Source organism: Seleniivibrio woodruffii, from assembly GCF_004339245.1.
In the GTDB taxonomy this organism is placed as follows: Bacteria; Chrysiogenota; Deferribacteres; order Deferribacterales; family Geovibrionaceae; genus Seleniivibrio; species Seleniivibrio woodruffii.
This window is the reverse complement of record NZ_SMGG01000003.1, coordinates 460,514-575,856: the sequence shown is the minus strand read 5'-3', so window position 1 is coordinate 575,856 and position 115,343 is coordinate 460,514. Positions and strand designations below refer to the sequence as shown.

The window sequence follows — 115,343 nt, the reverse complement described above, 5'->3', positions numbered from 1 at the left end:
GGGAGCAACAGGCCTTGTGGGTTCTGCAATTGTCAGAGCTTTGGCCGAGCGGGGCTACACAAACATAGTAGGCACTTATTACAAAAAAACGCCCGCACCTGTTTACAAAAACTACCTTAAAAACTACTCAGAAATGATAAAGAGCGGTCAGCTGAGGATGATCAAGACCGACCTCACCGATCAGAGGCAGACCAAGAACCTTTTCAGCAGGGTTAAGCCGGATTTCGTTTTCAACTCAGCGGCAAGGGTGGGCGGAATATACGCCAACAACACCTTCAGAGCGGAGTTCATATACGAAAACCTCCGCATGCAAAACAATTTGATCCACTACTCATACGAGTTTTCAGTAAAAAAACTCCTGTTTCTGGGCAGCAGCTGCATCTATCCTAAAAATGCGCAACAGCCCATAAACGAAGCACAGCTTCTCACAGGCGAACTGGAATACACCAACGAACCCTATGCGCTGGCAAAGATCGCAGGCATAAGACTCTGCGAAAGCTATTACCTGCAATACGGATGCAACTTCATATCCGTTATGCCCACAAACCTTTACGGCTATAATGACAACTACGACCTGAAAGGTTCACACGTCATCCCCGCACTCATCAGAAAGACCTATCTGGCAAGCCTGCTCGACAAAGGCGACATGAAAACAATAGAGGACAACCTGAAAAACGAATGCGAAGGCACGGATTTTGAAGGCTGTCTGAAAAAAATCGGCATAGAGAAAAAGGACGGCAGAACCGTTCTGAACCTCTGGGGAACCGGAAGCCCCCTGCGTGAGTTCATGCATGTGGACGACATGGCCGATGCATCCTGTTTTCTGATGGAAAACGTTGATGCATGGGATATGGACAACGGCAGCGGAACCTACCGCAACGCACACATAAACATAGGCTCCGGCGACGAGGTCTCCATAAAGGAGCTTTCCCGAATGGTGGCTGAAGTTGTGGGCTATAAAGGCGAACTCCGCTTCAACCCCGAAATGCCCGACGGAACACCCAGAAAACTTCTGGACTGCTCAAGGCTCCACAGCCTCGGGTTCAGACACAGAATCCCCCTGAAAGATGGTCTGGTGTCCGCTTTTAACGATTATCTGAGCCGCACATAATGAATAAAGTGTCAATCGTTACCATTGTTAAGAACGATTCGGCAGGGCTTGAAAAAACAGTTAAAAGCGTTACAGCTCAGACATTTCAGGACTATGAATTCATAATAATCGACGGCGCATCAAACGACGGTACGCCGGACGTCATAAACACATTTAAACAGCACTTCCGGAAAATCATTTCCGAACCGGACAACGGCATTTACGATGCCATGAACAAAGGCATCGCCAGCGCCTCCGGTGAATACATCATCTTCATGAATGCCGGAGACGTTTTCGCATCACCCGAAGTCCTTGAGCTGGTGTTTTCATCTATTAAGGGCAGACCGGATGTGATATACGGCGACTATCTGGTGGACTACGGCTACACGACAAGACTGCTCCACGGCATACCCGCCGAAAAGATATGGCAGGGGATGCTGACATCCCACCAGAGCACACTGGTGCGCACCGAGCTGATGCGGAGCTATCCGTTCGATCTGAATCTAAAAATAGGCGCAGACTTCGGCACCCTGTACAAACTGGCCGTAAAGGGATGCAGATTCCTTTACACCCCCGTAACCATCGCAGTTATAGAGCCGGGGGGCGTTTCCGACAGAAAACGTATTCAGGTTTACAGGGAACATTTGCAGACAGTAAGAAGATATTGCGGATTCAGCCCCAAAATTATAATCTATTATGTGTTCAGAATTGCCGAATCATGGCTGAGACAGAGAGTCAAAAGCATTCTGCCGGAGAAGACCGTCAGAACCGTTATAAAACACAAGGCGGACAAATGATATGAGCCTTAAATACCGAAGCGACATAGACGGACTGCGGACACTGGCCGTTATGCCCGTCCTTTTTTATCACGCCGGAATGACTCTTTTCTCAGGCGGCTACGTCGGCGTGGATATCTTTTTCGTCATATCGGGCTACCTGATAACCTCCATCATAGTAAGAGAGCTGGACGAGGACAGGTTCACCATATCAAACTTTTATGTCAGACGGGTAAAGCGTATCTTCCCTGCTCTCTATTTTCTTCTGGCTTTCACATTTCTGCTGTCTTTTTTCACCCTTATGCCGGTGCATTTTGAAAGTTTCGGCAAAAGCGTTGTTTCAACTGTGCTTTTCGGCTCTAATATACTTTTCTGGCAGGAGAGCGGCTACTTCGACTCTCAGGCCGAGACAAAGCCCCTGCTCCACACCTGGTCGCTGGGGGTTGAGGAACAGTTTTACATCTTTTTCCCCATAATGCTGATGCTGATAGCCAAATACGGCGGCAAAAAATACGTCCGCTATGCGCTGACACTCTTCATAGCGTCTTTTATCCTCTGCGTATGGGGAACGAAGACACACCCCGAAGCGGCTTTCTATCTGATCCCCTACCGCACATGGGAGCTGATGCTCGGAGCCCTCATCGCACTGAAATTCTTCCCTAAGACCGAAAAACCGCTCCACACGAATATAATGTCCGGTACAGGACTGCTTCTGCTCTGCATCAGTATATTCTATTTCTCCCACGACACCAGCTTCCCCGGCTATGCGGCTCTTCTGCCCTGCGTGGGAACGGCACTTATAATAATGTCCGAAGGCAGTTTCGTTAACAGGGTGCTCAGCACAAAACCAGTTGTATGGATAGGGCTTCTGTCTTATTCGCTCTACCTCTGGCACTGGCCTCTGTTCGCCCTGCGCAACTACTGGGGCAATATTGACATCCCCCCTTTCTACAAGTCGAACCTGTTTCTCATCCTGCTAACTTTCGCCTTTGCGGCGTTTTCATATTACATTGTCGAAAAACCCCTGAGGGTCAAAAAGATAGAAAACAGGAAGCTGTTCTTCCGTGCAACCTACGCAGTTATGTTCATCGGCTGTCTGGTGGGCGCATCCGCAATTGTCACCAACGGCATACCCCAGCGTATCCCCGAAGAAGCGGCTAAACTGGCCTACACGCCTAACAGCAAGTTTAAAACAAAAGAGTGCTACGAACTGTCCGAAGATGCCATAAAGGCCGGAAAATACTGCTCCATGGGTGATACGGAGTCGAAACCCGTGTTCGCTCTGTGGGGTGACTCCCACGCACTGGCACTTTCAGACGGACTGGATAAGTTCGCCGGAGACAACAAGGCCTCAGGATTGTTCATGTCCAACTCAGCCTGTCCGCCCCTTCTGGGTCTGGCAGGAACAGACAGGGCGAAGGCCGACCAGTGTATAAAAAGCAATATCGCCATTGCAGACGAAATAGCCGACAACAGAAAGGTTGAGAATGTCGTTCTGGTTTGCAGATGGATGAAATACACCGACTCACCCCAAAAACTGGAAGATTTCCGTGCCGCTCTGGACAGAACACTGGATAAGCTGAAGCACAAAGAGGTCTTTTTTGTTCTGGACAACGCCGAGGCGGATTTCGATGTCCCCCGTGAACTGGCAAAAGATGCACTGCTCAAGGCGTACATCCCGGCCCTAGCCTCAAAACAGCCTATAAATATATCCGCAGGCACTTATGAAACAATGAACTCAAACCTCATCAGCCTGCTGAAAGAATATGAGAACAGAACCAATTTCCACGTTGTTCCTCTGTATCAGGGGCTTTGCGGACCTGACGGATGCATCACCCAATATGACGGCCGTGCGCTGTATTACGACGATGATCACCTTTCGGTATTCGGAGCAGACTATGCAGTCAAAAACGGCGGTGCACTTTTGCTTGAGATGGTGAAATGAGTTTAAAATACCGAAGCGATATAGACGGCCTCAGAACGCTGGCCGTTATGCCCGTTATCTTCTACCATGCCGGAATGACCCTTTTCTCCGGCGGCTATGTTGGCGTTGATATCTTTTTTGTGATATCAGGCTACCTCATAACCTCGATAATCGTTAAGGAACTTGATGCCGGAAATTTCACGATTTCCAACTTCTATGTCAGGCGGGTCAAGCGTATCTTCCCTGCGCTCTATTTCCTTCTGGCGTTCACCTTTATCCTTTCGTTCTTCTCCCTTATGCCGTCCCACTTTGAAAGTTTCGGAAAAAGTATCGTTTCGACGGTGCTTTTCAGCTCAAATATACTCTTCTGGCGTGAAAGCGGCTATTTCGACACTCAGGCGGAGACAAAACCCCTGCTCCACACCTGGTCGCTTGGTGTTGAGGAACAGTTTTATATCTTCTTTCCCGTAATGCTCATGCTTATAGCCAGATACGGCAGTAAAAAATACGTCCGCTATGCGCTGGCGCTCTTCATTGCGTCCTTTATCCTCTGCATCTGGGGAACAAAGACCCATCCCGAAGCGGCATTCTATCTTATCCCTTTCCGCACATGGGAGCTGATGCTCGGTGCGCTCATAGCGCTTAAATTTTTCCCGAGAACTGAAAAACCTCTGTATACGAACATCATGTCCATAGCAGGCATAGCCCTGCTCTCAATAAGTATTTTCACATTCGAAACCGACACGCCCTTTCCAGGCTATGCGGCTCTTCTGCCCTGCGTGGGCACTGCGCTGATAATAATGTCGCAGGGAAGCGTGATCAACAATATCCTCAGCCTGCGTCCTGTGGTGTGGGTGGGGCTTCTGTCCTATTCGCTCTATCTGTGGCACTGGCCGCTCTTCGCACTCAGAAACTACTGGGAGAGCATCCATATCCCCGAGTTCTGGAAGTCCGATGCCTTTCTCATATTCCTTACGTTCGCTTTCGCCTCCTTCTCCTACTACATTGTCGAAAAACCCCTGAGGGTTAAAAAGATTGAGAACAAGAAGGTATTCTTCCGTGCAACTTACGCCGTCATGGCGCTGGGATGCATCCTCGGCGGCTACGTCGCTCTGCATAAAGGTCTTCCCGACAGAATACCGCCTCAGGCGGCGGCATACGCCAAAACAGAGAAGAGCGCATTCGAAACTCCCGAATGTTTCAGCAAGGATGCGTCAAAACTCACCCTTAACGGACTCTGCATCATGGGTGACAAGACAAAAGCACCGTCCTTCATTCTCTGGGGCGATTCCCACGCTCTTGTTCTGGCTGACGGGTTCGATGCCTACGGCAAAGAAAAAGGAATATCAGGCATTCTGGCGGCAAAGGCGGCATGCGCACCCCTGCAGGGTGTGACCCGAACAACGAAACCCGCAACTTTCAGATGCATCGAATATAACGACAGAGTTCTTGAGCTTATACAGCAGTCACCCGTTAAGAACGTTTTGATAAACGCCCGCTGGCAGGACGCCTCTGTGGGCTCGGCTCCCCACTTTTTCATAAAGGACGGCGAAACTGTCAAATCATCTCCCGAGGAGAACCCTAAAGTGTTTGAGAGGGGACTGGAAAGAACCATGCAGAAGCTGGCGGGCAAGAACGTCTATTTTGTAATGGACAGCCCCGACTTTCCCTACGATATCCCGAGAGAGCTTGCGAAGCTCACGGTTCTGCAAAAGTATCTGCCCTCGCTGGCTGAAGACTCCAATGTGGGCATAAAAAAAGACGAATATGAAGAGTCCAACGAAAAAGTCCGTGAAATCGTTGCAAATCTTTCGGAACATTATAAGTTTTCCATAATCGAACTGGCGGACGGGCTTTGTCCCGAAGGCGAGTGCATTGGTGAAAAAGACGGCAAAGCCCTGTACATGGACGACAATCACCTTTCCAGAGCCGGATCTGTCGAAGCCGTCCGCGGGATAGGAACTTTGATATCTAAAATGGCGTCCCAATAATATCTCTTGAAATTGTACAACTAAAGAGTATAAGAGAAATTGTAGGGTAATTTTTACAATCTCAAATCTGCTATATGGTAGGTAAATGAAAGTCAGCGTCATCACCGTTGTGAAGAATAACGAAAGAACCATCAGACAGGCCATTGAGTCGGCCATAGGTCAGCGGAACGTTGACCTCGAATACATTGTCATCGACGGTAAATCAACAGACAAAACCCTCAAAATTATCAAAGAATATAAAAGCAGGATATCTGTCCTCATTTCCGAAAAGGACAAGAACCTGTATCACGCCCTTAACAAGGCGATAAAACTTGCCACAGGCGACATAGTGGCGATCCTTCACTCCGACGACGTATACGCATCCGACCATGTTCTTGCCGATGTAGTTAAGTGCTTTGAAGAAACTGACTGTTCAACGGTTTACGGCGATCTTGCCATCGTTAAGCATGACGAGCCCGACCGCATGGTGAGATACTGGAAAAGCGGCAAATTCAGCAAAAGCAAGCTTTATATGGGCTGGATGCCCCCGCATCCCTCTTTCTTTGTCAAAAGAGAGCTGTATCAGAAATACGGCCTTTTCGATACAAACTTCCGCATCTCTGCGGACTATGACCTCATCCTCCGCATAATGAGCGAAGAGGGCAAGAACTCCTGCTATCTGCCCAAGCTCCTCGTAAAAATGAGAGCGGGCGGAGCAAGCAACAACAGCCCCAAAAACCTCATGAAAAAGATGAACGATGACTACCTTGTGGTTAAAAAACATAAACTGGGCGGACTTTTCACTGTAGTGATGAAAAAAGTGATAAAGATGCATCAGTACATCGTTCTGGACAATATGAGGCTGTGGCGGAAAGAGTCAGTAGGGCTTTTCGGCATCCGCACACTTCCCTCCTGCACGGAGACAGAGTTCACAGTGCCCTCTAGAAGACTTCGCTAGATTATATTCTTAATATCTTCCGGTCTCTTATAGGTTATGGCATACAATATAGCCGTCTTCAGCGGTATGTAATAAAGCGCCGCCGTTGCCGCAGTAAGCATATCTTCAGCAATAGTTCTATCGCTTAGCTGCGACACCAGTATCACCAGAAACACGTTCAGCAGATCATAGGGGACAAAAAGCCCCGTGACCCTTAGCATGTAGGGCAGTGTAAGCAGGAACAGCGCACCGCCTGTAAGAGCGTATGTGCTGAGGGATACTGAATAGAAAGCCGCCGCATAAAACAGCCAGAAAAGAAGCATGGCCGCATAATACAGCCTGCTGGCCGACCTTATCCTGTAAAACAGGAGAACCGCCAGAGTAAGCATATAAAGCAGCAGAGCCGTCCACTCTTCGGCATAAACGATGCCCGCCGCAAAAGCAGTCACAATTGAAATCAGCACGCAGACAGCAATAACGAACAGACTCAGCCTGTATCCGAACAGATCGCCCTTTATGCGCTCTATCCTCTTCTCTATCCTGTTCCGCCTCTCAGGCCCGTTGAACTGTTCTATCATTCTGCGAGGACTGGCAATTTTAAGCACTTTTATTGAGAGCAGGAAAAAATAGAGCAAGAATATACTGATGAGAACCACATACAGCTTGGGATCACGGAAAAATATCAGCGCTGCGGCGGAGAGCACTATCGACATGGTATAGAATATCATAAGTGTCTGAGATGCCGTCAGCTTCAGATCCAGCAGTTTGTGGTGAAGGTGTTCCCTGTCTGCGGTCATAGGGTTCTGGAGGCGGAACGTGCGCCTCAGGATGGCCAGAAACGTATCAAAGAGCGGTATGGATACAAAAAGCGCCGGCATTACCACCGCCATTATCGTGTTGGTTTTAAAGGATGAGGAGAGGGAGATGACAGCGATGTTGAATCCCAGAAAAAGACTGCCCGTGTCGCCCATGAAAACCGTCGCCTTAGGCAGGTTATACCGCAGAAAACCAAGTATCCCTCCCAGAAAAGCGAGACACACTGCATGGTTCATATCCATGGACAGGTGGGACGCAACCATAAGCGAACCGAACGCCATAAACGCCACTCCGCCGGCAAGTCCGTCGACACCGTCGATAAGATTCACCGCATTTGTTACCAGTGCGATCCAGATATAGGTGGAGATAACCATAACGATTCCGTTGTTCATCCACGAAAGCCACGGAAGAGAATACTCAAAACGGGTATCCATCAGAAAGATAACAACCGTTGCCGCGAGCCCCTGAAAAACAAGTTTAACGACAGGTCTGACGTTTCTGCTGTCGTCGTATATTCCTATGAATATTATAAAAAAGTTAGCTAAAGCGTAGTAGGTGTAGAGCGGATCCATCTCGCAGAAGAGCCATACTGAAACGAACACGCCGAGAATTATTCCCAGACCGCCCAGTCTGGGTATCCGGTCGGAATGTATCTTGCGTCCGCCGGGCTCATCGATTATCCCGCATCTGACGGCGATAATGGTGAAAACCGGTACAGTAAGCGTACTAATCAGAAAGGAAAGGAGCAGAATGCTTAAATCGTCCATACCCGCCATCTGGATAATATGAAAAACTTAAACAATGATACAGTCTTATGTTGATTTTGTACAGTTATTTCAGCCTAACTGAAAAAAACTGCGCACTCCGGTGCTCCTCGCAGCATAGCCCATCATGTTGTAAACAAGCTGGGCGGCAGTGAAGTCCGCACTGTGCAGTCCATACATAGGTGCGTATTCCAGAACGTCAAAACCTATGCAGGTGCGCTGTTTAACTATACGTTCGATGAGCCACATGGCCTGATACCATGTAAGACCGCCGGGAACGGGAGTGCCTGTTGCAGGCATTATTGATGAATCCAGAGCGTCTATGTCAAATGTGATAAATACCTTTTCCGGGAACCCGTCCGGCAGGACGAATGCGTCCGTCCCCTGCCTGTGGATGTCCTCTGCGTCCATATAGGGTATTTCGTTATACACCCTAGTCTGGTGTTCCTCCATGCAGTAACTGCGAGTGCCGAGCTGATATATGGGTATACCTTTGTCGATGGTGCGTTTCATCACGCAGGCATGGCTGAATATTGAGCCTTCATAGCTCTCTCTCAGGTCGGCATGGGCATCGAACTGAACAACGCCGAAATCCGTGCCGTATTTCTCTATCAGCGCATCTATCACGCCGTTGGTGACGGTATGTTCGCCGCCGAGCACAACAGGCATCTTGCCGTGGCGCAGGCAGTTAAGCACCGCCTCTTTAATGTTTGCCAGCGATTCTTCGTGTCCGCCGTCACAGTTCACAGCCTCGTGGGTATAGATGCCGTACTGGGCGGGAGTGCTCTTTCCGTCGAAAACCTCAAGCTGACAGGAAGCCGCCAGAATGGCCGCAGGCCCTTCGGCTGTGCCCGAACCGTATGAAACTGATTTTTCATAGGGCACGGGGATAACATGGAAGAGTGCCTCGTCCGGTCTCGACTGGGGAACGTCGTCCCCGTGGAAAGTGATGATCTCGCTCATGACAACCTGCTTTTATAGTCTTCGTAGCCGAATCTGCGCACAACCTCAAAGGATCCTTTTTCAAGGCTGAAAACCGCAAGGTCGGGAAGCTCCACACCGTTGAAGTTGGTATTTTTAACAAAAGAGTACAGAGCCATGTCCGTGAACACTAGCCTGTCCCCTATCTGAGGCTTCTTTCTGAAAGAATAGGTTCCGATGAAGTCCCCCGCAAGGCATGAGATGCAGCCTATTTTGCAGTCAAATTCATATTTGCCTGCCTCAGCCGCTCCCACAAGCACCGGACGGTATGGCATTGCCAGAACATCGGGGAGGTGTGTTTCGGCTGATGAATCCACAACTGCGATGTCCATGCCGTTATGAATCTTATCCAGAACTTTTGTGACGAAAACTCCGGCGTTCAGCACCACAGCCTCGCCCGGCTCCAGATAGACCTGAATATTGTTATATCTTTTGCGGAAATCGATTATCGTTTCACAGAGCAGTTCCACATCGTAGTCCTCACGGGTGATATGGTGTCCGCCGCCGAAGTTTATCCACTTCATCTGCGGGATAAGATGTCCGTAACGCTTTTCAAAGCTTGCCAGAACCCTCGTCAGAACGTCCGAGTTCTGCTCGCACATAGCATGGAAATGCAGACCGCTGATGCCTGTCAGGTCGACACCCTCAAGGTCGTTCGGGTTCACGCCGAAACGGGAACCGGGGAGACAGGGATTGTACAGATCAACCTCAACCTCGGCATGACCTGGGTTTACACGCAGACCGACCTCAATGTTCCTGCCGGATTTTGCGATGGCTCCCCTGTGGGTGTGCCACTGTCCGATTGAGTTGAACACGATATGGTCGCTGAATGATATTGTACGCTCCATCTGCCACTGGGAGAATGCGGGGCTGTAGGTGTGCACCTCACGGCCGAACTCCTCCCTTCCCATCTGCGCCTCTATCGGTCCGCTGGCGCAGACTCCGTGGAGATACTGCGAAATGAGCGGGAAGACCTTCGGCAGAGCGAAGGCCTTCATCGCAAGGAGTATCTTTGCACCCGTGCGCAGCTGAACATAGTTCAGCATTTCGCAGTTTCTGCGTATCACATCCTCACTGATGAGATAGCATGGAGTATCCACTTTATCTGTTATCTCCTGCGGAAAATCCGCAAGAATCTTTTTAGTTTGCTGGCTCATTATTATACAGGAAGCTCGCCGTTAAAGTCCACAACCTGCCAGGGCAGACCGCACTTGTTCAGCTCGTCCATGAAAACGTCGGGGTCGAGCTGTTCAACGTTGTAAACGCCTGCACCCGTCCAGATGCCTTTCAGCATCATCATTGCGCCTATCATGGCGGGAACGCCTGTTGTGTATGAAACAGCCTGCGCCTGAACCTCACGGTAGCATTCGGCATGGTCGCATACGTTGTAGATGTATTTTTTAAATCTTTTGCCGTCCTTTTCGCCGTCAAAGATACAGCCGATTACAGCTTTTCCTGTGTAGTTAGTCCCCAAAGTACCGGGATCGGGAAGAAGAGCTTTCAGGAATTGAAGGGGGATAATCTTGACTCCGTTGTACTCAACTTCGTCGATTCTCGTCATGCCCACGTTCTCAAGAACTTTCAGGTGAGTGATGTAGTTCTGGGAGAATGTCATCCAGAAGCGGATCTGCTTCAGACCTTTAATGTGCTTAACGAGGGATTCCATCTCCTCGTGATAGAGCAGATAGCTCTCTTTAACACCCGCTTCGGGGTAGTCAAAGGGGAAGTGGATGCATTTATCGTCAAGAATGGCGGGAGTTTCAACCCACTGCCCGTTCTTCCAGTGGCGCACAACCTGAGTCACCTCACGGATATTTATCTCAGGGTTAAAGTTCGTTGCAAAAGGATGTCCGTGGTCGCCTGCGTTGCAGTCGAGAATGTCGATTGTCTCAATGCTGTCATAGAGATGCTTCTGTGCATATGCGCAGAAGATGTTCGTTACGCCGGGATCGAAACCGCAGCCGAGAACAGCCATCAGACCTTTCTCTTTGAATCTGTCCTGATATGCCCACTGCCATGAATATTCAAAATGAGCGGTGTCTTTCGGCTCATAGTTCGCCGTGTCCATATAGTTAACGCCTGCCTCAAGACATGCGTCCATTATCGTAAGATCCTGATAGGGAAGGGCAACGTTGAGCACAAGCGCAGGTTTTACCGCATTGATGAGCTGAACCAGCTCAGGCACGTTGTCAGCATCCACGGCATAGGTGCTGACTTTCACGCCGTAGAGGCCTTTGACCTCTTCAGCTATCTGGTCGCATTTTGATTTTGTACGGCTTGCAAGGTGTATATCGGTGAAGACATCGGGGTGCTGTGCGCACTTCTTCACAACAACGTTACCTACTCCGCCGGCTCCGATTATAAGAATTTTTGACATTGTTTTCACTCCTAGTCCTTCTCGAAATATGTATATCCGCGCAGACCCTCTTCGAACCCGTTGAGGATATCCTTGCGTTCCTTTCCGGTGATGAAGCCCTTCTGAACCGCATCCTCGGCTATTTTCTTGAGTCTGTGTTTCATGGCCTTAACGTCGTATTCCACATACGACAGAACATCCGACACGGAATCGCCTTCAAGCTCTCTGACAACCTCATATGAGCCGTCCAGATGAACGTTTATGGACACCACGTTCGTGTCGCCGAACAGGTTGTGCAGGTCGCCCAGCGTCTCCTGATATGCACCCACAAGGAACACGCCGAGATAATACTCCTCGCTCTCCTTCAAATCGTGCAGAAGGATCGCATTCTTGTCGTGGGAGTAGTCGGGAAAGTTGTCTATCTTGCCGTCACAGTCGCAGGTTATGTCCGAAATTATCGCCGGACGCGTGGGAGCCTCGTTCAGCCTGTGGATAGGCATAACGGGGAATATCTGGTTTATCGCCCATACGTCGGGCAGCGACTGGAACAGCGAAAAGTTGCCGTAGTATATGTCGTACAGCAGTTTATCTATGTCCTGCACATCCTTTGGCACATGGGTCATGTGTCTGGCGGTGGAGGATATTTTCATCAGAATATGGCGCACAAGGTTCTCGGCCATGGCACGCTGGCGCAGGGTTATCTGGCCGTGCTTGAAAAGCTGACGGGCCTGATTCCGATAGAAGAGCGCATCGTTGCAGCTCTCCTGAATGCTTCTGGGCGCAACGTCCTTATATGTGGCCAACAGATTGTCTAGCAGATCGTTGCTGCATTTCGGCAGTTCATCCGGAATGGGATGAGGGATGAAGCTGGACACATCCAGAATATTGAACAGCAATACAGAGTAGTAGGCGACAGTTACACGGCCGGACTCGGTAATTATGGTGGGATGGGTTATACCCTTTTTCCCGAGAACGTTCATTATAGATTCTACCACGTCATAGCAGTATTCCTCGACGGAATAGTTGCGGCTGGAGTGATAGTTGGTGTTCGATCCGTCATAGTCAACGGCAAGACCGCCGCCAAAGTCGATGTAGCCCATGGGGGCGCCTTCGTTCACCAGTTCTTCGTATATCCGGCAGGCCTCGAGAGCACCCGCACGGATGTCACGGATGTTGGGAATCTGGGAACCGATGTGGTAGTGCAGAAGTTTCAGGCAGTCGAGTTTGTTCTCCTCTTTCAGCCTGTCCAGAACATCCACCATCTGGCTGACGTTCAGACCGAAAACGCTGTTGTCTCCGCCTGATTCCGACCACTGACCTTCGGCCTGTGTTGAAAGTTTTCCTCTGAGTCCGAGCAGGGGACGAACCTTGAGTTTTTTGGCACGCTCAAGGATAAGGTCGACTTCGCCCGGAACCTCTATAACAAAAAAGCACTGATAGCCCATCTTGACGGCGTTAAGCCCAAGATCGATGAACTCCTCGTCCTTATATCCGTTGCAGATAAGACATGCGTCACGGTTCTGCAGCATGCTGATGGCGGCGATAAGCTCCGGCTTGCTGCCGGCCTCCAGTCCGTGGTTATACTTCCTGCCGAATTCGGCAATGGCTTCGATAACCTGTTCCTGCTGATTCACCTTGATGGGGAACACACCCTTGTATTGCCCCTGATATCCGGTATCTTCGATAACTTTGCGGAAAGTTTCGTGCAGGAGCTTGATCTGGGAACCCAGAATGTTTTCGATACGCAGGATAACGGGCATGCTCATCCCCCGTTCCTCTATCTCCTGAACGATGTCGTACAGACTGATACGGGCATTGTTGCCCTTTCCGAAAGGAGTAACGGTTACATCACCGATGGGATTGATCTGAAAATAATCCGCTCCCCATTTGTTGATGCCGTAAAGCTCTTCGGAATCCTGAATAGTCCAGTTTTTACATTTCTCAGGGTCACGCCACATTGATAAACCCCCGCATTAGTCTTAGGACAGAGAAATCTACGGAAAAACAACTATAATGTCAATATAATTGTACCAACCGGACTGAAAAAATATAAAGATTTATTACATACCTTATCCAAAAATCCAAAAAAAGCAAGAAACGGATAATAATGCGCCTAATTACATTAAGATACTGATAGACAAGAATTTACATTCCGTTTTGACAGCTTTATGACATAAAAAGCACGAGGTTTTTACAAAATTAAACGCCATTTCAGCCAAAATTCCGACTATTTGGCGTTCAAAATTTATACTCCGGTCTGAAGTGTGCAATTTATGCACACTCACTGGCAAATTTTTCAAATGTAAATTTCTGTCAATAAGGTGTATTATTGAATCATGGAAAAAAGAACTGCAAACAAACTTAAAATTCTGATCGCTGCCGCAATGGTACTTAACCTGCTGGTGGTGCTCGCACAAATGTATAACACCGCCGCCACTGTCAAAAGTGCGAAAAATTCTCTGGCTCTGACAGGTTTTGCCGCACTCTCAACTTTCGAAGGCGGACGAAGGGCTATGATGGCTCTGGATCCGGACTATTCGCCCAGATTTAAAGAAATTTTGAAAGACACAACGGACAGCAGCACCATAAGATCACTCTACCTGTTTGACGAAAAGGGCGAAATGCTCCTCAACTCAGGCGACGTTGATCTGCCGAAGGTGGAGCTTTCCAAACGTCTTGTGGTTCAGACCGCTGAAGGTCTTCTGGTCATCAAGCGGATAAACCAGCACCACATGGGCATGGGACGGATGGGGCGCATGCACAATTATGATGGATTCAACACTCCCCAGACAGTAGCTTACGGGGGCGCACTCCTTGACTCATCAGGCCTTGAGAGCATAAAGGCCTCGCAATACGGGTTCCTGACAGGGGTTGTTCTGCTCCAGATTCTTCTGGCCGCAGTGTTTTACTATACAATCAGATTCATGCGCCACAGCACCGAGCAGTCACGTCAGTTGGAACTGGCCGAACGTGAAGCCCAGATGGGAAAAATGTCCCTCGTTATGGCACACGAGCTGAAAAACCCGCTCAGCTCCGTTAAAGGTCTGATAGAGTTTTCGGCAAAAAAGAGCGAGGGAGCCGCAAAGGACATAGCGGAAAGGTGCGTTGACGAGCTTTCACGTCTGGACAGGATTGTGAACGACTTCCTGACCTACGGACGGGACATTTCCATTGAGAAAACCGAAGTCAGCCTCCTTGAACTCACAAAAAAGACTGCCGAACTGCTGACAGCGGATGCGGCGGCAAAGAGTATAACTATTAATGTATCTGGAACCGAAACCCGCATAAAGGCCGACAGCCCTAAGATGATGCAGGTGCTTTTCAACCTTCTGCTGAACGCTGTTCAGGCATCACCGGAGAACACATCCGTCTCGGTGGTGATATCACCCCACAGCCTGACAGTCACCAACAGGATAGCCGGAACTGTACCTGAGACTGAAAAGATTGGCACCCCCTTTTACACCACAAAAACCGTTGGAACAGGACTGGGCATTGCCATTGTAAAAAGAATACTGACCCTCCACGGGTTCGGGCTGAACCTTTCAGCCAAAGATGTGTTTACAGCGGAGATAACTTTCTGATGAAAATACTTATTGTTGATGATGAACAGAACCACAGACTGATGCTGAGACTCCATCTGGAAGATGCCGGGCACTCAACAAGTGAGGCGGCTAACGGTCTTGAAGCGCTCAACATTCTGGACAGTCATACTTTTGATGCGGTGCTTCTGGACATGAAAATGGACATCATGGACGGAATTACCACGCTGGGAATGATGCGCCGCAAAGGCATTGAAACTCCTGTCATAATCATAACCGCTTTTTCAACTGTAAAAACTGCTGTGGAGTCCATGAAGCTGGGTGCGGCGGACTACCTGACAAAACCGGTGGACATTCCCGCACTGATGGAAGCTCTGAAACTCTGCGAACAGGGGAGCACATGCGAATATGCCCCCGCCGACGGATACGTCTTCAACGGTGTCTATTCAGAGACAGGTCTGGGGCACATAATCAGTCAGCTGAAACTTGTGGCTCCCACAGACGCAACTGTGCTTATTCTGGGAGAATCGGGCACGGGCAAGGAACTGGTCGCCCGCTCGGTGCATGACAACTCCAAGCGCAAGGACAAACCCTACCTCGCAATAAACTGTGCCGCCCTGAGCGAGAATATCATAGAAAGCGAACTTTTCGGTCACGTCAAAGGTGCGTTCACCACTGCGGTACGTGACAAGACCGGACTTTTTGAGGCGGCAGACGGCGGAACCCTGTTTCTGGACGAAATAGGCGAGCTTTCGCAGGCGGTTCAGGCAAAACTGCTGAGGGTTCTTCAGGAGGGCACCTTCGAAAGGGTCGGCGACACCCGAACCCTCAAAACCGACGTGCGCATAATCGCCGCCACCAACAAAAACCTGAAAAAACTCTCCGAAACCGGAGCTTTCCGTGAAGACCTCTATTTCCGCCTTGCGGTTTTCCCCGTTGAGATCCCCCCTCTGCGTGAAAGGAGAGAGGAGCTTCCGGCACTCGTAAAGTTTTTCATCGAAAAGCATGCAAAACGTTTCGGCAAACTTGTAAAGTCAGCCGACGAAGCATATCTGAGGGCATTGAAGAACTATCCATTCCCCGGAAACATCCGTGAGCTTGAGAATCTGGTGGAAAGAAGCATGATTCTCACCACATCCACTAAACTGGACGCATCCACACTGCCCCCTCTGGGTTCAAAACAGACAGGCGGACTGAGCATTCGTGACAATGAACGTGAATTAATTGTAAAAGCTTTGCAAAAAACCGGAGGAAATAAGTCGAAAGCGGCGGAAATCCTTGAAATATCCAGACGCACTCTGCATAATAAACTGAAAGAATTCGATATCGAGGATTAATTATGAGGGTTACTGCTCTGCTTATCTGCCTGCTGGTCTCTTTCTCTGCCTTTGCGGAGGACAAAATATCCGGTTATATCACCGGCGGAATTTTTGTAATAAACTCGGATGACAAACTTATGGTGGACGGAGACGGCGATAAGTCGGATTTCGATTCCCTCACAAAAATAGGCGCAATGATATCCGGCGAGATAAACTATGCGCTGAACGACAGAACAAAAATACACTTCGGCGCCCCCAGAACAGAAATAGTCCCCAAACTTGAACTGGGCGTCACCTCAAAATTCATGAACAAGACCGAAGCGGATGTGTCGCTTCTCATCAGCCCCATAGAGAACGAATGGGAAAACCCTTACGTTTACGATCGCAGTAAATCCAAGGCGGAGAGCTACGGATTAAAGATCAAGCTTAAAAACATCGGCGGCTCCGGCTTCTTTGCGGAATCGGCCGCTGTTCACCGAAACGTTGCCGACGACAAGGCAAAAGCGGCGCACAGCTCACTCGGCAGAAACGGATACGACTATGAACTGAAAGCCGGATATACACTTAAAAAGGGAAAGATATTCACAGACTTTTTCGCAAAATACTCCAGAGGTGACAGAAGCGGCAGTGCTGAATCATTCGACGGTTTCGGAGGCGGCGTAAAAGTCACCACCCTTACCCACGACGGCGACTTCCTCATCTTCCTGCTTTCGGCCGACAGAGTGGATTTCGACTCCGCCAATCCCTACTTTGAAGAAACAAGAAAAGAGACGGACTACAGCGCAATGCTCCTCTACACCCTTAACAACCCCTTTGGGTTTAAAGACAAATTCCTCACCTTCGCCGGCGGCTACTCCGCAAGGGAAGCAAACACCGAGTTTTTTGACGCAGAAACATATTTTGCGGCCATAGGAGCAGGATTGAATTTCTGACCGAATCCCTCTGTACAAAAAGACCAATCAGGTGTAAATTAAATTACACCATATAGACAGAGGCTTCCATATGAAAAACGTTCTTATTTTGGGAGGCGGCTTCGGCGGCCTCACAGCTGTTTCATTTTTCAGAAAACACATAAAATCCGGCAAAGTTAACGTCACCCTTATCGACAGAAACAATTATTCACTCTTCACCCCCATGCTTGCCGAGGTTGTCAGCGGAAATGTTAAACCCGAAAATATAGTCTTTCCCCTCAGAGAAATATGCGTAAAAAACCTTGTGCACTTCGTTAAAGATGAGGTCAAGAAAGTTGACCCTGAAACCCGCAAAGTGATCTGCGAAAACGGCGAATACAGCTATGACTATCTCATTGTGGCCACAGGGAGCCGGACAAACTTCAGAGGCAACCTTTCCGCAATGAAAAATGCTTTTGAATTTAAGAACATAACAGACGCTATACACATCAAATATCTGGTAATCGACTCACTGGAAAAAGCGAGCACAATGGATGATCCCGAAGAAAAGCGCAAACTGCTTTCATTCTCCATTATAGGAGGCGGAATCACCGGAGTGGAACTAGCCAGCGAAATGAACGACTATATCAGAGCCAAGATCAAGAAAGAATATAACACGGTGAAGCCTGACGAATATGACATAACCATTTTCGAATACGCAAAAACCGTTCTTCCGGCCATAGACCCCGGACAGGCACAGAAAGCTCAGGAAATTCTTGTGAACAACGGCATCCATGTTGTCAACGGTGCCGCTGTCGACGAAGTCGGTCTGACCCACATCACATATTCCATAAACGGACAGCAGTATACCAAAAACTCCACGCTCACCGTATGGACTGCGGGAGTTGAAGGTCAGGAATATCTGAAGCATATGGGCGGCGAAGCCACTCCCGACAGCAGACTGAAAATCAACAAAGCGCTCACCCCCCAATCCATAGATGCACCCAATGTTTTTGTTATCGGCGACAGCTGTGCATATGAGTTTAAAGGCAGATTTCTGCCCCCTGTGGCTCCTTTGGCCATGCAGCAGGGCGTTATGGCTGTTAAGAACATTATCCGCCTTATAAACGGAAAAGAACCGATTGAGTTCTCATATCTCCACTTCGGCTATCTCGTGTCTCTCGGCAAAAACAACTCGGTGGTGAACCTCTTCGGAATAAAGATGAGGGGGGCACTGGCATATTACATATGGAAAGTGGCATATCTCGCAAAAATAGGCATGTTTAAAAAGCAGGTGGCCGTGTTCTTCGACTGGGTAATGTCGTTCTGCTTCGGCAACGAATCCGTGCTTATCCTAGAACAGGACAACTGCACAAACTGCATTCTGCAGAAAAACCATAAAAAGCCTGTGAAGAGGATGCCGGAGGGATAATTTCCCCACGCTTACGACCTATTAAGCATATTTGTAATTAAATGATTACCTTGAAAACAAAAAAACCGGATCAAACGATCCGGTTTTTTAAATGGCGGTGCAGGGAATTGAACCCCGGACACTGCGGATATGAGCCGCATGCTCTAACCATCTGAGCTACACCGCCTTAGATAGGGATGTTTATATACCCTATCTTTTTATTGCAGTCAATAAGTTTTTAACAAATCACCAAATATGCGGTCTTAATTAGCCAGAACGAACTGGCCGTCTTTTATCTCAACTATTACGAAAGAGTCCTTTGTAAGCCCTGTGTGGTCTGTGGGGCTCATGTTAAACTCGCCTGCGATACCCACGAGCTTTCTGACCTTTTCAAGCTCTCCTGCCAGTTTTTCGCTGTTGTTGCCTGATTTAAGATATGCCGCTCTGAAAAGGATGAAAGCGTCATATGCGTGGCCTCCGAATGCGGAAACAGGAGATTTGAAGTTTGACTCGAAATCATTTTTATATTTAACAAGGGTCTTTTTAAACTTGTCGCTGTCGGGGAGCTGATCTGCAACGACGATTCTGCCGGCTGTAAGTTTGATTCCGTTTGCCGCATCGCCTGCCAGCTCAATAAACTTCATGGAAGCGACCCCTTGTGTCATATAGAGGTCACCCATGCCCAGCTGCTGAGCATTTTTGGCGATGATGGCGGGTGCCGCACCGGCCGCCCAGCAGATGATGGCATCGGGTTTCTTCGCTTTGATGTTAGAAAGCTGAGATGTCATATCTTTATCTTTGTCACGGAATTTTTCGTCTGCGACAATGTTCATGTTGAATTTTTTAGCATATTCGAGAACTGCGTCCCTGCCTGTTGAGCCGTATCCGCTCTGCTCGGTGATGAGGGCGATGTTCTTTTTCTTTTTGTGCTGGAGATATTCAAGGAGCTTTTCAGCCACCTGTGTGTCTGACTGAGGAGTTTTGTAGAGATATTTGCTGACGGGTGTAACAATATCAAGGCTTGCCGCACAGGATATCAGCGGAACTTTATATTTGACGGCGAGGTTTTTTATTGCCAGCGCCTCTCCTGTTCTGGAGGGTCCGACAACAGCGATAACCTTGTCAACGGTCACAAGTCTTTTGAATGAGTTGATTGTGATATTTTCGTCGCCCTGTGTGTCATAGATGAAAAGCTTGATCTTTTCGCCTTTGATGCCGCCGCTTTTGTTAACTTCTTCAACGAGCATCTCAAGGGTTTGTTTTTCGGGCATTCCCAGAAAGCTTGTGGGGCCTGTAACGGAAAAAAGACCGCCCAGCCTGATTTCAGCATGCGCAACGGCACAAACGAGCAGCGCAAGCAGTATAAATGATATTTTTCTCATTAATCTCACTCCTTGAATGGGGTCGGTTGCTGATTATAACAAATGTCATGATAATTTCAAATGTTTTATCAAGCTAATTATAATCTTTCAGCCAACAATTATAATTAATATGCAAACTAAATTATGTTAAGTTTATGCAGAAGAGGACGATATATAAACTCAGGAGTTTTATATGGACATCGCATCAATAGCATCTGCCGCCAGCGAAATGAAGGCCGCAGAAACACAATATGCCGCAAATATAAAAGTGATGAAAATGGCTCTGGACAGCCAGAAGGCCGGACTCTCCCTTTTAAGCCCGCTGGACGTATCGGCAAACGTCAACAGAGCCTCGGAAGGCGCAGCAAAAGGATCGATGGTAGATATTCTCGCCTGAGATTATTTAATTATGCTTCCGTTTGCAATGTTGATGTACTGAACCCTTTCCAGAGTATGAAACTGACGTATCTTTTTGCGCAGAATCAGTCCTCTGGCCTCGTCAAGGCTCATCTCCTTTCTGTCGAGCCATTCTGCAATCCCTTTGTTAAGCTCGCTTATGGCTGAGTATCCTTTTTTATACATCATGGAAGCTGTCTGAACCGTGGCCGCACCCGCAAGGATGTACTGGATGGCAACGTCTGCGCTGTGGACGCCTGTTGAAGCCGAAATATCGATGGCCGATTCTCTGGAAACCGCAGCAACCCAGCGGATAACGTTATAGGCTTCATCCTCCGTGCTGAAATGATGCACGGGCTCAAGCTCCAGCGTTTCGGTGTTTATCTTCATCTGGTAATATCTGTTGAACAGCGTCAGGCCCTTTGCGCCTGTGCTGTGGAGCCTGCGTGCCATGTAGGGCACAGCGGTGATCCCCTGACCGATCTTTACCGCAACGGGAATCCTTACAGCCCTCGTGACCTCGTAAACCACTTCGAAATATCTGGATTCCGCCTCCTGCGACGATATGCCCGAATCGAAGGGCAGAAACGAAATATTAAGCTCCAGACCATGCGCTCCGGCATCCTCTATGGACTTTGCATACTCTGTCCACCATTTGCCGCCTTCGCAGTTCACACTGGCGATAACAGGCACAGAAACAGAAGCAACAGCCTTTCGCACAAGCTCCAGATAGTCCCCTGCGCCGTAAACCATGGCCGCATCAGCCGCCATATAGTCGTAGGCCTCGGTGTGGAACGCCATGTCCGCATCCAGCCCGCTCTCCTGTCTTATCTCCTCTTCGAAAAGGGATTTCAGGATAACCGCACCCGCTCCGGCCTCTTCAGCTTTTTTAAGCCCGTCGATATCTCTGGTCAGCGTACTGCTGGCCGCAATCACGGGGCTTTTGAGTTTGAGTCCCATATATTCAGTGCTGATATCCGGCATGGTGCGTCTCCTAATCTTTAATAAGAAGTTCTCTGGGCTTGGACGTTCCGTCGCTGGGGGCTATTATCCCCTGTTTTTCCATTATCTCAACAATGCGGGCGGCTCTGTTGTAGCCTATCCGCAGATATCTCTGTATCATTGATATGGACGCAAAACCCTTCTGGCGCACCAGTTCCAGTGCTTCCTGATATTTTTCGTCCATTTCGCTGTCGTCAACATCGTCCGCATCAATCGTCTGCTCACGGACAAGATCCATATTATATTCCGGTCTGCCCATGGATTTCAGGTGTTCCACAATGCGTCCCACCTCTTCATCCGAAACAAAACAGCCGTGAACACGGGTGCAGTCGCTCATGCCGGGGGGAATGAAAAGGCTGTCCCCTTTGCCCAGCAGAACCTCCGCGCCGCCTGAATCGATGATAGTTCTGGAATCCACTTTTGATGAAACCCTGAACGACAGACGGGCGGGCATGTTCGCCTTTATTATGCCCGTAATGACGTTGACCGAGGGTCTCTGTGTGGCCAGAACAAGGTGGATACCCACCGCCCTTGCCATCTGGGCGATACGGATGATGGACTGTTCAACCTCTTTGCCTGAAACAAGCATAAGGTCTGCGAACTCGTCCACAATCACCACCAGATATGGCATTTTGGGCAGTTCCGGGTCGTTTTCCGCACGCATGTTATAGGAATCTATGTTCCTGACCTTCAGAGAGGCCAGAGCCGAATATCTGTTCTCCATCTCTTCAACCACGTTCTTAAGAACGTTTGCCGCCTTTCTAGGGTCTGTCACCACAGGTGCAGCGAGGTGAGGAATGTCCTCATAGACCGAAAGCTCAACCATCTTCGGATCGACCATGATGAATTTGACCTTATCAGGTGAGGACTTAAAGATTATCGAGCATATCAGCGTGTTCACTGCAACGGATTTACCGCTGCCCGTAGTACCTGCAACCAGAAGGTGGGGCATAGATGCCAGATCGCTGACATAGGCCTTTCCTGAAATGTCCTTGCCCATTGCAAAGGTCAGGGGCGAGGGACTGTTGGTATACTCTTTGGACTGCATAAGCTCACTGAGCGACACCATCGCACGGTATTTGTTGGGAAGCTCAATACCCACCACGGATTTACCGGGAATGGGTGCTATTATCCTTACGCTGAGGGCTGACATCGCCAGTGCGAGGTCGTCCGTCAGGTTCGCTATCTTGTTTATCTTAACGCCGGGTGCCGGCTCAAACTCATACTGTGTCACCACAGGCCCCGGCTGGATCTCACGAATCTTTCCGTTAACCCCGAAATCCGCCAGTTTCGCAAGCAGAAGCTCACCCTTGGCCTTCATCTCCTCCGGAGATTCGGCTCTGCTGTCCTTTTTCGGTTCGTCCAGCAGGTTCAGCGGAACTGTGTAGTTGCCTATAACCTGTTCCATCATCACAGGTTCCTTTATGGTTATGTGATTGAACGGTTCCTTTATCTTCGGTTTTGTGGCGATGCTCTCCAAATTGCCCATATCCTCTTTAACTTCGGGAATGGTCTGAACAGCGGGCGCATCGGGCATTTTAACCTTCTGCGGTGGGGTATAGCCGTCGTCTTCCGGTCCCACAGACCTGTTCAGGCTGCCGATGGGAGATTTTTCATCCACAGGCATGTTTTTAACGGGCATAAAGTCGCCGTAGTCCGGTTCATTTTGGGTTTCCACAACCCTGCTCTGCGTCTCTTTCCTGCCGAACTCCGGCAGACGGATGTCAACTCCGTTGCGGATAAACCCTATTATGACTCTGGGGAACAGAGCCAGAAGGGTGAGCAGTATCAGGAATATGCAAACTATAACACCACCGACTCTGCCCACAAGGGATGAAAAGAGGTCGGAAGAAAAAAGCCCCCAGAGACCTCCGGTGGGTTTGTTGCCGAATATGAAATCTATTCCGCCCGCAAACCCGGAAAGGGTCGAGAGCAGATAGAGCAGAATCAGAAAAAGTATGAAACGGAAGATTGTACGCTTCCATTTCAGTGTTTTATCTTTTCTGTGCAGATGCGCATGATATGTCAGCCATATGAAAACGCTGGGCAGAAGGAAGGTCGTCCAGCCGAAAAATGTGGCCAGAACATCGCTGAGATATGCTCCCGTCTTTCCAAAAAGGTTCGCAACGTTCTGCTCATAGTTGGAAAAAACTATGAACGTGTAGCCGGGGTCGGATTCCGAATGGGAATAGATGGCGAGAGCCGAAAAGATTGTTACGAATAATATAGCCAGAAAAACAATGTCTGCTCTGATGTTTTTCGTTTCTATATCCATACTATCGATACTATCCCTACTATAAGGCAATACAGTGCGAATGCCCTCAGGTTAGCCCTTTTTATGAAGTATACCATAATATTTATGGCAAAAAGTCCTGTTATGAACGCCGCAACCATTCCGGAAATATACATGGGGATATGCTCGGAAGGCACAGAATCCATGTGTCTGGACTGAAGGATTATTGCGCCTATTATGGCCGGAATGGACATAAGGAATGTAAATTCGCCCATCTCGGAACGTTTAACGCCCAGAATAAGTCCAGCCGCCGTTGTGGATCCCGCCCTTGATATTCCGGGGATAACTGCGATGCCCTGCACTATGCCGATGATGAACGCTGTACCCAGCGATATCATCTTCTGACCGTGATATCTGTCGGAAATAAGCAGAAGAACGGATGTGAGTATCAGGAAATAGCCCACGAAGGAGGGCGCAGAGAACATCCCCTCCACACTGTTCTGGAGCGTAAGCCCTATGATGGCAGTGGGTATTGAAGCGAGGATTATTCCCCAGAGAAATCTCTTGTTCTCGAAATATATAACCTTATAGCTGTTGTTAACCAGCCCGAGGGGGCTGATGCACAGCTCGAAGATCCTGTGACGGAAATATACGAATACCGCTCCCAGTGTTGCTCCGTGAAGAAGTGTATCATAAAGCATTCCGGGCTGTTTGAAATCCTTCATCAGAGCCTGCGCAATGATGAGGTGGCCTGAACTGCTCACGGGCAGAAATTCTGTAAGACCCTGTACGATACCTAAGATGATCGCATCAAAATAATTCATTTATTTCTCCAAAACCACGGGAACAACCAGCGGTCTTCTGTCCAATGTCTTTTTAAAGAACCGCTTCGTGAGGCGCCTGAGCCCCTCTTTTATAACCGTGCTGTCATAATCGTTGTCGTTCATAAGCTCCGGCATGTGTTCAGCCAGAAAATCCTTCAGCTTCTGAATGCTCTTCTCCTCAGGCGTGAAACCGGCAGTTTCAACCACAGGGGGAAGCTCGAACGAGCCGTCGGTATTTTTCTGCACAACCACCGTAACAACCCCGTCACGGCTCAAATGCTTCCGCTCACGGACAGACTCCTCGTCTATCGCAAAATGACCTCTCAGGTCGATATATATCTTGTCGGTCTCAACCCTGTCCTTTTTAGCTATCTCACCGTTTTCAAAGGTCAGTCTGTCGCCGTCCTCGATAAGGAGAACGTTGTCGTTGTCCAGTATGCTCATGCTTTTGAGCATCCTTTTCATGGTTATCAGGTGCACAGGCTCGCCGTGGATAGGTATGACGAACTTCGGACGGGTGAAGTTCACCATCAGCTTTATCTCCTCCTGCGAGGCATGACCGGAGACGTGTATACGGTTTTTGCCGATGTCCACAACGGAACCGCCGGCTTTATAAATCATGTTCACAAGGTTTATCAGGTTCTTTTCGTTGCCCGGGATTACTCTGGCGGAGATGACGAACAGGTCGCCCTCTTTAACGGAAAGGTCTTTGCGTTCGCCGGAAACCACCCTGTAAAGGGTGCTGTTGGTCTCGCCCTGACAGCCTGTTATTATGTAGCATATCTTGTCGGGATCCATCTTTTTCGCTGTTTTCAGATCCACCATAAGGTCTTTGGGAAGCTCAACATAGCCCAGATCCGCCGCTATGTTCACGTTTCTGTCCAGAGCCGCACCCTCAAGCACTATCTTGCGGCCGCACTCTCTGGCAATATCGAAAACCTGCTTGAACCTGTCGACGTTCGAGGAGAAGGTGGTGAAAAACACCCTGCCCTGAGCGTTGCGGAAGATTTTCAGCAGATTGTCACGGATGGAGGATTCGGAATGGGTGAATCCCTCCCTCTCGGCGTTTGTGGAATCTATGAGAAGAGCAGTAAGCCCTTTTTCGGCCAGCGCAGTGAAATCCGCCGGACGGAAAGGCTCGCCGCCCACAGGGGTCTGGTCTATCTTGAAATCCGAACAGTGCAGAGCCGAAAACCCTTCGGTTTCGATGTGCAGTGCGTAGGTATCGCTTATGGAGTGTGTCACGGGCAGAAAGGTAATACTGAAATCCCCCGCCCGAACTGTCTGTCTGGGGTCGACAAAGTTCAGCTCGAAAGGACAGTGTCTCGCACGCCCCTTCGCCGCCAGAATCCCCAGCGACAGCCGTCCGCCGAACACAGGCAGATTATATTTACGCAGAAGTATCGGCACGGCACCCACATGGTCCTCATGTCCGTGGGTTATGAAAATTCCTCTCAGCTTGTGCTTAATCTTCTCGATATAATCAAAACCCGGAATGACGTAGTCGATGCCCGGAAAATTGTTATCGGCGAACATTACGCCGCAGTCAACAATTACGGCGGATTTGTCGGTCTCGTAGACATACATATTCATGCCTATCTCGCCAACACCGCCCAATATAGAAATAGAACAAGACATAATCGCTATATTAAATAACTCGGAGAGAAAAAACAAGTAAGTTAAAGCACCGAAATAAAAAACCCTGCGATTTGGCGCAGGGTTTAAGGGTCATTCCTGAAAATGTGGAAACTATTTCTGGCAGCCGCAGTTGCTTGCGGGAACCTCTTTTGCCGCGGGAGCCTGAGGAGCGGGCGCTGTTTTGTCCGCTGCGTATGCTGTCACTGCCGCAAAAAGAGTAAGGGCCAGAACCGTAATAAATGCTGATTTCATTGTATTATCCTCCGGATATAAATCTATAGACCAGACAGACAATAATGATATAAGTTCAGGGTTCAGACAATAAAAATCTTTCCGTCAATGTTTCGCCCGAAACGCTGACTGTGGCCTATGCGCCAGAAAACATTTTCTATATCAGTAATATCTGTGTCGTCATCGAACACGAATATTTTTGAGAACCGTCCGTAAAAGTGGTCGTTCTTAAGCCTTTTCAGCAGCACGTCGTTTATTCCGTCCGCAGAAACAAAGCACAGCCTGCCATACACCCCCACTTCAGGGTGGCGAATGTCTCTTACCGCCGAATAGGTTTCAAGAAATCTGTAAAAGTGTACTCTGGCAGCCGCCTGCCCCAGATATACGTTCTCCGTGGGAGGGATGTCAGTTATCATTGTCTGCAGAAAACCGCCCTTCATTATCTGTACGGATTTTATATTCATCAGCGGATAATCTTTCGGTTCGGTGTGCTTTCCGGTGTGATTGAAAAACCTGCCGCCTTTCATCTCTTTGCGGCCTACCGTGCCGTGGATTATGACCCTTGTGTCGGCGGGAACGGGAAAGCCGGACGTGCGGATATATTTAGCGTCACCCAAAGCTGATGCCAGCCTGAGCGAATCATACTCATATGGAAAGGTGCAGGCACAGGTGAACACCAGAAACGGAGAACAGCCCACAGCCACCGTGACCGGTATGTCGCCGTTCCCTTCTTCGATGGACCGCCTGAGTCCGCTGCCCTGTGCGCAGTGAATAACGGCCGTTCTGCCGTCTATCGGTTCAATGCGGTATATGCCGCCCCGATAGGTTCCGCCGTGCTCGGTTATGACGCATCCCAGATTTATGGAACCTGCGGTGTCCCCTTCGTGGAATCTGCACAGCGGGAGTTCATCAAGCCCTGTCAGGGTCTCATAAAGTTTCGGGTCGGTATATGTAAGCTGTGTAAGTTCTTTTGAAAGCCTGTTGGCTCGCTCGGCAAGAGCATCTGCGGACATGCCCCATGCGGCCTCAAGCCTGTGCGTGGACGCAAAGGCATTGATAAGAAGAGGAATCCTGAAGCCTCTGACACGGGCAAAAAATGGCGGTTCACCTTTGACACAGCCGCTTTTCGCCAGCTTCGAAAGCCCGGTGCCTTCGTATTCTCCTTCCAGCATAGGGATATCAGTACGTTTGAGGTAGAAATCAAGATCGGGTATAACAGCCTCCTGTCATACCCGATTATATACATGATAATTTCATGAGACAATGTAAATCCACCCCAGCCCTCCTTTGTCAAAGGAGGGAGCTTTAAGCCTCCCTTTTATAAAGGGAGGTTTGGAGGGATTTGTATTACTCTGTCTTGAATTCGTTAGCCAGCGACATCAACTCCACCGCATCCTTCTGCAGCTGCGCCACAGTATCGTTCACGTTGGACACTGCTATGAAGCTCTGCTTGATGCTGTCGGTAACGTTCTCAAGTTTGGCTCCGATATGGTTTATGGAGTGTGTCTGACTGAGCACTGTTTCCGCCATTCCGGTGTTTGCCGAGCGGATCTCATCCATTGCGTATATTATCGTGTCGAAGGTCTCCTTTGCGTCCGTTATGGTTGTAACTCCCACACCGACGGTCAGGGCGGCCTCTTTCATTGTGCTGTTAACGGTCACTGTTTCCGACTGGAGCGTGGAGATTATCTTGCCTATCTCGTTGGTGGCGGTCTGTGTTTTTTCCGCCAGCTTGCGCACCTCGTCGGCAACCACTGCAAATCCGCGTCCTGCTTCTCCGGCTCTGGCGGCCTCTATTGCGGCGTTGAGGGCAAGGAGGTTTGTCTGATCGGCGATATCGCTGATAACGTTGATTATGTTGCCTATCTCCTCGGAAGATTCGGAGAGTTTGTCAACTGTTGATGAGAGTTCGCCAACCTGAACGCTGATATCCTGAATTGCACCCAGCGACCTGTCAAGTTTGACTCCGCCCTCTTTTGTTTTGGAGATGGTCTCTTCGGTCTGAACGGAGATGCTCTGCATACTTGCTTCAACAGCTTCAGTCTGTGACCGCACCTCAAGAAGTTCTCCTGCGACACCGCTTATCTCGTCGGTCTGCTCTCTGAAAGTTGACGAGAACTCCTCCATTGTGGAGGCGAGTTCGTTGTTTATGCTGGAGAGGTCTGTTGTGCTCTCCTTAACACGGATTATAATTCTGTGCAGATTCTCTATGAATGTATTCATGTATGATGCGAGCTGCCCCAGTTCATCATCCCTTTTCAGAGTGATGCGATTGGTAAGATCCTTCTCGTCCACCATCTTATTTCTCAGGAATATCAGGTCTTTGGAGAGTATCCCCGTAACGGTTATGACCATCAGCAGAAGAACGACTATGGCGGCCACGTGGATGAACGCCAGACCTCTGATGACCGCCTGCTGATAAACGAGAAACTCGCTTTCGAAAGAGCCTACGGCAACTATCCAGCCGAGCTGATCCAGAGTGAAGAACTTCATGATCCTCTTTTCGGGGTTGCCGTCCTTCATTTCGTAATATTCAGTGTCGCCCTTCTTTTTCTCTATCATGTCTTTGATATAGGCGAAACCTTCTGTATCAGTGTCCTCAAGCCCGTTCATACCCTCTTTTTCGGGGTGCACAAGATAGTTGCCCTCGCTGTCGAAAACGAACGGATAGCCTGTTTCTGCTATTTTTACCTTTGAGAGTGAACTGCGGATTGAATTAAGAAGAACGTCCTCGGATATTCCCACATAAAGAACCCCGATTATGTCCCCGCCGGATTTTATGGGTTCATAGACAGTCCAGTACCATTTGCCCACAACAAGAGCCCTGCCCCTGTATGTCTGACCGGACATTACAGTCTGATAGACCGCTGAATCTTCAGGAATATATGTTCCGACGGCTCTTGTGCCGTCTTTTTTGACAACGTTGGTTGATATGCGCAGAAGCCCCTTGTCGATAACCTGAAAAATGGTTGCCGTCAGCCCTTCCACCTTCGCCTTTCCGGCAGTATCGTCCACCATGGCAAAGTTTTCATAGACCTTCTGGCCGCCGTACATCATCGCAGGAATGGTGACTGTGTGCGCTTCACTGCTCTTCTGGTTTACAGCGTCAACCGTCAGAGCGTCCGTCTGTTCCAGAGAAAAGTCTGATTTCTGATAAAGCAGATTTCGGAAATTGCTGAAGTTTGCCCCGACTATTTCCAGCGACTGAGCGTAAAAAAGGCTTACTGTTTCGTTGAGAATGGCAGAATTTGCCTCAAGAGACGCTTTCGACTCAAGCAGCATCTCGTTTTTAACTTTTTCGCCTGTTGCATAGGCCAGGAAAAAAAAGATAATGATAAGCGGAATACCGAAATACAGAGAATATTTCACTCTGATGCTTTTTAGATTCATTCTTCCCCCAATATCAAGTAAATTGTGCAGCGGATTGTATATTGTAAGGCGAAATATATACATATTCGCCATTACGTCAATATAAAAATTAAACTATACAACTAATTGATATGCATAAGCGAATAATGAAACAACCAATTGAAAATAAATAATAAACTCAGAAGCTATTTTTTAACACAGATCGTGGCATCGCAAATTCCGAAGCTCATGGGATTGAATATAACTTCGGAAAAACCTGCGTTGAGAATCATTTTCTTATATTCGTCCTTTTTCGGAAATTTATAAACAGAATCCGGCAGATATTCGTATGCTTTTCTGTTGCCGGATATTATTCCGCCGATAAAAGGGAGTATCTTTGTGAAATAGAGCCTGTAAAGCCTGCTGAAAATGGGGCCTTCCGGCTGTGAAAACTCCAGAATGCAGAGCTTGCCGCCGTCTTTGAGAACCCTGTGCATCTCTTTCAGACCTGTGGGCTTGTCGGTTACGTTTCTGAAACCGAAAGATATGGTTATCCGGTCGAAACTGTTGTCCGCAAAGGGCAGACAATGGGCATCGGCTACGCTGAAAGCACCTTTGGGAAACTTCTGTTTGCCGATGAGCATCATGTTATAACTGAAATCACCTCCGACGAGTGTAACCCCGTCAACACGCCTGTCCATCTCGATCATCATGTCCGCAGTTCCGCATGCAAGGTCGAGGACACGCTGTCCATTGGCTATGCCGACCAGTTTTATGGCCTTTTTGCGCCAGCGCACGTCTGTTCTGAAGCTGAGAAGCCTGTTCAGAAGGTCGTATTTTCCTGCTATATTATCAAACATCTGCTGTATTTCTTTTGATTTCTGTTCCAAGATAACCCTCTTAAATTCTGATGATCATGCAGGTGAAGTCATCCCGCTGACTGTCCCTGTCCAATACCATATCCTCGTAAAGAACATCAAGTATATTATCCGGTTCAGATTTTGCAAGCTGTTTGACCTTATTTGTAAGATTATCTTCATTCATATATTCGGTCAGACCGTCGGTGTAGAGAAAAAGTATGTCTTCCTTTTTCAGCTGAACGCTCTTAACAGAGTAGTTCTCTTCCATAAGGCCGATGGGCAGGAAGTCAGAAACTATACGGTTATCAGCAGTTTCTGAAATATGCATCACCGGTTCATGACCGCAGGAGATATATTTGAGCGTAAGGTCGGCTCTGTCGATGTAGCCGAAGAATGCCGTTATGAACCTGTCGCCGAAATTTTTACCCAGCAGGAACGTATTCAGGCTGCCTGCCAGTCTGTCCAGAGCCGCTTCGCCGCTGAACAGGGCTGCGTTCTCTGTGAAAACACTGAGCACAACGGTGAACACCGCCGCAGAATAGCCTTTGCCGCACACGTCGGCAACACAGAAGAACAGCCCTTTGTCCGTCTCCTTAACAGCCATATAGTCGCCTCCGGCGGCTCTGGCGGGGCGGTTTATTCCCCTCAGCTTTATTCCGCAGTCGGCAGAGACCTCTTTTGAAACAAACTTGTTCAGAATGTCTCCGGTGACGGCCATCTCCGATTCCTGAACTTTCAGTTTCGTCATTCTCTGGTGGTAAACTGCGTTTTCCACAGCGGTTGAGACTATTGAGGACACCAGTTCGGAAAATTCCTTATCCGGAATTATATCAAAATGTATGTTGAACAGCAGGATACGGATGTTCTTGGTCTCTTCGTAGATGATGAAAATGTTCTCTATGTTGAATTTCGAACAGTCTATCCTGTCCTCTATGAACTCTGTGTAGTCAAGCCCCATCACATACGCATATGCACCATGATTGCCGATACGGATGTTGTTGCGGATGTCGCCCTCTTCAACGCCGAACCCTTTGAACTCGCCGTTATGCAGAACACAGCCCGCCTCTGCGCTGAAAACGTCCATAAAAAAAGTCAGCGCCATGGCCACCACTTCGTCAAGCTCCACAGCACGCAGAATGCGGCTGCTCTGTTTAACAAACTCTATCTTCTTCTGGTAGTCCACATAAACGTTTATATTCTTCTCACGGGCCATCAGTTCAGAAATCCGCTGACCGATGTATCCGCTGAAGCTGTCCAGCTCGTAAAACATCTTATGTTCCGGTTTCGCATGGAAGGTCACAGCCCCGTATATCACACCCATATGGCTAAAAAACACAGTTGCGCAGACCTCTATTCTTTCATCGAAGAACTCAAGAACTCTGCTGCCGTCACTGCTGCCGTCCTCGTTGAAGCCCAGATCGTGGATATCGTAGCGGCCTTCGGCATTCTTATATTCACCCATAAGCGGTGTGCATATGCTCATGTCCACCTGCCAGATGGTGAAGGGGACAAAACCTGCGCCGTCCAGATATTCCTTAAGCGCATGATAAAATTCCCTCACACCGGGAGCAAAAATGGCATCCAGAAGTTTTCTAGGCAGTATCATTACCAATCCTTTCCGATTCCAGCACGGGCATCACCAGTTCCTCAAGTTTTTCGAACGGCACCCCCACAGCGAAGGCGCAGTCCTCTATATTGTCGTGGAGATCTTCCGCACTGTCTATATTCTTATGCATCTGGTTTGCGTAGTAAAGTATCCGGCTGAAAATATCCTTGCCGAGCTGATGGTGATTGTGAACCGCTTCGGCGATATCCTTCACCACAGCCCACTTGGTGAGCACCAGTTCGCCCACTGCGCAGTGGTCGGTTCCCAGTTGATTGCGCTCGTCCTCTATTGTGCTTACCTCTTTCACCAGAAAATCGACTATGACGGTCTTTCCCATGTCGTGCATCAGACCTGCGAGATAGAGAGAATCCTCATCCTCTCCTGCGGGTTTTGCTATCACCTCGCAAAGGCGGCCTACGACGAATCCGTGGTGCCATATCTTCTGTCCGGTGGTTTTGAACAGACTGAAATTTTTATTGTAAAACTGCTCGGTGGAAACCGCCAGAGCAAGATTTTTCACTGTATTAAGCCCCAGCAGAACCGTCGCACGGTCTATGCTGGATATCTCCTGTCTGACCCCGTAGAAAGGCGAATTGACAAGCTTTATTATTCTGGAGCTGAGTCCCTGATCCTTTTTTATCTGTTCGACAAAATCCTTCATCTGGGTTTTGTCGTTGCGGGTGAGCCGAACCAGCTCACGGGCGAGTGCCGGCAGGGGCGGAATATTCTCCGCCTTGGCTATTATTTTAGCTTTCAGGGTGTCAAAACCGTCCGTAACGGCGGCTTTCGGCTGTGCACTGCCACGGAACATCTTGCTGACAATGTCCTCCGGCTTAAGCGGCGGGAAAAAAATGCCCGATATCTTGAAATCCGAAAGAGCTTCAATAAGCTGTTTGTCCTTTTTGGTTATGTAAAAAAACGTGGGAACCGAAAATTTCTTCGGCAGTCTGAAAAGGGTGGAAACTTCTGAAACCTCAATGATGCAAAGCTCGGAATCTTTGTCCGATGTTATCTCGCCGTGCCCCTTTACTGCGGACTGAAAAAGCGCTCTGCTCTCCTGAGAACCTATAAAAAGAATACGCATTATGACCTGCTTCTGATTATATCGATAAGTTCTTTGGGGCTGAAAGGCTTAGTAAGATACTCATCGGCTCCGGCATCCCTTCCTTTTTTCATATCGTCCGCCTCGGCCATTGCCGTCAGCAGAACAACGGGGATCTTCGAAAGCTCAGGATGCGCCTTCAGCTCGGCACAGGCCTCAAGACCGGTTTTCTCCGGCATCATAACGTCCAGAACTATCACATCAGGAATTATCTCCTTCGCCATATCCACAGCCTGCTGACCGTTTCCGGCCTCAAAAACATCAAATCCGCTCTTTTTCAGATGGAGCGAAACAACCTTGCGCAGACGCAGTTCGTCATCTGCAATTAATACTTTCATTTTGGAACCTCAGAATGATTGAAGATTTGTCGAAGCTCATCACAATTCCCGTTCTTTCAAAAATCTCCGCAAAAATGGAAAAAATAGGCTGTATCTCGTTGTATCCCTTGTCGGGGATAATGAATATTTTATTATCGTCATGCACAATTTTCAGCTCGTCTCTGGACGAGGCAAGCCCCTCCTGCATGAGTATCTGGAAAAGGCTTTTGAACGAATAAGCGTCGCATGTCACATGCACACCCTTAAGATGATGGGTCACCATAGGGCTTTCCGGCGACACACCGTTCTTTATGTAAAGCTCGGTCAGGTGATCCATATCAACCTCTTCAAGCTCAACATTGTGGGGTTTGTTCAGGATGTGGCTGAAACAGACGCTCATCCCTCGGTCATAAATATCCAGCAGGTATCCGGACTCCATTATCATGGCTGTCATGGAATCGTCGGTGAGTCCCTCCGCCACGGCATCCAGCATAGCCACCACAACAGAAGTGCACGTGCGTATGTGGTGGGAGAAATATCTGTATGTGATGTCCAGCCTGCGCTCAAGTTCCGGCGCTGAAGCCATCCGCTTCTCCTCGCAAAATCAGAATTATAAAATTATTTTACACTATTCTGCACAAATTGCTCGGATTAATTTCGGAAAAAGGCTCAGCCTGTGCTATAATAGCCTTATACAGCGGCTTCGCAGGGAAAAAGGCCCTTAATACAGTCAGTAATCCTATATGGAGGACGACTATGGGAAGACGTGCATATTTCTCCGACACACCCGAATTTTACAACAACATCCACAAAATGATGCAGAACTACTCCATGCCCCACGAAGGCGACCCCACCGTTTGCCTTGAGATGCTGGAAGTGTATCTCGGCAAAGAGGATATCGACAGAGAAAGGTTCGGCAGGATGTTCGGAATGGTGAGCCTCGGCCTCAGCGCACAGGAGTGCAGCATCGAGGGCTACGAGCAGCAGATAATGGAAATGCAGTAAATAAAAAGCTCCCCGAAGGGAGCTTCAGACTGATGACAAACTATAGTTTTGCTTTATTGCACCCTCCTTTGGGAAAGGAGGGCAGGGTGGATTTCCCTGCTAATAAAAGAAAATCCCTCCAAACCTCCCTTTGGCAAAGGGAGGCTTAAGAGCGCAAAGCAAACTTTGTCAACAACATAAAGCTCCCCGAAGGGAGCTTTTTCTATTCTGAAGCGGCTTTCAATGCAAAATCAAGCGAAACGGGGAAAAGAGGCCCGTGTGACAGCCATCCGTATTCGATATACTGAGTCCGAACACCATCCGCAGACGACAGTTTCCTTATAATACTCAGCGATGCATCGGAAGGTATATTTCCGTAGAGCTTCTTTCTCAGCTTAACCCTTTCGCTGTCCTCCTGAGCAGGGGTATATGCCTGCTTTGCCGCACCCTTAAGCATAAAAACGTTTTTACCTTTAAGCCCTTTCGGTTCGCTCTCAGTTATGCTTTTATAAAAGTCTCCGTCCTGCCACCAGAGGGCAGGGTCTGCGGAAACGAAGTTTTTAAACATATCCGGTCTGGCAGACAGCGCATACAGAACGAACAGCCCGCCGTATGAGTGCCCGAAAAGGTTTTTTTTGTCATTATTCACATGAGCGTACTTCTCTGAAATTAAAAACACCCTGTTCTCTATGAACGTTAAAAACTCATCTGCTCCGCCGCCCGTTCGGGAGGTGTCCAGAGCATCAACAGCGGGTTTGCCGTCACTGCGCTTAGGAGTGAAATCATAGGTTCTTGACGGCATGTCGAACAGCTCATCTGTCTCGTAGCCTATCGAAACCAGAACCGGAGGCTCACCCGCAGAAAGCTCTCCAAGCTGTTTTTCAGAGACGTGATGCAGGGCGGCGTTGCCGTCAAGAGCATACACGACAGGATAGCCGCCTGTCCGGGGCGATTTTTTCGGGACAGCGGTGACTATTCTGTATGTTCTTTTTCCGTCAGCAGAAACAGCTTTGTCGTAATGAAACGTGTAGAACTGCGAATATCTGCTTTCGGCATACATGGCTTTCTGAATTACCGGTTCGGCGTGCAGTCCGAAGGCGGCGGAGAGAAGAACAGAGAGAATTAACAGCTTTTTCATGTTATCTCCATTAAAAAAGGCACCGCTTTCACGGTGCCCTTAAAGGTTATTATCAGAATCTGAGGGTCATATCCGCCGCAACACGGAGACCTTCGTCAACCATCCAGTTGCCGTCCAGTCCGCCTGTGCGTGTGCGGTCGTCAACCGCAACCTTTTTGTCGGTGAGGTTGAGCACTGCAAGCTTGAACGAAAGGTTTTTGCTGACATCATATACACCGCCGATGTCATAGGTCGCTGCGCCGGGGCGCACTCTGGATCTCATTGCACCGTTTCTGAACGCAGACCAGTACTGCTTGCTTACGGCGTTCGCTCTCACATAGAGACCGATTGCTTTTGTCGCCTGCCAGTCAAGCTGGGTGTTGAACATGTGCTCGGGGGTTTTGTCCAGAGGCAGACCGTCCAGTGAGCTTCCGTCATATGCGGGTTCGCCGCCTTTACGCTCGGAATCTGTGTAGGTATAGTTTGCGTTCAGCTTCAGCTTTTTGCCGATGGGGGTGCTGAATGAAACCTCGACACCTTTCAGGTTGACCTCGTCAATGTTCTCATAAGTATATATGTATCTGCTGGGCACAAGGGGGTCGACCACGCCTGTACTGTAGCTTGATACCTTGTCTTTAATATCGTTGTTGTAAACTGTGAACCCGAAGCTCATGCCGCCGGGTACGTCATATCTGATACCCACCTCTTCGGTGATGCTCTTTTCGGGATCAAGATCGGGGTTTCCGCAAAGGGTTCCCGCAACCTGTGTTCCGCCGCCCGTCGTCATACAGTAGCCGTCTGTTGTCTGGCGCACTGTGGGGGCTTTGAATCCCATTGCAACGCCGCCTCTCAGCGTCCATCTGTCGGTGAGCTTGTAAACGGAGTAGAGTCTGGGCGTCCAGTTGGAGCCGTATCTCTCGTCATCGTCCATACGAACGCCCGCTGTAATTGCAAAGTTGTCCGTAAGGAAGTATTCGTCCTCAACATAGAGTGCGTATGAGTCTATGGAAACATCGTCGGTGTTAACGGGATATCCTGTGATGGAATCCTGTTTGCCGATGCCCTCAACCTCGGATTTTATGAACTGGCCGCCTGTGCGCAGGGTGTTCGTTGAAAATGCATACGACAGACCCGCATCCAGTGTGGTGTTGGTCAGTTCGGGTTTAACTGTGCTTTTAACGCCGTTCGTCCAGTTTTCCTGATCTGCAACCTCCTGGCTCAGAGCAAGGCTTGTGGTGGCTTTTCCGTATTTACCGTCGTGGCTTACAGACCAGTGTCTGCGTGAGTGTTCGGTCTCTGTTGAGGCCGCTGTTGCCGCCAGAGATTTTCCGGCAGTACGCTCGTAAGTCAGCTGATCATATCCGGCTTCGATGTTTATCTCGTTGTTCTTGTCGGGGGTCAGGGTCAGTTTCGCAGTGATGTTCTCATCCTCTTTTCCGTTGTTTCCGCTGGTTGCGGAGCCGGAATAATAGATGTCGTCCTCATTGCGGTCGTTCAGTTCGCCGTAGAGCTGGAAGCCCACTTTGTCTTTAACGATGGGGCCGCCGATCCAGAACTGTCTGTTGAAAGTTGTTCCGTATTCACCGTCCTTATGCTGAACCGTGCCCAGAGTGAGCGAGCCGCTCCATTTTTCGGGTACTTTTTTGGTGATGATGTTGATAACACCGCCCATGGCCTCGGAACCGTAAACGGATGACATGGGGCCTCTGACGATCTCTATCCTCTCGATTGCATCAAGGGGCGGAATGAGGTTCGCCTGAACGCCGCCTGTGCCTCTGTTCATTGTCTCTCTGGTGTTCTGACGTTTGCCGTCAACCAGAATAAGGGTGTATTCGCCCGGCATACCCCTTACGGAAATATCTGTCTCGTTGGGACTTCCGCCCACGATGCTGACACCTTCAACCTTTTTGAGCAGGTCGGTAACAGTGGCCGCAGGCTGTTTTGCGATATCCTCTTTCGTGATAACGCTGATGCTGGCCGGAGCATCGGAAATGTACTGCTCATAGCCAGTTGCCGTTACAACCACAGGCTTGATCTCTTTTGCCTCTTCCGCATGTGCCGCTGTCAGCGAAGAGAGCACCATAGTCACCGCAAGCATAAAGCTGCCGGGTTTGAAAATTGTCCTTTGCTTCATCTTTCCTCCATATGACGCTTTATCAACACATCTTTTCTGAAACCCGCTAACAGAACCCATTAAAGGTATTGATTCTCAGTATCAATATGTGCCGATTGTTAGTTATCAAAATATGACGTGAGTGTCAATATTTTGTTTTATACATGCAATTTTTAGTATGTTATTTCGAGATTACCGAATGTATATCGTTTACCATCAGCAGGAGCGACTTTGCCCCGCCGTTTGCCAGATACCAGTGGTCTGCGGGAAGATACCCTATCTTTCCGTTCTTAAAGGCTTTCGTTGTGCGGATGAGTGTATTCTCAACCTCTTTTTTGGGCGATGCCTTGCCCTCCACAACCGCATCTCTGTCCACAACAAAGAAATAGTCGGGGTTTATTTTGGCGATGTATTCGCTGTTCACCGCTTTGCCGTGGTTTGATACCTGAATGCCTCCGTCTGCCTGAGCAACACCGAAAGCATCATAGATTATTCCGAATCTGGATCCGCTTCCGAATGCGCTGTATCTGCCTGCGCTGAACATCACCAGCAGAGCCTTTCCGCCCCTGTCCGATGCCTCAGCCCTGAGCCTGTTCACAGCTGTGTCCACCTTAGAGATGAGCTGTTTCGCTTCAGCCTCTTTGTTCCATATTCTGCCGGTCAGCAGGGTGTTCTCCCTGAACGAATCCATATAGCGTCTGCTGTCGATATTGACGTTCACAGTTGGGGCGATTTTCGAAAGCTTCTCATGGCTTTTCAGCTGTCTGTTGCTGATAACGATGAAGTCGGGCTTCAGCTTGTATATCTTCTCGATATCAAACTCCATGACCCCGCCCACGTCCTCATATTTTTTATCTCTGAATTTTTCCAGATATTTCGGCAGGTGCATTTTCGGCACTGCGATAACCGCAGACGAAAGCCCCAGCTCATCCATGGTGTCCAGAGTGCTGTAGTCCATAACAACGACCCTTTTGGGTGCGGCAGGGAAATTTTCAGCCTTTTTCCCTTTGTCCAGAAGCACGAATCCGGCCGCCTGCGCTCCGGCTGAAAAACCGAGCACCAGCAGTGCCGTAGCGGCAAAACTGAGCAATTTTCTCATTATTTCTCCTTCTCAGGTATAATAAAGGCAGATCCTGCTGCCGTTCATCTCTCTCACATCAAAATCCATTCCGAACACGTCGTTCAGTATCCCGTTCTCTATCATCTCCTCCACCCTTCCGAACCCCGCCATCTTTCCGTCTTTCATGGCGGCGATGTAGTCCGAGTAGCAGGAGGCGAAGTTTATGTCGTGTATAACCAGAACGATGGTCTTGCCGAAATCATCCGCCAGACTGCGCAAGGTCTTCATAATCTGTACGGAATGCTTCATATCCAGATTGTTCAGCGGCTCATCCAGCAGGATATAATCCGTATCCTGTGCGATTATCATGGCGATGAAAGCCCGCTGACGCTGACCGCCGCTGAGTGTATCGATAAATTTATTTTCTGATTCCTTCAGATCCATGTAACCGATTGCCCGACTAATCATCTCTTCATCAACCCCATTCAGCCTGCCGCCTGAGTGTGGAAATCTGCCGAAAGCGACCAGCTCCCGCACGGTAAGCTTTATGTTCACATGGCTGGACTGTTTCAGGATGGATATTCTTTTGGCCAGTTCGCTGTCGTCTATGTCGGATATCGGAGTGCCTTCAAGGTAAACGTTTCCCCCGTTCTGCTTGATAAGCCTGCTTATCACAGAAAGAAGAGTACTCTTTCCCGCACCGTTTGAGCCTATGAAAGAGGTTATCTTCCCCTTGGGTATCTCAACATCAACCCCGTCGATAACCGCCTTACCGTCATAAAATTTCGATATATTCTCTGTTTTCAGCACTATTTACTCTCCTTTGTCAGAAGATACATAAAGTACAGTCCGCCAACGAAATTTATCACCACGGACACTGTTATGTTGAAATAGAACACCCGCTCTATGACAAACTGTCCACCCACGATGGCAATCACCGAATAGAGGGCTGAACAGGCTATCACATAGCTGTGTTTGTAGGTTTTCATGGATTCATACGCCAGATTGCTGACTATTATCCCCAGAAAGGTCATCTGACCCACAAGGGCGGTGGAAACAGCCACCAGCAGGGTTATAACTATCAGGGATCTTTTCACCAGATTGTCGTAGGCAATGCCAAGACTCACCGCATGTTCCCTGCCCAGAAGCATCACGTCCAGCTTTCTGAACATGGGGATACAATAGAGCGCAACGGCGATGATGACCGCCGCAGACACGCCGAGCAGATCCACCCGCACGTTGTTGAAACTGGCAAACATTGCGTCCTGGACCACAGCAAACTCATTGGGATCTATAAGCATCTGCATGAACACGGTGAGGCTGCGGAACAGCGTCCACATCACCACACCGACAAGCATCAGGAAAAAAACGTTTCCGTTACGGACAAATATCAGTCTGTACAGAAAGAATGTAAACAGCATCAGCGCCGCCGCAGATATGCCGAAGTTGAACACCTCGTTCACCATCATAAAGCCGCCGCTGCCGAAAATAAAAAGCGCAGTTGTCTGCAAAAACAGATACACCGCATCGAACCCCATCACTGAGGGAGTAAGTATCCGGTTGAAGGATATTGTCTGAAAGATCACTGCGGAATATGCCACCGCAATTCCCGTTATCACCATTGCGCCCGCTTTCGCTCCCCGCTCCGGCAGAATGAACGAAAGGTCGCTCCCTGAATCGTAAAACAGAAACAGCAGAATGCACGCCGCCGAAAGAACGGACAGCAGAACAAGTTTTACATTATCCCGCATTCAGCCGCCTCCCCAGTATCAGATACAGAAACACGGCACCGCCTATTATCCCCACCATGACGCTCACGGAAACCTCATAGGGATACATTACACTGCGCCCCAGAATGTCGCACGCCAGAAGAAAAGCCGAACCTGCGAGGGCTGTCAGCGGAAGGGTTTTCCGCAGGTTATCGCCGAACAGGATACTTATTATGTTAGGGACTATCAGCCCCACGAAGGGGATCATACCCACGGTGAGCACTATCACCGATGTAACACAGGAGGTGACCACCAGCCCCAGCCGGAACATATTGGCGTAGTTCATCCCCAGATTAACCGCAAAACTTTTGCCCATACCCATCAGCGTAAACCTGTCGGCGTAAAAATACGTCACCGCCAGGAGGGGCACGCTGATATACATTAGTTCGTAGTTCCCCTGCATAACGGATGAGAAATCACCCTGAAGCCACGAGGCCATGCTGTGAACCACGTTGAACTGAAGCCCTATGAAAGTTGTTACCGAATCCAGAATATTCCCGAAAATTATCCCCAGCAGAGGAACGAATACCAGATTTTTGAATTTTATGCGCTCCGCCAGTGTCATGAAAACCGCAGACGCGCCAAGCGTCACCGCCAGAGAAACGCTGAGACGCTGATAGGTCCCGCCGTCGGGGAATATCAGCATTGAAAGCATTATGCCCAGTGCGGCGGCATCCATAGTGCCCGCTGTTGTGGGCGAAACAAATCTGTTGTGGGTCATCTGCTGCATAATCACGCCGCAGATGCTCATCGAAGCGCCCGCAATTATCACAGCCGCAAGTCTGGGAATCCTGCTCACAGCCATCACAAGGGACTGGCTTTCGGACATTGAGAAAACTTCTGTCACCGAAATATCCGTAAAACCCAGAAATAGCGACCAGATGCCGAGAACGCAGACAAGTACAAACAAAATAATAATTTTCATTAAAAGAATCACCGGATATTGATATTCAATTTCAATGCTGTTTACTTGAAAAAGTATTGTTTGTAAAGCCGTAATTGACAAATGAGGATATTTACCATTTTTTATTGACTAGACAGCCTTTCTCTGATATCGAATATCATTATCACAATATTAAACGGAGAAGTATCCATGAATATGCTCGGCAGTATGGTTGACTACGGCGTGATCGGTCTGCTCGTGGTCTTAAGTATCGTTGCGGTGGCTGTGTCCATCGAACGTTTCCGGTTTTACAGCAGAACAGACGTTAACACCTACCAGACCATTCAGGAGCTGGAATCCGCCCTGACAGGACGTCTGCACATTGTCGGAACCATCGGCAGCAACGCTCCCTACATAGGTCTTCTGGGCACGGTTATGGGAATTATGCACACCTTTTATGCCATGGGAAGCGGCGGCACGACAAACGTGAACGACATAATGGCGGGACTGGCTCTGGCTCTGAAAGCCACAGCGGCAGGCCTTCTGGTGGCCATCCCCTCAATTGTGCTCTATAACCTGCTCCACAGAAGGGTGAACGTTCTGATGCTTCAGAAAGAGGCTATCAATGAAAGACAAAAGCTTTGACACCATAAACGTTGTCCCCTTCATTGACATCATGCTGGTGCTGCTCACCATAGTTCTGGCAACGGCGACCTTCATCGCAAAAGGCTCAATACCTGTGGAGCTGCCAAAAGCGGCACAGACAGAGAGCGCAAAACAGGGTGTCACCATAGACGTGTCGAAAGAGGGCGAATATTACTATAACGGAAAAAGCTATTCCATTCAGGCACTTTCCGAAACCATGAACACACTGGACAAAGAGAGTCCCATAGTTCTCCGAGCCGACAGGAACGCAGTTATCCAGAACTTTGTGGATATAATGAATATGCTGAAACTGGCAGGTTTCAAGAACGTAAACCTTGAAACCGAAAAGGAGTGACCATGAGAAAGGCAATGACCCAGTCTCTGGCCATCCACGGTATGATGGCCGCTATCTTTTTCTATGGAATGAGCATGGGCGGATTCGTCCCGCAGCCCGAACCCCACGTTATAGACCTTTCGGCCTATTTCAGGCAGGCGGCTCCGGCACCTGAGCAGATTGAAGCTCCCGTGCCCATGTCCCCTCAGCAGACGGAGAGAGTTCAGAAAGCCGAGCCTGTCAGAAAACAGACGGTTCAGCCTGCACCTCAGAAAAAATATGAGCAGGTGAACTCCGCCGCAGTGGCCGAGGTTTCAGCACCCGCCACCGCAGCCGCAGAACCTGCACCCGCCGCAGTAACATCGGCAGTGCCTGCGGAAACCTATGCACCCGTTGCAGCCTCACCAGTTCAGAACACTCCAACACCCGCAGTGTCCGCATCGCCCAGACCCTTTGACTATTCCGGATATCAGTCTGTTCTCAACTCGAAACTGGAAGCAAACAAGACATATCCCATGTCTGCCAGACGCAGGGGCATAGAGGGAACTGTAAAGCTGAAACTGACCATAGCAGAGAACGGAACACTGCTCGAATCGCTGGTGGTCTCCTCCAGCGGCTACGACACACTGGATTCGGAAGCCCTGAAACTGGTGAAGTCGGTATTTCCTGTCCGCCACAACTCGGACAAACAGGTTTCCCTTGTGGTTCCCATAGTTTATAAACTGATAAAATGAGATTCTTCGTTCCACTCAGAATGACATGGTACTATATAAACGAAAAAAGGCGGCCTGACAGCCGCCTTTTTCATCTGAAGGTTGTTTGCAAAACCTTTTATTTAACGACCAATTTCAGCGCCACAGGGATGCTGGGCTGAACTTTTTTACCTTCCAGAACTGCCTTGGCAGTTTCAACGCCTTTTGCGCCGATGAAAGCGGGCTGCTGTGCAACAGTTGCGGCCAGTTTACCCTCTTTAACAGCTTTAACAGCGTCGTCTGTAGCGTCAAATCCCACTACGAGGATGTTTCTTTTTGATGCCTGAATAGCTCTGAGTGCGCCGAGAGCCATCTCGTCGTTGTGTGCGAACACAGCGTCAATCTTAGGCTGTGCCTGAAGAATGTTCTCCATTACGTTCAGACCTTTTGTTCTGTCAAAATCTGCCGCCTGACGTGCAACAACTTTGATCTGAGTGCCTTTAACAGCGTCGTTGAAGCCTTTGCCTCTGTCACGGGCTGCGGATGTTCCGGGGATACCTTCAAGCTCAACAGCGTTACCTTTTTTGCCGAGTTTTTTGGCGATGAACTCACCAGCCATTTTGCCGCCGGCTACGTTGTCAGATGCAATGTGGGAAACAACTGCACCTGCGTTTGCGCCTCTGTCAAGTGTGATAACGGGAACTTTGGCTCTGTTTGCCATTTTGATTGCGTTGCCCACTGCGTCTGAGTCAGTAGGGTTGATAAGGATTGCTGAAACACCTTTAGACAAAAGATCTTCAACGTTTGCAATCTCTTTTGCGGGGTCGTTCTGTGAGTCAAGGACAATAAGGTTTATGCCCGCTTTCTTAGCTTCGCCCACTGCTCCGTCTTTCAGAGTAACGAAGAAGGGGTTGTTCAGTGTGGACACCACAAGACCGACAGTCTTCTGTGCCGCAAATGCCGTCATGGCGGGAATCGCCAGAAGGGCTACGAAAATAGCGAGAAACTTTTTCATACTTTTCACTCCTTAGTTTGGATATGTGCTGTTACTTCTTTCTATCCATAAGAACGGCGACCAGTATCACCGCACCCTTTGCTATCATCTGATAATAGGACGAAACGTTCAGCAGGTTCAGGGCATTGTTCAGAATGCCTATGATAAGCGCTCCGGTGAAGGTTCCCAGTATGGTTCCTGCGCCGCCTGCAAGGCTTGTTCCGCCCAGAACAACAGCGGCGATGGCATCAAGCTCATATCCTGCGCCCGCCGTGGGCTGTGCGGAGGAGAGCCTTGATGTTAATATTATCCCTGCCAGAGCGGAAACAAGTCCGCAGATGGCATAGACCGCAATTTTTATTCTTGTGACCCGCACGCCGGAAAGCCTTGAGGCCTCCTCGTTGCCGCCGATGGCGTAAACATAGCGACCGAAGCGGGTATGCCTGAGAACATAGTGGGACAGTGCGAAAACCACAACCATAAGCACCACGGGAACGGGGATTCCCGCCACATAGCCTGTGCCGAACCATGCGAAAGCATCTGCGGCGGCATCATAGCCAGTGGAGATGGGTTTTCCGTCCGTATGGACAAGGGTTGCGCCCCTGAGCAGTGTCATGGCGACCAGAGTGGCTATAAAAGGCTGAATCCTGCCCTTGGTGATTGCGATACCTGCGAAAACACCCAGCAGAACACCCAGCGACAGGGTTACGAAAACTGTTGAGGCCACGCCGAAGCCAGTGGAGATCATAGTTGCGGCGATGGCTCCGCATATCGCCAGAATGGAACCAACCGAAAGGTCGATTCCGCCGGTGAGGATGACAAACGTCATGCCCGCCGCTATTATGGCGTTTATGGAGGTCTGCCTCATTACGTTCATAATGTTGCTGACGGTCAAAAAGTCCTTACTTATGAAGGAGACTATCACCGACAGGATGATGAGTCCCAGCAGGGGTCTTGAGCGTTTCAGCACGTCTTTGATGTCTATTTTCATCCGTTTCTCCGAAATTATATGGCGTTCTTAATGTAGCTCATGGCAAGCCGCATGATGTTCTCCTGCGTTGCCTCTTCCCCCGAAACCTCGCCCGCTATCCTGCCGTTGCTCATAACGAGTATTCTGTCGCTCATGCCTATCACCTCCGGCATCTCCGAGGAGATGAGGATGATGGACATTCCGTTGGATTTCAGTATGTTTATCTGGTCGTAAATCTCTTTTTTTGCACCGACATCAACACCTCTGGTGGGTTCGTCGAGGATGAGAACCTTCGGAGCCGTCACCAGCCCCTTTGCGATGGCCACCTTCTGCTGATTTCCGCCGCTCAGGTCTACAACTCTCTGGGAGGGGCCTGTAGTCTTGATGGACATTTTTTCAATGTATTCTGCGGAAACCTCGTCCTCTTTGCTGAAAGAGACCTTTGAAAGAAAGGTCTGAAACTTTTTCAGCGCAGGGAGGGTGATGTTCTCTTTTATTGTCATGCCTATTATGAGACCGAGCTGTTTTCTGTCTTCTGAAACGTATGAAATTCCGTTGCGTATCGCTTCGGAAGGATGATTTATCTTTAATTTTTTACCCGCCAGCGTCACTGAGCCTTTTGAAATGGGCATTTCGCCGAAGATGGATTTCGCAACCTCGCTTCGTCCCGAGCCCATGAGACCTGCAATGCCTACTATCTCGCCGCTTCGCACGCTGAAAGACACGTCCGTTATGCGGTGATTTGTGAGTCCTTCCGCCTGAAAGACCACTTCGCCCGCTTTGCAGTCGCATCTGGGGTATCTGTCGCTTAAGGGTCTGCCCACCATCAGCTGAATTATCTTCTCTTCGGTGAGTGCCGAAACCGGCTGTTCGTCAACGAAGGTGCCGTCTCTCAGGATTGTCGCCCTGTCGCACACGTCAAAGATCTCGGAAAGTTTGTGGGATATATAGATGAGAGCTTTGCCCTCTTTCTTCAGGTCGTTTATGACCTTGTAAAGATTTTCGGTCTCAACGTCCGTAAGTGCGTCCGTGGGTTCATCCATGATGATTATTTCGGCGTTCATGGAGAGAGCCTTGGCAATCTCCACCATCTGCGCCTGACCGACACTGAGGCTCGATACCTTCGCCGTGGGCGACGTCTTTTCGCCGAGCCGCTCAAGATAGCCTTTTGCGGCGGCGTTCATCTCCGAATATTTCACCTTGCGGAACAGGTTTACAGGCTCACGGCCTATGAAAATGTTCTCCGCAACCGTCAGCTCCGGAATAAGGTTCAGCTCCTGATGGATAATGGCAATACCCTTATCCATTGCGTCCTTGGGGTCTTTCGGGCTTAGAGGTTTGCCCTTGTATACTATTTCACCTGCGTCTTTGGTGTAGACGCCGCTGAGTATCTTCATAAGTGTGGATTTGCCCGCTCCGTTCTCTCCCAGCAGTGCCATGACCTCACCGGAAAATATGCGCAGAGAGACATCGTTCAAAGCCTTTACACCGGGAAATGATTTTGAAATGTTTTTCATCTCCAGAACAGGCACAGACATCAGAACACCACCCCTGAGTGAAGAATTATGTTTGCATAAGGGGTGCATTCCCCTGTGCGCACAACCGCCTTCGCCCTTTTTGTGATGGACTTGAACTCTTCATGGCAGACGATATTGATCTTAACGTCCTTAGTAAGTTCCTGAATCGCCTGATAAACTGACGGATTCTTTTCGGCTATCTCAAAGGCGATGGTAGCCTCTTCGACCTTAAGTTCCGAAAGAACTGTTTTGAGAACCGAAACGAAATCCGGCAGACCCGCATGCACAGCAAGGTCTATGCGCTCCACTCCGGCGGGAATGGGCAGACCTGCGTCCGCTATCACTATTGTGTCGGTGTGTCCCATCTCGGAAATGACCGCCGAGATACGGCTGTTGAGCAGTGTACCTTTTTTCATCCCGTCCATCCTTATACCTTAAAGAATACCAGAGCGGCGGAAGATATCAAGTAAAAAAACCAGTAATTTTTACTAAAATTTTAGTTGTCATATTCGAAGATATGCTATAATAAGAAATATAGAGCATGCGGCATAATCGCTTGCAATAAGCCATATTGCGTTTTAATATACCAACATTGGTTCACACTGGAATTTTAGTAACATATATGAAAAAGACCATAACAATAACTGAAATAGCTAAACTGGCGGACGTGTCCGTCAGCACCGTTTCTCTGGTGCTGAACGGAAAGACAGGGGTTGGCCCTGCCGTTCGTGAACGTGTACAGCGAATCGCCAGAGAACATAACTATAAAGGCACAACATTCGGCGGGATGAACAAGAAACACAAGACTATCCTGTTCGTCAATATTGTCAAACACGGACACATACTCAACATAAACCACCAGTCATTCGTAGCCGACTACATAAACGCTGCGCAGATGGAGGCCGCAAAGAAGAGCTATTCGCTGGAGGTTGCTGTTTTCAACAGTTTCAACCCTGAGGAGATCACGGAATATGTGAACAACTCCTTCGCAAGCGGAGCTGTCATTCTGGGAACGGAACTGGACGAACCGGACGTTGAGCACTTTCTCAAAATCCATATTCCGCTGGTTTTCATAGACATACTCTGTCCGTTCATGCCCTATGACTTTGTGGATATGAACAACGCATCATCCGTTTTCAACATGATGTCATACCTGACCCGCATGGGTCATTCATCAATAGGAATTGTCACCGGAAGTATCGAATCCATCAACTTCCGTCAGCGCATGGACAGTTTCGAAGGTGCAATGAAGCACTTCGGACATAAATTCCGCAAGGATTTTGTGTTCAGAGTGGACTCCACCTATGAAAAGGCATATGAAGACATGCTTGAAATACTGAAAAAACAGAAGGAACTGCCCACAGCCCTATTCTGCGCAAACGACATCATAGCACTGGGCTGCATGCGTGCGCTGAGAGAGTCAGGCTACTCCATTCCGGAGGACATATCCGTGGCGGGCTATGACAACCTGCCCATGAGCGCAATGACAGAACCTGCACTGACCACTGTTGATGTTTCCAAAAAAAGCATCAGCACCAAGGCCGTGCGGCTTCTGGTGCAGAGGATAAAAGAGGGCAGCGGAATGCCCTATGAAAAAACGGTTATCGGCGGAGAGGTTGTTGAGCGCAGAAGCGTAAAAAACCTCAGCGGGGAGGAAGAATGAGCAGATTTTGCGTTGCGGGAAGCATAAACATCGACCTTGTGACAAAAACATCCAGATTCCCCAAACCCGGCGAAACCATGTACGGCGAATCCTTCCACACCTTCACAGGGGGTAAGGGAGCGAATCAGGCCGTGGCTCTGGCAAAGCTGGGAGCCGACACAGCAATGATCGGTCTTGTAGGGAACGACATCTATGCCGACGACTACATGGCATATTTCAAAAAGCTCGGCGTAAACACAAATAGCGTTAAAGGCGTTGAAACCTCCACAGGAATAGCGGTTATAATCGTCGACGGCGACGGCGAAAACAATATCATCATTGTTTCCGGCGCAAACGCAAAGGTCGATGCTGACTATATACTCAGCAACTCGGATATAATAAACGACTCAAAATATCTCCTGCTTCAGCTCGAAGTACCCATGGATGCTGTGGTTCAGGCGGCGAAATGTGCGGCGGAAAGCGGAACCAGGGTCATTCTTGACCCTGCCCCCGCTGTGCCCCTTGCCGACGAACTGCTTAAATATGTGGACATCATAACTCCCAACGAGACGGAAGCGGAGATTCTGACGGGTATCAGACCTGCGGACGAGGCGGGTTTTGCCTCCGCAGGTAGAATTCTGATAGACAGGGGTGTTAAGACTGCGGTGATGAAAGCGGGAAGCAGGGGTGCGTATGTATTTTCTGACAATATGCTCACCCATGTTGAGGGATTCAGGGTCACCGCAGTGGACACCACCGCCGCCGGCGATACTTTCAACGCCGGACTGGCATACGGACTCGGGGCGGGAATGCCCCTTATGAAGGCTGTGCGGTTTGCAAACGCCGCCGCCGCAATATCCACCACCAAGGCGGGCGCACAGGGCGGCATGCCCACACTTGCGGAGGCGCAGTCACTCCTTGACACACTCAATTAGTCTTGTATAAGACTCAAAAAGTCCTAAATTGTTAGTCAACAGCCCCTCATATGGGGCATGGGGGCCGGCATGAAAAAAATAATTCCTTTACTTATAATAATGCTTGCGCTGATGGGATGCGCAACAAGATACGATGTAAACGTCACCGGATACGGCGGACAGGAGACCTATAAGTCGAAAACCTACGACTTTGCATTGCCCTCTGCGGTGAAAACCGACCTTGAGATGATGAAGTATGTGGGCGTTCTGGAAAGACAGCTCAACTGCATCGGATGGAAACGTGACACAAAGTCGCCGGACTATATGATAACCCCAGTTTTCGGCGTTGTGCTCGGCAAAACCGAATCTGAACCCAGAATAAGTATCGGCGGCGGATTCGGAGTTTTAAGCGGAGGGTTCGGCAGCGGACTGTCACTGGGAACCTATGTAGGCACATCCACAGGAGCCGACAGCAAGGATATGTCCTATCTGGACATAAAACTGTTCATGGCGGGCAGAACTGATGAACAGCCTGTCTGGCAGGGCAAAATTTTCACCCGTGACACAGAACTTTCGAAAACGGCACCCGTTCTGGCAAAATATGCTGTTGAAAATTTCGGCAAAAAGTCCGAAGGTAAGCAGGAATTTACATTTTTTGCTGACAATGAAAGCGTGAAAGGGCTTGAAGGCTGCCCTGTTAAGTGATTAAATGACACATCAGCTTCGGGGCGGTCAAAACTGACCGCCCTTACTTTACCTGTCATTCTGAACGGCAGCCGGAGGCTGAATGAGTCAACTTTTGCCTTTGTCGAAATTAGTGAAGAATCTAATGAAGTGATTCTTCGTCTTCGACTCAGAATGACTGTAAAAATTTAAAATTGACGTTGACTTTTAGCTCTCAAGATAATATATAAAATACATAGATTAAATAGATTTTGGAAAAGCACGACAGCCGTCGTGTATTATTTGTTTTAACTAAGAGGAACATATGATTCGGATAAACAACCTCTCAAAGGTTTATCCCGCCCGAAGCGGCAATGTTCAGGCACTGAGCGGAATATCGCTGAACATACCTCAGGGCTCCGTATACGGGATTATGGGAGTAAGCGGCGCAGGAAAGAGCACCCTGGTGCGCTGTCTCAACCTTCTTGAAAGACCCACCGAAGGCGAGGTGATCGTCAACGGGCAGGATCTGACAAAACTCACCGACAAAGAACTCAGAACCGCCAGACAAAAAATAGGCATGATCTTTCAGCACTTTAACCTGCTCCAGTCCAGAACCGTTGAGGGCAACATCGCTTTCCCCCTTGAGATAGCAGGATGGACTGCGGCGGATATTAAAGCCCGTGTGGCGGAACTTCTCCCCCTTGTGGGACTGGCCGACAAGGCGGACGCATATCCTTCGGAACTTTCCGGCGGGCAGAAACAGCGGGTGGGTATAGCCAGAGCTCTGGCTCTTAAGCCGGACGTACTCCTTTGCGACGAGGCGACATCAGCCCTCGACCCTAAAACCACCGAGTCCATACTCGCCCTTCTGCGTGACATTAACCGTCAGTTGGGGCTCACCATAGTGATAATCACACACGAGATGAACGTTATCAAAGATATATGTACCCACGTTGCGGTGCTATCCGAATCCAGATGCGTTGAAAACGCCGCTGTGGAAGAGGTTTTTCTTTCGCCGAAATCGCAGGTGGCAAAGGATTTCGTTGCGGGCATTTTCAAGGCCGAGATTCCCGAAGAACTCCTGAAAGAGCTTAACAAACATACGGATTCGGAGCTCGTGCGGGTGTCGTTCCTCGGCAATTCCGCATCGGAGCCTATGATAAACGGACTGATACGCAGCAGCGACGTTCAGGTGAACATTCTGTACGGAAGCGTCGACCACCTGAGGGGGACCCTTTTCGGCAACCTGCTTCTGGAACTGCGGGGAACGCTCGAACAGCGTGAGCGTGCACACGAATATCTTACGGGATTAAATCTTACCGTTGAGAGGGTCAGCTATGAGTGACGGATATTTTGTTTCCATTCTTGGACTTCTGACCCCTGCGGTTATAGAGACCATATATATGGTGGTGGTTGCCGCCGTTATGGCATATGTGATAGGCCTGCCGCTGGGCATCCTTCTTGTAGTGTCCTCCGGCGGTAATATTCTGCCGAACCCGTGGATTGAAAGGGTTCTGGGTACAATCATAAACATTCTGCGCTCCGCACCCTTCATAGTGCTCATGGTTGCGCTCATCCCCTTCACCCGTCTGGTGGTGGGAACGTCCATCGGTACGTCGGCGGCAATAGTTCCGCTGGTGATAGCCGCCGCTCCCTTTGTTGCCCGAATAGTGGAATCATCTCTGAAAGAGGTTCCCCACGGGGTCATTGAGGCGGCTCAGTCCATGGGCGCATCGCCCTTTCAGATAATCCGCAAGGTGCTTCTGCCCGAGGCGAAATCGTCCCTTGTTCTGGGTGCGGCCATAACCGTTATAAACGTCATCGGCTACACAGCCATGGCGGGCGCAGTTGGCGGCGGAGGTCTGGGTGACCTTGCCATCCAGTACGGATATAACCGCTTCCGCACCGACATAATGATAATAACCGTCGCCGTTCTGGTAATTTTCGTTCAGGCGGTTCAGACTTTCGGAACAAAACTGGCCGTAAAAGCCATGCACAGCAAAAGGTAAGCGAGGGCTTTTTTGCCCCACGGAGGTATAGATGAAATTCAGAGGTTTTTTAACTGTCGTTCTTCTGGCTCTCACAGCAGTATTCGTTATCGCCGGATGCTCCAAAAAGAAAGAGGAGGAGGCCGCTCCCGCTGAAACAAAGGCACCGGAAACAGCCGCTCCAGTGGTTATCAAGGTAGGCGCAACTCCCGTTCCCCATGCGGAGATCCTTGAGTTTGTGAAACCCATCCTTGCAAAAGAGGGCGTTACACTTGAGATCATTCAGTTCACAGACTACGTTCAGCCCAATCTCGCCCTGGACAAAGGCGAACTGGATGCAAACTATTTTCAGCATACTCCCTATCTGGAATCCTTCAGCAAGGACAACAAACTCAGCCTAAAGGCAACAGCAAAGGTTCACATAGAACCCATCGGCGTATACTCAAAAAAGGCTAAAACAATAGCCGAGATCGGCGAAGTCGGAGTGGTAGCAATCCCCAACGACCCCTCAAACGCAGGCCGTGCACTGGCTCTGCTTGAAAAAGCTGGCCTCATAAAGCTGAAAGAGGGAGTTGGAATATCAGGCACCGTTCAGGACGTTGTCGAGAACCCCAAAAAGCTGAAACTCAAAACTCTTGATGCCGCACAGCTTCCCCGTGCCCTTGCCGACGTTGCCGCCGCAGTCATCAACACTAACTATGCTCTGGAAGGCGGACTTAACCCCTCCAAGGACGCACTCTTCATAGAGAACTCCGACTCCCCCTATGCCAACATTCTTGTTGTCAAAGCAGGCAGAGAGAACGAGGAAGCTCTTAAAAAACTGGCCGATGTGCTTGTTTCCGAAGATGTTACAAAGTTTATAGTTGATAAGTACAAGGGTGCGATACTGCCCGCACAGCTTCTGCTTCAATAAGAAATCAGGATAAAAATCTGCAAAGCGGCCTCACGGGGCCGCTTTTTTTTTATCTTTTCATGCCATTCTTGTCCCCTTCTATTAACGGCATCTGGTACTTTTCCGGATTATCTTTCTGCCGCAATATCATATAAACACCTGCATATGGCGGTAGAGGTTATTTATTATGAATCAAAAAATATGGTCACCATGGTTCACAGGGGCACTGACAGGCCTTCTGGCGGCGGTCTGCTGTGTATACGGAGGAACTGTTCTCGGAGCATCCGGAGGGTTTCTCACCATCGGCAGCTGGGCAGGTCGCTACCTGAATGCACCCTGGAACGAACTGCTTTTTTTCAAGTTTGTGAGGCCGCCGGAGGTCACATTTCAGCTGATGCAGTTCGGAGGCATGCTTCTTGGTGCATTTACAGCGGCACGACTATCAAACGATTTCAGACTAAGGCTGACTCCTGACGGAACAGCAAACATCACGAAAAAGCAGACAGCAGGCTGGTGGCTGGCACTTTTTCTGAGCGGGGCACTTATTGAGTTCGGCGCATGTATAGCCGGAGGCTGCACCAGCGGGCTTGGAATATCCGGAATAATTCAGCAGTCGCCCGCAGGGTTTCTTTTTTTCGCAAGCGCCTTCGCCTCGGCAATCATCACTTCCTTTACGCTCAGGAGGCTTAAATGTCATTTATAATCGGTTTCTTTTTCGGGTTTCTCCTGCAAAGGTCAGGATTCGGACACAGCAGAAAGATAAGGGCGCAATTCGCCTTCAGCGACAACAGCATGCTGAAATTCATGCTGTCTGCACTCGTATCCGGTCTGATAGCCGTATCTGCGTTTAAAAGTGCAGGGATGCTGAGTCCCTCATCAATGCCAGACACCTACCCTGCCGGAAACCTTTTGGGCGGGTCACTCCTCGGCATCGGGATGGCCATTGCGGGAGTCTGCCCCGGAACGCTCATAACGGGAACAGGACAGGGCAACATAGATTATCTTATCCCCGGATGGCTCGGATTTATTTCAGGCGGAATCCTTTTCGGCTATTTTTTTAACCCGTATTTCCTTCAGCTCAGCGCAATGGGATTCAGCAAGGGGCTGACACTGACGGACATCACCGGAATAAACCACTGGGTGTTCACACTGACCATCACCGCCGGAGTTTCATATACATTCATTTTCATGCGGAGAAGAAAGTTATGAAAAAACCGCTTATCCTTATTCTGATCTTATTGCTGGCGTACTCGCAAAGCACCTTTTCATCGGCTCCGGCAAAAACATCTAAGGTTCAGAACGTTATGATAGCCCCTGCGGAGCTGGCAAAAATGATGGAATCCGCAAAGGAAACGGTCTATTACGACATAAGACCCTACATAGAATACTCAATATTTCACGCCCCAAAAAGCATCAACATGCCCATGAGATATCTGAACAACAGGATCGACGAGGTTAAAAAGTATAATCAGATTGTAATTATAGCTAACGACGAAAAAGAAGCTGCACTTGCGGCACAGATGATCAGGGCGAAATATCCGGACAAAAGGGTAAGAATACTTTCAGGCGGAGTGGATTCATGGGTTAAATCCGGACTTCCTATCCAGAATGAACTTCCCCACGGATGCTGATAAGAAACTCGCAGAGCCTGTCGGCTTCATCATATGTGTTATAAAGTCCGGGACTGATCCTGACCATTCCCGGACGCCCTTCTTCCGCTGAAAATCCGGATATAGCCGCAGGGTCGATACCCAAAAGTTTCTGCACATAGGGCTGTGCACAGAAACAGCCGCTGCGCACCTCTATTCCCGCCTCATAGCTCAGCCTGTCCGCAAGCGTCTTATGAAATATACCTTCCATATTGAAACTTATGACACCTGTGCCGTCCTTGCGGGAGAAGAGTTTTAAGCCTTCAATCTGAGAGAGCCTGTCTATGATATGGTTTGCCAGAGCCGATTCCCATGCTTCAATGCGATCCATTCCGGATTCTTTAAGAACCCTCAGTGCCGCCCCCAGAGCAACCGCTCCCATCAGGTTAGGTGTACCCGCTTCAAATCTGGCCGGAGGATCCGCCCATGTGACCAGATCCTTTGTGACAAGATTCACAGTACCGCCTCCGCACATACAGGGTTCCGCACTGCTGAAAAAATCCTTTCTGCCTATCAGGCCGCCTATACCGAACGGCGCATACATCTTATGCCCCGAAAAGGCCAGAAAATCTATGCCGTCCGCCTTCATATCTATCCGCCTGTGGGGAGCAAGCTGTGCCGCATCCACACATATCATCGCACCATACCGGTGTGCGAGAGCCGCCGTCTCACGAATCGGGTTGATGAACCCTGTGACATTTGACGCACCGCTGACAGAGACAATGGCAACCCTGCCCGCACGGTTCTTCAGGAGTGCTTCCAGATGATTCAGATCCAGTCTGCCAGAGGCATCCGTCAGAACATGCAGTGTTTCCGCAAACCTCTGCCTCCACGGCAGATCGTTTGAATGGTGCTCCATCTCGGTAACAATAACTGTTTTGTCTTTGCGGGGTGCAAGTTCAGCCAGCCTGTTTATACTTTCGGTGGTGTTTCGGGTGTATATGGCGGTATGGGTACTGCTGTCCGTCCCGAAAAAATCGAGTATATCCGCTCTGGTCTTCTCATACAGACCGGAACAATGATCCGCTCTTCTTCCGGAGCCTCTGTGTACGGAGGGATAGCAATCCGAAAAATCATCTATCGCTTTCATCACAGCGATAAAAGGGGGTGTAGTGGCGGCATTGTCAAAGTTAATGAACCCGCCATGAGCCTTGATAAGATGTCTGAAAGGTGATTCCCGTCTGTTTATACTCATATGCATACCATATATCGAAAGTTCACACATAAACAGTACCAGAATAATTATAATTGGAGGGACTACAATTATGCAAGAAAGGGCGGGAAATTATCCCGCCCGAATGGAGGCTGTCTTATATGCTTATTCTCTACCTACAGGAGAAATGAGCAAACAGAGCAGTTGATGAGCTGAGAAATCTCTCTATTTTTTGCCGCCAAAGGCAAATTTATATGTTACGTAATATCTTATATCTTTATAGCCTTCGCCGCCGTCTATGCTGATGTCGGCATATCTGGCACGCAGACCCAGACCGTCAAGCGAGCCTGAGAAAGCATACTGAACACTGTAGTCGGTCTCTGTCATATCTTTGCCGGTGGAAGCGGGAACATCGTAGTCAGAGTAGAACACATATGCGCTGAGGCCTTTCACTCCGAGCTTTCCGAAATCATATGCCAGTCTGACTGCCGTTGCCGTCTCCTCGGCTCTGCCGGCGGCAAGCACCTGCTGAATGATAGCCTTTTCGTCACCCCAGGGAGCAACTATTCCGTCGTCGCCTGTTTTTGCGTAGAAGGCTGTCAGGTCGAATCCGAAAGTTTTAACACCGCCGCTGATGCCGTACTGATGTGTATCCAGATCGCCGTTAAGCTCGTCGCCGACAGACTTCTGCCAGAGGACCGAAGGTTTTGCATAAAGGCTGAAACCGTCAAAATCTTTCGAGAAGGCGGCTTTCAGGAACGTCTGACTGTAAACGTCGGCCATGTTGTAATACCAGCCCTGAACGTTTGTTTTAACGAAATCCACGGGAACATCGTATGATGCACCGAAGATTGCCATCGCTTTGTCATCGTCAATTGCTGAAGCTCCGCCCGGCTCGGCGGCCACTGCATCCGACAGGGAGATGAACTCCTCATCGCTCCAGCCCATTGAGTCGGTTATGTAGTAAGCGGAAAGGGTCAGCCTGTCCACACTGTTGTTCACAACAGATAATCCTTTATAAGTTCTGGGGAGCATACGCAGGTCGTGCACCTCCATAAAAGGCGTGCGGATCTCCTGCGCTCCGTATTTAATAACGGTTTTGAACCATTCTCCCTGAACGTAGTATTCCTGCATGCGTGAGAAGCTGGTGTGAGTACCGTCAGTATCTTTCTGAAGGATGCCGTAAACCGTGTCGTCATCATCGCTGTTGATGTCGTTAACGGTGCCGAATGCCGCACCGAAGGAAATACCTTTCAGAGGCGCTGTCTTATAATAGAAAAGGCCGCCTATGGCAGTGTCGCTTCTGGTGTTTGTTGTTTTTTCAAAATCTCTGGTGAAGTCGAGAAGCCTTATCTCGCCCTTCACAGTTCCCTGCGAAAACATCTCTTTAACGTTGTCCGCAGCGGAAGCTGTTCCTGTCAGGAATACAGCCGCAATAAAAGCTATAAATATGTTTCTCATGTTATCTCCTTTTAAAGATCCGTTAAGTCAAACGGAGCATGATGGCCGTGAGGTCAAGAACTCCCCTGTAATAATCTGTGCCGATATGCTCCTGCGCCTCTTTATAAAACTGCGGAAACCAGCTCCCCACATGCTCTCTGACAAAACTCTCAAGCACTTCTGAAAGCCTGTCAAACTCGGCGCTGTCGCCTGCGTTCAGAGCATTCACCCTCAGAAGGGCAAGAAAACCTGCAAAGTCAAGCTCCACCCCTATGTAGTCCTGACGGTTCTTCAGCTCGGAATAGCCGCAGTAGCCTTCATCAAGATACAGCTGGGTAAGATCCGAAAAGAGCTTAGTTCCTTTGTCGCCTGTATAAAGAGCCTCATAGGGTGCTTTCGGGCCGTAAGCGGGAGATACCCCCCTGAAGAGTTTCGTCCAGTCCCTTTTAAGCTCAATGACCGGATCGCTCTCCTCTCCCGCCACGGTATCGTTCGCATATCCCGTTATCTTTCTGAAACATTCCCTTACTTCGTCATCGCCTATGGACTCAACGTCCACATTCTTCATGGCATCGATGGATGAAGATTCGGGATTAAAATTATAGAATGCAGCCAGAAGCAGAAGGATTTCCGCCTCGTTTTCGGCCGCCATGGTTTTTTCTTCAATATCACTGCTCATTTTTCAGCCTCCGGTGTTAAGGTGTGCGGCGGATGTTCCGCCGCACTGCCTGTTCGTTACTCGATGTAGAAAACCCTCGGTCTCGTTCCCTTTTCAGGTTTATAAGGTTTGGGGTTATATTTTTTGAAGAGCTTGGAGACCTCGCTTTCGGGGTCGTCCAGATCGCCGAAAAATCTTGCAACACCGGGACATGTGGCAACACACGCAGGTGTAAGGCCTTTCTCACGTCTGGGGGCGCAGAATGTGCACTTATCAACAGTGTTGGTTACGTGCTCTTTCATCCTTGCGGCCTCATATTCGCTCTGCTTTCCTGTTTCGCTCCAGTAGGTAGGCTTGTCGTCGCTGTTGAAATACCTTGCGCCGTAGGGGCAGGCCTCCATACACATCTGACAGCCGATACACTCTGATGCCGTCACCTGAACTGTGCCGTCGGCGAGTTTTTTCGATGCCTTTGTGGGACAGACGTGAACACAGGGAGCGTTGTCGCAGTGGTTGCATATCAGGGGCATATACTCCATATGCGCATTGGGGAACTTTCCCTTTTCAACGGAAAGGGTCTTTGTCCAGAACGTTCCCGGAGGCGTGGCATTTGCGACTTTACATGCAACAGTGCAGCCCTGACAGGCATAACATCTTCTTCTATCAAGTATCATTGCGTATCTCATTGCATCCTCCCGTTACGCCTTATAGATTCTGACCGGAACGGAGTTAGACACGCCGATGGCCACAGCGCAGCAATCGGATATCTTGGCGTTGGTCAGTTTGTTGTACATTGGGTATGAAGCGGCTTTTTTGCCGAGACTGTCCACCAGACGTCCCAGCGCACCGGCAACACCGACAACATCGGGGAAGATAAGCTCTGTGATATGCACCTGACCTTTGATCTTGCCGCTTTCGGATTCAACCCATATGGTATCGCCCTCTTTGATACCCTTCTCTTTGGCTGTCTTCGTGTTGATGGAGAACTTGCCGTATGCGGGGTCAAAGGTTTCGCTGGCTTCGTTCAGATAGGGCATCTGGTCGTTTCCGGCACTTCTCATGGGAGATGTCGGAGTCTTCCAGTTGATGGATATCATGTCGTATTTATCGCCTTTTTTGACTTCGGTGAGCTTTTTCGGACGCCATTTGATGACCGCTTCATAATACTGGAGCTGATCGTCGAGGTCGAAATCGGGCAGATAGACCTTGTCCTTATACTCTGTAAAGAACTTGCGCAGGCCGTCGCCGGATTTTTTGAGACGTTCAAAATAGACGGGGTGTCTGGTTTCGCCCTTTTTAAACCATGAGGAGTTATATGCGTCCGCAGGAGCCAGATCCATTACAAGCATACCTTCTTTGGCCATATCTGCCAGAGACTTGTGGAAGTATGAACGCACGCCTCTGTCCCATATCTCTCTGATGGAGTAGCGGACACCGGGCTGGAGTTTGTCGGCTTCGGGCAGTTTGGCAAAGGTGATCTCACCGAGCATTACACCGGTCTTGTTGACGTTGGCGTTGAACTCGTTGATCATGCCGATCCTTTCGCAAAGCTCGATGATGATGTCCTGCGGCTGTCTTGAGTTGTAGACAGGTTTGAAAGGTTCTCTGTACATCATGACTTTTTTGGTGACAGTCTCTTTGGTGTAAACGTCGAACGCACCCTCGTAGCAGTTCACGGATTCTTTTTCCAGAAGCGCATGGCAGGGAAGCAGGATATCAGACATGTGCGCCATTTCGTCATAATGGTATGCAACAGTTGCGGAGAAGGGTATCTTCGCAACCGAATCTGCAACCGCATAAGGCTCTGTGGTGCTTGCAATGGGGTTTCCGCCTACAGTGAGCAGTGCGTCGACCTCGTATTCAAGCCCGTATTTTTTAGGGTCAGCGGCAACCTTGAACGCCAGAGTGGGCAGGGTGTGTTTGTGCGGGAAATACTCCGACAGGTTGAGATGCTGAGGAGGATAGACAGGGTCTTTGTAGCGAGCTTCGCCTTTGGGCTCAACAACGCCATCCTTATCAGGTTTCAGATAAGGTCCTCTCTGGGTTCCGAGCATACCGCCGGGGACGTCAATCGAACCCACCAACATGTTCATCATCTTTGTCATAAGGTCTGCGGGAACGCCGTCACGCATGTTTTTTATGCCCCGTTTTCCTTCGCATACAGAGGTTCTTTTGGGCAGGATCACTTTTTCACCCTTACCGTTCATAAGCTCTATGGTTTCGCCGATGCTTGCATTATCTATGAAGTCTTTGGCGATCTGACGTATCTTTTTGGCAGGGATGCCGGATTTTTTTGCCGCCCATTCGGGGGTGTATGTTTTGAATCCGTTTTTAACATGGACAAAAGATGCGGTGGCTTTAACGCCGTTCACATCAACATTCACAGCATAAATATCGGGTGTTTTCAGCGTCGGGTCGTCAAAGGATTTGACCTTGCCGTCAGCCGAGTCGAGTATCTGGGGTTTGCCGTCGGTTCCTCTGGCGTAGTAGCCGTCGGGACCTATCAGATAGGGCGAGTTTGTGCGCCACTGGAGGAAATCGAAGTCGAGTTTCTTCACTTCGAATATCATACTGTGGATAACGCCCATCATGAATGCCAGCTCGCCTCCGGGGCGTATCGGCACCCATTCTGTCTTTGAAGCATCGGGACCGCAGTGGGGATCCACGCAGACCACTTTTATATCTTTTTCGTAAACAACTCTGTCGAGAAGGCCTCTTACTCCGCCGTCTGATGATGCGATACCCATTCCAAGGTTCATGCCCATGGCAAGGATGTATTTCGCATAGGTCGCATCGGGTTTAACACCGGGAAAAACACCGTGGACAAGGTCGGATGCGTAGTGGAGAACGCAGAGAGTACCGTTGCTTTTAAGGTAGTTGGGCGTTCCGTATGCTCCTGCAAAATAGAACAGGAAAGTACAGAAAAAGTCCATATCGCCGAAACCCACCGTATAAACAAAACGTCTGGGGTCTCTCTCTCTCACTTTTTTAAGCACACCCGCCGTGGTGCTCATTGCTTCTTCCCATGATATCTCAACCCACATCGGGTCTTCGGAGAGACCTTTTTTCGGATTTGTTCTTTTCATGGGGGTTTTTACCCTGTAGGGGTTGTAAAGGTTCTGGATGATCGACTGACCTTTTGCGCAGAGTGCGCCTTTGCTTGTGGGGGTTTTGGGGTTACCCATTATCTCAACCACAACTCCGTTCTGCACCCTGTAAAGGTTGGGACATGTTCCTCTCATACACATACGGCAGTGGCCGAAATGCCAGCCGTCTTTCAGAAGCTGCTCCGTTCTGTCCTTTGCCGCCGCCTCCGCCGCATGCGCAGGGCTGAGGTTGACGCCCATAAGCGATGCAGCCCCGGCAATACCGGCCGCTTTCAAAACAGATCTTCTGCTCAGCGTAATCTGTCTCATTATGCACCTCGTTCTTAAATTAAAAAAATGAACCAGCTGTTTCTGCCGGAAATATCGCAGAAATTCAGGCCGCCGGAAAGGACCAGAGGTTCAGATTTGATAGTGGCTACATTGCCGTATTTTTTTGTTCTATCAGATTGCGAAAGAAAGGGGCGCATGCGCAATTACAGATTGACAGCAACAATTTACACATAGCAATCATGAATATCTGAAACAGACGTTTCCGGAAAAGGCAGGCCTGCCCGATGCGGTCAGGGTCTGTCTGGGCTCTATGTTTATGTGTAATCTGGACTCTTTACAATAACGCATGGAAAGCAATATAATAGCGCATAATCACACACATACCTGCACAGGCTTTTTATTCAGGAGAGGTAAATCTGATGCTGTTCAGCTGGAAACCGGATGCGAACCAGACTTCGCCGATGTACATGCAGCTTGCGGACTATTTCAGAGCTAAAATCAAAATAGGCGATCTGAAAAACGGAACAAAACTCCCGGGGAGAGAGTCCCTTATGGAGTCTCTGGGCGTCAGCAAAACAACACTCATCTCAGCATTTTCTCAGCTCCAGCGGGAGGGACTTCTTACCTCATATCCTAAATCCGGATATTTCATCAGCTATAATCTGGAAAGTGCGAAGGTCAACTGGAACGACTACACCAAAAAGGCAAGACACAAAACAAGCGTATACGAATACAGACACTGGGGGGAATCCGACGGACTGACGAACTTCAGCCTCAGCAGCGATTTCAGAATGGAGAAATATCTCGTCCATGCCCTGAGCAAGGCATCGGAACGGATGGACTCCGGCAGAAACACTCCTGAACTGACAAAATACGGACTGACCTCACTCAGAGAATCCGTAAAAAAACATCTGGAAAAACTGGGAATAAAAACAGAGATTGAAAATATCCTCATATCATCTGAAACAATCCAGAGGCTTTACTATGTTTATGAGTCCCTGCTGAATGCCAACTCAAACTTTCTGCACGAAAATACCAACATAATAAACACTATCTCCAACGTCCATTCCATAGGGATCAACATGGTTCCCGTCCGGATGGACAAACACGGAATGTCCGCATCGGATCTGGAAAAAAAGCTGATCAAATGCAAAACAACGCCGATAGTCCACATCGACCCGACAGATCAGGCTCCGACAGGTATCGTAATGAGCAAAAGGCGGCGGCAGGAGATAATGAATATCATCCAGAAATACCGTGTGCCCATGGTCGAGATAGACCATTCCGCAAACATATGGCACGACAGACCCGCTCTGGCTCCGCTCAAATCCATGGACAGAAATGACAACATAATCTATCTGGGCAGTCTGCTGAAATGCCACCCTTATGATTTTCAGCTTTCCTGGATAGTCGCCGACAGATATATCATCGAGCACCTGAGCAATGTTTTCATTCAGACCGGAGTAAAACCCAACTTCACGATGCAGCTTATCGCCGATGAGCTTTTCAGAAGCGGCGATATCTATGAAATGATGCAGGATATAAAGGCATTCATACGCAGAAGGAGCGAGCTGACCCTTTCTCTGTGCGAAAAGCACCTGAAAACCAAAGGGTTCTGGATTGAAAAGAACTGCAACTTTCACTTCTGGCTGGATTTTCCGGAGATGAACTTCAAGAGCATCTTTTCAAAAAGAGGGCTGATAACAAATATTTATCCGGGATATTTTTTTGACAGGTCCGACACAAGCCATATTCTGCTCTGCCCGGCCTCAATTCAGGAAAAGGATATAAAAAAGACCATTCTGGAACTGAGCCTTCTGGTCAATTCAGATTAGGAGCAGGTTCTTTTTTCAAGCTTCAGAAAATACGCAGCGGCAACTCCCAGCAGAAGCACCGGAACAAGGGAATATGAAGCCGTCTCCCAGCCGTACTTTTCCGCTATTCCACCGAAAAGCACAGGGCCGCCGCCCATTCCCAGATACTGACCGAAAGCCACCACAGACATGCCTATGCCGATGGATTTCGGATCTTTAATCACCTCCGGCACTGCGGAAAAAGTCGCAGGAGGAATCATCCCAGCAACGATACCTATGCAGAAAAGACACAGCGGAACAGCAGTCCCTTCCACATGGAACGGAATGACCACTGTCATCGACAGAATAAAAAGACACGTCAGCAGAACACCTCTGAAAACCCTGTATCTATGGATTATGAACCCTGTAACGGGGCCTGATATAAGCGAAGCGACCAGAAACAGACTGGTGACAGCGGATGCCTTCTCTCTGGAATAGCCGAATGAGGATTCCAGATAAACGGGAGTAAAAGAGCACACCGCAAGAACCATTACGTTGAAAACCAGAAATACAGCCGCAAGGAGCCAGATCCCCGCAGAGGAATAAACTCTCCTGACATCCAGAGAATGACCTTCGCAGGCATAGTAATGAGGAGCCTCATCTCTTTCCGGCATCCGGAACGGATATATCATAAGGCAGAGGATCACAGCCGTATATATTGTCGTAGCTCCCCAGACAGACTTCCATCCGAGCCAGCCGTTCAACACCGGAGCCACCAGAAGCATGACGATGCTGCCGAGAGCCACCCATGTTGACCATATGCCCATTGGCATCCCTCTTTTTTCCGGAGCAAACCACGCCGCTATAACAGCGGGAGCAACAACAGATATCAGGCACATGCCTATTCCTTCGATGATTCTGCTGGAAAGCATCCCGAAGGCATTATCAGCGAACCACCCTATGAAAGAACCGATAAAAAGGGAGGCCACGGCAAGAATGCCGGATGATTTCAGCCCCAGCCTGTGTACGATGAAACCTGAAGGAAGCGATATGAAAATTCCCACAAGAGCAAAGACAGACATCATCAGCCCTGCTTTTGAAAGGTCGACACCCAGTTCCGCCATGATAACTGTCATTATGGGGGGGACTTTAAACTGATTTAATGGAGCGGATATGCTGGCAAGATATATCGTTGCCAGAATTATCAGCGGAAAACTGAATTTATTTTTTAACATGGAGCCCCCATTCAATAAAAAAACCGTTGTCTATGGAAGAGCATTATAGATGGATTCAACTATTTGTCCAGCTAACTGTGGGAGCGGGTTCAGTTGCCTTTCAGTTCTTTAATGACCTTTGAAATATTTGCTTCGTCTATACGGACAGGGGGCATCACGGAGTTTTTCTTTATGCTTCTGGGGTTTCTTATCCATTCCGCCAGACGCTTCTCCGTCCGCAGCTTTTCATTCGCAGAAAGAACCTGAGACCTGAAATATTTACCCGTAACACCTGACAGATTCACGGCTTCGCTTCCGGTTCCTCTGCCTCCGCCCTTTCGGGTGAGCATGCGGTGGCACCCGCCGCAGTACTTTTCAAAGGCTCCTTTACCGGATGAGGTTATGTATGCGACATAGGGTTCGGAAACTTTTTTTGAGCTTTTGGAGGATTCGTTCAGCAGATAGAGGATCAGTTTTCTGCGCTCCTCATCGCTGAACCGGAAGTCGGGCATATATTCGTTCACGTTCCTGATTTTATCGTCAAGATACTCTCCTGTGTTCTTCGCCGCTGAGGCGTTGAGGTCTGCCGCCGCACTCTCTCCCTCGGCTCCTATGCGGTGACACCTGCGGCATGCTGATTCATAAGCCAGCTTATCACCCCCGGAAACAGCTTTTTTATCCGTATAGAATCCGGCGAATTTTCCAGTGATGAGTCCCGCATGGGCAACGTTCTCTCTGGACGAGCGCACCTCACCCCTGTGGCAGACCGCACAGTCGCCATATCCCGCATAGTGCGGTTTATGGCACTGACCGCAGGCGAATACATCATATGAAAACAGCAGAAATATCAGAAACAGAAAGGCACGAGTTCCCAATTCGCCCCCCTGAAAAACATGGCAATGACGGTCAGCACGACAATCAGAACCGTCAGCGCAAGCATGAAAATCCAGACCCGCCTGCCCTCATGCGGAAACCAGACAGCTCTTTCATAAACAAACCTTCTGCCGTAGTCCGGCAGGAAATAGCACAGCACAAACAGCACCGCTGCGGCATTGAACAGCGACGCACGCCAGCTGACAACCTCCTGAATCCAGAGCAGAAACCATGCACTCTTGGCAGGGTTCGGCGGCGATGCGGGATCGGCAGGAAGCTCCAGAGGGCTTTTGAATATAAGCGACAGAACAACAGCCGCCGCAACAGTAACTGCGGATATAAGCAGGCTGAACCGCACCAGCCTGTCCCTGTCCTTCACCTTCTCAGGTTCCGCCATGGGCAGAAGTCCGCCGTCCCGCCGTATATTATAAAGATGTGCCGACAGCAGAATAAGCGTCAGCACGGGTATGAAAACGATATGAAGTGCATAGAAACGCAGAAGGGTGAGCCTTCCGCCCACATCGTCGGGCATCAGCAGAGTTTTGAGCAGAGCTCCTCCCGGCAGTGTATTCATCAGCTCCATTCCCGTTCTGGTCGCCCAGAAAGAGAGCTGATCCATCGGCATCAGGTATCCTGTGTAAGCTTCAAAAACTATCAGCCCGAAAAGGATATAGCCCAGTTTCCAGTTACTCGCTCTTGCGGCATAAACTCCGCAGAAGACCGTCCTGAGCAGATGCAGAGCCATGACCACCAGAAGCATATGGGAGCACATGCGGTGGAGCGAACGGATAAATTCCCCGCCGGATATCTTCTCCTCAAGGAAAAGAACCGAGCCGTATGCCGCCGAAGCCTCCGGAGAGTAATAGAACATCAGCAGAACCCCTGTCAGCATGAGCAGGATGAACAGGGCGGCGGAAATGATGCCCAGATATCCTGTCTTACGGAAAGAGAGGGTGTCTCTGTTGAAGGTCACAGGAAAAAGGTGTGTAAAAAAACGGGATATCAAGAGACGCTCCTTCTGAAAACCGTCAGGATGCCGTTCTTCTCTTCAAAAGCATATTCTGTAAGCGGCTTGACCGCAGGCCCTTTGATAACGCCTCCGTCCAGAGAAAATATGCTCCCGTGGCAGGGACAGGCAAACCTGTCGCCGTCGAGGGAAACCGTACAGCCCAGATGTGTGCAGGTCATTGAGAGAGCCGTTATTCTGCCATCTTTGCGCAGAACAGCGGTCTGCCTGTCTGCAAAGATGAGCGCACCCCCCTCCGGAATATCCGTTGACCTGACGCTGAGAATTATCTCCCCGCCAGCAGAAGGCGGAGTGAGGTATCTGAAAAGACCCCAGAGTCCTGCCGCACCCGCCGCAAAATATGTCAGTCTTTTCAGAAAACTCCGTCTGGAAACAGCCATTCAGCCCCCGTTGATATATGAAAGCAGGAGCTCCGGAGAGCCCCCGCCCGTTAAACCTACTGGATATAGTCCGTAAACTTCTGGGTATAAACCCCTGCGTGAACTATGAGAAAACGCAGGAAATATCCGCCCAGAAGCACCAACGCTTCAAAAAATATCAGCTTCCCGCCTTTAAGATGCAGTCTGCCGCTCTCGCCCAGCGCAAAAACAACCGCCGGAACAAGCAGTCCCAGAAACACCAGAACCACCCAGAACTCAATGGCAAATCTGCCGTTTAAAAGGCTCTTCGCCGAAAACTGCATTTCCGGCACACCCTGCATAGCAATGAAGAACATGCCCGCCAGAAGCAGAATCTCAAGCACTATCAGATAGAAGTGCGTGGTCTCTATTTTGTGCATGCTGTCTTCGGTTCTGAATGCAAGCTCCCGCACAATCATCGCTCCGGAGATACCTGTTGAGGTTGCGGAGATTATGAACAGTATGGGCAGTGCTGTCTGATGCCAGAAGGGTATGGCTCTGAGCACACCCAGAAGAACTGCGGTGTAGCCTGCCGTACAGATTCCGGTTATCACCAGCATCCATCTCATCCAGCCGCTGCCGCCCATTCCGTCCAGAAGTCTCGGCAGCCAGCCGCCTGCAAAGCGGAAGTATCTCGACAGTCCGAGATTGTAGACAGCATACAGCATTGAGAATATCGTGAAAAGGGTAAGAATGCCTGTTCCCCACGATATTGCCGAAGTGGGGTTGACAAACAGCAGAAGAAGCAGCCAAGGCTTCCACATACCCTGTCCCAGATCGATATACAGAAAGAATATACCGATGCTCACCAGAGGCATACCTATTACACTGGCGGCTTTGATGAAAGAGAGATATTTCTCCCTGTCGTACATATCCGCCAGAACAGCCGCAACTATAGCTCCCGCACCGACTCCGGCCAGAAACAGATATACGGCGATATACCATTCAAACGCTTCCTGAAAAACCATTCCGCCCTCCTACTTCTGTATGTAATAGATATTGGGGCGAGTGCCCAGATCCTGCCGCAGTTTCCAGACCTTATAGTGGTTTGTTGCGGCATCCCTCAGCAGAGCGGATATTTCACTGTTCGGGTCGTTTATGTCGCCGAACACCCTGACATTGCCCGGGCAGGTTGTTACACATGCGGGGGCGAGTCCTTCTGCTATTCTTGGCAGGCAGAAAGTGCATTTCTCCGCCACACCCAGTTCATGGTTAAAGAATCTGGCGTCGTAGGGGCAGGAGACGATGCAGTATTTACAGCCGACACATATCTTCTGGTTGACGGAAACGATCCCGTCCTCCCTTTTGTAGCTTGCCTTTGTTGGGCATACTGTGACACAGGGGGCATCGTCGCAGTGGTTGCACTGGTGAGGCAGAAAGTGCATCCTCATGGTGTCCGTATAGTCGGGGCTGACACCCGTGTCGATGTGTGTTCGGAACTTATCCTCCGGCACTTCCCATTCGGCCTTGCAAGCCACCATGCAGGCCTTGCAGTCGACGCACCGGTCCACAATATATGCCATTGCGTATTTCTTTTTCATTTTCTCCCCCGTCATGCCTTAACTATTCTGACAAAGCCGTTGTGGAAACCTGCTCCGCCGCTGATGGGGTCTGTTTCGTCCGATGTGAAATCGGAATCCCTTGCGCCGACACCGGATATTCTGGTCAGACCCTTGCTGACAGAACCGAAGCCGTGGGGCAGAAACACTGCGTCCCTGTGGATATGGTCAACAACCTTTGCAATGCAGGGGTTGCTCTTCTTATTACCCTTGGTAACGCAGACCTTGTCCCCGTTCTTTATTCCCAGAGCCTTCGCACGTCCGGAATTTATCCAGAGCTCGACCTCGGAGTGGTGCAGTGCCAGCAGCCATTCGTTGTTCTGGGTTCTGGCGTGTGTATGGAAGCTCACACGGCCGAACAGCAGACGGAACTCATCGGCTTTGGGCATAGGAGGTGCCTGATATGAGGGCAGGGGATCATACCCGAGATCGTTCAGCATGTTGCTGAAAAGCTCGATCTTGCCTGAAGGAGTATGGAACTCAGGCTCGATGCCCGATGCCAGCGGGAAGGGATCGCCCTCCGCACCCACCAGTGAGCCGTGCTTCTGCATAACTTTTTCGCTGAGCCCCAGCGATTCCAGAAGCTCGGTGTTATATTCCCTGACGTCCATGAAATGGTTCTGATATCCCATAGCCTTTGACAGTCTGGCGGCTATCTCCCATGCTCCCAGAGTATCGTGAAGAGGCTTCACCGCAGGCTCACGGAACTGGATATAGCCTGACTTTCTGGCTGTGGATATGATGGGGTCATATCTCTCCAGATAGGTGGATTCAGGAAGAATAACGTCCGAATACCATGCGGTGTCGGTCATGTATATCTCGCAGGTAACGATAAATTCGCTGGCCTCGATGGCCTTTGCCACAACGTCGGTGCTGCCCTGATTGTGGAAAGGGTTGCACCCGTAAACGAACATACCTTTGAGCGGATGCTTCTGCTCGGCAATGGCCTGCATCATTTTGTTCGCAAGACCAAGGTCTACGGATGCTATGGGAAACTCTGTGCCCGCTCCGTCGGCACGCTCGGCATCCACCTTTTCAAGGTCATGGACCATATGGGGCGTATCGAACTTGAGGGGAACGGGTTTGAAAATTCCGCCCGGCGTTTCCCAGTTGCCCATAAGAGCGTTGAGGATTGCAATGGCTCTTACGAACTGGGTGTCGCTGCCGTATCTTGTGAGGCGGCGTCCGGGGTGGATGTAGCAGTTGGGAGCCGCTTCGCAGAGTTTCACAGCGGCTTCGATTATATCTTTTTCGGGGATCTCGGTTACTTCGGATGCCCATTTGGTCGTGTAGCGGCGCACATGGGCGGAAAGCTCCTCCAGCCCGTAAGTGTACTTCTCCACAAACTCTTTGTTGTATATTTCCTTAACAATGATGTAGTTGATCATTGCCAGAACCAGAGCGGTGTCCGTTCCGGGTTTGATCATCATATATTTGTTCGCTTTGGCCGCCGTTTTGTTATATCTGGGGTCAACATAAATAACGTAGGCACCGTTTGCACAGCCGTTGATGAAATCAATAAGCTCGCCCATGTGGAGAGCCTCGGCAATGTTACGGCCGAGCAGCATTATGCACTTCGCATTCTCCGAATCCACAGGCTCTTTTCCGCCGACAGGTTTACCGTAGGTCAGTGCCCAGCCGATGTCCCTGCTGCCCGTACACTGTGAATAGGACGGAATGCAGATGTTGGGAGAACCCATGATGTGCAGGAGGTCAACAAAGGCATGCTCGCCGGAACCGTGGGCAAACAGCGAGAAGGTTCCGGAGCCGTATTTTTCTTTAAGGCCGTTGCATTTTTCGGCGACGTATTTAATCGCCTCGTCCCATGAAACCTCTTTGAACTGACCGGAGCCTCTTTCGCCTGTTCTGATAAGAGGCTTCTGGAGCCTGTCGGGATCGTAAAGCTGGGCAATGCCCGCATTGCCTTTTGCGCAGAGTTTTCCTCTGTTGCTGGGGCAGTCTTTCTGACCCTCCAGCTTATGCACTTTACCATCCACAACCTTTGCGGTTAAACCGCATTTCCAGAAACACATCTCGCACCAGTTCTGGGCGTATGTCACTCCTGTGGGGGCAGGTTGGCTGACCTCTCCGGCTATGAGACTGATAGATGACAGGGACGCCGCTGCCGCACCAGTGGCAAGGGTTCCCTGTAAGAACCGTCTGCGGGAGATTCTGTTTTTGATCATAATGTCCCTCTTGATTATTGCAAGGGAGGGAGCATTCGTATACTAAGTGAACTTACACCATAATAATAAATCTAAAGGAAAAGTCAATAATATTTCAGATAAAAAATAACTAACAAATACTGTATACAATAAGAAAGCATAAAAATATTGATTATAAATATATTAGACAAATACTACTATTATGTTTTAACATAGATGATTTCTATAGATTTAACTCATTATCTTATTTTTTTGAGTTTTCTACAGTTTTTGTCACCTGCTGCCATTTTTTAAGCAATGCTTTGTTATATTTCGCTCCTTTGCTCTTTATCCTTTTAAACTCGGAATCGTTAACAAAACGGCCGTTAGTCACGGAAAACCATTTTCCGTTGTAAAATGTCGGAAAGGGCAGACCATCCCTGTCTGTGTGATATATCCGCTCGTCCATCCGCTCACGCATGAGCCTTCTGTTGTCGGCATGACAGCTTTCGCAGAGCACCGTCTCCCTGCGGACGGTATGGGGAAAAACAGCTCTGAAATCCGATGAAACCATTTCGTTCTCTTTGCCTATGACCCTGTCCTTCTCTATTCTGGTCACAAAGCCTATGAACTGAGGCCTCAGCGGCGAATACTTCTTCCGCTCGTTAACACCGATGGGAAAATCCGCATACTGCTTGGTGTGACTGCTTTTAGCATAGTCCAAATGCGGTCTTTTGACCCATCTGAAATATTCTGAGAACTTCGTATCACGCATATATATCCAGAAAGTTCCGTACTCCTGATTTGCCCATGCGGAATGGCAGGTGTAGCACTCCATTCTGCCGTGTTCGGGAATTGAATGCTCAACGGAACTGTTTTTATTGAACTGATGGCAGTCGGTACAGGTTTTTGAGAATTTCCTCCCTTCGGCCAGACTCTTCATGGAGTGGCAGTCGCCGCACTGCATACCCTTTTCAAAATGCACGTCCTTAAGCATCGAGGCGTATTTTCCGCCCTTGTGTTCCCTGCCCCGCTGATACCGCTCGTGATCCTCCCGCTGTCCCAGTCCGCTGTATTCTATGCCTGTATAGTAGTCCCTGTGGCACTCCTGACAGTCGTCCGCAGAAGGTTTTTTTATGCTGTGGGGGTTTTCGCTGCGGTGACAGTCCGAACAGCTCTGCACATGGCAGTTTTTGCAGTTCTTATCCCAGAAGCCGCCGTCGTATCTCTCAAATGATTTTGAAACGAATACTTTTTCCGCACTGCGGTGCACCATGGCACTGTCGGTTATGCCGGCATATTCTCTGTGGCAGTTCAGGCATCCCGCCGCACCCTTTGAAAAATCAGCCGCACGGTCGAAATGGTCGGCATTTCGGGCATGGCACGATTCGCACTTCTGCGCCTTGTGGGCACCGGTCAGCGTCACCTTGTGGCAGGCGGCGCAGTTTTTATCATTTTTGTCCAGCGCAAAGCCGCTTTCAGTGAAGCAGAGGCTTATGCACAGGATCAGAAAGAACAGCATCGTACGAGATTCTGCCGCCATATATTCTGCCTTCTCCTTTTTCATGACACATTATGCATGTATTGGCACGGAGCATCGCCGCCAGCTCCCCTGTGTTCAGCAGTCGGGAGTGGTCACGGACAACGTCCGAGGTTACGTTTATTTTTCCGTCTTTAATACTGTAGAGCGAATCCAGAGGCTTTTCGCACTTGTCGCACATATATGAACTGCCGATGTTCCCCTTTGTCACCGAAACCAGCCCCTGACCGAATCCCGCAAACGCCAGTTTCGAATGGCAGGTTTCACAGCTCACGGCTTTTTTCCCTGTGTTATGGCTGAAAAACGGTGCAAACTTGAATTTTTTTTCGCCTCTGTAGTTGAAAACGTGATCATCCAGAACCTTATTGCCCTTTTCGTCTATATATGTCAGGAAAGTCTGACATCCGGGGGTAACAGGCGATATTTTTCCCCTCTGGTTCAGTCCGAGCTGAAAAGGAAAAAGTGTCCTGAAATCCTCGGTCTCGCTGAATGCGCCCGGAGTATCCTGCCCTTTTATCAGGTCGGTCATTTTCTCTGTTTTGTCATATGTGGTGTGGCATCCGTAGCACTGCGCCACGGTATTGGAATGGCAGGTGTAGCACTCCATACGCCCGTGACCGGAAACACCGTGATCCTGTGTCCCTTTAACGGTCTTTATCTCCAGACGTTTGCCCTCCCGCTTGGTGTAAAGATAGAACTTTCCGTTCTCCTTCCTTACGTTGGAGTACATACGCCCCTTTGAGGTGAGCACCATCTCGTCGCCGTAGCTCATTCTGACCTTATAGTTCTGCGATTCCCGCACGGGAGTGCTGTTCTCTTTGGTTATCCTCATGGTCTTGGGCAGTGCTTTTTCTGTGCCGTGACAGTCTTCGCAGGCGGTCTCTATCTGCTGATACATGTTTTCATACATATAGCCGTCGCCCATCATATCCCTTGAGGTGTGGCAGTCGATGCAGTCCATCCCGAAGCCGAAATGTATGTCCGCCTCCATGTGGCGGACGTTGCGCACCCCGTCCACAAGATCGGGACCCGGGTAGCCGTCCTTTGTGGGCACGAGGGAGTTGTTGCCGTCGTAGTAGCCTTCGTATGACAGAGCCAGCCTTCCGCTTCTGTTGTGGCAGGTTAGACAGACGTCGTTCGATGGAAGAGCCGAAATGACATGCTTTTCGGGATAGGGGCCTTTTCCGTGGATAGTTTTGTCCCCGCCCGCATAGGTTCCTTCATCGGAATGGTTAAAGTGGCATGCGGAACAGCCGGATGAGTGATGCGCCCTGTAGCCCTCCAGCTTATCGTAGCCTACATGGCAGGCGGAACAGAATTTCCGGTAAAGCTCGCCGGAAAGCTCATCAAGCTCAGCAACGGACGGCCTTTTCTGAGGTTTTCCGTTTTCGTCATACCCCTCTGCGCCCCCTGTGCTGTAAAGCTTGCCTTTATAGTCGTCCCATGCCTGCTGAGAGTTTTTTATCATACCAGTGGCTGTGTACATAAGCGTGCCTGAAACTCTCTCAAGCTGATACTGATGGCATTTGCCGCAGGTCTTTTCCCATACGGCAGGGTCTCCGGGGTTTCTGCCCCCCAGCATCTTCGCATGGGCAACGGCCTTGTCCGCCGAAAGCGGATCGCCGCCGTGGCACTCTTCGCAGGCAATTTTATGATTTTCAGAAGGATACTCTATCCCCGAATGGCAGTTGGAGGCCATGCAGCCCCTAGACACATCACCATTGCGGAAAAAACCGAGATACACGGTCACAGATACGCACAGAACAAAAAGAATTACCGCAGACATGTATATCAGTTTTTTTCGCACCGGAATTTATCTCCCCCAGCAGATCATAGCAGAAAAGGCGGGGTGGTGAAACCCCGCCTTAAAACAATATCAGCAGCCCTGAAGTTTAAAGCCGGGCTTACCGCCCACAGCCTCAACCTTCACAGCATCGCCGGCCTTAACATCAATGGCAGCATCAAGCTTGATTGTGATGTTAGTTCCGTCAACACTGACAACTTTTCCTTTGGATGCCTTAGCAGCCGCAACGGCTATTCCTGCCGAAATGACCATAACGGCCAGCACGATAATACCGATCTTCTTTCTCATATCATTTTCTCCTTTACTATCAGAACCTGACCTGCATATACAGTTCGAATGTATCGAAATCCTGCATATTGGTGTCCTGTCCGACCTCTTTGTCGAAGTTTGTTTTTGAATACTGTGCAGTGAGCTTTATCTTGTCTTCGTCTATGTAGTAGTTAACGCCGCCCGCAATGAAATCCACGGAGTTGTCATAGTATCCGTTGAGTTTTGCGAAGTCGAACTTGTCATAGCGTCCGAAGAACTGCACCTGTCCGGGGCCGACGTTGAAGGGGAGCATATAGCCCGCTTTAACATAATAGCCGTCACGCTCGCCGTTCTGACCGTATGAGTTTGCGTCGGGGTTTGTGCCCTTGTACGCATCGTCAAAGCTTACGTTAAGATATGCGGCTGAAAGGGTGAAGGTACCCGCTGCCGTGGGAAACTCGCCGAAAATATCATATGAATATGCGGCGTAGTCCTTTTTGTCGGCAAGGTTTGCAACGTCGCCGTAAACAGCGTCGGGCTCATACTGATAGGATGCGCCCACCGTAAGCACTTTCATCTTGCCGAAATATGTGCCCTTGTAGCCGTAGCCTGTCTCTTTATCCAGCAGAGAAAGGTGCATACGGCCTGTATAGCGGAGGTTTGAACCGGGATCGGGTGAACCGTCGGCAGCATCGCCTGTACGGCCTTCCTGAATCTCACCTCTTACCTGTACCATGTTGTCAAAGAACTCTGCACGTGCGCCGACACCCTTGTCTCTGCTTGTTTTGAAAGGAGCATAGACAAAGAATGAACGGTCAAGTGTCAGAGGGTTGAAACATCCCTCAAGGTTCTCTCTGGTGAGAGAGTGTTTGAACTTACCTGCGATCAGGTCAACGTTCTCAAATGGTGTGTATCTGAGCTGTGCATCCAGCAGATAAAAATCTTTGCTGTCGTCGTCAGATATGTCCACATAAAGCGGGTTTACGTTCTTGTCTTCAATGTATTCTGTCTGAACATAGAAGCTGAGCTTCTCGTTGTATGTGCCGATGAAGCCTATCCTGTTCCTTCTGAAGTTGAACTCGTTAGTGTCGTCTTCAGCGTTAACACCGCTCCCGGTGTTTCTGCCTGTGTAGCCGAACTGAGCGTCATAAAAGAACTGGAGATATTTGCCCTCGCCAAGCTCGATGGGCTTGAAGGCGAATGCGCTTCCTGCGCACATGAGCATAAGCATCAGCACTGTAAGTAATTTTGTTTTAAACATATTTATTCTCCGGATTTAATCAGCAGCCGCTGGGTCCGCCGGGAGTCACGGGTTCGCCCGAATCATCGCCGGAATCGGAACCGTCGTCATCATCGGAAGCGACATAGGCTTTGTCCGCTTCTTCAATCTCATTTCCCGTACCTGTGTAGCCGGGGTTGGAAACGAACAGCAGAGCGCCGTATACGTCTTTCCAGTTAGCTGTTGCAGCCATTGTTGCAGTCTGAGCAGTTGTGCTCACGTTGCCGGATGTAACAACGGGTGCGACTGTTGAAAGCCTGAAAGTGTCGAAGGAAAGAACGTTTGAGTTCACATTCGCCTTAAGAGGACCGCCCAGAGCTATCACACCTGTGCTGTCAGCAGTTGCGCCGTTGGGGTTGCCCACAGCCGTAACGCTTGCAGTGTCGGTGTACCAGTAGAAGGAAGATCCGCCCCAGTATACTGCCTGAGCAGCATAGGAAACTCCGCGCTCATATCCGGCGTGGCTTGACCATGCAGACCATGAACCGTCATACAGAGCTACGTTGGGGTATCCCAGAACCTCTTTGATATAATAGTAAACAGGTGTCGCAGAGTAGCCGGACACGCAATGAACTATGATGTTGCTGGCAGATGTGATGCCTTTTGCCGCAAGGATAGCCTCGCCTGTGGCCTTGTCAACAAACTTGCCGCCGCTGATGAAGCTGGCCGCATTGATACCAGTTACAGCGCCTTTGATACGTCCGTTGAACGCTACTGAACCCTGTGAATCAGTACCCCTTACGTCGATGATCTTTGTTGAAGCAGAACCCGCTCTTACAAGGTCGATAACGTTCTTGGTGGTGACTCTGGCCGCATCATGCAGGCCGGGAAGTTGCTTAACGGAGAATGTGCTGTCCGCAGGGTCAGCCGATACTGTTGCAGTGTCCACCAGAGAAGCGTCAAGTGCCTTCACAGCAGCAACGCCGCCGTCAAGTATCTTGATCTTTGACTCTGAAAATCCCCAGTAGAAGAATGTCCACCACGCTCTTGTGGCGTTGAATTCGCTTGAAGATACAGCCTGATTCGCAAAAACTATGACAGTATCTTTTGTCACGCCCATGTCCTGAATCATCTTGTCCATCGTTGCGCCTGTGGTCACCATCCTTGCGGATGTGGCTCTGGCATCAACAGTGTCGATGGGACCTTCGGCCCTGTACTCATCCAGAGCAAAGCCGTTGATCACCGCACTGTTACCTCTGATTGAGCCGATGATCCTGTCTGACGCAGCTGTGAAATCAGTCTGAACGTCAACGATTATAACGGGATAACCTTCGGATGTTTTCCAGCCGTTCTTGATCCACTGAACAGCCGTATCAGCAGAAACAAGAGTTTCGGCAGAAACATCGTATCCGTTCCACCATGCGTTGGATGGCTGAGTAGGTGCCGGAGCCTCATAAGAACCGCCGCCTCCGCCGCAAGCAGAAAGCACCGCAAACGCAGAAGCGAACGCCGCCGTTACCATGAATGAACGGCCTTTCCTCAATAAAGAGTGCTTCATAAAATCCTCCAATTAGGGCATATGCCCTTTCGTGTTATGGTTTTGCAGCTATCGTTCACTTAGTTACAAAATGCCCTTCCCACGCTTTCGGTTACGAACCACTCCGGACAAAACGGCTTCTTTTCCGCCTTGTCTTAATTTCTAAATTCAAATGTCTTAATATCTATACTTATCATAAATAAAACACACGAATATCAACCCGTCAACTCAACTTGGCATATGCTAATTACGATTAACATCAATAATTTAATATCTATGATTATCCATATGTTTTTATGTTTGCCTATACAGAAGGTGCGATGGATTTTATGATAAAAACTCTCTCAATTAAAAAATGATGAAAATTTTTTTAAATTGAATTTAATGTGAATTATGCCGCAGGCTAAATTTTCATATATAAAAATTCATTGGCCATGTGCTTTAGGGTAAAGGGGATTTTTTCCACAATAAAACATAATCTCTTAACCTATTTTTAACTGACATTCTTCCCGCAATTTCAAAAATATATAATTCTTGTTTTCAGCCAACAACATGTTAAAATCAGACCAACTTAACACCGAGGTATTTTATGGACTGTATTTTCTGCAAAATAATAAGCGGAGAGATCCCTTGCAGCAAAATCTATGAGGATGACCTGTTCATCGCCTTTCTGGACATCCGTCCCATCAGAAAGGGTCATACTCTGATTGTGCCCAAAAGACATTTTGAAAGCCTTTTCGATACGCCCGTAGAAGAATCTGCGGCAATCTATGCCGTTACGGCAAAAGTTGCGGCGGCAGTTCGGGAGGCCACTAAATCAACCGGAATTAATATTATCCAGAACAACGGGGCGGATGCCGGACAGGAAGTCTTCCACTCCCACATCCACATTATCCCCAGAAGCCATGATGACGGCCTGAAGTTTGAAAGACAGCATGATGAATACAGCGGCTTCGAGGAGATGGGCAAGCTGGCTCACCGCATCCACAGCCTGACAGAATAAGAATGGAACCGGGGGTGTGTGGGGTACTGGTGTCCCCTGCGGTCTTCAAAACCGATGGTGACGCACCTGTGCGTCAGGCGGGTTCGATTCCCGTGCACCTCCGCCAAAATATTTTATATATCCAGTTTATCAGTAACATGCAGATGGCACTTTTTGATGTGTGCCTTATTTGAGACAAAAACAGAACTGTTCCAGTAAAAATGTTATAATTTCATAGCGGTGTGATCACCGGAAATTCTGGTACCGGGTGCTACTCATTCCGTCTTGAACGGAGAGTGCTATGATGAGGCTTCCAGTTCATCCGCACCGCTTATCAAATCTCTTCCATATTTTGTATGCACTTGATTTTTATATCCTGCATATAATTAAAAATCGGCTCCGCTATGTGCGATGGAAAATTTTCAGGAAGCTGTTTTCTGACATTTGCGATAACATCATCCATAGACCAAATAACATCCTTAACAATACCTTTCATGGCCTCTGTTGAGAAATTACATGCATCAGCCGTCCGTATCCAATTGCTGACATGAATACGCTCCCATAAGTATTGCTTATTGGTTCCCACAACAGCCATCGCCATCTTTATTTTACTGGGATGTATCTCTTTTTTAGCCAAACTGGGATAAATGGATATTACGTCGTAAATCGGGGTCAGATTATATGCTCCCTGAGGGTTCAGCCTGATACTAAAGTTTTTCGCATGTCCATCTACAGCGCCCATAACCCAAAACAAAAAAACCGTCTTCATAAAGGTATGCCTATCCTCTTGACTATTGGACGAACCACGGAGAATTTCCATAATTCTTTCAATCCCCAATCTACCGTCTTTTTCATATTTCAGAGATGGTGACGTGCCAGTGATTTGACAAAAGTCTTCCTGAGGCAATCTGATAATCCATGACTTGTCGTCAGCCAATTTCCTATCGAACCGTTCAACGGACAATACTTTCATGTCTTCAAACTGTACAATGTCCATATTTGCAACAGCTAAACCGAATGCCTTTAAAATAAGATGGCAAAGCCACTCATTTTCAACACTTTCAGATAAATCAATGTTGTTGGCGCGGATATAACCTATCGGTAATTTTATAATATGTGTCGTAGGGGTCGAGCCTTCAGGTCGATACCAGTCTTCATTTCTTTTCAATAAGGCCGTTTTTTCCTGAGCACCGGCAAGCGAAATTCTGAAGTCATCTGAATCATCCATCCCAAGAGGTTCTGTCCGGTAATTTTTCAGAATTTTAGCAATATCATGGTCTGATAATAGCTTTCCTTCAATATTTCTCACACGGCAAGGATTCTTTCCATAAGGAACGAGTTGGATTGCACCAACGCAGTCATTACCTATTTCAGCAAGGATATCAAAACTGTCCGATCTGCCAATTTTCAACCTTGCCTGTATTCTGTCAAGCACCTTCTGATTATCCGGCAAGAGATTATCCAGATAATTCCTTACCACATCGCCACTGTGTTTTTTCGTAAATAACGGCATAGACAAAGATAACGGTCTGCTTTCCTCCATCTGCATCCACTCGTCCGCATAAGTAAATTCAAGTAAACTGGTTGTCAGCCTTTCCAATATCCCAACCAGAATGCCATTCATATAGACGTTTAATTTTGCCGACTGACTTTCACGTCCCACGTCACCACTCCGCCTTTAATTTTGAATCTTTCGGATTCAGTGCCATATCAAGGTTTAATTCTGAAAGTACTATAAACAATGTATCCAGCCGTGTGTTCTTTGATCCGTTTTCTATTTTTGAAATAGTTGCTTGGCGTAGACCAGTTTTTTCTGCCAGTTGCCCTTGAGTGAGCTTGGCTTTCTGTCTGGCCGATTTTATAGCGTGCCCCAATATTTCCGGAGAACTGATTATTTGACTTATCATTGCAACCTCGTATACGCATAACAGTATAAAACATATTAATACGCTATTGCGTATAAATAGTACTTATACGCAGAGGCGTATATTTGAATAATATACTCCATAGCGTATATTGTCAACGCATCTTCCACAAGAACCTTATAGCTTTACCCAGCATTTTGTTTGATAACTTCGATCTTGAATTCTTCAGGGTATCGCTTATTGCTTTGGAAAGCTCCTCGTGTTATTTTTAGAACTCTAAAGTATTTGCCTTTCTAGAGGATATTCAGAACATTAGGATTAACAACGAATCATGATTTAAACACTTATTGCCGAAAGATTAAACTTAATACATCATTCCGAACAGCCAGAGGGGGATTTTGTTACCGTATCCGATTTCTAAATCTGCGGCGGCAACGTAGGCATTTTCAATATCCTTTATCTGTTTGAAACCTTTGTCTTTTCCGCCTATCTCAAACGTGATGCCGTCAGCTGTGTAATCACCGCTTTTCGCACACTCCAGAGACACAGACAGAAAATTGTCCTGCATCCGATAGTAGTTATTAAGCTGGTTTACGAAAAACACTTCCCGCACTGTCCCAATGTCCGGCTTTGAGCTTATCGCAAAGAGCAGGTTCGAGTTGTTCATCAGCAGTTTCTCGGACTTTCTCACTGCACCGTCACCCCTGCCTGCAGGCTTAACCAAGTTAACCAGCCCAGCCTCCCGCAGATATATCAGGTATTCGTTCATCGTCACCCTGTCTATCCCGGTAACCTCGGACAATCCTGTCTTTTTAAGCTCATACGGCGGTGTCGTGGCAAGCATATAGAGTAGCTTCTTTATCTGATGTATCTTCGCATATTTAATATCGCACACAAAGCCCATGTCGGTTTCTAAAACTTCTCTAATCGTGTTGGAAAGCTTCATGTGATATGTCGGTTTATCGTTGAGAAAGAACGGATAATAGCCATATGAAAGATATTCTGAGAATACTTTCAGCACTTTCGGGAATTTAGAGATAACATCACCTGCAATGTCTATATGGTTTTTAAGCAGGTCTTCCAAACTGTATATCCCGAGCTGCATGCCATAGGCGAGGTTCAGATACTCTCTGAACGATAGTCCGTCCAGATGGTAAAATGCCGCTCTTCTGCTGAGATCTGCATCCTGCATATTCATCTGCAAAAGGCTTGAACCTGAAAATACGACCTTTAAATCGGGGCGGGTGTCGCATATAGCTTTTATGTGTTTTGACCAGTCCGGATATTTATGTACCTCGTCAAGACACAGCAGTTCTCCGCCGTTTTTGGCAAACTCTGCGGCAAACTCATTCAATGGCAAATCCTGAAATCTGGGGTTGTCCACTGAAACGTATAATGCGTTGGTTTTCCCATCATATTTCGATTTGAGGTACTGCATCATCATAGTGGTTTTCCCGACACCACGTGCGCCAAGTATGCCTATGCAGTTATTATCCCAATGTATTTTATTAAAAAGATAGCGACTGTCAGCACTCGGAAGTTTCTTCATAGCAATCGCCTGTTCGGCAAACCACAAGTCAAGATCAAACATACAGCACCTCTGTAAAATACATCTTACAATAGTGCGGCAACAATGTAAAGTCCAACTTACATAAAAGAAACAATATGCATGTAAGTTTCATTTTACAAACACTAATCTTGCATGTAAAGTACATTTTACATTATCACACAATCAAGCCCAGCGTCTCATTTCATTTTGTCCTAAATAGAGCCAAGGCAAAGCCAGACAAGACAGAATAGATTGCAATCTTCCAATCACTTAAGATAACGCAGGAGTCCTGAATAGGACACCATTACAGTCCCGTGCACCTCCGCCAAATCAATCAAATCATTTCTATACTCAAGGGAGCATTTTATTCGGCAAATATAGGAAGCTGTATTATACTTTGTGATATAGGGAGGTACTCATGTCATTTTACAATCTCTCAGCAAAAAGCCTTTCAGGAGAAACCGTTAACTTTGCCGAATTTACCGGCAAAACAGTTCTCGTCGTAAACACTGCCAGCAAATGCGGCTTCTCACCTCAATACAACGATCTTGAAAAACTTAATCTAAAATACAAAGATAAAGGTCTTGTGATTCTGGGCTTCCCATGCAACCAGTTCGGCAATCAGGAACCGGGCAATGCAAAGGAAATAGAAACCACATGCAGGATAAACTACGGAGTTACATTCAGAATTTTTGAAAAGTGTGACGTAAGGGGCGATTCGGCGCATCCGGTCTTCAGATTCCTTTCGGGCAGACTTCCTGGAATATTCGGCACGGAAAGTATTAAATGGAATTTCACAAAATTCCTTATTGCTCCGGATGGCACTCCTGTGAGGCGTTTTGCTCCTTTCACAAACCCCATGAAAACTGAGAAGCATATTTTGCAGTATTTAGGACAGTAGTGAAGGTACTGTAAGTCAGGAAAACAGGGGCGCAGAGCACCCCTGCAATCCCACCTTCAAGAAAAAACTGCGAAAGCCTCATTGAGCGAGCCTTTCAACAGATACGCTACGCCTTTATAAAAATCTGTCGCCGAATTTTCTATCATTTTTTCAGTAAATTCATCCACCCAACTTGCCGGATGGTCTTTTATGAACTCTGCAATCTCCTTTCTGACATCCTCAGCGGTTTCGTCAGCCGCCGCAGTTGCACAGAGAAAGTTGAGATAAGCACATTCATAAGCCATGTGGTCGTCGGGTTCTTTGTGGAGATTATGGATCTCAAGGCCGAACTTTCTGTATCTGTTTCTGACCTTAAGTGTTGCTTCGCCGAAAATAGTGCGATCCTGTTCTTTATAGACCGACTCCCAGGGCGGAGCGAAAAGATGTCCGGGGCCTATGAAAAGTTTATTGAAATTATCCTTAAGCGGCTGTAATTCGCTTTCGGTATAGTTTTTCAGGTAATTTTTGAGAAGTTCCAGTCCGGTCTTCGATTCGGCACTCTCCGGGAAAGGCCATTCGTCCAGAAGGCCGACACTGTCTCTGAACCCCTCCATATATTCTTTTTCAGGTGCGTCCAGAAGAACCTTGTTGAAGAACGAGAACGCCGCCATCGCTTCAAGATATCTGTCGCTGTCTGTAATGTTCATTGCTTTTTCCTTGAAAGTTTATAAATGGGCGGAGGTGTTATCCCCCGCCCGTCATCGTTTTATCAGAATACTTCTTCTTTGTTCACCACAGCCGTGCCTGATGACGAATCCTTGTGCAGGTTGAAGACTGCATTGGGTTTCGTGAAGGCTGTAAAGGATGCGACTATGTTTGCATTGCCATATTTTTCTCTCAGCACTTCGATCTCGCCGAACTCAAGGGCTCTTGAGGGGCAAGCCTTTACGCATGCGGGCGAGGGTACGCCATCGGCAGTTTTTTCGTCAGTACACATGATGCATTTTTTCATGTGTTTTGCCTGATGGTCATAAACCGGAGCCTTGTAGGGGCAGGCATTCTGGCAGCCGAAGCATGAGATGCACTTTGATGCGTCGTAAACAACGACACCATCGGCTTCTCTTTTGGTATATGCGTTTGCAGGGCACACGTTCAGACATGCGGGGTTATCGCAATGCTGACAGCCGAGGGACACATAAAATGCGAAGATGGAATTGTTATAAGCGTTCACATCTGTTTCGCTCCAGTTTCCGCCGGAAAACTCGTAAACCTTCCTGAACTTCTCTCCGGAATTCAGGTTCTGTCTGTCTTTGCATGCAACAAAGCATGCTTTGCAGCCTGTGCAGTGTTTGGTATCTATGTAGAATCCGTACTGTTTGCTCATCTTATCCTCCTTAGCCTGTTACCTTTTTAACAGCGGCAAGAACGCTGTGCTGACAGTTCCCTTTCGACACGGGACCGGGTCTGAAATCCGTAAGGACGTTGATACATCCGCCGTAGTCAACAACGCTGCTGTTGCCTATTTCCGCCGGAGCGAGGGTGCCTGTGTGAACCACACTGCTGTTATACCACTTGCCGCCGGGGTTGTACCATGCGCCCTGAGGCAGACCGATTACACCGGGCATAACCCTTGCGGTAATCTTGGCCTTGATGCGCACAGCTCCTCTGTCGTTGTATATCTCCACAGTATCGCCGTGGGATATACCCAGACGCTGAGCGTCAATGTTGTTTATCCATGCAGTCTGCACGCTGGCTTCCCTGTTCCACTCGCAGTTGTAGTATGTTGAGTGGGTTCTCTGCTTATAGTGGAATCCGACCACCTGGAAAGGATAGGTGCTTCTGGCAGGGTCGTCATATCCGCTCCATGAAGCGTAGTATTCAGGAATAGGAGATATCTTGTCCTTGCCGTCGTTGAACTCGGCAGGGAACGTCCACTGATGCTTCAGGTTGTAGAGACGTTTTGAGAATATCTCAAACTTGCCCGAAGGAGTAGAGACTCGCTTAGTTGCGGGATCTTCCACGAAGGCTTTGAAAGCAACTGACGGAACAGCCGTTGTGCTGTAATGCTTTATAAGGCCTTTCTCTTTGCATTTCGCATAGGTGTCCTGACCTTTTGCGGCAGTGAAGATACCCTGATCGCCGTATTTTGTTATGGACTGATTGAAAAGGTATTCCAGCCACTGATCCTGAGTTCTGCCCTCGGTGAAAGCCGCTTTGATGCCAAGCTTGTCGGAGATAAGAGAGAGCATCTCATAGATGGTCTTGCACTCGAACATAGGTTCGATGGCTTTACTCTGGAATTTGATATCGCAGGTATTACCGCCTGAGTTCGTAGACATATCGTTCTGCTCGAAGTTAGTACAGTCGGGCAGAATATAGTCAGATATCATTGCTGAAGGAGTGAAATAGTTATCGATGGTTACGATGCATTCCACCAGTGACTCGTTCTTGTACATCGCCATGGTTCCGTTGACATCTGAGTGCTGGTTGAGCATACAGTTACCCGCATAGTTCCATATGAACTTGATGGGAGCGGGCAGGGGAGTATCCTGTGTAGCCAGACCTCTTACGCCCCATGTTCTTCCGGTCATGCTTGTATGATCTTTGATAGCCTGCGGCCATGCAAAGTTGGATATAGTATAGCCTACGGGGTTAGCGGGGAAGGTGCTCACCCATTTATCCATACGCACTGAAACTGAAGATGCGGCCTCTCTGGCAGACGAACCGCCGCCTGTGATACCGATGTTTTTAGTGAGGATGGTTATCAGACCGATGGCTCTTGAGTTGTTGCCGCCCAGTGAGTGTCTCTGGGGACCCCATCCCTGAATTACCATTGCGGGGGACTCGTTAATCAGCTGTTTTGCGAATGCTTTTATTTTTGCTTCCGAAACACCTGTAATGGCAGATGCCCATGCGGGAGTCTTAACGATGCCGTCAGTTCCAAGACCGCTGATGTATGCTCTGTATGAGCTGTTGGCAGGGATAGCAGGCTCAGTCGCATCAGTATCGCCCCATTTCTTATCATAAGCAGGCTCATATGAGGATTCCGCACCGGCAGTAACCTCAACAACCCCGGCCATTGAAGCTTCACTCCAGCCTACACAGCGTGCGTCGATCCATGCTTCGTCCAGCAGACCTTCGGAAAGAAGGTACTGAACCATACCCGCAACCAGTGCAGAATCGGTTCCGGGACGGATAGCCAGCCAGTCGGCCTCAAGGGCAATAGCTGTATCGGTGTAGAAGGGATCCACAACTACAAATTTGAGGTCGGGATTAGCTTCTTTTGCTTTCTGCAGGTGATATGTGAAGTGTCTGGCAGAACCCATTCTGGTGTTCGCAGGGTTGTTACCCCAAAGAACCACAAGGTTGCTGTTCACAGCATCGGTGATGGTGTTGTTGCTCCAGCTTGTACCCTCAAGAAGGCACAGGTCGGATGTTATCTGTGAAGTTGAATAGTCTGCATAATGGTTCAGCCAGCCGCCCCAAAGGTTGTGCATTCTTGCGAGAGGGGTAGAGGCAGGGGGCCATGAGCAGGACATGTGGGCACAGATAGTTCCTGTTGCATACTGAACATAGAATGCTCCGGGACCATAGGTAGTCTTAACAGACTGCATTTTGGCTGCAATCTCAGTGATCGCCTGATCCCAGGAGATACGCTCGTACTGACCGGAACCTCTGAGGGATCCGGCAACTCTTTTCATGGGGTACTTGAGTCTGTCGGTGTTGTATATTCTCTGACGTACGGAACGGCCTCTTACGCATGAACGCTGCTGATAGTCCGCACCATAAGGTCCGTATGTGTCTGCAGATTCGTTATCCGTTCCCACACGAACAACAACTCCGTCCTTAACATAAAGCTTAAGGGGGCAGTTGCTTCCGCAGTTAACGTTGCAGGCAGACCAGACTGCCTTATCGTAGTCGAAATCTTTGGGCTTGATGACCGAGTTGTCTTCCTCGACCTTGTCCGAACCGCCGACAGAGCCGCAGCCAACCGTAGCCGCCGCACCCAGCATGGCGCTCCATTTCATGAAAGTTCTTCTGGAAACATCCAGAGATTTAGTTAAACGCTCTTTATCTAATACAGACATATTAACCTCCGTTAATTCTCAAACAGATTTCCTGGCTCGCATGGCTAATGCGGTACATTCCGCAGCAGCCGTCAATATCCTTTCCGGCAAGGTGAAAACAGAACTCCGATAATCCCCTCCCTTCCGGCCGCAGAACTCCGCAGACCGGCCTATAAAAAACTGATTTAAAAACTTCAGCCGCCCGATACAGTTATCCGGCAGCCCGAGCCTTGACGTCAGGAAAATATTCAGCGAGCCCCTCAGGACAAATCTGTCCCTAATTGAAAATACCAATAACAAGATGAAGCATTGGTAAAACATAGATTGACAATTGAAAAATAATTGGAAATTTTACGATATATACAAACGCATATCACGAAAAGACACAACGATATTGTCTATAGATATAACCTATACAGAACAGGCAACACGGCCAAATTGTCAGATATCCGCACCGAGGTCGATATCCGTGTCACTGTCGTCTATTTTGTAGCCTCTGCCTCTGACACTGTGCAGGAGCTGTTTTTCGTAAGGTCTGTCAACAAGCTGGCGCAGGGTATAAAAATGTGATTTCAGAGAATTGCTCATGGGAGGCTGATCCTTCCATATGTCATATTCCAGTTCCTCTTTTGAAACGGGGCCGGGATACTTTTCCATGAGACGCAGAAGAATGCGGAAACAGACGAAGGGCAGAACTATTCTGTCTCCGGCTCTCTCAACTATCCCCTTTTCCGGATCGAGGGACAGGTCGGCAACTCTGAAAACGTTGGCAACGCACTGTCTGTATCTTCTGGACAGAGCCTTCAGCCTGATCAGAAGCTCTTCCAGATCGAAAGGCTTGGTGAGATAGTCGTCGGCACCGCATTCGAAACCGCTTATCTTGTCGCCGAGCATAACTCTGGCTGTGAGCATTATTACCGGAATCTTAAGGCGGAGATTCTTCCTTATGCGGGAGCAAACCTCGAAACCGCTGATGGTCTGAAGATTTATGTCAAGAATAACGGCATCGTAGATATTATCACGAAGAAGCTCAAGGGCAAGCTCTCCGGAGGCCGCATAGTCCATACTGCATCCTTTCCCCTCCAGAAAGTCTACAATATTCTCAGCGATATCCAGATCATCCTCAACAAGAAGAAACTTCATTCCAATGTTATCAGACGTGTCGTTCCGCACTATTTTCACCTATACATTATAATATCCATATAATTGTCAAATGCAGGTAAAGCGCAACACTTTTTCTACACAAATTATAACGCTAAAATATCGCAAAGGCATGAAAAAAAGGATATTCACTCAACCGGAGCCAGAAGAGCAAGATAACGGAGGATCTTTACTGCGGACTTTTCATCCAGCCCGGCATGAAGTCTCATTGACCTGACCACGGTTGCCCATTGGGGGTAGCTGAAAGAATCCGGTTCATACGCTCTGTGGCAGGTTCCGCACCTTTCAAAATAGACATTTTCAAGGTCGCTTACGGCATCGTCCATTGTTTCCGCAAGTTTTTTGCTGCCGATGACCGCCTGAATTTCAATCATATCCGGCAGAGGTGTTTTCACCGGAAGCTTCAGACCGCCCATGGGCACACCGGGTATAGCCGGATCGAAAAGCCTGCCGTCCGGAAACAGCCTGAATTTTTTGCGTACAAGCCAGCCGCCGCCTGCGAAATAGCCGTCAAAGGATGCACCCTGATATATTGTCGCCGTACCGACAGAGGTCGGAACATCCAGAGGTTCTTTAACGTACACGGTCTGATCGCTCTGAGCAGATGCGGAAGAAAGAACGCTCAGAGCAAAGAGCAGTGCCAGAACAAGCCTTATTTCCCACCGCCTTTTATTTCCGGAACATCATATGCCGTGTTTCTCGGCAGTTTCCCAGAAGCCTTCTTTATGGCCACCAGACAGGTGTTGGCCGAAATGGCCTGAGCCAGTTTCGATGTCGGCCTGTCAGGAGTAAGCACGTTCACCTGTCCCGAAACACATCTGGAATCCGCATTGAGGGGATCTTCCGCCGCATACCATGCACCCTCCTCAACGGCAACAACACCCTTCACTATTTTTGATGTGACCATAGCACCCGCAAGGATGCTTCCTCTGCTGTTGTATATTTCAACTATATCCCCGTGACTGATGCCCAGTTTGGCCGCATCCGCAGGGTTAATGTAAACAGGTTCCCTTCCGCCTATCTTCGCCTTTGCTGCCAGCGGGGTGTTGTCCAGCTGAGAGTGCAGTCTGTATTTGGGGTGGGGCGTTATCAGCTGAAAAGGATATCTTTTAGCAAGATATGACGAGGGTCCTTCAATAGGATCTAACCAGACAGGGTGTCCGGGGCAGTCCTCATATCCGAACGAAGAAATCTTTTCTGAAAAAAGCTCTATCTTGCCGGAGGGGGTACGCAGATGGTTATTCACCGGATCCTTTCTGAAATCCGCATGACGCACGAACTCCCTGTTCTTTTTGGGAGCTGAGAAGTGCACGTAGCCCTGCTTCCAGAAATCTTCGAATTTAACCGATGTTCTGAGCTTGCTGTAGCTCCATTTTATCCACTCATCCACACTCTTTCCGCCCGTATAAGCCTTCTCAAGGCCGAACCGGACCGCAAGCTCACGGAATATGTCAAAATCGTTTCTGGCCTCGAACATGGGGGCTATCAGCTGTTTCATTGCAAACGCATACTCAACGCCGTATGACGAGCCGAAGGTTATGTCGCTTCGCTCAAAACTTGTGGTAGCGGGGAGAACTATGTCAGAATATTTCGCCGTCGGAGTCCACCAAGGCTCATGGGTTATCACAGTGTCCACCTTTCGGAACCCCTCTATGAGCTTTCCGACATTGGGCTGGTGCCCCAGCGGGGTGACGCCCGCTGAATATATAAGCTTAATATTGGGATAGGTCAGTTTTTTGCCGTTATAGTCTATGGTCTTTCCGGGATTAAGCAGCATCTCGTTCATCCGGGATGCGGGCATAAGTATATTTACTGGGTTTCTCCCCTGAGACAGCATCAGCGGTATTCCCACGTCTGAATAGGGTGCACCGGCACTGCAATAGTGCATGTTAAAGTATATTCCGCCGCCGGCAAGGCCTATCTGGCCTATCATGCTGGCCAGCGCCACAAGGCTCCAGTGGAACTGTTCGCCGTACTGGATCCTCTGACACGCCCAGCTTCCGGTCACCAGAGTTCTGTGTTTAACAGCCATTCGGGCGAGTTCCCTTATCTTCCTTGCGGGAACTCCGCATATCCGCTCGGCCCATTTCGCATCCTTTACCTTTCCGTCCTTTTCGCCGTTAAGATATTTGATGAAAACATCAAAGCCCACCGTATATTTTTCCACGAAATTTTTATTATAAAGCTTCTCGGCATAGAGAGTGTGACACATGGCCAATATCATGGCCGTGTCGCAGGCCGCCTTTATGGGAACCCACTCTCCGCCTATCTTCTCCACCGACATGTTCTTGGTGGGGTCTATTACAACAAATTTCACACCCTTCTTTTTAAGTTTGAGGAACCATTCACTCCCTGAATGTGTGGGAACATGGTAGTCAACCTTCTCGGTTTTATAGGGGTCGGCACCCCACATTAGGATCAGCTCTGTTTTATCCAGAACAACTTCTCTTGATGTCTGCTGGCTGTACACCTCGATATCCCCCACAACATGGGGCAGAATCTGTGTTGCCGCACCTGCGGAATAATCGCCGACGATGTCGACAAATCCGCCGAAAAGACCGAAAAGCCTGCCCTGAAGCGCTGCCGCCTGATGTATCCTTCCCGGATGCGCCCATCTGGCATAGGTGGTTTTAAAGATGGATTCGTTGCCGTATTCGCCTTTGGCTCTGATGAGGGATTCCGCAACAAGATCAAGGGCGGTGTTCCAGTCCACACGGACAAACTCCTCCGCTCCTCTAAGATGTCTTTTATCGCTTCTGTCCAGATAGCTTTTACGCACGCAGGGATACTTCACCCTGTTCGGCGCATAAACGTAGTCCTTCATCGCATAAAGAAGATCAACAGGGGCGACGTCCATTCCCATCGCCTCGATACGGACAACCTTTCCGTTCCTTATATACGCCTTAAGAGGTCCCATATGCGTGGCATGGGTTATCACCTTGTCGCCGCCGGCAGCCAGAGCCTCTGCGTCGCAGGACAATACTGCCAGCATGGCTCCCGCCATTCTCAGGAACTCTCTTCTGTTCATCTGCATTTAAGCCTCCTCAGCTTTTTCCATAACAGCGCGACAGGCTAAGGGACACGAGGTTCTCTCCTCTTCCGTGTTGCAGCAAAGTATTATCTTTGTGCCCTTGCCCTCTTCCGATCTTATAGTAAATTTCCAGCCGAGACTGGAGCACATACGATGTACGATGGACAGGCCGAATCCGAACCCGTCGGCCTTTGAAACACCGCCCACAATATCGATGTTGTCCACCACATGCTTGGGTATTCCGGGCCCCGTGTCTTCAACGGAAACACAGTGGCCGTATATGGTGACAGTTATCTTTCCCGCATGGGTATAGGTTATGGCGTTGCGTATCAGGTTGCCCAGAATTATTGAGAGTATCTCAGGCGCAACGGGAAGAACCGGCCGCTCTTTCTCCACAACCTCTATTACAATGGGTTTATTCCTTATCAGATAAGAGTTGTTGTCTATGCATTCCCTGACCACCTCGGCAACGTTGCTCATGCCCGTGGTGTCATGTCTCTCCTGTCTTGAGAGCCATAGGAATGAATTTATAAGATGTTCCATGTTCGAGGCGGCACGCTTCAGCCTGGAAAGCACGTTCTGCTTTTTAAAATCCGCATCGGAAACGTCTTCCGAAAGTATCTTTATCGCTCCCTGCATGACTGTCAGCGGTGTGCGGAGTTCATGGCTGGCATCCCTTGCAAAAGCCTTCTCTCTGTCGATTGAGGCCTGCATCTCCGTTATGGCATGTTCCAGAGTTTTCGCAAGAAAACCCACCTCGTCGCTATCAAACCCTTTGGAGATATCTCTGGGCAGAGTTCCCGTCTCCTCTTTGGAGCGCACAATCTCAGTAAGCCTTACAACGGGCGAAACAGCCTTATAAGCAGTGATAATTCCCAGCAGCAGGCCTATTATGAAGGTAGGCAGCAGGGTTATGATAAGATACTGTCTGGATATGTTCATCATCCGGTGGTCGCCGATGAGGGTTGTTACGTTGAAAAGCAGATAAAATCTCTGGCCGTCGGCAAGGTCCCTTATGGCCACATAATAGTTCTGCTTGTCGTTCTCTTTTTCATAGTTCCCCTCATCGAGTCCGGAAAGAGTCTTAACAGCCCACTCAGGCATGAGATCCTCACCCAGATAGGTTGTCATGTAGGGCGATTCGGGCACAGGCACCTCGGTGCTGAAAGCAACGGGGGAAACAGGGGAGGTTGTCAGCGATTCGAGATACCGCTCGGTCTCAGACTCCATCCTCTTTTTAAGTGCATATTTCTCTGTGTATTTGGTAGATATAAAGATTCCGGCAAAAAGAGCTATACCTATAAGTATACTGAATCCCGAAAATACGAGTACGATCCTTATTCTGAGCGATTTACTTACTATATCCATCTAATTAAGTATTCCCCCAGCATTTAAACAAAAACAGGCATTATTTATGACTCTATCCATAATAATCACTACATGACGGTGAAGCTTAGGTGAAGCGGGCGGAGAGAGACTAACACACGCACCGGAAAAACTCTCCACAGCAATACCTTACTAAATCCATAAAAAAAACATATAGTTTGTGCAGAAAATGTAAAGGCAGAATAAGCCCTTTCTCAGGCTTATTCCGCCTTTTATGTCTTAATGCTTGGCCGCAAGTCTGTCCAGAGCCGCCAGAAGAGTTCTGACACAGGATATCAGCTCTTTGAAATCCTTCTCCAGCGAAGCTCTGTCGCCTGAGTTGTATTCGCTTATCAGTTTTTTGCCCAGTTCATGCACCCTGATATGGACGGGTTCAAGCGCTTTGAAATCCGGATCGCCGGAGCAGGAGGCACACTCGCTGCTGTAGTACATCTTTCCGAAGGCACAGCTTCTGTGGTCGTCCAGGCCTGTAAGAACTATCCGCCCTGTAACATGGTTCAGAATCCTTGAAACGAACATGACGTGAGCTATCTTTGCCAGAAGGAATATCTGGGTCTTTCTGCTCATCTTGGTACTCTTCGCCTTGTCGCTGAGGCTGACAACCGCATGCTGCATCTCGGATATACCGTCGTAGAGTTTTTCCATGTTTTTGGAAACCTTGTCGGTATGTTCTGCGGTCATGGCAACGTTCTGGGCTATCTGCCCTGTAACCACCGACTGCTCCTCAACAGCCGAGGATATGTTGATTATCAGACTGTTCAGGTCTTTGATGGACATGGCAATCTCTTCGAATTTCGCCTTGGTTCTCTCTGTTTCCCTGCTCTGAAGGGCTATGGACTCGTTTACGCTCTTCGATTTGCTGTCCGCACTCTCAACACTCTGCAGAATGTTATGGACGGTGGCGCTTATCTCGTCCAGAGAGGTTCTTGTCTTTTCCGAAAGTTTTCGAACCTCATCCGCAACAACTGCAAAACCCCGTCCGGCATCACCCGCTCTGGCGGCCTCTATGGCGGCGTTAAGGGCAAGAAGGTTGGTCTGATCCGAGATGTCGGAAATAACGCTTATCACAAGTTTTATCTGCTCGGTCTTGTCTCTGAGGCTGTTGACCTCCTCGACAAGGGCGCCGACATTGACATCTATGCTTTTTGCCGCCTCACAGACGCTCTCCACTGCAAAATGGCCTTCGTCCGCAAGCCCGACGCACATTCCCGCTTTTTCAGCTGAGTCCGAAACGTTCGAAGAGATATCGTTTATGGTTGCGCTCATCTCCTCGCTGGCGGTGGCCACCTGTCTGGCCAGATCTTCCGTCTGCTCAACTGCGTTTGTCACCTGCATTATGTTCTCTGTCATGGGAACCACTGTCTGAAGGGCATCGCTTATGTTGCGCAGGCTTTCGAGCATCTCGGCCTCAACCTTGTCCAGATAGCTGTTGAAGTTCTGCGAAAGCACATAGGTTTCGGAACCCACCTTCGTTCCTTCGGGCACTGTTTCCAGCTCGATACGCTTCGACATATCCGAGTCGTTCTGCTGTGCGAACTCTCTCATTTTTGCCGAAATAGTGTTCACCGGCCTGAAAAACACCATAAGCAGCAGAACTATGACCACGTTTATAACGACTATTGTCGCAAAAACGGCAAACATGGCGATATTTATCATTTTTTCAGACTGCTCCACAGATTCATGTACAGCCTCAATATTTTCGGAAATAAGAACAACTCCGGCACTCTTTCCGCTCAGATCGTTCACGGGAATCAGGGTCATGAAATAGTCGCCCACAATATGATACGGTGCGCTGCTGTCGAAAATTTCAGGATTATCCGCCGCTGCCTTTAACAGGTCGCTGTTGAAATCGTTCTGAGCGACAACATATCTGCCTGCCGCAGGAGCCGATTCCAGACTTTTTGCAAGCGATGTCAGGTCCCTGTTCATCAGCAGGATCATATCCATCTTCGATTCCTGCATCTCCTTCACAACGGAGTTGATACCCTGAATGAACTCTATTGCGCCGATATACTTACCGTCTTTGGTAATAGGCGATATGGCTCGCAGTGCGAACCCCGCATAACCCACCTCGAAACCGGAAACAAGCTTTCCGCCGGATTTGACCATAACAACAGACGGTCTGGTCTTGCTCAGATCCTCTCCGTATTCATCAGGAGCCCAGGATCTGACGAAGGATTTGTAGTCCGCCGTGTGGACGTGTATCTTTATGTTCCTGAAATTCGTCTCTTTCTTAAAGTGCTCCGCAATGCCGCTGACCCTGTCTATGATGGGCTGTCTGTCCCCCTCGGCCAGAGCGTCAGCTATCACCGGATCATCCGCAAAGGAGATCACGTTTGTTATGCCCACCTGAAGCTTTGTATTTAGCTTCTCCTGATAGACACTTTTCATCTTTTCTGCCGAAGAGGTGAAAATGTTCTGCTCAATGCCGGTTGCTGTACTGTGCATGAACAGATATGTCACAGCCATAATGACAAATGACACAAGCGTAGTGATAAGAATGATCTTGAGTTTGATAGACATTAAACGAATCATAATAAATCCTCACAGTTATTTCTGATAGACAGCCATGGATCAGCCGCCACGAACTTACTGAACTGAAAGCTGCATATTCATATTTGCATATACCTGATAATATCCCTGTGTGAAATAAAAAGCAACGGAATCAGTACATTTTCCCGCCCATATTATGCTACAATGCAGAATGAGAATGATCATTTCTATGGTTTTGCTTCTTCTGTGCTCCTCAGCTTTGGCCTCGGAAATAATGAAAGTATCCGTGTCCGGCGTGGACAGGATTTTTCATCTGGAGGCGGCATTTTCTGAAGAGGAGAAGCTGAACGGCCTGATGCACCGCACAAAACTGGACAGCTCCGACGGAATGATTTTCATCTACAATGAGCCGGAAACTGTGAAAATGTGGATGAAGAACACCCTGATACCGCTGGATATGATATTTGCCGACATGAAAGGCCGAATAGTCTATATCAGGGAAAAAACAGTGCCTCTCAGCCTTGAAAAGATAGGCCCCGACATTCCTGTATCATACATAATAGAGCTGAACGCAGGTGAGGTTGAAAAACACCGCATACGAATTGCGGACACAATTACCATCAGCCGCTGACCTCTAAAAGTTGCTTATCTTCCACCGCTCTGGTACTATGCCTCAAAAAAATAAGGAAGGTTACATGTCATCACTGCCTAAATGCCCGCAATGCTCGTCAGAATATACATATGAAGACAGAGGGCTTTTCATCTGCCCCGAATGCTCACACGAGTGGAGCGGAGAGACCGAGCAGACCGAAAGCTCCGAAGGTCTTGTAGTTAAAGATGCAAACGGAAACCTGCTAGCCGACGGCGACAGCATCACTGTCATAAAAGACCTGAAAGTTAAGGGTTCGTCACTGGTGGTAAAGGTCGGAACGAAGGTCAAGAACATCCGCCTTGTGGACGGCGACCACAACATCGACTGTAAGATAGACGGAATCGGCGCAATGAAGCTGAAGTCGGAATTCGTTAAAAAACTCTGAAAACATAAGCCGCAGTTTTTTACACTGCGGCTTTTTTTATCTTATGAAAGTTCCGTCCTCAAGCTCGGCAAAAGCCTGCTGAAGCTCCTCTTCGGTGTTCATTACTATTGGCCCGCCCCACGCAACAGGTTCCCGCAGGGGTTTTCCGGAAACCAGAATGAACCTGCCGCCATTTTCGGAAGACGCTCTGAAATAGTCCCCTTCGGTGAAAAGGACAGCTCTTTTAGGCTGTGCAGGTTCGTCTGCACTGCCGAATACACAGCTTCCGAGCATTGTATAAACAAACAGATTTTCATCCTCTTTAGTATCATATTCCCATGTCTGCCCCGGCTTAACGGTTACATCCAGAAAGGTCACAGGAATATACTCGCCCCTTGTGCCGCCCCTGTGCCCTTTGTATTCTCCGGCAACGATGGCAACGTGCGCCGTTTCGTCCTCAACCTTTGTCACAAGGTCGGGGGTTATGTCTCTGTATGCAGGTTCCGTCATCTTCTTATCGGCGGCAAGGTTCACCCAGAGCTGAAGCCCAAGCATTCTGGGAGCGGCCTTGGGCATCTCCTGATGCAGAATCCCTCTGCCCGCTGTCATCCACTGGCAGGAGCCCGAAACTATCTCTCCCTTGTTGCCCATGCTGTCCTGATGCTCTATCCTGCCCTCTATAAGATATGTGACAGTCTCTATCCCTCTGTGGGGGTGCATCGGAAAACCCAGAACATAGTCGTTCGGGTCTGTTGAATCGAAGGCATCCAGCATCAGGAACGGGTCGAAACTCACCACGTTGCGCCTGCTGAGCACCCGCATCAGATGCACTCCGGCTCCGTCTATGGACGGTCTGCCTGCGACAATCTCTTTAATCTCTCTCAGTTTCATGGCCGACACCTCCGTATAAATATGATACCACACAAGTATATACAATACAGGCTCTGCCTCCAAGCAAATACAATCCATTACAATAACAGAGGTTAGCTTTTCATTGTCTCAATATGAAAGTAATTTGTAAAAAGTGCAAAACCATATTTTCTTATCTCAAATTCTCTAATTTTCATAAAATTAATGGCTCTCACAATCAATACACCTGCACTCCTCGCAATGCTCATGGCTTCCTTTAACCACCGTAACACTTACCCCAAATCCAGGAACCACCCAGTCAATATGCTTAATTCTAACACCTCTGTTAAATGGCTCTATTATAAAATCATTCTGCCTGCCATAAACTAGATGTTTTTTAATACATAATCCATCTTCACAACGTAGATTTATTAGCATACCATCATAAGGTTGAATAGATTTAAAAACAAATAACTGCCAATGATTATCCCCATATTCAACAATCTTTCTGTAAACGTTTAAGTGTTGACGGTCATTTAATTCGTCTGGAACTTTGAGGGAATACCCTCTTTTTACACCCCTAGCTTTAACGTCTGAGGGAGTTTCAGCATCAGATGTTTTAAGCTCAATTGAATCAACTTTAGTTACTATCAACTCAGATTCTTCATCTTCAAAATATATATTAATCGGTTCAAACTTCTCATTAACTTTGTAAACTATAAAGTCATATTCGCTTTCTATTCGTACTCTTTTTTTTGACTCATCAAATGATGCAACGGCATTGATATGCAAATGACCTCGATAACTATTTTCAAACAAATTAAGGGAACTATTTATATAATTATCAAAGTAATCGTTAATTCTTGAATAAACCAACGATAAATCTTTTGGAGGTTTAAGTGTCAGATGCAGCAGGTTATGTTGCTCACTTTTACTTAATTTTGCTACAAAATCTTTAGAAAGAACAATATCTACTAATCTCTTTCTAATATAATTCAGAAATTGTTCTGTCCCCATTATAAAAGTAAAAATATTCGCAACAAATATCGCTAATCCAATATTTTTGAATAAGTCGATCAAAATATTTATAATATAAGAATAACTGTGTGAAAATCTATTGGAGAAGCTCGATAAAATTATTGTTAGAAGCAATATAATTACTGAGAGATAGAACCACGAGTTAAAAAACGCTGATATTTTTATAGATTCATTCTCCTTCTCTTTTTCTTTTCTTGCTTTCTTATTATCCGTGCCACCATCTTTTTTTCTCTTAATTTTCAACATATTTATTGCAACCGCCATGTTTATTGTTTTATAAATTATAATAGTACGGGGAAATTACGTTTTCTATAATATCAAAAATATACCGCATAAAACAATTCAAAAATTCACATAAGGAGGCGCAATGAACGTTAATATAATAGCATCCTTAATAATAACTGTATTCTTTATTTTCTCGCTCAGCGGATGCTACAGAAATATTCAGCCCTCTGAGCCGGCTGCCGCAGCGAGACCATCTGAGGAGACGCAAAAGCCGATCCTTTCGTGGGCCGAGCGCAACGTTTACGGCAGATTCGACGACTACGAACTGCGTGAGCTGACCCATGAGGAGAAGATGTCGCTGATTGAACAGATAAAGGCTGCGGAGGGTGTCCGCTACGTCTGGGGAGGGGAGAACCCCGATACGGGGCTTGACTGCTCCGGACTCATCATCTGGGCATACGGCAGTCTGGGCTATAAAGGATTCCGCAAGGATGAGAACGTGGTGCATGATGTGACTGCCCACGACATGTTCACCTACAGCGCAACATCCCTTTCCGCCATGGCAGACACAAGGGAGCTTTTAAGCTATGAAACGGGTGATTTTCTGTTCTTCGATATGAACTCCGACGGCCGCATCGATCATGTGGCAGTGTTCATCAGCTTCGACGAAACCACAGATACGGTCAGTGTATGGGATGCATCCACAAACACCAAAATGGTGGCCTTGCGGGAGATTAAGAACATACTGACCAAAAACCCGCTGATAGGCAGACCCACAAAACTGGTTCCCAGAGGCGAAGGCAGTCTCACTGCCAGATAGTTCCTACATCCCCTGAATTTTCGATATTTTCCGCAGATAGACCTTTCCCGTGTCAAATGAGAAGAACAGTTTGCGGGTGAAATTGCCGCCTGTGTCGCTGGATACGATCCCATAGCCGAGCTTTTTTATCAGGTTTATGGCGGAATTGACATTTTTTATTCCCACCCCCGAATCGGCATCGGCAATGGTGAACATATTACTGCCGCCGAACAGTTTTACCTCGGTCTCCCTCTTTTCCGCCCCGCTGTTGATTATCTTCTTATTCATGTAAAGAAGTGCGCAGTCGACATACTTCATGGCGTCTTCGCCTCTGTGTATTGCGTCCTGCGAGCTGGGCAACATGCAGTGGCTGATTATTCCTATTTTAAATCGAGGAACGAACATTGTGATACTGACGCAGGAACCGAGCACGGTTCGCACCATTGCGGGTTCCTCCGAATAGAATATCTCCCCCGGTTTCAGATAATAACTTTCAATTTCATTGAACATCCAATTCTTATTTCCTTCTGAATATTGTGGGCACGATCACCTCCAACGGGAGGTTCATGCCATGCACGGATTCAGAGTGTCCCAAAAATAAATTACCGCCCGGCATAATGTACCGGCAAATCTTGTTTATTATGTTCTGTTGTGTTTCCGTGTCGAAGTATATTATTACATTCCGGCAGAAAGTCATATCCATTATAACCGGAAGGTTATAATTGTTATCCATGAGGTTCAGTCTGCCGAATGTAACCTTCTCCCTTATCTCAGGCTTAAAGCGCACCAGACCGTTCCTGCTTTTGGAGCGCATAAGATATTTCTTTTTAAGGCTCAGCGGAATATCCTGCGCCTTCTCCTCTGTATAAACCCCGTTGATAGCCCTTTCCAGCACCGAATAGCTTATATCGCTTGCAAACACACGAAAATCTCCGTCCACTCCGAAATATTCCGCCAGAACCATGGCAATGGTGTAAGGTTCCTCGCCTGTGGAACAGGCTGAACTCCATACGTTCAGACATCGCTTGGTTCCGGCTCCTTCGGCCTCCAGCTGAGGCAGAAGGACATCGTTCATATAGCTGAAATGCTTAGGTTCACGGAAAAAGTCCGTCTTATTTGTGGTTATCACATCGATGAGGCTGAGCTTCTCCTGCTCTGCCAAGTGGTCTTCACCCTCGAAAACCATAGAAAGATATTCAGAATATGACCCCATCCCCAGTGTTTTCAGTCTCCTGCGGAGCCTCCCCTCCACCATGTTTTTTTTGGTGACGGGGAGTCTTATTCCGCAGTTTTTCTGAATGTAGTCCTGAATCTGCGCAAATTCAGCGTTTGTAAGTTTCTGACAGTAAATACTGTCGTTTGAGGCTTCAGAGTCCATAGGTTTTTTAACTTTCAACCGCCGTTTCTGTCGCAGCCACTGTATATGAGCCTATCTCGTTCATAGAAAACACGGCGTTCACATTCAGGATTATGACAAATCCGGTCTCCCGCTTCGCCATACCCGCTATGAATGCAGTGTTCAGCTGTGTACCTATTTTCGGTGCATCCTCGATGGTCTCGTGTTCAAACTCAACCACCTCCTGAACCGAATCCGCCAGTGCGCCCAGCACTGTGGAATCGCCGTCAACCTCCACCTCAACAATGATGATGCAGGTGTTGACCGTTCTCACTGTGTCGCCCAGTCTGAACTTTTTCTTAAGATCCACCACAGGGACAACGTTGCCCCGAAGATTTATAACACCCACCATAAAGTCGGGCGTGTGGGGAACCTTTGTCACGCTGGAGAAGTCAAGAACCTCCCTAACGGACATAATGTCCACCCCGTAAACCTCGTCTGCCAGTTTAAAGGTCAGCACCTGACTGCTGGCGCCGCCCTTTCCGTTTATTTTCTCTTCCATCAGACACCGCCCTTAAAAACTTTCGAAGTCGGAGTCGTGGTCTTTTCTGATGTCACGAAGATCAAGGTCTATCCCTTCGCCATCCTTTTTAACAGATTTGCCTTCGTTATGAAGGAATACCGGTTTTTCAAAATGCTTCACAGGAGAGGGCTTTTTTGCCGTCTTCTTTGCCCCTGAATATCTGTCGGACGAACCGCCGTCGCTTCTCATTTTAAAGAATGAGATCGCCTGCTGAAGTGCATCGGACTGGCTGGAGAGTTCCTCAGCCGTGGCTGCCATCTCTTCTGATGCCCCTGCGTTGCGCTGGATCACCTGGTCAAGCTGCTGTATGGCAGAGTTTATCTGCTCGCCGCCTGTGCGCATTTCGCTGCTGCCTGCGGTTATCTCCTGAACAAGTTCCGCCGTCTTCTGAATGTCGGGCAGAATCTGGTTAAGAAGCTGTCCGGCCTTTTCAGCAATATCCACACTGGTGGATGAAAGGTCGCTGATCTCTCTTGCCGCTTCCTGGCTGCGCTCTGCAAGCTTGCGAACCTCGGAAGCAACCACTGCAAAACCTTTGCCGTGTTCGCCTGCTCTGGCTGCCTCTATTGCAGCGTTAAGAGCGAGGAGGTTGGTCTGACGGGCTATCTCTTCGATGATTGATATCTTGTCCGCTATCTCTTTCATCGCTTTCACTGTTTTCTGAACCGCATCTCCGCCTTCCTTCGCATCGGTTGATGATTTCAGAGCTATTTTCTCTGTCTGAAGAGCGTTGTCTGCGTTCTGGTTTATGTTGGACGCCATCTCTTCCATAGAGGCTGATGCCTCTTCTGCGCTGGCGGCCTGTTCCGTTGCGCCCTGCGACATATCCTGAGCTGCGCTGGAAAGCTCTCTGGCTCCTGCGGCAACGTTGTCGGATGATGTGCGGACGTCGGTTATGATGCTTCTAAGTTTTTCAACCATAGCTTTAAGCGCTGTGGCAAGCTGACCGACCTCGTCTCTCTGGTCGATATCGAGCTTCGCATCAAGGTTGCCGTTTGCAAGCTCTTTCGCATACTCAACACCTTTCGTAACGGGGCCTGTGATACCTTTGGTTATAACCATTGCCGCTATAATGCCCACAATCACTGCAACTATGATGATGATTATCATGACCGTGATTGCTGACTGAAACGCAGAAAGCATTGCTCCCGTACTGGCGTCGTTCTCTTCCGATGCCAGTCTCTGAGCCTCTCTTCCTGCCTCAATCATTGCCTTGTCGGTATCATTCTGTGCTTTGACTGTTTTAATTACTGTTTCTATATTCTGTCTGTATGAATCGAGCTCGGTAACTATCTCCGGAATGGATGCCGCACCGGATTTGACACTGGCGATACCTTTGTCAATATCTGCGATAAGGTCAAGATTTCCTGTAAAATAAAGGTCTCTGAACTTGACCCTGACCAGTGCAAAATCACCAAAAACCTGAGTCGATGTCATCTGCATAAGTTTGTTGCTGATATTAGCTCCCTCGGCAGCCATTTCGTCGAAGGCTCTCTGCTTTTCCTTGTGCAGAGTTACATAGCTTTCAAAGATTGTGTGGTATTCTTCCACAGCCTTCATTATTTCAGTAAGTTTCGCATCCTGAGTTTCGTTTGTGAACTCTTTGGTGGCCTCAACTGTTTTGCTGAGTTCAGCTATTGCAGCCGAAACAGCTTCGACAGAAGCATTGTCCCCTCTGATGACGAAGTTCTTTTCCTGCTGTCTGGCATCTTTGAACTGGATGGTCATTGTAGCCAGAGCATCGGAGTATTTCGCTCCTTTCAGAACCACGTTCATGCCGTTATAGGATACTATTCCCACGATCAGCAGAAGGGCTATCACAAGCCCGAATCCGATCAGCAGCTTCATTCCGATCTTGAGATTCTTAAACATAAAGCCTCCTCTTTTTAACCTATGTCGCCGTATATTTTTAAAATATCTATAATGAGCGCAACCGAGCCGTCGCCAAGCACCGACGCACCCGATATGCAGTCAATTTCCTTAAACATTTTGCCGAGAGATTTGATAACCGTCTGGTGGTCTCCCACAACACTATCCACCACAAAGCCAACCCTTCGTCCGTCAACACTTATGATAACTATCTGCTGAATCTCCGGTTCCTCTCCTGTCATGTGGAAGAAGCTGCGAAGCGGCACATAAGGGATCAGTTCGTTGCGCACCATGATGATGCGTCTTCCGGACTGGCTTTTGTTGTCAGCCGGACGAAACTCGATACACTCGTTAACTATTGAAAGTGGTATGATGAAGAACTGGTTTCCGATGCTGACCAGAAGACCGTCTATGATTGCCAGAGTGAGCGGCAGTTTCAATGAGATTGATGTTCCCACTCCCTGAACGCTGTTGATATCTATGGTTCCCCGCAGAGCCTCTATGTTTCTGCGGACAACATCCATGCCGACGCCACGGCCGGAAACGCTGGATACAGCTTCAGCAGTGGAAAATCCCGATGCAAATATCAGTTCGAATATCTCTTTGTCTGAGAGTTCGGCATTCTCGGCTATCAGTCCTTTGGACTTTGCCTTGTTCAGAACAGCCTGTTTGTTGATCCCGCGCCCGTCGTCCACTATCTCTATGAGAACGCTGTCGCCGGAGTGGCTCGCCTGAAGGGTAATATGCCCTTTGGCAGGCTTGCCCGCCGCCACCCTGTCAGCAGGAAGCTCTATTCCGTGGTCGATGCTGTTGCGGATAAGATGCACCAGCGGATCGCCGAGTTTCTCTATTACGGTCTTGTCTATCTCGGTTTCGCCGCCGAAGGTCACAAGCTCGATCTCTTTGCCCAGCTCCTGCGAGAGGTCACGCACCAGCCTTTTGAAGCGGCTGAATGTGGAGCCTATCTCAAGCATGCGGATGCTCATTGTGTTGTCACGCAGATCCCAGACCAGACGCTCAACCTCTTCCGCAACCTTCAGCATATCCGCATCGTTGCGGCTGCCCGCTACCTGACTGAGTCTTGCCTGAACAGTCACCAGTTCGCCCACCAGATCTACCAGCGCATCGAGCCTTTCAGAAGGAACACGGATTGAAGAGGCAGCTTCTGCTGCGGCACTCTTCTGGGCACGAACGTTTTTTATGTGTGCCTGCTCCACCAGAGCCGAATCCAGCTCTTCCGGAGAGACTATTCCCTTCTCCACCATAAGCTGACCGAGGAATTTCTTCTCATTCAGCACCTCGTTCAGCTGCTGTTGACTGAGATATCCCCTCTGCATAAGTATCTCGCCGATACGCTTCTCGGGAGCATCCTCTCCCGAAAGGTCGTCTGCCAGAGTTACCGTCAGGTCGCATTCATCCATCACAAATATAAAAACGTCACGGATATCATCCTCGGACTTATCCGTGGTCAGGATAACATCCCATGAAATATAACAAAAGTCAGGTTCAAGCTCTTCCAGATCGGGAACATCGGACGTGTATACCACAACAGATGCCTTGCCCATCTCCTTCAGCTCGTTTATCAGCAGAGTGGGATTGCTACCCTGCAGAAGAATGTTCTTGTTGGGTTTGAAAGTGATTCTGTAGGTCGCCATGCTGCCCTTTGTTTTTAAAACGGGTCCAGCCGCAGCGGCTTTCGGTTCCTGTTTTATAACATTTGCGGCCTTTCCGAAAAATGCAGCAATTTCCAGAGCCAGAGGCGAATCCGCCTTCATGTTCGTATCGGTGAGCATCTCCCTGATGACATCGCATGACTTCAGCGAGTAGTCCAGCATCTCTCTGGAAATACAGATTGCTTCGTTTCGCACCATGTCGTAAACGGTCTCTATGCTATGCACCAGAGAAGCGATATGCTCGAATCCGAACATTGCCCCTGAGCCTTTTATGGTGTGCATGGCACGGAAAACCCGGGCTATCAGTTCCTGATCGCACGGATCGTCCTCCAGTTCCAGAAGGGATTGCTCCAACTCCTGCAGCAGTTCGGTTGCCTCGTTAATAAAGACCTGCTGATGCATGTCTGCGGACATATGTCACCCCAATACTTTTTTCGTTACCGACACCAGCTGTTCCGGCTGAAAAGGTTTAACGATCCATCCGGTGGCACCTGCGGCTTTGCCCTCGCTCTTCTTACTGTCCTGTGATTCTGTCGTGAGCATTATTATGGGAGTAAAACGGAACTCGGGCTTAGCCCTCAGTTCTTTTATCAGTGTTATTCCGTCCATGTTCGGCATGTTAAGATCCGTTACGACCATGTCGATCTTCTTCCCTGCGATCTTTGCCAGCGCATCCTTTCCGTCCGACGCCTCCACAACTGCATAGCCCTCTTTGGTGAGGGTGAACTTGACCATCTGACGTATACTTGCCGAATCATCTACAGTAAGAATTGTTTTAGACATTGGTCTTCTCCTTCATCAGTGCGCAGTCACTCCATTTGTCTCTTGTGCAGCCTCGTTCCCTTGTGAATCCGGAAAAGTTCTCACGACTGAGTAGATCGTTTTTAAGTCCAGTAACGGTGAACCGCTTATTTCTGGCTACGAAAGCTCTGTGCGCCGAACAGAGAAGCTGTAAAAATGTCAGATCAGCATCTCGGGTTTCGCCTATTTCCATCTCAACCGCATCTGCAGTGTTCAGAAGCTCTCTAAGCTTCGAGTGCAGCTCCACCACATTGCCGACGGTAAGTGCGCCTGAAACCCGTATAACGACCCTTCCGTCCGTCACTTTTTCCTCTATGTTCACTTCAATCCCCCTTAATTTCAGAATAGTTCCACATTGTCCGTTCTTGCGGAAGCATCCTTAACACTCGCCCTGCCGGCACTATTGTTCTGCATGACGTGTCTTTCGGATTCCATTGTATAAATAAGCTTCACATGCTCGTTCAGGTCCTTAAGCTCCCTGCTGAAGTCCATGTTCGAAACGTCCTTAAGTCCCATGGAGATACGGCTGAGATCCTCTTTCATTATCTCCATAGGGTCTATGACGTGCTCCAGCCTCTGCCTGTTTATGTCCTGATACTGCATTGAAACCACCATTCTGTTGATATCCTCCGCAAGCCCCATGGAGCTTTGGCGAAGTCCGTCCATTATCCTGTTGGACTCCTCAATGGCTCTGTCCAGACAGTTAAGTGCCGAATCAACGTCGTTGTGAGATCTTGCAGAGACATGCTGAATGTTTTTGAAATCATCCACGGATTTATCGTGTATGGTGTTTATCTTTCCGGCAATGTCGTCCACCGCACGGCGGATCTCCATTGCGAACTGGTTTGATTTTTCCGAAAGTTTGCGTATTTCGTCGGCAACAACGGCAAAACCTCTGCCGTGTTCACCCGCCCTTGCCGCCTCTATTGCGGCATTCAGAGCCAGAAGATTTGTCTGGTCGGCGATATATTCAACGTTTGAAACAATGACCTTTATCCCCTGAATCTCGCTTATCACCTGAGCAAGCTGTTCGTTTGTCTGTCTGGAATAGTCGCCAGTTTGTTCCAGCTCATTGATAACGTTGACCAGAGTACTGCGGTTTGTTTCAACAAAGTTTCCGCTGGAGGCTCCGGTCTGTCCCACAGTAAAGCTCTCCAGAGCACGGCCGGCATCATCTGACTGAGCCATGGCCTTGTCGATTATTCCGCTGAAATTGTCCGAAATGATGTTGTTGGCCTCTTCGCTGTCGGCAATGACCCTTTTAAGCTGTTCCTGAAAAACAGTAAGAATGGCCGAATAGTCACGGACAACACCGCTGACTGGCACGAGACCGGTATTTATCCTTTCCAGTTGAGAGTGCAGATTACCCTCGATATCCGCCCGCAGATTCTTCATTCCGTCCGAGACAAGCGCCCTCAGAGACAGGGCGGTTAGTGCAAAAATTATCGTACTAAAGATAAATCTGAGGGTCAGCGAGGGAAAGCAGATCACTGCGGCCTGAGATATTATAAGAATAATGAGAACTGTAAGTTTCGTTCTGCTGAATAAAATCATTTAACCGGCTCCTTGTCTTGCATTTAGTCGAGCAGTTTCAGTACTTCGCCAATAAGTTCGTTCTGGTCAAAAGGCTTCTGAATTATTCTTATGCTCCGGATTCCGGAGCAGAAAAATCTTAGATCGTGGTGCATGTGGTCTGTGATGGCTATCACCGGAATATCTTTTTTTTCCTGAGTCAAATATTCAAGTACGTCTATACCCGACATTTCAGGCATAGATATGTCTATAATTAGAAGATCGTAAAAGTCATTAACGTCAAGTGCAGGTATTAAGTTTTTAAGCGACCTGTCGGCTTCGGCAACAAGGTCTATCTTCTTCCTTTTAAGAGCTATTCTCAGGGCAATGCGGAAAATCTCCTCATCCCCGACAAATAAGACCCGCTTTTTCATTCTGTGCTACTGGCAAGTCTAATGCCAGAAAATTACACAGAATCACCATACGGTTATCGGGGTTCCAGAAGAAGGGTACTGTAAAGATATATTGACATCTGACTCAGAAGGCATGCCAGTCATGGGTTTTAATGTGTCTGTAAATATAATTTACACTTACACATTTTTTCCGGAGTGTAATTATAGTCTATATCGAAATTAATATGGACGAAGAGCCCGGCAGGTAATATAATATACAAGCAGCAGACCGGCTCCGGCAGACTGACCAGAAAATGGTTTGAAAACATTCCGGAGCACAATATATACAAGGTTTTTAGTATAATGATTTGCATCACCGCCATAAGTTCGATACTCAAGTGAGTATCATCCGCCGATTTTCCGGCAAATCATCCAGCTAAAAACCCTCAAACACTAAACTATTGCAGTTAAGTGAATTTCTGTGCGTTTTGCGCACTTATGCATCAGCTTGAGCAATTCATGACAAAAGAACAGAACGGCAGATTTTAAACTGCTGTGATAAGGCGAAAAAACAGAGCCAATATCGTCCCGATGAAATTATATGCTAAAAAATTTGCACACTAGAACATTGTTTTTAGAGCGTGTATATAACTGATATAAAATAATTATATTACGCAAAAGTGACATTATGCGAACAATCTCAACATCAGTTTTTACAGAAAAATTACATGTATGCTGAGTTATTGGCATAAGGTTTGGTTCATATGCGGGAATCCACGAAACCGTTTTATCGCTGCGGATATTGTCCGTTGCCATGCTATACATCTAAAGTTAAACAATTTTAGATGTAAAAAAGCATAAAAAGCTGTATCTCAGGGCTTGAAAAGGAGGATAATAAAGTAATTATTGCCCTGAGGTATCCATAATTGCTTTGCCGAAACATGCTCCCGGCAGCAGACACAACAGGACATTTGCAGACTGCTCAAAAAGGGTCTGTTTTCCGGTGATTTACGATAACGGCTTAAATTAAAGTGGACATAGTTTTTTATAAAAGGGGAACGATGCGGAGATCACCCGGACAGATCTTCGCCATACTCAGATATGAACACACAAGTAATTATAATTGATGATGAAAAAGCACTGACCGACCAGTACAGGGAGTATCTGAATCTCATTGGTGTTTCGGCCTATACGGTTCTGAACGACACCAGAGATTTTATGCGGTCACTGGACAGGTTCAGACCGAAGATCATTATGGTGGACACAAAAATGCCGTACTACAGCGGTGAGGATATCCTTGACGTTGTCCGGCACAAATATCCGGCCGCTTCCGTTGTTATGCTTGCAGAGAACAGCGACTCGGACATTACGGTCAGATGCATACGCAAGGGGGCGGTCAGTTTTATTATGAAACCCGTAGACTTCACAAGATTTAAAACCGCATACCACAGCGCCCTGAATGCTTACCAGATCCAGTCAACGGATTTCGGACTTTACACAGGGTTGAAAAGCGAAAGCAGCGCCTTCAGAAACATCATCACCCGTGATGAAAAGATGAAGAATATACTTCAATATCTTGCTTCCGTATCAAAAAGCAGTTTTCCGGTGCTCATAACCGGTGAAACGGGTGTGGGCAAAGAGCTTTTCGCCGAAGCGGTTCACAAGGCAAGCGGACGGAGCGGTTCGTATGTTGCAGTGAACATCTCCGGACTTGACGACACTATGTTCACCGACACCCTCTTCGGACACGCCAAAGGAGCCTTCACAGGGGCTGACAAAGCCAGAAAGGGGCTGGTGGCCGAAGCGGAGAAGGGAACGCTTTTTCTGGATGAGATAGGCGATCTGAACGAATCGGCACAGATAAAACTCCTGCGGCTGCTTCAGGAAAAGGTTTACATGCCTCTGGGAACCGACAGGAACGTTCTGGCGGATGTCAGGATAATAGCGGCGACCAGCGTCAACCTTAAGCACAAGGTGAAGGCGGGAAGTTTCCGTCAGGATCTGCTGTACAGGCTTTCCACCCACTGTGTGAGCATACCTCCCCTCAGAGAACGCAGGGACGATATAGGCATTCTCGCCCTCAGGTTTTACAATAAGGCTCTGAAAGAGGCAGGATATGCCGAAACCGAACAGCTTCCCGAAGGAATGGAGGAGGTTCTGGAGAGCTACAGCTTTCCCGGAAACGTCCGGCAGCTTCAGGCGATCATAAACGATCTGGCCATGATCACAGGCGGAGAAAACGTCACCCGCAAAGAGCTGAACGCTTTCATGCGCAGACACGACATAGACCCGAGAACGGCAGCGAGGGAATATTTTAACGGGCAGTTCTCATACGCAGGGAATTTCCCCACACTCAGAGAGATGGAGGCGATGCTGATCGCTTCGGCAATAGATTCTGTCAAAGGGAACATCAGCGCCGCAGCAAAAATTCTGGGCATAACAAGACAGGCACTGCACAAGCAGCTGAAGAACAGACTCAGATGACGTATATAAGGACGGCAAGTATTACCACCACAAGAAGCATGAACATAAGCTTTCCGTTGTAGTCGTCGTCCTTGTGCCCAATGGGCAGGTCTTCAGAAGTTTCTGCCGGGTCTTTTTTGATCTCAGGCTCGGTATTCATCTCTGCACCTTCCATATCAGAACATCTTAACTATCAGAAAGACAGCCGATGTCAACAGAAAACTGGAACCGTAAGGCACCGCCGCACTATATCCCACGGGACTTTTCGCATCATTCTTTTTTCCGCAAGAATCGGGTGGAAACATGAGCGGATAAGCTGTAATCTGTCTGAAAATAAAGCAGGAGAAAAGCATATGAAAACAGTATTCGCACCGGGCTGTGCACTCTTCATCCTTAACCCCGAACTGGGCGAGAAGATATCGGCCTATCTTTTCCGCAGATACAACATAGAGGATATCCACACCACCTGCTGTCACCACAAGCCGGAGTTCGGTGAAGAAACGAAGATAGTCTGCGTCTGTTCAGGATGCGTAAAAAGATACGACACACTTTACGAAGGGGTATCCGCCATTACCCTGTGGGATCTTATAGACCGTGACCCGGATTTCATATTCCCCGACTACGGCGGAATGAAAATGGCCGTTCTGGACGCATGCCCCACAAGGCAATACTCAGCAATGCACGAAACCGTCCGCTCTCTGCTTAAAAAAATGAATATCGGACCTGTGGAACCCGAACGCACAAAAACGAACGGCAAATGCTGCGGCGACAGCTTTTACGGTGTGCTCCCCAAAGAGCAGGTCATAGAAAAAATGAAAGAACGTGCCGACGAAATGCCCGCCGAGGATGTTGCGGTATACTGCGTCTCCTGCGTTAAAGCTGTTGCAAACGGCGGCAAAAAACCACGTTATCTTCCCGATCTGCTTTTCGGCGTTCAGTCACCCGTGGGCGAGTGCGACCCAGACGAATGGCACAGACAGATAACGGATTTTATCAGCAGCCATTAGATCTGAGATACCTTGAAGGAGTATATCCGGTCTCTTTGCGAAACGATTCTATAAACGCACTGATACTCTGATACCCCAGATCAAGCGCAGTCTCAGTCACAGATCTGCCGCTGTCGGCCATCTGTATGGCCTTTATTATCTTCAGCCGTAACCGCCATGCCCCGAATGTCATTCCTGTCTCTTTAAGGAAAATTCTGGCAAAATTCCGCCCGCTGGTGTTGGCCTTTGCCGCCCACTCGTCAACGGTCATACGGCAGGCAGGGTCTGCTTCCAGATGCTCCATGATCTTCACCAGAGAAGGACTCGAAGCCGCAGGAAGACACAACGGCTCCTCATCGGCAGAGTTGATCTCATCGATTATCACGGCAGAAAGCCTCTCATGCCTTTCCGGTTCAGACGTTTTACAGAATTTTGCTATCAATTCCCGAAGAAGAGGAGTAACGGTCAGAACAAAACATTTTTCAGGGAGATTGTCTGCACATGAAGGGTCAAAGAAAAGATTTCTAAGGAGCACACACCCCGGGAAATCCACCTGATGCTCCACATACGGAGGAATCCATACAGCCTGCATTGGCGGCACAACCCACATGCCGTCCTCTGTGCGCACCCTCATTACGCCTGAACTGGCATAGATAAGCTGCGCTCTGGGGTGGCTGTGGGCATCGGCACAGACAGGATTAACCACCTCAGCTTCATATGCTATCGCAGGTCTTCGGCTGTCGATTATATACCCAGTTTCAACAGGGGCAAAACTTGTCAGTTTATCGGTATTCATAGTCATATTATCGTTAGATTTTTATTCCGCCGCAAGTCTATAATGCTCCACGGAGGAATAAAATGACACATAAAACACCTGTTTTCCACGACACGACCCTCAGAGACGGCAACCAGTCCCTTGCGAAACCATGGAGTCTTCAAGAAAAACTGGAGGTGTTCGGTCTGCTGAGAGAACTAGGTGTTTCACGCATAGAGACAGGCTTCCCTTCGGCATCACAAATGGATTTTGACACATGCAGAACACTGGCGGAATCAGCAGACAGTCAGGCGGTGGTAGGCGCACTCACCCGTGCGGTGCAGAACGATATTAAAACCACACACGAAAGCATAGCCTGTGCGGCAAATCCCAGAATACATATAGTTCTGGCTCTGAGCCCTTTCACAATGGAGAACGTGCTCCGGATGCCTCCTCTTAAAGTTCGGGAGCTTGCAGTCAGCGCAGTCTCATATGCGAGGTCGCTTCTGGGAGAAAGAGGCGAGGTACAGTTCACAGCCGAACACTTCGGGGACTGCATGGAGAATATAGACTTTGTTACAGAAACTTTTCTCAGGTGCTGTGAAGCAGGGGCAGATATAATCAACATGCCCAACACAGTGGAAAGATATCGCCCGAAGCTCTTCACTGACATGGTCGAGCGGGTTGTCGGCAGACTCCCGAAGCGTGTTATGGCATCAGTCCACTGCCACAACGACCTCGGCATGGCGACTGCAACATCGGTTGAGTCCTATTTTGCGGGTGCGGTGCAGATTGAAACATGTCTCAACGGAATAGGGGAAAGAGCGGGCAACGCCAACCTGTTCGAAATTGCCGCCGTACTGAACAACTGCGGAACCGGCACAGGGCTGAATATGAAGCTGTTTGCAAAGACAGCCACCCGCATAGCAGAACTTTCGGACACCCCAATCCACCCGAAAGCACCCCTTTTCGGAAAAGAGGTCACCATGCACCGTAGCGGCATACATCAGGACGGTGCGGCAAAGACAAAAAGCATGGCAAAGGGAGCATACAGACCCATGAATTTCAGCGAGATCGGCATAGAGCATAACGACAGACTGGGTTTCACAAGCCAATCGGGGCGTTCGGCTCTGGTCGAAATACTCTCCGCATCCGGTATAGAGATCTCCGAGGAAAGAGCCTCCGAGATACTTGGAATTTTCAAATCGGTTTCGGAAAAGGAGGGCGAGCTTCCGGCGGAGCGGATACTTGAGATTTACTCAGGAATATAGCAAGAATCGGGTGGAAAACTGAGGATTCAGACTGTATGTTATCCGTATGAAAACAGGCGATTATGACAGAATTGAAAGGGCTATAAGATACATTGATGCCCACAGGGACGAACAGCCTTCCCTGGACGAAATAGCGGCGCATCTCTCTTTAAGCCCTTTTCATTTTCAGAGACTTTTTTCAGACTGGGCAGGGATCAGCCCGAAGAAATTTCTCCAATGCCTCACACTGCAAAACGCAAAGAAACTGCTTGATTCATCCCGTCCGGTGCTGGAAGCCGCACTGGAATCGGGCTTAAGCAGTCCATCCAGACTGCACGATCTTTTTGTGACATCGGAAGCCGTCACCCCCGGCGAATACGGAACAATGGGCAAAGGGCTTTCCATCACCTACGGGCTTGCGGAAACACCATTCGGAACGTCGCTTCTGGGAATCACACCAAGAGGTATCTGCTGGCTCTCTTTCCTGCATGAAACATCACCGGAGCGGGAGCTGTCGATTCTGAAAGCCAACTGGGTCAATGCGGAATTTTCACCGGATAATAATCTGGCTCAGGCAACAGCTGACAGGATTTTTCATCCTTCCAAAGGCGACACCATAAAAGTTTTCATGAAGGGCACAAATTTTCAGCTCAGGGTCTGGAACGCAATACTTATCCTGCCGGAAGGCACGCTGATAAGCTACTCCGACGTTGCCCATCTGATAGGGAATCCCTCCGCATCCCGTGCGGTCGGCTCCGCTCTGGGGCGCAACACCATAGGCTATCTTATCCCCTGCCACAGGGTGCTCAGGGAGACGGGAGCAGTTACAGGATACCGTTGGGGAACTGAACGCAAAAAGGCAATGATAGCATACGAATCACGCACATAAAAATTGACACCGCCGCCTGCCAAGTGTATATACACGAATCAACTTTCAGGAGTATCCCTTGCAGTCCAAACCCGCAGTTTCAATCTGGCCTGTAATGCTGGCTTCGGCAGGCATTCTGGCAATCACCATGGGCGCACGCCAGTCTCTGGGGCTTTTTGTAGCCCCAATCAGCGACAGATCGGGTCTGGACATAGTCTCAATCAGCTTTGCGCTGGCGGTTGGTCAGTTCATGTGGGGACTCTCACAGCCCATCTTCGGCGCTGTTGCGGACAAAAGGGGTTCTTTCGGTGTGATAGTTCTGGGTGCACTTCTTCTCTTTGCGGGTCTCGCCTTTGCCCCTTTCGCAAAATCCGGCTGGGGACTGGTTCTCACACTGGGAATACTGACGGCGGCAGGAGCCGGCGCAGGCAGTTTCTCCATTCTCATAGGAGCAACACTCAGACAGCTTCCGCTTGAAAAACGGGCTTTTGCAGGGGGATTCATAAACGCCGGAGGCTCATTCGGCCAGTTCATCTTCGCCCCCTTGGCTCAGGCTCTCATCAGCGGATTCGGCATTATAGTTTCCATGGTCTCTCTGGCCTCAACAGCACTTCTCACCATACCTATGGCTCTGAAACTGCGGGGAAAACCGGCACCTGCCGCAGCGGCGGAACCGGAAACGGGACTCTGGCGGCAGATAATGGATTCCACAAGAAACCACAGCTACATATGCCTGCATCTTGGCTTTTTCACATGCGGATTCCACATCGCCTTCCTTGTCACCCATCTGCCAGGCGAGGTGGCACTCTGCGGACATTCGGCGGCTGTTTCGGCCATGTCCATATCAATAATCGGACTTGCTAACATAGCCGGAAGCCTTTTTGCGGGACATCTCGGATCCAGAATGAAGATGAAATATATTCTTGCCGCTCTCTATGCCAGCCGTGCACTTATGATAGCTGTCTATCTGGTCTCTCCCAAAACACCGCTGACATTCTATGTTTTCGCCGCCTTTCTCGGATTCACATGGCTTGCAACCGTTCCTCCCACAGCGGGACTGGTTGGCAAACTCTTCGGAACGAAATATCTGGCCACTCTTTTCGGCCTGACCCTTCTCTCCCATCAGATAGGCGGGTTCCTGGGAGCGTGGCTTGGCGGGCTGTTCATGGCTCACGACGGGAACTACCTCTGGATGTGGTATCTTGACATTGCACTTGCGTCATTCGCCGCACTGATAAACCTGCCCATAAGGGAAAACAGCATTTAGCAAAACTTAACCGAATTTATTTTCACCATACAGCAACACGAATAAAGACCTATTCATCAATCATATTCACACCCCATAATCTATTGAGATTTTCAATAATTAATGCTAAGTTCAATGCAGCCAAATACAGGAGGATTTATTTTGGAACAGTTTGAGAACATATTAAATGCCATCGGGGGCTTCGTCTGGGGTGTTCCGCTCCTTGTGCTTCTGGTGGGAACAGGTATCTACCTCACCTTCAGTCTTAAATTTCTTCAGTTTACAAAACTTTTCTACGCACTCTGGCTGGCTCTCGTCAAACGCAAAGAGGCCGACGACGAACCCGGCGATATCTCACACTTTCAGGCACTGATGACGGCTATGTCCGCAACAGTGGGAACAGGAAACATCGCAGGCGTGGCAACCGCAATTGCAATCGGCGGTCCCGGCGCAATGTTCTGGATGTGGGTCACAGGTCTTGTGGGAATGGCCACAAAATATGCAGAGGCAGTTCTCGCAGTTAAATACCGTGAGGTTGACGAAAACGGCAACATGAGCGGCGGCCCTATGTATTACATTTCAAACGGTCTCGGCTGGAAAAAACTGGGCGCACTCTTTGCGGTGTTCGCTGTGGTTGCTTCATTCGGAATCGGGAACATGGTTCAGGCAAACTCGGTTGCAGACGCACTTAACCACACCTTCAGCGTACCCACCTATGTAACGGGTATCATTCTGATGATTTTCAGCGCACTTGTTATCCTCGGCGGGATCAAGGCAATAGGAAGGGTCACAAGCGTTCTGGTTCCCGTGATGATCATTTTCTATATCGTCAGCTCAATTATCATCCTTGTAATATTCGCAGAGAACATCCCCGGAGCATTCGCCCTCATTTTTGAAAAGGCATTTTCTCCCTCAGCCGCTTCGGGCGGTTTCGCAGGTGCAAGCGTTATGCTTGCCATCCGCATGGGTGTTGCCAGAGGCGTTTTCTCCAACGAATCCGGTCTGGGAAGCTCACCCATCGCAGCGGCAGCGGCGCGCACAAAACACCCCGTTGCTCAGGCTCTGGTATCAATGACGCAGACTTTCATCGACACACTCGTTGTGTGCACAATGACAGGTCTGGTGCTCATCTGCACAGGCGCATGGGACGTAGGCAAAAACGGTGCGGCTCTCACAAACCACGCATTCTCTCTCGGTTTCTCCGCAGGTCCGGTTATCGTGGCAATCAGCCTTGCGCTGTTCGCATACTCAACCATCCTCGGCTGGTGCTACTATGGTGAAAAAGCCATGGAATACCTGTTCGGCGTTAAATCAATCAAGCCCTACAGATACATTTTCATCCTTTTCATCGGTGTCGGCGCAATGGCGAAACTGGACATTGTGTGGCTGCTGTCAGATATTTTCAACGGACTTATGGCTCTGCCAAACCTTATAGGTCTTCTGGGTCTGTCCTCCGTTGTTATCTCTGAAACGAAAGACTATTTTGCAACTTTAAAAAAATAATCCTATCCTTTACAAGGCGGTCTGAACCTATCAGGCCGCCTTTTTTCTTTCTAAGTTATTACTGATATTCAATTTCAATCCAGAAAAAGCGTTGACTTTTCACATCTGCGGTGCTTAACATTAAATAAGCGTTAGGGTTGACACATTGACGAATCTGCGTTCCTTCGGGCATGGGACGCGCAGGACGGTTAGTGTGTTAAAGATTGTCTCATCATCCCCCGAAAGGGTCAGATTAAAATATCCTGTACTGCGGTCAGAGCA

General features: G+C 48.7%; 105 protein-coding genes and 2 tRNA genes (2 of these 107 running past the window's edge). 37 read left to right on the top strand and 70 right to left on the bottom strand.

Translation table 11 applies throughout. The features are described 5' to 3' along the window. The 5 genes from C8D98_RS02630 to C8D98_RS02610 all read left to right on the top strand — a co-directional run. A protein-coding gene (locus C8D98_RS02630) for a GDP-L-fucose synthase family protein (RefSeq protein WP_243640900.1) crosses the window boundary here: on the top strand, window positions 1-1,111 show its 3' portion. 47 nt of this gene lie to the left of the window's left edge; only the last 1,111 of its 1,158 coding nucleotides appear in the window; its start codon lies off the left edge, out of view; it ends in the stop codon at window positions 1,109-1,111. Beyond that, a complete protein-coding gene (locus C8D98_RS02625) occupies window positions 1,111-1,887 on the top strand; it encodes a glycosyltransferase family 2 protein (protein WP_132871770.1) in 777 nt (258 codons plus the stop codon). Before C8D98_RS02630 ends, C8D98_RS02625 begins: the two co-directional genes overlap by 1 nt. A 1-nt stretch (window position 1,888) precedes the next feature. Beyond that, window positions 1,889-3,811, top strand: a complete 1,923-nt coding sequence (locus C8D98_RS02620) for an acyltransferase family protein (RefSeq protein ID WP_132871769.1) — start codon at window positions 1,889-1,891, stop codon at window positions 3,809-3,811. Then, window positions 3,808-5,781 (top strand): acyltransferase family protein, encoded by a 1,974-nt coding sequence (locus tag C8D98_RS02615; protein WP_132871767.1) that lies wholly within the window; start codon window positions 3,808-3,810, stop codon window positions 5,779-5,781. The genes C8D98_RS02620 and C8D98_RS02615 overlap by 4 nt, the downstream gene beginning before the upstream one ends. An 85-nt stretch (window positions 5,782-5,866) precedes the next feature. Next, window positions 5,867-6,718: a glycosyltransferase family 2 protein gene (locus C8D98_RS02610; RefSeq protein ID WP_132871765.1), complete on the top strand. Its 852-nt coding sequence runs from the start codon at window positions 5,867-5,869 to the stop codon at window positions 6,716-6,718. On the opposite strand, the gene C8D98_RS02605 is transcribed toward C8D98_RS02610, so the two are convergent. From C8D98_RS02605 to speA, 5 genes are all read right to left on the bottom strand, one after another. Beyond that, a complete protein-coding gene (locus tag C8D98_RS02605; protein ID WP_165871165.1) occupies window positions 6,715-8,280 on the bottom strand; it encodes an MraY family glycosyltransferase in 1,566 nt (521 codons plus the stop codon). The genes C8D98_RS02610 and C8D98_RS02605 overlap by 4 nt on opposite strands. Before the next feature lie 69 nt (window positions 8,281-8,349). Further along, entirely contained in the window at window positions 8,350-9,240 is an 891-nt protein-coding gene (gene speB / locus C8D98_RS02600) for an agmatinase (protein ID WP_132871762.1), read from the bottom strand. After that, a complete protein-coding gene (gene nspC / locus C8D98_RS02595; RefSeq protein WP_132871761.1) occupies window positions 9,237-10,415 on the bottom strand; it encodes a carboxynorspermidine decarboxylase in 1,179 nt (392 codons plus the stop codon). The genes speB and nspC overlap by 4 nt, the downstream gene beginning before the upstream one ends. A 2-nt stretch (window positions 10,416-10,417) precedes the next feature. After that, on the bottom strand, window positions 10,418-11,635 hold the full coding sequence (locus C8D98_RS02590) for a saccharopine dehydrogenase family protein (RefSeq protein ID WP_132871759.1): 1,218 nt from the start codon (window positions 11,633-11,635) through the stop codon (window positions 10,418-10,420). An 11-nt stretch (window positions 11,636-11,646) separates the two neighbouring features. Next, window positions 11,647-13,572, bottom strand: a complete 1,926-nt coding sequence (gene speA, locus C8D98_RS02585) for a biosynthetic arginine decarboxylase (RefSeq protein WP_132871757.1) — start codon at window positions 13,570-13,572, stop codon at window positions 11,647-11,649. Window positions 13,573-13,950: 378 nt separating this feature from the next. Here speA and C8D98_RS02580 point away from each other — a divergent pair, with 378 nt between their 5' ends. The 4 genes from C8D98_RS02580 to C8D98_RS02565 all read left to right on the top strand — a co-directional run bounded on the left by C8D98_RS02580 (window position 13,951) and on the right by C8D98_RS02565 (window position 18,794). After that, entirely contained in the window at window positions 13,951-15,195 is a 1,245-nt protein-coding gene (locus C8D98_RS02580) for an ATP-binding protein (RefSeq protein ID WP_132871756.1), read from the top strand. Further along, window positions 15,195-16,490: a sigma-54-dependent transcriptional regulator gene (locus tag C8D98_RS02575; RefSeq protein ID WP_132871754.1), complete on the top strand. Its 1,296-nt coding sequence runs from the start codon at window positions 15,195-15,197 to the stop codon at window positions 16,488-16,490. Before C8D98_RS02580 ends, C8D98_RS02575 begins: the two co-directional genes overlap by 1 nt. A gap of 2 nt (window positions 16,491-16,492) precedes the next feature. Then, window positions 16,493-17,404 carry a DUF2860 family protein gene (locus C8D98_RS02570; protein ID WP_132871753.1) on the top strand — a complete coding sequence of 304 codons (912 nt, stop codon included), beginning with the start codon at window positions 16,493-16,495 and terminating at the stop codon, window positions 17,402-17,404. A gap of 70 nt (window positions 17,405-17,474) precedes the next feature. Beyond that, window positions 17,475-18,794 carry an NAD(P)/FAD-dependent oxidoreductase gene (locus C8D98_RS02565; protein ID WP_132871751.1) on the top strand — a complete coding sequence of 440 codons (1,320 nt, stop codon included), beginning with the start codon at window positions 17,475-17,477 and terminating at the stop codon, window positions 18,792-18,794. Window positions 18,795-18,886: 92 nt separating this feature from the next. Here the strand turns inward: C8D98_RS02565 and C8D98_RS02560 are convergent. Next, window positions 18,887-18,960 (bottom strand) — tRNA-Met (locus tag C8D98_RS02560). Between the two features lie 76 nt (window positions 18,961-19,036). Then, window positions 19,037-20,155 (bottom strand): ABC transporter substrate-binding protein, encoded by a 1,119-nt coding sequence (locus tag C8D98_RS02555; protein WP_132871750.1) that lies wholly within the window; start codon window positions 20,153-20,155, stop codon window positions 19,037-19,039. A 172-nt stretch (window positions 20,156-20,327) separates the two neighbouring features. On the opposite strand from C8D98_RS02555, the gene C8D98_RS02550 reads away from it, so the two are divergent. Further along, the gene (locus C8D98_RS02550) at window positions 20,328-20,531 is read left to right on the top strand and encodes a putative motility protein (protein ID WP_132871748.1); all 204 of its coding nucleotides are present in this window, start codon (window positions 20,328-20,330) and stop codon (window positions 20,529-20,531) included. A gap of 2 nt (window positions 20,532-20,533) precedes the next feature. On the opposite strand, the gene C8D98_RS02545 is transcribed toward C8D98_RS02550, so the two are convergent. From C8D98_RS02545 to C8D98_RS02495, 12 genes are all read right to left on the bottom strand, one after another. Beyond that, on the bottom strand, window positions 20,534-21,514 hold the full coding sequence (locus C8D98_RS02545; RefSeq protein ID WP_132871747.1) for a dihydroorotate dehydrogenase-like protein: 981 nt from the start codon (window positions 21,512-21,514) through the stop codon (window positions 20,534-20,536). A 10-nt stretch (window positions 21,515-21,524) separates the two neighbouring features. Further along, window positions 21,525-23,807 carry an FtsK/SpoIIIE family DNA translocase gene (locus C8D98_RS02540; protein ID WP_132871745.1) on the bottom strand — a complete coding sequence of 761 codons (2,283 nt, stop codon included), beginning with the start codon at window positions 23,805-23,807 and terminating at the stop codon, window positions 21,525-21,527. Beyond that, window positions 23,798-24,589, bottom strand: a complete 792-nt coding sequence (locus C8D98_RS02535) for an undecaprenyl-diphosphate phosphatase (protein WP_132871743.1) — start codon at window positions 24,587-24,589, stop codon at window positions 23,798-23,800. Before C8D98_RS02535 ends, C8D98_RS02540 begins: the two co-directional genes overlap by 10 nt. Next, window positions 24,590-26,227, bottom strand: coding sequence for a ribonuclease J (locus C8D98_RS02530; RefSeq protein ID WP_132871741.1), 1,638 nt, complete (start codon window positions 26,225-26,227; stop codon window positions 24,590-24,592). Window positions 26,228-26,338: 111 nt separating this feature from the next. Further along, window positions 26,339-26,479 (bottom strand): hypothetical protein, encoded by a 141-nt coding sequence (locus C8D98_RS13690; RefSeq protein WP_165871164.1) that lies wholly within the window; start codon window positions 26,477-26,479, stop codon window positions 26,339-26,341. Window positions 26,480-26,541: 62 nt separating this feature from the next. Further along, window positions 26,542-27,630, bottom strand: coding sequence for a UbiD family decarboxylase (locus C8D98_RS02525; protein ID WP_132871739.1), 1,089 nt, complete (start codon window positions 27,628-27,630; stop codon window positions 26,542-26,544). Between the two features lie 175 nt (window positions 27,631-27,805). Beyond that, the gene (locus C8D98_RS02520; protein WP_165871163.1) at window positions 27,806-29,848 is read right to left on the bottom strand and encodes a methyl-accepting chemotaxis protein; all 2,043 of its coding nucleotides are present in this window, start codon (window positions 29,846-29,848) and stop codon (window positions 27,806-27,808) included. 164 nt (window positions 29,849-30,012) lie between these two features. Continuing rightward, window positions 30,013-30,696 (bottom strand): bifunctional demethylmenaquinone methyltransferase/2-methoxy-6-polyprenyl-1,4-benzoquinol methylase UbiE, encoded by a 684-nt coding sequence (ubiE, locus tag C8D98_RS02515; protein ID WP_132871735.1) that lies wholly within the window; start codon window positions 30,694-30,696, stop codon window positions 30,013-30,015. Between the two features lie 10 nt (window positions 30,697-30,706). Further along, a complete protein-coding gene (locus C8D98_RS02510) occupies window positions 30,707-32,272 on the bottom strand; it encodes a PP2C family protein-serine/threonine phosphatase (RefSeq protein ID WP_132871733.1) in 1,566 nt (521 codons plus the stop codon). Continuing rightward, the gene (locus C8D98_RS02505; protein ID WP_132871731.1) at window positions 32,259-33,356 is read right to left on the bottom strand and encodes an HDOD domain-containing protein; all 1,098 of its coding nucleotides are present in this window, start codon (window positions 33,354-33,356) and stop codon (window positions 32,259-32,261) included. The genes C8D98_RS02510 and C8D98_RS02505 overlap by 14 nt, the downstream gene beginning before the upstream one ends. Next, the gene (locus C8D98_RS02500; protein WP_132871729.1) at window positions 33,356-33,712 is read right to left on the bottom strand and encodes a response regulator transcription factor; all 357 of its coding nucleotides are present in this window, start codon (window positions 33,710-33,712) and stop codon (window positions 33,356-33,358) included. The genes C8D98_RS02505 and C8D98_RS02500 overlap by 1 nt, the downstream gene beginning before the upstream one ends. Continuing rightward, window positions 33,690-34,277, bottom strand: a complete 588-nt coding sequence (locus tag C8D98_RS02495) for a hypothetical protein (protein ID WP_132871728.1) — start codon at window positions 34,275-34,277, stop codon at window positions 33,690-33,692. The genes C8D98_RS02500 and C8D98_RS02495 overlap by 23 nt, the downstream gene beginning before the upstream one ends. A gap of 170 nt (window positions 34,278-34,447) precedes the next feature. Here C8D98_RS02495 and C8D98_RS02490 point away from each other — a divergent pair, with 170 nt between their 5' ends. Next, window positions 34,448-34,696 carry a hypothetical protein gene (locus C8D98_RS02490; protein ID WP_132871726.1) on the top strand — a complete coding sequence of 83 codons (249 nt, stop codon included), beginning with the start codon at window positions 34,448-34,450 and terminating at the stop codon, window positions 34,694-34,696. Window positions 34,697-34,898: 202 nt separating this feature from the next. Here the strand turns inward: C8D98_RS02490 and C8D98_RS02485 are convergent, their stop codons facing one another. From C8D98_RS02485 to C8D98_RS02460, 6 genes are all read right to left on the bottom strand, one after another. Next, window positions 34,899-35,813, bottom strand: a complete 915-nt coding sequence (locus tag C8D98_RS02485) for an alpha/beta hydrolase (protein WP_132871724.1) — start codon at window positions 35,811-35,813, stop codon at window positions 34,899-34,901. A gap of 52 nt (window positions 35,814-35,865) precedes the next feature. Next, the gene (locus tag C8D98_RS02480) at window positions 35,866-37,926 is read right to left on the bottom strand and encodes a TonB-dependent receptor domain-containing protein (protein WP_165871162.1); all 2,061 of its coding nucleotides are present in this window, start codon (window positions 37,924-37,926) and stop codon (window positions 35,866-35,868) included. A 160-nt stretch (window positions 37,927-38,086) separates the two neighbouring features. Further along, window positions 38,087-39,004, bottom strand: a complete 918-nt coding sequence (locus tag C8D98_RS02475) for a siderophore ABC transporter substrate-binding protein (RefSeq protein WP_132871720.1) — start codon at window positions 39,002-39,004, stop codon at window positions 38,087-38,089. Between the two features lie 12 nt (window positions 39,005-39,016). Beyond that, window positions 39,017-39,775: an iron ABC transporter ATP-binding protein gene (locus C8D98_RS02470; RefSeq protein WP_132871718.1), complete on the bottom strand. Its 759-nt coding sequence runs from the start codon at window positions 39,773-39,775 to the stop codon at window positions 39,017-39,019. After that, window positions 39,775-40,716, bottom strand: coding sequence for an iron chelate uptake ABC transporter family permease subunit (locus tag C8D98_RS02465; protein WP_132871716.1), 942 nt, complete (start codon window positions 40,714-40,716; stop codon window positions 39,775-39,777). The genes C8D98_RS02470 and C8D98_RS02465 overlap by 1 nt, the downstream gene beginning before the upstream one ends. Further along, on the bottom strand, window positions 40,706-41,659 hold the full coding sequence (locus C8D98_RS02460) for an ABC transporter permease (protein WP_132871714.1): 954 nt from the start codon (window positions 41,657-41,659) through the stop codon (window positions 40,706-40,708). Before C8D98_RS02460 ends, C8D98_RS02465 begins: the two co-directional genes overlap by 11 nt. Before the next feature lie 168 nt (window positions 41,660-41,827). Between C8D98_RS02460 and exbB the strand changes: the two genes are divergently transcribed. Genes exbB through C8D98_RS02445 form a run of 3 tightly spaced genes read left to right on the top strand, consistent with a single transcriptional unit; the run spans window position 41,828 to window position 43,330 of the window. After that, window positions 41,828-42,262: a TonB-system energizer ExbB gene (exbB, locus tag C8D98_RS02455; protein WP_132871712.1), complete on the top strand. Its 435-nt coding sequence runs from the start codon at window positions 41,828-41,830 to the stop codon at window positions 42,260-42,262. Continuing rightward, window positions 42,243-42,617: an ExbD/TolR family protein gene (locus C8D98_RS02450; RefSeq protein WP_132871710.1), complete on the top strand. Its 375-nt coding sequence runs from the start codon at window positions 42,243-42,245 to the stop codon at window positions 42,615-42,617. The genes exbB and C8D98_RS02450 overlap by 20 nt, the downstream gene beginning before the upstream one ends. 2 nt (window positions 42,618-42,619) lie before the next feature. Further along, window positions 42,620-43,330, top strand: a complete 711-nt coding sequence (locus C8D98_RS02445) for an energy transducer TonB (protein WP_132871708.1) — start codon at window positions 42,620-42,622, stop codon at window positions 43,328-43,330. A gap of 97 nt (window positions 43,331-43,427) precedes the next feature. Here C8D98_RS02445 and rbsB read toward each other — a convergent pair whose 3' ends face one another. Genes rbsB through rbsD form a run of 4 tightly spaced genes read right to left on the bottom strand, consistent with a single transcriptional unit; the run spans window position 43,428 to window position 47,185 of the window. After that, window positions 43,428-44,303 carry a ribose ABC transporter substrate-binding protein RbsB gene (gene rbsB, locus C8D98_RS02440; protein ID WP_132871706.1) on the bottom strand — a complete coding sequence of 292 codons (876 nt, stop codon included), beginning with the start codon at window positions 44,301-44,303 and terminating at the stop codon, window positions 43,428-43,430. A 31-nt stretch (window positions 44,304-44,334) separates the two neighbouring features. After that, window positions 44,335-45,273, bottom strand: a complete 939-nt coding sequence (gene rbsC, locus C8D98_RS02435; protein ID WP_132871704.1) for a ribose ABC transporter permease — start codon at window positions 45,271-45,273, stop codon at window positions 44,335-44,337. Window positions 45,274-45,287: 14 nt separating this feature from the next. Further along, a complete protein-coding gene (locus tag C8D98_RS02430) occupies window positions 45,288-46,790 on the bottom strand; it encodes a sugar ABC transporter ATP-binding protein (protein ID WP_132871702.1) in 1,503 nt (500 codons plus the stop codon). Beyond that, window positions 46,790-47,185 carry a D-ribose pyranase gene (gene rbsD / locus C8D98_RS02425; protein WP_132871700.1) on the bottom strand — a complete coding sequence of 132 codons (396 nt, stop codon included), beginning with the start codon at window positions 47,183-47,185 and terminating at the stop codon, window positions 46,790-46,792. Before rbsD ends, C8D98_RS02430 begins: the two co-directional genes overlap by 1 nt. 206 nt (window positions 47,186-47,391) lie before the next feature. Between rbsD and C8D98_RS02420 the strand changes: the two genes are divergently transcribed. The 9 genes from C8D98_RS02420 (at window position 47,392) to C8D98_RS02380 (ending at window position 54,502) form a co-directional block, all read left to right on the top strand. Next, window positions 47,392-48,432, top strand: a complete 1,041-nt coding sequence (locus C8D98_RS02420; protein WP_132871698.1) for a LacI family DNA-binding transcriptional regulator — start codon at window positions 47,392-47,394, stop codon at window positions 48,430-48,432. Next, window positions 48,429-49,346 (top strand): ribokinase, encoded by a 918-nt coding sequence (rbsK, locus tag C8D98_RS02415; protein ID WP_132871696.1) that lies wholly within the window; start codon window positions 48,429-48,431, stop codon window positions 49,344-49,346. The genes C8D98_RS02420 and rbsK overlap by 4 nt, the downstream gene beginning before the upstream one ends. A 69-nt stretch (window positions 49,347-49,415) precedes the next feature. Further along, window positions 49,416-50,030 carry a hypothetical protein gene (locus C8D98_RS02410; protein WP_132871694.1) on the top strand — a complete coding sequence of 205 codons (615 nt, stop codon included), beginning with the start codon at window positions 49,416-49,418 and terminating at the stop codon, window positions 50,028-50,030. Window positions 50,031-50,313: 283 nt separating this feature from the next. Next, window positions 50,314-51,336 carry a methionine ABC transporter ATP-binding protein gene (locus C8D98_RS02405; protein WP_132871692.1) on the top strand — a complete coding sequence of 341 codons (1,023 nt, stop codon included), beginning with the start codon at window positions 50,314-50,316 and terminating at the stop codon, window positions 51,334-51,336. Beyond that, entirely contained in the window at window positions 51,329-52,000 is a 672-nt protein-coding gene (locus C8D98_RS02400) for a methionine ABC transporter permease (RefSeq protein WP_132871690.1), read from the top strand. Before C8D98_RS02405 ends, C8D98_RS02400 begins: the two co-directional genes overlap by 8 nt. A gap of 31 nt (window positions 52,001-52,031) precedes the next feature. Then, window positions 52,032-52,892: a MetQ/NlpA family ABC transporter substrate-binding protein gene (locus tag C8D98_RS02395; RefSeq protein WP_132871688.1), complete on the top strand. Its 861-nt coding sequence runs from the start codon at window positions 52,032-52,034 to the stop codon at window positions 52,890-52,892. 166 nt (window positions 52,893-53,058) lie between these two features. Continuing rightward, window positions 53,059-53,574 carry a YeeE/YedE thiosulfate transporter family protein gene (locus C8D98_RS02390; RefSeq protein ID WP_132871686.1) on the top strand — a complete coding sequence of 172 codons (516 nt, stop codon included), beginning with the start codon at window positions 53,059-53,061 and terminating at the stop codon, window positions 53,572-53,574. Beyond that, window positions 53,562-54,080 (top strand): YeeE/YedE thiosulfate transporter family protein, encoded by a 519-nt coding sequence (locus C8D98_RS02385; protein WP_132871684.1) that lies wholly within the window; start codon window positions 53,562-53,564, stop codon window positions 54,078-54,080. Before C8D98_RS02390 ends, C8D98_RS02385 begins: the two co-directional genes overlap by 13 nt. Then, window positions 54,077-54,502: a rhodanese-like domain-containing protein gene (locus tag C8D98_RS02380; protein ID WP_132871682.1), complete on the top strand. Its 426-nt coding sequence runs from the start codon at window positions 54,077-54,079 to the stop codon at window positions 54,500-54,502. The genes C8D98_RS02385 and C8D98_RS02380 overlap by 4 nt, the downstream gene beginning before the upstream one ends. On the opposite strand, the gene C8D98_RS02375 is transcribed toward C8D98_RS02380, so the two are convergent. From C8D98_RS02375 to C8D98_RS02355, 5 genes are all read right to left on the bottom strand, one after another. Beyond that, a complete protein-coding gene (locus C8D98_RS02375; RefSeq protein ID WP_165871161.1) occupies window positions 54,471-55,715 on the bottom strand; it encodes an aminotransferase class V-fold PLP-dependent enzyme in 1,245 nt (414 codons plus the stop codon). The genes C8D98_RS02380 and C8D98_RS02375 overlap by 32 nt on opposite strands. 183 nt (window positions 55,716-55,898) lie before the next feature. Continuing rightward, window positions 55,899-57,134 carry an OprD family outer membrane porin gene (locus tag C8D98_RS02370; RefSeq protein WP_132871678.1) on the bottom strand — a complete coding sequence of 412 codons (1,236 nt, stop codon included), beginning with the start codon at window positions 57,132-57,134 and terminating at the stop codon, window positions 55,899-55,901. Window positions 57,135-57,156: 22 nt separating this feature from the next. Continuing rightward, on the bottom strand, window positions 57,157-57,792 hold the full coding sequence (locus C8D98_RS02365) for a TorD/DmsD family molecular chaperone (RefSeq protein ID WP_132871677.1): 636 nt from the start codon (window positions 57,790-57,792) through the stop codon (window positions 57,157-57,159). Window positions 57,793-57,848: 56 nt separating this feature from the next. After that, window positions 57,849-58,457, bottom strand: a complete 609-nt coding sequence (locus C8D98_RS02360) for a 4Fe-4S dicluster domain-containing protein (protein WP_132871675.1) — start codon at window positions 58,455-58,457, stop codon at window positions 57,849-57,851. A 12-nt stretch (window positions 58,458-58,469) separates the two neighbouring features. Continuing rightward, complete coding sequence (locus C8D98_RS02355) at window positions 58,470-61,187, bottom strand: molybdopterin-dependent oxidoreductase (RefSeq protein ID WP_132871673.1); 2,718 nt, start codon at window positions 61,185-61,187, stop codon at window positions 58,470-58,472. A 380-nt stretch (window positions 61,188-61,567) separates the two neighbouring features. Here C8D98_RS02355 and C8D98_RS02350 point away from each other — a divergent pair, with 380 nt between their 5' ends. Continuing rightward, entirely contained in the window at window positions 61,568-62,983 is a 1,416-nt protein-coding gene (locus C8D98_RS02350) for an aminotransferase-like domain-containing protein (RefSeq protein WP_132871671.1), read from the top strand. Here C8D98_RS02350 and C8D98_RS02345 read toward each other — a convergent pair. The 12 genes from C8D98_RS02345 to C8D98_RS02290 all read right to left on the bottom strand — a co-directional run bounded on the left by C8D98_RS02345 (window position 62,980) and on the right by C8D98_RS02290 (window position 76,526). Beyond that, a complete protein-coding gene (locus C8D98_RS02345; RefSeq protein ID WP_132871669.1) occupies window positions 62,980-64,176 on the bottom strand; it encodes an MFS transporter in 1,197 nt (398 codons plus the stop codon). The genes C8D98_RS02350 and C8D98_RS02345 overlap by 4 nt on opposite strands. Window positions 64,177-64,265: 89 nt before the next feature. After that, window positions 64,266-65,030 (bottom strand): selenite/tellurite reduction operon c-type cytochrome lipoprotein ExtS, encoded by a 765-nt coding sequence (gene extS, locus C8D98_RS02340; RefSeq protein ID WP_165871160.1) that lies wholly within the window; start codon window positions 65,028-65,030, stop codon window positions 64,266-64,268. Continuing rightward, the gene (locus C8D98_RS02335) at window positions 65,003-66,034 is read right to left on the bottom strand and encodes a cytochrome b N-terminal domain-containing protein (protein ID WP_207891230.1); all 1,032 of its coding nucleotides are present in this window, start codon (window positions 66,032-66,034) and stop codon (window positions 65,003-65,005) included. The genes extS and C8D98_RS02335 overlap by 28 nt, the downstream gene beginning before the upstream one ends. Continuing rightward, the gene (locus tag C8D98_RS02330; protein WP_132872978.1) at window positions 66,031-66,435 is read right to left on the bottom strand and encodes a QcrA and Rieske domain-containing protein; all 405 of its coding nucleotides are present in this window, start codon (window positions 66,433-66,435) and stop codon (window positions 66,031-66,033) included. The genes C8D98_RS02335 and C8D98_RS02330 overlap by 4 nt, the downstream gene beginning before the upstream one ends. Window positions 66,436-66,491: 56 nt before the next feature. Next, on the bottom strand, window positions 66,492-67,421 hold the full coding sequence (gene nrfD, locus C8D98_RS02325; RefSeq protein WP_132871665.1) for an NrfD/PsrC family molybdoenzyme membrane anchor subunit: 930 nt from the start codon (window positions 67,419-67,421) through the stop codon (window positions 66,492-66,494). Window positions 67,422-67,430: 9 nt separating this feature from the next. Continuing rightward, entirely contained in the window at window positions 67,431-67,994 is a 564-nt protein-coding gene (locus C8D98_RS02320) for a 4Fe-4S dicluster domain-containing protein (RefSeq protein ID WP_132871663.1), read from the bottom strand. A gap of 11 nt (window positions 67,995-68,005) precedes the next feature. Beyond that, window positions 68,006-70,198 carry a molybdopterin-containing oxidoreductase family protein gene (locus C8D98_RS02315; protein ID WP_132871661.1) on the bottom strand — a complete coding sequence of 731 codons (2,193 nt, stop codon included), beginning with the start codon at window positions 70,196-70,198 and terminating at the stop codon, window positions 68,006-68,008. A 223-nt stretch (window positions 70,199-70,421) separates the two neighbouring features. Then, window positions 70,422-71,699 (bottom strand): selenite/tellurite reduction operon b-type cytochrome iron-sulfur cluster-binding subunit ExtO, encoded by a 1,278-nt coding sequence (gene extO, locus C8D98_RS02310; protein WP_243640898.1) that lies wholly within the window; start codon window positions 71,697-71,699, stop codon window positions 70,422-70,424. Continuing rightward, window positions 71,635-73,503, bottom strand: a complete 1,869-nt coding sequence (gene extM / locus C8D98_RS02305) for a selenite/tellurite reduction operon c-type cytochrome ExtM (RefSeq protein ID WP_243640897.1) — start codon at window positions 73,501-73,503, stop codon at window positions 71,635-71,637. Before extM ends, extO begins: the two co-directional genes overlap by 65 nt. A 69-nt stretch (window positions 73,504-73,572) precedes the next feature. Next, entirely contained in the window at window positions 73,573-73,788 is a 216-nt protein-coding gene (gene extJ / locus C8D98_RS02300; RefSeq protein ID WP_132871659.1) for a selenite/tellurite reduction operon protein ExtJ, read from the bottom strand. A gap of 19 nt (window positions 73,789-73,807) precedes the next feature. Continuing rightward, window positions 73,808-75,010: a selenite/tellurite reduction operon porin ExtI gene (gene extI / locus C8D98_RS02295; protein ID WP_132871657.1), complete on the bottom strand. Its 1,203-nt coding sequence runs from the start codon at window positions 75,008-75,010 to the stop codon at window positions 73,808-73,810. Window positions 75,011-75,029: 19 nt separating this feature from the next. Next, window positions 75,030-76,526: a sulfurtransferase gene (locus C8D98_RS02290; protein ID WP_132871655.1), complete on the bottom strand. Its 1,497-nt coding sequence runs from the start codon at window positions 76,524-76,526 to the stop codon at window positions 75,030-75,032. Between the two features lie 568 nt (window positions 76,527-77,094). Between C8D98_RS02290 and C8D98_RS02285 the strand changes: the two genes are divergently transcribed. Beyond that, the gene (locus C8D98_RS02285; protein WP_132871654.1) at window positions 77,095-77,508 is read left to right on the top strand and encodes an HIT family protein; all 414 of its coding nucleotides are present in this window, start codon (window positions 77,095-77,097) and stop codon (window positions 77,506-77,508) included. Between the two features lie 10 nt (window positions 77,509-77,518). After that, a tRNA-Sec gene (locus tag C8D98_RS02280) sits at window positions 77,519-77,614 on the top strand. A 207-nt stretch (window positions 77,615-77,821) separates the two neighbouring features. On the opposite strand, the gene C8D98_RS02275 is transcribed toward C8D98_RS02280, so the two are convergent. The 3 genes from C8D98_RS02275 to C8D98_RS02265 form a co-directional block, all read right to left on the bottom strand. Continuing rightward, window positions 77,822-79,150 carry a type II toxin-antitoxin system HipA family toxin gene (locus C8D98_RS02275; protein WP_207891229.1) on the bottom strand — a complete coding sequence of 443 codons (1,329 nt, stop codon included), beginning with the start codon at window positions 79,148-79,150 and terminating at the stop codon, window positions 77,822-77,824. A 1-nt stretch (window position 79,151) separates the two neighbouring features. After that, window positions 79,152-79,394, bottom strand: a complete 243-nt coding sequence (locus C8D98_RS02270; protein ID WP_132871653.1) for a helix-turn-helix domain-containing protein — start codon at window positions 79,392-79,394, stop codon at window positions 79,152-79,154. Window positions 79,395-79,716: 322 nt separating this feature from the next. After that, on the bottom strand, window positions 79,717-80,943 hold the full coding sequence (locus tag C8D98_RS02265) for an ATP-binding protein (protein WP_132871652.1): 1,227 nt from the start codon (window positions 80,941-80,943) through the stop codon (window positions 79,717-79,719). 376 nt (window positions 80,944-81,319) lie between these two features. Between C8D98_RS02265 and C8D98_RS02260 the strand changes: the two genes are divergently transcribed. Next, entirely contained in the window at window positions 81,320-81,802 is a 483-nt protein-coding gene (locus tag C8D98_RS02260; RefSeq protein ID WP_132871651.1) for a glutathione peroxidase, read from the top strand. A gap of 56 nt (window positions 81,803-81,858) precedes the next feature. Here the strand turns inward: C8D98_RS02260 and C8D98_RS02255 are convergent, their stop codons facing one another. From C8D98_RS02255 to C8D98_RS02220, 8 genes are all read right to left on the bottom strand, one after another. Then, window positions 81,859-82,488: a TorD/DmsD family molecular chaperone gene (locus C8D98_RS02255; protein WP_132871650.1), complete on the bottom strand. Its 630-nt coding sequence runs from the start codon at window positions 82,486-82,488 to the stop codon at window positions 81,859-81,861. A gap of 62 nt (window positions 82,489-82,550) precedes the next feature. Beyond that, window positions 82,551-83,165 carry a 4Fe-4S dicluster domain-containing protein gene (locus C8D98_RS02250; RefSeq protein WP_132871649.1) on the bottom strand — a complete coding sequence of 205 codons (615 nt, stop codon included), beginning with the start codon at window positions 83,163-83,165 and terminating at the stop codon, window positions 82,551-82,553. Window positions 83,166-83,175: 10 nt separating this feature from the next. After that, window positions 83,176-85,869, bottom strand: coding sequence for a DMSO/selenate family reductase complex A subunit (locus tag C8D98_RS02245; protein ID WP_132871648.1), 2,694 nt, complete (start codon window positions 85,867-85,869; stop codon window positions 83,176-83,178). 420 nt (window positions 85,870-86,289) lie between these two features. After that, window positions 86,290-86,991: a response regulator transcription factor gene (locus tag C8D98_RS02240; RefSeq protein WP_132871647.1), complete on the bottom strand. Its 702-nt coding sequence runs from the start codon at window positions 86,989-86,991 to the stop codon at window positions 86,290-86,292. A gap of 146 nt (window positions 86,992-87,137) precedes the next feature. Then, on the bottom strand, window positions 87,138-87,593 hold the full coding sequence (locus C8D98_RS02235) for a hypothetical protein (RefSeq protein WP_132871646.1): 456 nt from the start codon (window positions 87,591-87,593) through the stop codon (window positions 87,138-87,140). 68 nt (window positions 87,594-87,661) lie between these two features. Next, entirely contained in the window at window positions 87,662-90,043 is a 2,382-nt protein-coding gene (locus C8D98_RS02230) for a molybdopterin-dependent oxidoreductase (protein ID WP_132871645.1), read from the bottom strand. Beyond that, complete coding sequence (locus C8D98_RS02225) at window positions 90,044-91,408, bottom strand: sensor histidine kinase (RefSeq protein ID WP_132871644.1); 1,365 nt, start codon at window positions 91,406-91,408, stop codon at window positions 90,044-90,046. A 237-nt stretch (window positions 91,409-91,645) separates the two neighbouring features. Further along, window positions 91,646-93,961, bottom strand: a complete 2,316-nt coding sequence (locus C8D98_RS02220; RefSeq protein ID WP_132871643.1) for a methyl-accepting chemotaxis protein — start codon at window positions 93,959-93,961, stop codon at window positions 91,646-91,648. 187 nt (window positions 93,962-94,148) lie between these two features. Between C8D98_RS02220 and C8D98_RS02215 the strand changes: the two genes are divergently transcribed. Continuing rightward, complete coding sequence (locus C8D98_RS02215; protein ID WP_165871158.1) at window positions 94,149-94,550, top strand: DUF192 domain-containing protein; 402 nt, start codon at window positions 94,149-94,151, stop codon at window positions 94,548-94,550. Between the two features lie 64 nt (window positions 94,551-94,614). After that, window positions 94,615-94,956: a zinc ribbon domain-containing protein YjdM gene (locus C8D98_RS02210; RefSeq protein ID WP_132871639.1), complete on the top strand. Its 342-nt coding sequence runs from the start codon at window positions 94,615-94,617 to the stop codon at window positions 94,954-94,956. Window positions 94,957-94,992: 36 nt separating this feature from the next. On the opposite strand, the gene C8D98_RS02205 is transcribed toward C8D98_RS02210, so the two are convergent. Next, a complete protein-coding gene (locus tag C8D98_RS02205; protein WP_132871637.1) occupies window positions 94,993-95,826 on the bottom strand; it encodes a pirin family protein in 834 nt (277 codons plus the stop codon). A gap of 180 nt (window positions 95,827-96,006) precedes the next feature. Beyond that, window positions 96,007-97,068: a hypothetical protein gene (locus C8D98_RS02200; RefSeq protein WP_165871157.1), complete on the bottom strand. Its 1,062-nt coding sequence runs from the start codon at window positions 97,066-97,068 to the stop codon at window positions 96,007-96,009. A 121-nt stretch (window positions 97,069-97,189) separates the two neighbouring features. Here C8D98_RS02200 and C8D98_RS02195 point away from each other — a divergent pair, with 121 nt between their 5' ends. After that, a complete protein-coding gene (locus C8D98_RS02195) occupies window positions 97,190-97,867 on the top strand; it encodes a C40 family peptidase (RefSeq protein ID WP_132871633.1) in 678 nt (225 codons plus the stop codon). A 3-nt stretch (window positions 97,868-97,870) separates the two neighbouring features. Here the strand turns inward: C8D98_RS02195 and C8D98_RS02190 are convergent, their stop codons facing one another. From C8D98_RS02190 to C8D98_RS02150, 9 genes are all read right to left on the bottom strand, one after another. Then, entirely contained in the window at window positions 97,871-98,356 is a 486-nt protein-coding gene (locus tag C8D98_RS02190; protein ID WP_132871632.1) for a chemotaxis protein CheD, read from the bottom strand. A 7-nt stretch (window positions 98,357-98,363) separates the two neighbouring features. Then, window positions 98,364-99,242 (bottom strand): CheR family methyltransferase, encoded by an 879-nt coding sequence (locus tag C8D98_RS02185; RefSeq protein WP_165871156.1) that lies wholly within the window; start codon window positions 99,240-99,242, stop codon window positions 98,364-98,366. Next, window positions 99,232-99,744, bottom strand: coding sequence for a chemotaxis protein CheW (locus C8D98_RS02180; protein WP_132871628.1), 513 nt, complete (start codon window positions 99,742-99,744; stop codon window positions 99,232-99,234). Before C8D98_RS02180 ends, C8D98_RS02185 begins: the two co-directional genes overlap by 11 nt. A 12-nt stretch (window positions 99,745-99,756) precedes the next feature. Then, window positions 99,757-101,637, bottom strand: a complete 1,881-nt coding sequence (locus C8D98_RS02175) for a methyl-accepting chemotaxis protein (protein ID WP_132871626.1) — start codon at window positions 101,635-101,637, stop codon at window positions 99,757-99,759. Between the two features lie 14 nt (window positions 101,638-101,651). Continuing rightward, on the bottom strand, window positions 101,652-103,721 hold the full coding sequence (locus tag C8D98_RS02170; protein ID WP_132871624.1) for a chemotaxis protein CheA: 2,070 nt from the start codon (window positions 103,719-103,721) through the stop codon (window positions 101,652-101,654). A 3-nt stretch (window positions 103,722-103,724) separates the two neighbouring features. Beyond that, the gene (locus tag C8D98_RS02165; protein ID WP_132871622.1) at window positions 103,725-104,090 is read right to left on the bottom strand and encodes a response regulator; all 366 of its coding nucleotides are present in this window, start codon (window positions 104,088-104,090) and stop codon (window positions 103,725-103,727) included. Continuing rightward, window positions 104,083-104,430, bottom strand: a complete 348-nt coding sequence (locus C8D98_RS02160; RefSeq protein ID WP_165871155.1) for an STAS domain-containing protein — start codon at window positions 104,428-104,430, stop codon at window positions 104,083-104,085. The genes C8D98_RS02165 and C8D98_RS02160 overlap by 8 nt, the downstream gene beginning before the upstream one ends. Before the next feature lie 17 nt (window positions 104,431-104,447). After that, a complete protein-coding gene (locus C8D98_RS02155; protein WP_243640919.1) occupies window positions 104,448-105,296 on the bottom strand; it encodes a methyl-accepting chemotaxis protein in 849 nt (282 codons plus the stop codon). A gap of 389 nt (window positions 105,297-105,685) precedes the next feature. Then, entirely contained in the window at window positions 105,686-106,054 is a 369-nt protein-coding gene (locus C8D98_RS02150; RefSeq protein ID WP_132871616.1) for a response regulator, read from the bottom strand. Window positions 106,055-107,113: 1,059 nt separating this feature from the next. On the opposite strand from C8D98_RS02150, the gene C8D98_RS02145 reads away from it, so the two are divergent. After that, on the top strand, window positions 107,114-108,496 hold the full coding sequence (locus C8D98_RS02145; RefSeq protein WP_132871614.1) for a sigma-54-dependent transcriptional regulator: 1,383 nt from the start codon (window positions 107,114-107,116) through the stop codon (window positions 108,494-108,496). Here C8D98_RS02145 and C8D98_RS13685 read toward each other — a convergent pair. After that, window positions 108,489-108,650 (bottom strand): hypothetical protein, encoded by a 162-nt coding sequence (locus tag C8D98_RS13685; protein ID WP_165871154.1) that lies wholly within the window; start codon window positions 108,648-108,650, stop codon window positions 108,489-108,491. The genes C8D98_RS02145 and C8D98_RS13685 overlap by 8 nt on opposite strands. Before the next feature lie 178 nt (window positions 108,651-108,828). Here C8D98_RS13685 and C8D98_RS02140 point away from each other — a divergent pair, with 178 nt between their 5' ends. Continuing rightward, window positions 108,829-109,482, top strand: a complete 654-nt coding sequence (locus C8D98_RS02140) for a (Fe-S)-binding protein (RefSeq protein ID WP_132871612.1) — start codon at window positions 108,829-108,831, stop codon at window positions 109,480-109,482. On the opposite strand, the gene C8D98_RS02135 is transcribed toward C8D98_RS02140, so the two are convergent. Further along, window positions 109,469-110,257, bottom strand: coding sequence for an AraC family transcriptional regulator (locus C8D98_RS02135; RefSeq protein ID WP_165871153.1), 789 nt, complete (start codon window positions 110,255-110,257; stop codon window positions 109,469-109,471). The two genes, C8D98_RS02140 and C8D98_RS02135, sit on opposite strands and share 14 nt — an antisense overlap. A 62-nt stretch (window positions 110,258-110,319) precedes the next feature. Between C8D98_RS02135 and leuA2 the strand changes: the two genes are divergently transcribed. The 5 genes from leuA2 to C8D98_RS02110 all read left to right on the top strand — a co-directional run. Beyond that, window positions 110,320-111,486 carry a 2-isopropylmalate synthase LeuA2 gene (gene leuA2 / locus C8D98_RS02130; RefSeq protein ID WP_132871608.1) on the top strand — a complete coding sequence of 389 codons (1,167 nt, stop codon included), beginning with the start codon at window positions 110,320-110,322 and terminating at the stop codon, window positions 111,484-111,486. A 46-nt stretch (window positions 111,487-111,532) separates the two neighbouring features. Next, window positions 111,533-112,354, top strand: a complete 822-nt coding sequence (locus C8D98_RS02125; protein WP_132871606.1) for a bifunctional transcriptional activator/DNA repair enzyme AdaA — start codon at window positions 111,533-111,535, stop codon at window positions 112,352-112,354. 94 nt (window positions 112,355-112,448) lie between these two features. After that, window positions 112,449-113,600 carry an MFS transporter gene (locus C8D98_RS02120; protein ID WP_132872970.1) on the top strand — a complete coding sequence of 384 codons (1,152 nt, stop codon included), beginning with the start codon at window positions 112,449-112,451 and terminating at the stop codon, window positions 113,598-113,600. Window positions 113,601-113,714: 114 nt separating this feature from the next. Beyond that, entirely contained in the window at window positions 113,715-115,082 is a 1,368-nt protein-coding gene (locus C8D98_RS02115) for an alanine/glycine:cation symporter family protein (protein ID WP_132871604.1), read from the top strand. 193 nt (window positions 115,083-115,275) lie between these two features. Beyond that, window positions 115,276-115,343, top strand: partial view of a heavy metal translocating P-type ATPase gene (locus C8D98_RS02110; protein ID WP_132871602.1) — the 5' portion only. The gene runs 2,083 nt beyond the window's last position; only the first 68 of its 2,151 coding nucleotides appear in the window; its start codon is at window positions 115,276-115,278; its stop codon lies off the right edge, out of view.

Bases quoted from the DNA above. Each gene is read 5' to 3' on its own strand.
- C8D98_RS02240 (WP_132871647.1), bottom strand. From the start codon at position 86,991: ATGAAGTTTCTTCTTGTTGAGGATGATCTGGATATCGCTGAGAATATT.
- C8D98_RS02265 (WP_132871652.1), bottom strand. From the start codon at position 80,943: ATGTTTGATCTTGACTTGTGGTTTGCCGAACAGGCGATTGCTATGAAG.
- C8D98_RS02620 (WP_132871769.1), top strand. From the start codon at position 1,889: ATGAGCCTTAAATACCGAAGCGACATAGACGGACTGCGGACACTGGCC.
- C8D98_RS02150 (WP_132871616.1), bottom strand. From the start codon at position 106,054: ATGAAAAAGCGGGTCTTATTTGTCGGGGATGAGGAGATTTTCCGCATT.
- C8D98_RS02400 (WP_132871690.1), top strand. From the start codon at position 51,329: ATGAGTGACGGATATTTTGTTTCCATTCTTGGACTTCTGACCCCTGCG.
- C8D98_RS02255 (WP_132871650.1), bottom strand. From the start codon at position 82,488: ATGAACATTACAGACAGCGACAGATATCTTGAAGCGATGGCGGCGTTC.
- C8D98_RS02530 (WP_132871741.1), bottom strand. From the start codon at position 26,227: ATGTCTTGTTCTATTTCTATATTGGGCGGTGTTGGCGAGATAGGCATG.
- nspC (WP_132871761.1), bottom strand. From the start codon at position 10,415: ATGAGCCAGCAAACTAAAAAGATTCTTGCGGATTTTCCGCAGGAGATA.
- C8D98_RS02140 (WP_132871612.1), top strand. From the start codon at position 108,829: ATGAAAACAGTATTCGCACCGGGCTGTGCACTCTTCATCCTTAACCCC.
- C8D98_RS02580 (WP_132871756.1), top strand. From the start codon at position 13,951: ATGGAAAAAAGAACTGCAAACAAACTTAAAATTCTGATCGCTGCCGCA.
- C8D98_RS02315 (WP_132871661.1), bottom strand. From the start codon at position 70,198: ATGATCAAAAACAGAATCTCCCGCAGACGGTTCTTACAGGGAACCCTT.
- C8D98_RS13685 (WP_165871154.1), bottom strand. From the start codon at position 108,650: ATGGAAGGTGCAGAGATGAATACCGAGCCTGAGATCAAAAAAGACCCG.
- C8D98_RS02180 (WP_132871628.1), bottom strand. From the start codon at position 99,744: ATGGAAGAGAAAATAAACGGAAAGGGCGGCGCCAGCAGTCAGGTGCTG.
- C8D98_RS02490 (WP_132871726.1), top strand. From the start codon at position 34,448: ATGGGAAGACGTGCATATTTCTCCGACACACCCGAATTTTACAACAAC.
- C8D98_RS02355 (WP_132871673.1), bottom strand. From the start codon at position 61,187: ATGAGACAGATTACGCTGAGCAGAAGATCTGTTTTGAAAGCGGCCGGT.
- C8D98_RS02215 (WP_165871158.1), top strand. From the start codon at position 94,149: ATGGTTTTGCTTCTTCTGTGCTCCTCAGCTTTGGCCTCGGAAATAATG.
- C8D98_RS02155 (WP_243640919.1), bottom strand. From the start codon at position 105,296: ATGGCTCAGTCAGATGATGCCGGCCGTGCTCTGGAGAGCTTTACTGTG.
- C8D98_RS02565 (WP_132871751.1), top strand. From the start codon at position 17,475: ATGAAAAACGTTCTTATTTTGGGAGGCGGCTTCGGCGGCCTCACAGCT.
- C8D98_RS02120 (WP_132872970.1), top strand. From the start codon at position 112,449: ATGCTGGCTTCGGCAGGCATTCTGGCAATCACCATGGGCGCACGCCAG.
- C8D98_RS02115 (WP_132871604.1), top strand. From the start codon at position 113,715: ATGCAGCCAAATACAGGAGGATTTATTTTGGAACAGTTTGAGAACATA.
- C8D98_RS02430 (WP_132871702.1), bottom strand. From the start codon at position 46,790: ATGTCTGTGCCTGTTCTGGAGATGAAAAACATTTCAAAATCATTTCCC.
- C8D98_RS02195 (WP_132871633.1), top strand. From the start codon at position 97,190: ATGAACGTTAATATAATAGCATCCTTAATAATAACTGTATTCTTTATT.
- C8D98_RS02375 (WP_165871161.1), bottom strand. From the start codon at position 55,715: ATGAGTATAAACAGACGGGAATCACCTTTCAGACATCTTATCAAGGCT.
- C8D98_RS02610 (WP_132871765.1), top strand. From the start codon at position 5,867: ATGAAAGTCAGCGTCATCACCGTTGTGAAGAATAACGAAAGAACCATC.
- C8D98_RS02200 (WP_165871157.1), bottom strand. From the start codon at position 97,068: ATGTTGAAAATTAAGAGAAAAAAAGATGGTGGCACGGATAATAAGAAA.
- speB (WP_132871762.1), bottom strand. From the start codon at position 9,240: ATGAGCGAGATCATCACTTTCCACGGGGACGACGTTCCCCAGTCGAGA.
- C8D98_RS02210 (WP_132871639.1), top strand. From the start codon at position 94,615: ATGTCATCACTGCCTAAATGCCCGCAATGCTCGTCAGAATATACATAT.
- C8D98_RS02615 (WP_132871767.1), top strand. From the start codon at position 3,808: ATGAGTTTAAAATACCGAAGCGATATAGACGGCCTCAGAACGCTGGCC.
- C8D98_RS02480 (WP_165871162.1), bottom strand. From the start codon at position 37,926: ATGAAGCAAAGGACAATTTTCAAACCCGGCAGCTTTATGCTTGCGGTG.
- C8D98_RS02605 (WP_165871165.1), bottom strand. From the start codon at position 8,280: ATGGACGATTTAAGCATTCTGCTCCTTTCCTTTCTGATTAGTACGCTT.
- C8D98_RS02385 (WP_132871684.1), top strand. From the start codon at position 53,562: ATGTCATTTATAATCGGTTTCTTTTTCGGGTTTCTCCTGCAAAGGTCA.
- rbsB (WP_132871706.1), bottom strand. From the start codon at position 44,303: ATGAAAAAGTTTCTCGCTATTTTCGTAGCCCTTCTGGCGATTCCCGCC.
- C8D98_RS02190 (WP_132871632.1), bottom strand. From the start codon at position 98,356: ATGTTCAATGAAATTGAAAGTTATTATCTGAAACCGGGGGAGATATTC.
- C8D98_RS02175 (WP_132871626.1), bottom strand. From the start codon at position 101,637: ATGTTTAAGAATCTCAAGATCGGAATGAAGCTGCTGATCGGATTCGGG.
- C8D98_RS13690 (WP_165871164.1), bottom strand. From the start codon at position 26,479: ATGAAATCAGCATTTATTACGGTTCTGGCCCTTACTCTTTTTGCGGCA.
- C8D98_RS02550 (WP_132871748.1), top strand. From the start codon at position 20,328: ATGGACATCGCATCAATAGCATCTGCCGCCAGCGAAATGAAGGCCGCA.
- rbsD (WP_132871700.1), bottom strand. From the start codon at position 47,185: ATGAAAAAAGGTACACTGCTCAACAGCCGTATCTCGGCGGTCATTTCC.
- C8D98_RS02590 (WP_132871759.1), bottom strand. From the start codon at position 11,635: ATGTCAAAAATTCTTATAATCGGAGCCGGCGGAGTAGGTAACGTTGTT.
- C8D98_RS02525 (WP_132871739.1), bottom strand. From the start codon at position 27,630: ATGCTGGAAGGAGAATACGAAGGCACCGGGCTTTCGAAGCTGGCGAAA.
- C8D98_RS02205 (WP_132871637.1), bottom strand. From the start codon at position 95,826: ATGAAACTGAGAGAGATTAAAGAGATTGTCGCAGGCAGACCGTCCATA.
- C8D98_RS02320 (WP_132871663.1), bottom strand. From the start codon at position 67,994: ATGAAAAAGAAATACGCAATGGCATATATTGTGGACCGGTGCGTCGAC.
- C8D98_RS02465 (WP_132871716.1), bottom strand. From the start codon at position 40,716: ATGCGGGATAATGTAAAACTTGTTCTGCTGTCCGTTCTTTCGGCGGCG.
- C8D98_RS02500 (WP_132871729.1), bottom strand. From the start codon at position 33,712: ATGAAAGTATTAATTGCAGATGACGAACTGCGTCTGCGCAAGGTTGTT.
- C8D98_RS02365 (WP_132871677.1), bottom strand. From the start codon at position 57,792: ATGAGCAGTGATATTGAAGAAAAAACCATGGCGGCCGAAAACGAGGCG.
- C8D98_RS02555 (WP_132871750.1), bottom strand. From the start codon at position 20,155: ATGAGAAAAATATCATTTATACTGCTTGCGCTGCTCGTTTGTGCCGTT.
- C8D98_RS02285 (WP_132871654.1), top strand. From the start codon at position 77,095: ATGGACTGTATTTTCTGCAAAATAATAAGCGGAGAGATCCCTTGCAGC.
- extJ (WP_132871659.1), bottom strand. From the start codon at position 73,788: ATGAGAAAGAAGATCGGTATTATCGTGCTGGCCGTTATGGTCATTTCG.
- C8D98_RS02290 (WP_132871655.1), bottom strand. From the start codon at position 76,526: ATGAAGCACTCTTTATTGAGGAAAGGCCGTTCATTCATGGTAACGGCG.
- C8D98_RS02420 (WP_132871698.1), top strand. From the start codon at position 47,392: ATGAAAAAGACCATAACAATAACTGAAATAGCTAAACTGGCGGACGTG.
- rbsK (WP_132871696.1), top strand. From the start codon at position 48,429: ATGAGCAGATTTTGCGTTGCGGGAAGCATAAACATCGACCTTGTGACA.
- exbB (WP_132871712.1), top strand. From the start codon at position 41,828: ATGAATATGCTCGGCAGTATGGTTGACTACGGCGTGATCGGTCTGCTC.
- C8D98_RS02445 (WP_132871708.1), top strand. From the start codon at position 42,620: ATGAGAAAGGCAATGACCCAGTCTCTGGCCATCCACGGTATGATGGCC.
- C8D98_RS02540 (WP_132871745.1), bottom strand. From the start codon at position 23,807: ATGGATATAGAAACGAAAAACATCAGAGCAGACATTGTTTTTCTGGCT.
- C8D98_RS02250 (WP_132871649.1), bottom strand. From the start codon at position 83,165: ATGAGCAAACAGTACGGATTCTACATAGATACCAAACACTGCACAGGC.
- C8D98_RS02270 (WP_132871653.1), bottom strand. From the start codon at position 79,394: ATGATAAGTCAAATAATCAGTTCTCCGGAAATATTGGGGCACGCTATA.
- C8D98_RS02245 (WP_132871648.1), bottom strand. From the start codon at position 85,869: ATGTCTGTATTAGATAAAGAGCGTTTAACTAAATCTCTGGATGTTTCC.
- C8D98_RS02395 (WP_132871688.1), top strand. From the start codon at position 52,032: ATGAAATTCAGAGGTTTTTTAACTGTCGTTCTTCTGGCTCTCACAGCA.
- C8D98_RS02575 (WP_132871754.1), top strand. From the start codon at position 15,195: ATGAAAATACTTATTGTTGATGATGAACAGAACCACAGACTGATGCTG.
- C8D98_RS02570 (WP_132871753.1), top strand. From the start codon at position 16,493: ATGAGGGTTACTGCTCTGCTTATCTGCCTGCTGGTCTCTTTCTCTGCC.
- C8D98_RS02390 (WP_132871686.1), top strand. From the start codon at position 53,059: ATGAATCAAAAAATATGGTCACCATGGTTCACAGGGGCACTGACAGGC.
- C8D98_RS02220 (WP_132871643.1), bottom strand. From the start codon at position 93,961: ATGATTCGTTTAATGTCTATCAAACTCAAGATCATTCTTATCACTACG.
- C8D98_RS02125 (WP_132871606.1), top strand. From the start codon at position 111,533: ATGAAAACAGGCGATTATGACAGAATTGAAAGGGCTATAAGATACATT.
- C8D98_RS02410 (WP_132871694.1), top strand. From the start codon at position 49,416: ATGAAAAAAATAATTCCTTTACTTATAATAATGCTTGCGCTGATGGGA.
- C8D98_RS02165 (WP_132871622.1), bottom strand. From the start codon at position 104,090: ATGTCTAAAACAATTCTTACTGTAGATGATTCGGCAAGTATACGTCAG.
- C8D98_RS02345 (WP_132871669.1), bottom strand. From the start codon at position 64,176: ATGTTAAAAAATAAATTCAGTTTTCCGCTGATAATTCTGGCAACGATA.
- C8D98_RS02460 (WP_132871714.1), bottom strand. From the start codon at position 41,659: ATGAAAATTATTATTTTGTTTGTACTTGTCTGCGTTCTCGGCATCTGG.
- C8D98_RS02535 (WP_132871743.1), bottom strand. From the start codon at position 24,589: ATGAATTATTTTGATGCGATCATCTTAGGTATCGTACAGGGTCTTACA.
- C8D98_RS02135 (WP_165871153.1), bottom strand. From the start codon at position 110,257: ATGAATACCGATAAACTGACAAGTTTTGCCCCTGTTGAAACTGGGTAT.
- C8D98_RS02350 (WP_132871671.1), top strand. From the start codon at position 61,568: ATGCTGTTCAGCTGGAAACCGGATGCGAACCAGACTTCGCCGATGTAC.
- C8D98_RS02545 (WP_132871747.1), bottom strand. From the start codon at position 21,514: ATGCCGGATATCAGCACTGAATATATGGGACTCAAACTCAAAAGCCCC.
- speA (WP_132871757.1), bottom strand. From the start codon at position 13,572: ATGTGGCGTGACCCTGAGAAATGTAAAAACTGGACTATTCAGGATTCC.
- C8D98_RS02230 (WP_132871645.1), bottom strand. From the start codon at position 90,043: ATGCAGATGAACAGAAGAGAGTTCCTGAGAATGGCGGGAGCCATGCTG.
- C8D98_RS02145 (WP_132871614.1), top strand. From the start codon at position 107,114: ATGAACACACAAGTAATTATAATTGATGATGAAAAAGCACTGACCGAC.
- C8D98_RS02485 (WP_132871724.1), bottom strand. From the start codon at position 35,813: ATGAAAAAGCTGTTAATTCTCTCTGTTCTTCTCTCCGCCGCCTTCGGA.
- C8D98_RS02360 (WP_132871675.1), bottom strand. From the start codon at position 58,457: ATGAGATACGCAATGATACTTGATAGAAGAAGATGTTATGCCTGTCAG.
- C8D98_RS02450 (WP_132871710.1), top strand. From the start codon at position 42,243: ATGAAAGACAAAAGCTTTGACACCATAAACGTTGTCCCCTTCATTGAC.
- C8D98_RS02520 (WP_165871163.1), bottom strand. From the start codon at position 29,848: ATGAATCTAAAAAGCATCAGAGTGAAATATTCTCTGTATTTCGGTATT.
- C8D98_RS02370 (WP_132871678.1), bottom strand. From the start codon at position 57,134: ATGAGAAACATATTTATAGCTTTTATTGCGGCTGTATTCCTGACAGGA.
- C8D98_RS02170 (WP_132871624.1), bottom strand. From the start codon at position 103,721: ATGTCCGCAGACATGCATCAGCAGGTCTTTATTAACGAGGCAACCGAA.
- extO (WP_243640898.1), bottom strand. From the start codon at position 71,699: ATGGCGGCAGAATCTCGTACGATGCTGTTCTTTCTGATCCTGTGCATA.
- rbsC (WP_132871704.1), bottom strand. From the start codon at position 45,273: ATGAAAATAGACATCAAAGACGTGCTGAAACGCTCAAGACCCCTGCTG.
- C8D98_RS02405 (WP_132871692.1), top strand. From the start codon at position 50,314: ATGATTCGGATAAACAACCTCTCAAAGGTTTATCCCGCCCGAAGCGGC.
- C8D98_RS02330 (WP_132872978.1), bottom strand. From the start codon at position 66,435: ATGGCTGTTTCCAGACGGAGTTTTCTGAAAAGACTGACATATTTTGCG.
- leuA2 (WP_132871608.1), top strand. From the start codon at position 110,320: ATGACACATAAAACACCTGTTTTCCACGACACGACCCTCAGAGACGGC.
- C8D98_RS02225 (WP_132871644.1), bottom strand. From the start codon at position 91,408: ATGGATATAGTAAGTAAATCGCTCAGAATAAGGATCGTACTCGTATTT.
- C8D98_RS02510 (WP_132871733.1), bottom strand. From the start codon at position 32,272: ATGATACTGCCTAGAAAACTTCTGGATGCCATTTTTGCTCCCGGTGTG.
- C8D98_RS02380 (WP_132871682.1), top strand. From the start codon at position 54,077: ATGAAAAAACCGCTTATCCTTATTCTGATCTTATTGCTGGCGTACTCG.
- C8D98_RS02495 (WP_132871728.1), bottom strand. From the start codon at position 34,277: ATGGCTTCAGCGCCGGAACTTGAGCGCAGGCTGGACATCACATACAGA.
- C8D98_RS02475 (WP_132871720.1), bottom strand. From the start codon at position 39,004: ATGAGAAAATTGCTCAGTTTTGCCGCTACGGCACTGCTGGTGCTCGGT.
- nrfD (WP_132871665.1), bottom strand. From the start codon at position 67,421: ATGGTTTTTCAGGAAGCGTTTGAATGGTATATCGCCGTATATCTGTTT.
- extI (WP_132871657.1), bottom strand. From the start codon at position 75,010: ATGTTTAAAACAAAATTACTTACAGTGCTGATGCTTATGCTCATGTGC.
- C8D98_RS02625 (WP_132871770.1), top strand. From the start codon at position 1,111: ATGAATAAAGTGTCAATCGTTACCATTGTTAAGAACGATTCGGCAGGG.
- C8D98_RS02505 (WP_132871731.1), bottom strand. From the start codon at position 33,356: ATGCGTATTCTTTTTATAGGTTCTCAGGAGAGCAGAGCGCTTTTTCAG.
- C8D98_RS02260 (WP_132871651.1), top strand. From the start codon at position 81,320: ATGTCATTTTACAATCTCTCAGCAAAAAGCCTTTCAGGAGAAACCGTT.